The 112182-nt window shown below is 69.7% G+C and carries 118 protein-coding genes, 3 tRNA genes and 1 pseudogene (2 of these 122 running past the window's edge); 60 read left to right on the top strand and 62 right to left on the bottom strand.

Annotation, left to right across the window (positions count from 1 at the left end; translation table 11 throughout):
* A protein-coding gene (locus EV193_RS16260; RefSeq protein WP_242613432.1) for an aldose 1-epimerase family protein crosses the window boundary here: on the top strand, window positions 1-717 show its 3' portion. 165 nt of this gene lie to the left of the window's left edge; only the last 717 of its 882 coding nucleotides appear in the window; its start codon lies off the left edge, out of view; it ends in the stop codon at window positions 715-717.
* On the opposite strand, the gene EV193_RS34565 is transcribed toward EV193_RS16260, so the two are convergent.
* The 3 genes from EV193_RS34565 to EV193_RS16275 are packed head-to-tail and all read right to left on the bottom strand — an operon-like array spanning window position 704 to window position 3526.
* Window positions 704-1846: a GyrI-like domain-containing protein gene (locus EV193_RS34565; protein ID WP_130345002.1), complete on the bottom strand. Its 1143-nt coding sequence runs from the start codon at window positions 1844-1846 to the stop codon at window positions 704-706. The genes EV193_RS16260 and EV193_RS34565 overlap by 14 nt on opposite strands.
* A 27-nt stretch (window positions 1847-1873) precedes the next feature.
* Window positions 1874-2674, bottom strand: coding sequence for a crotonase/enoyl-CoA hydratase family protein (locus EV193_RS16270; protein ID WP_130345003.1), 801 nt, complete (start codon window positions 2672-2674; stop codon window positions 1874-1876).
* 24 nt (window positions 2675-2698) lie between these two features.
* The gene (locus EV193_RS16275; RefSeq protein ID WP_130345004.1) at window positions 2699-3526 is read right to left on the bottom strand and encodes an NAD-dependent epimerase/dehydratase family protein; all 828 of its coding nucleotides are present in this window, start codon (window positions 3524-3526) and stop codon (window positions 2699-2701) included.
* Window positions 3527-3618: 92 nt separating this feature from the next.
* On the opposite strand from EV193_RS16275, the gene EV193_RS16280 reads away from it, so the two are divergent.
* A complete protein-coding gene (locus EV193_RS16280) occupies window positions 3619-4245 on the top strand; it encodes a TetR/AcrR family transcriptional regulator (RefSeq protein WP_130345005.1) in 627 nt (208 codons plus the stop codon).
* Window positions 4246-4397: 152 nt separating this feature from the next.
* Here EV193_RS16280 and EV193_RS16285 read toward each other — a convergent pair whose 3' ends face one another.
* Complete coding sequence (locus EV193_RS16285; RefSeq protein WP_130345006.1) at window positions 4398-6044, bottom strand: TM0106 family RecB-like putative nuclease; 1647 nt, start codon at window positions 6042-6044, stop codon at window positions 4398-4400.
* Between the two features lie 80 nt (window positions 6045-6124).
* Here EV193_RS16285 and EV193_RS16290 point away from each other — a divergent pair, with 80 nt between their 5' ends.
* Complete coding sequence (locus EV193_RS16290) at window positions 6125-6622, top strand: DUF6474 family protein (protein WP_242613433.1); 498 nt, start codon at window positions 6125-6127, stop codon at window positions 6620-6622.
* 5 nt (window positions 6623-6627) lie between these two features.
* The gene (locus EV193_RS16295) at window positions 6628-7059 is read left to right on the top strand and encodes a hypothetical protein (protein ID WP_130345007.1); all 432 of its coding nucleotides are present in this window, start codon (window positions 6628-6630) and stop codon (window positions 7057-7059) included.
* Here EV193_RS16295 and EV193_RS16300 read toward each other — a convergent pair whose 3' ends face one another.
* Both EV193_RS16300 and EV193_RS16305 read right to left on the bottom strand, forming a co-directional pair.
* Entirely contained in the window at window positions 7060-7476 is a 417-nt protein-coding gene (locus EV193_RS16300; RefSeq protein WP_242613434.1) for a class I SAM-dependent methyltransferase, read from the bottom strand.
* Between the two features lie 162 nt (window positions 7477-7638).
* The gene (locus tag EV193_RS16305) at window positions 7639-9393 is read right to left on the bottom strand and encodes a BCCT family transporter (RefSeq protein ID WP_130345008.1); all 1755 of its coding nucleotides are present in this window, start codon (window positions 9391-9393) and stop codon (window positions 7639-7641) included.
* A 154-nt stretch (window positions 9394-9547) separates the two neighbouring features.
* Between EV193_RS16305 and EV193_RS16310 the strand changes: the two genes are divergently transcribed.
* Genes EV193_RS16310 through EV193_RS16325 form a run of 4 tightly spaced genes read left to right on the top strand, consistent with a single transcriptional unit; the run spans window position 9548 to window position 12501 of the window.
* A complete protein-coding gene (locus EV193_RS16310) occupies window positions 9548-10093 on the top strand; it encodes a hypothetical protein (RefSeq protein ID WP_130345009.1) in 546 nt (181 codons plus the stop codon).
* A gap of 58 nt (window positions 10094-10151) precedes the next feature.
* Window positions 10152-10925 (top strand): YcnI family copper-binding membrane protein, encoded by a 774-nt coding sequence (locus tag EV193_RS16315; protein WP_130345010.1) that lies wholly within the window; start codon window positions 10152-10154, stop codon window positions 10923-10925.
* Entirely contained in the window at window positions 10922-11485 is a 564-nt protein-coding gene (locus EV193_RS16320; RefSeq protein WP_130345011.1) for a copper resistance CopC family protein, read from the top strand. The genes EV193_RS16315 and EV193_RS16320 overlap by 4 nt, the downstream gene beginning before the upstream one ends.
* Window positions 11482-12501 carry a copper resistance D family protein gene (locus EV193_RS16325; protein WP_130345012.1) on the top strand — a complete coding sequence of 340 codons (1020 nt, stop codon included), beginning with the start codon at window positions 11482-11484 and terminating at the stop codon, window positions 12499-12501. The genes EV193_RS16320 and EV193_RS16325 overlap by 4 nt, the downstream gene beginning before the upstream one ends.
* Window positions 12502-12839: 338 nt before the next feature.
* Here the strand turns inward: EV193_RS16325 and EV193_RS16330 are convergent, their stop codons facing one another.
* The 3 genes from EV193_RS16330 to EV193_RS16340 all read right to left on the bottom strand — a co-directional run bounded on the left by EV193_RS16330 (window position 12840) and on the right by EV193_RS16340 (window position 15617).
* Entirely contained in the window at window positions 12840-13148 is a 309-nt protein-coding gene (locus EV193_RS16330) for a hypothetical protein (protein WP_130345013.1), read from the bottom strand.
* Between the two features lie 160 nt (window positions 13149-13308).
* On the bottom strand, window positions 13309-14229 hold the full coding sequence (locus EV193_RS16335) for a phosphotransferase family protein (protein WP_278044185.1): 921 nt from the start codon (window positions 14227-14229) through the stop codon (window positions 13309-13311).
* A complete protein-coding gene (locus EV193_RS16340; protein WP_130345014.1) occupies window positions 14226-15617 on the bottom strand; it encodes a helix-turn-helix transcriptional regulator in 1392 nt (463 codons plus the stop codon). Before EV193_RS16340 ends, EV193_RS16335 begins: the two co-directional genes overlap by 4 nt.
* A 214-nt stretch (window positions 15618-15831) precedes the next feature.
* Here EV193_RS16340 and EV193_RS16345 point away from each other — a divergent pair, with 214 nt between their 5' ends.
* The 3 genes from EV193_RS16345 to EV193_RS16355 all read left to right on the top strand — a co-directional run bounded on the left by EV193_RS16345 (window position 15832) and on the right by EV193_RS16355 (window position 17574).
* On the top strand, window positions 15832-16110 hold the full coding sequence (locus tag EV193_RS16345) for a hypothetical protein (protein WP_242613436.1): 279 nt from the start codon (window positions 15832-15834) through the stop codon (window positions 16108-16110).
* Between the two features lie 13 nt (window positions 16111-16123).
* Complete coding sequence (locus tag EV193_RS16350; RefSeq protein WP_130345015.1) at window positions 16124-16474, top strand: hypothetical protein; 351 nt, start codon at window positions 16124-16126, stop codon at window positions 16472-16474.
* A 491-nt stretch (window positions 16475-16965) separates the two neighbouring features.
* Entirely contained in the window at window positions 16966-17574 is a 609-nt protein-coding gene (locus tag EV193_RS16355) for a TetR/AcrR family transcriptional regulator (RefSeq protein WP_242613437.1), read from the top strand.
* 295 nt (window positions 17575-17869) lie between these two features.
* Here the strand turns inward: EV193_RS16355 and EV193_RS16360 are convergent, their stop codons facing one another.
* Window positions 17870-19075, bottom strand: a complete 1206-nt coding sequence (locus EV193_RS16360; protein ID WP_130345344.1) for an amino acid deaminase/aldolase — start codon at window positions 19073-19075, stop codon at window positions 17870-17872.
* 102 nt (window positions 19076-19177) lie between these two features.
* Between EV193_RS16360 and EV193_RS16365 the strand changes: the two genes are divergently transcribed.
* Window positions 19178-20506 carry a D-arabinono-1,4-lactone oxidase gene (locus EV193_RS16365; protein ID WP_130345016.1) on the top strand — a complete coding sequence of 443 codons (1329 nt, stop codon included), beginning with the start codon at window positions 19178-19180 and terminating at the stop codon, window positions 20504-20506.
* A 6-nt stretch (window positions 20507-20512) separates the two neighbouring features.
* On the opposite strand, the gene EV193_RS16370 is transcribed toward EV193_RS16365, so the two are convergent.
* Complete coding sequence (locus EV193_RS16370; protein WP_130345017.1) at window positions 20513-21136, bottom strand: hypothetical protein; 624 nt, start codon at window positions 21134-21136, stop codon at window positions 20513-20515.
* A 292-nt stretch (window positions 21137-21428) separates the two neighbouring features.
* Between EV193_RS16370 and EV193_RS16375 the strand changes: the two genes are divergently transcribed.
* Both EV193_RS16375 and EV193_RS16385 read left to right on the top strand, forming a co-directional pair.
* Window positions 21429-21773: a hypothetical protein gene (locus EV193_RS16375; protein WP_130345018.1), complete on the top strand. Its 345-nt coding sequence runs from the start codon at window positions 21429-21431 to the stop codon at window positions 21771-21773.
* A gap of 215 nt (window positions 21774-21988) precedes the next feature.
* Window positions 21989-23548, top strand: coding sequence for a hypothetical protein (locus EV193_RS16385; protein ID WP_165401371.1), 1560 nt, complete (start codon window positions 21989-21991; stop codon window positions 23546-23548).
* On the opposite strand, the gene EV193_RS34750 is transcribed toward EV193_RS16385, so the two are convergent.
* Window positions 23491-24432: a tetratricopeptide repeat protein gene (locus tag EV193_RS34750; protein WP_423202181.1), complete on the bottom strand. Its 942-nt coding sequence runs from the start codon at window positions 24430-24432 to the stop codon at window positions 23491-23493. The two genes, EV193_RS16385 and EV193_RS34750, sit on opposite strands and share 58 nt — an antisense overlap.
* Window positions 24433-25705: 1273 nt before the next feature.
* On the opposite strand from EV193_RS34750, the gene EV193_RS16395 reads away from it, so the two are divergent.
* A complete protein-coding gene (locus EV193_RS16395; protein WP_130345021.1) occupies window positions 25706-26368 on the top strand; it encodes a hypothetical protein in 663 nt (220 codons plus the stop codon).
* A gap of 51 nt (window positions 26369-26419) precedes the next feature.
* Here EV193_RS16395 and EV193_RS16400 read toward each other — a convergent pair whose 3' ends face one another.
* Together EV193_RS16400 and EV193_RS16405 are read right to left on the bottom strand one after the other, a co-directional pair.
* A complete protein-coding gene (locus EV193_RS16400) occupies window positions 26420-27601 on the bottom strand; it encodes a serine hydrolase domain-containing protein (protein ID WP_130345022.1) in 1182 nt (393 codons plus the stop codon).
* A 244-nt stretch (window positions 27602-27845) separates the two neighbouring features.
* Window positions 27846-27928: transfer RNA gene (locus EV193_RS16405), tRNA-Leu, on the bottom strand.
* A 125-nt stretch (window positions 27929-28053) separates the two neighbouring features.
* On the opposite strand from EV193_RS16405, the gene EV193_RS16410 reads away from it, so the two are divergent.
* From EV193_RS16410 to EV193_RS34755, 8 genes and pseudogenes are all read left to right on the top strand, one after another.
* Entirely contained in the window at window positions 28054-29145 is a 1092-nt protein-coding gene (locus EV193_RS16410; RefSeq protein ID WP_130345023.1) for a DUF3662 and FHA domain-containing protein, read from the top strand.
* Window positions 29146-29227: 82 nt separating this feature from the next.
* A complete protein-coding gene (locus EV193_RS16415) occupies window positions 29228-29686 on the top strand; it encodes an FHA domain-containing protein FhaB/FipA (RefSeq protein WP_130345024.1) in 459 nt (152 codons plus the stop codon).
* The gene (locus EV193_RS16420) at window positions 29683-31065 is read left to right on the top strand and encodes a PP2C family protein-serine/threonine phosphatase (RefSeq protein WP_130345025.1); all 1383 of its coding nucleotides are present in this window, start codon (window positions 29683-29685) and stop codon (window positions 31063-31065) included. Before EV193_RS16415 ends, EV193_RS16420 begins: the two co-directional genes overlap by 4 nt.
* A 2-nt stretch (window positions 31066-31067) precedes the next feature.
* Window positions 31068-32543, top strand: a complete 1476-nt coding sequence (locus EV193_RS16425; protein ID WP_130345026.1) for an FtsW/RodA/SpoVE family cell cycle protein — start codon at window positions 31068-31070, stop codon at window positions 32541-32543.
* Entirely contained in the window at window positions 32540-34012 is a 1473-nt protein-coding gene (locus EV193_RS16430; protein ID WP_130345027.1) for a penicillin-binding transpeptidase domain-containing protein, read from the top strand. Before EV193_RS16425 ends, EV193_RS16430 begins: the two co-directional genes overlap by 4 nt.
* Before the next feature lies 1 nt (window position 34013).
* Window positions 34014-35417, top strand: a complete 1404-nt coding sequence (locus EV193_RS16435; RefSeq protein ID WP_130345028.1) for a serine/threonine-protein kinase — start codon at window positions 34014-34016, stop codon at window positions 35415-35417.
* Between the two features lie 100 nt (window positions 35418-35517).
* A pseudogene (gene pknB, locus EV193_RS16440) lies at window positions 35518-37170 on the top strand (Stk1 family PASTA domain-containing Ser/Thr kinase); the annotation flags it as partial.
* Window positions 37144-37458 carry a PASTA domain-containing protein gene (locus EV193_RS34755; RefSeq protein WP_423202182.1) on the top strand — a complete coding sequence of 105 codons (315 nt, stop codon included), beginning with the start codon at window positions 37144-37146 and terminating at the stop codon, window positions 37456-37458. The pseudogene pknB and the gene EV193_RS34755, both read left to right, overlap by 27 nt.
* Window positions 37459-37461: 3 nt before the next feature.
* Here the strand turns inward: EV193_RS34755 and EV193_RS16445 are convergent, their stop codons facing one another.
* Window positions 37462-38112, bottom strand: coding sequence for an aminodeoxychorismate/anthranilate synthase component II (locus tag EV193_RS16445; RefSeq protein ID WP_130345030.1), 651 nt, complete (start codon window positions 38110-38112; stop codon window positions 37462-37464).
* A gap of 16 nt (window positions 38113-38128) precedes the next feature.
* Between EV193_RS16445 and EV193_RS16450 the strand changes: the two genes are divergently transcribed.
* Window positions 38129-38296 carry a trypsin-like serine protease gene (locus EV193_RS16450; RefSeq protein ID WP_278044188.1) on the top strand — a complete coding sequence of 56 codons (168 nt, stop codon included), beginning with the start codon at window positions 38129-38131 and terminating at the stop codon, window positions 38294-38296.
* Here the strand turns inward: EV193_RS16450 and EV193_RS33335 are convergent.
* Window positions 38282-38419 (bottom strand): hypothetical protein, encoded by a 138-nt coding sequence (locus EV193_RS33335; protein WP_165401374.1) that lies wholly within the window; start codon window positions 38417-38419, stop codon window positions 38282-38284. The two genes, EV193_RS16450 and EV193_RS33335, sit on opposite strands and share 15 nt — an antisense overlap.
* Window positions 38406-39191, bottom strand: coding sequence for a hypothetical protein (locus EV193_RS16455; protein ID WP_130345031.1), 786 nt, complete (start codon window positions 39189-39191; stop codon window positions 38406-38408). The genes EV193_RS33335 and EV193_RS16455 overlap by 14 nt, the downstream gene beginning before the upstream one ends.
* Window positions 39192-39253: 62 nt before the next feature.
* On the opposite strand from EV193_RS16455, the gene EV193_RS16460 reads away from it, so the two are divergent.
* On the top strand, window positions 39254-40492 hold the full coding sequence (locus tag EV193_RS16460; protein ID WP_278044186.1) for an APC family permease: 1239 nt from the start codon (window positions 39254-39256) through the stop codon (window positions 40490-40492).
* 4 nt (window positions 40493-40496) lie between these two features.
* Here EV193_RS16460 and EV193_RS16465 read toward each other — a convergent pair whose 3' ends face one another.
* The gene (locus tag EV193_RS16465) at window positions 40497-40739 is read right to left on the bottom strand and encodes a hypothetical protein (RefSeq protein ID WP_130345032.1); all 243 of its coding nucleotides are present in this window, start codon (window positions 40737-40739) and stop codon (window positions 40497-40499) included.
* A 122-nt stretch (window positions 40740-40861) separates the two neighbouring features.
* Between EV193_RS16465 and EV193_RS16470 the strand changes: the two genes are divergently transcribed.
* Together EV193_RS16470 and EV193_RS16475 are read left to right on the top strand one after the other, a co-directional pair.
* Window positions 40862-41716: a helix-turn-helix domain-containing protein gene (locus tag EV193_RS16470; protein ID WP_130345033.1), complete on the top strand. Its 855-nt coding sequence runs from the start codon at window positions 40862-40864 to the stop codon at window positions 41714-41716.
* Between the two features lie 17 nt (window positions 41717-41733).
* Window positions 41734-41985: a DUF397 domain-containing protein gene (locus EV193_RS16475; RefSeq protein WP_242613439.1), complete on the top strand. Its 252-nt coding sequence runs from the start codon at window positions 41734-41736 to the stop codon at window positions 41983-41985.
* A 206-nt stretch (window positions 41986-42191) separates the two neighbouring features.
* Here EV193_RS16475 and EV193_RS16480 read toward each other — a convergent pair whose 3' ends face one another.
* Window positions 42192-42614, bottom strand: coding sequence for a nuclear transport factor 2 family protein (locus EV193_RS16480; protein ID WP_207222669.1), 423 nt, complete (start codon window positions 42612-42614; stop codon window positions 42192-42194).
* A gap of 189 nt (window positions 42615-42803) precedes the next feature.
* On the opposite strand from EV193_RS16480, the gene abc-f reads away from it, so the two are divergent.
* On the top strand, window positions 42804-44435 hold the full coding sequence (abc-f, locus tag EV193_RS16485; RefSeq protein ID WP_130345035.1) for a ribosomal protection-like ABC-F family protein: 1632 nt from the start codon (window positions 42804-42806) through the stop codon (window positions 44433-44435).
* A 71-nt stretch (window positions 44436-44506) separates the two neighbouring features.
* On the opposite strand, the gene EV193_RS33340 is transcribed toward abc-f, so the two are convergent.
* Together EV193_RS33340 and EV193_RS16490 are read right to left on the bottom strand one after the other, a co-directional pair.
* Window positions 44507-44665, bottom strand: coding sequence for a hypothetical protein (locus EV193_RS33340; RefSeq protein ID WP_165401375.1), 159 nt, complete (start codon window positions 44663-44665; stop codon window positions 44507-44509).
* Window positions 44665-45555, bottom strand: a complete 891-nt coding sequence (locus EV193_RS16490; RefSeq protein ID WP_242613440.1) for a class E sortase — start codon at window positions 45553-45555, stop codon at window positions 44665-44667. The genes EV193_RS33340 and EV193_RS16490 overlap by 1 nt, the downstream gene beginning before the upstream one ends.
* Before the next feature lie 137 nt (window positions 45556-45692).
* Here EV193_RS16490 and crgA point away from each other — a divergent pair, with 137 nt between their 5' ends.
* Entirely contained in the window at window positions 45693-45962 is a 270-nt protein-coding gene (gene crgA, locus EV193_RS16495; protein ID WP_130345036.1) for a cell division protein CrgA, read from the top strand.
* 132 nt (window positions 45963-46094) lie between these two features.
* Window positions 46095-46496 carry a PH domain-containing protein gene (locus EV193_RS16500; RefSeq protein WP_130345037.1) on the top strand — a complete coding sequence of 134 codons (402 nt, stop codon included), beginning with the start codon at window positions 46095-46097 and terminating at the stop codon, window positions 46494-46496.
* Between the two features lie 69 nt (window positions 46497-46565).
* Here EV193_RS16500 and EV193_RS16505 read toward each other — a convergent pair whose 3' ends face one another.
* Together EV193_RS16505 and EV193_RS16510 are read right to left on the bottom strand one after the other, a co-directional pair.
* Complete coding sequence (locus EV193_RS16505) at window positions 46566-47507, bottom strand: rhomboid family intramembrane serine protease (RefSeq protein ID WP_130345038.1); 942 nt, start codon at window positions 47505-47507, stop codon at window positions 46566-46568.
* Between the two features lie 10 nt (window positions 47508-47517).
* A complete protein-coding gene (locus EV193_RS16510; protein WP_130345039.1) occupies window positions 47518-48069 on the bottom strand; it encodes a peptidylprolyl isomerase in 552 nt (183 codons plus the stop codon).
* An 83-nt stretch (window positions 48070-48152) separates the two neighbouring features.
* Between EV193_RS16510 and EV193_RS16515 the strand changes: the two genes are divergently transcribed.
* Window positions 48153-49040 carry a hypothetical protein gene (locus EV193_RS16515; protein ID WP_130345040.1) on the top strand — a complete coding sequence of 296 codons (888 nt, stop codon included), beginning with the start codon at window positions 48153-48155 and terminating at the stop codon, window positions 49038-49040.
* Window positions 49041-49044: 4 nt separating this feature from the next.
* On the opposite strand, the gene EV193_RS16520 is transcribed toward EV193_RS16515, so the two are convergent.
* The gene (locus EV193_RS16520; protein ID WP_130345041.1) at window positions 49045-49596 is read right to left on the bottom strand and encodes a DUF2020 domain-containing protein; all 552 of its coding nucleotides are present in this window, start codon (window positions 49594-49596) and stop codon (window positions 49045-49047) included.
* Between the two features lie 171 nt (window positions 49597-49767).
* Between EV193_RS16520 and EV193_RS16525 the strand changes: the two genes are divergently transcribed.
* A complete protein-coding gene (locus EV193_RS16525) occupies window positions 49768-50199 on the top strand; it encodes a DoxX family protein (RefSeq protein WP_130345042.1) in 432 nt (143 codons plus the stop codon).
* 46 nt (window positions 50200-50245) lie between these two features.
* Here the strand turns inward: EV193_RS16525 and EV193_RS16530 are convergent, their stop codons facing one another.
* The 4 genes from EV193_RS16530 to EV193_RS16545 form a co-directional block, all read right to left on the bottom strand.
* Entirely contained in the window at window positions 50246-51448 is a 1203-nt protein-coding gene (locus tag EV193_RS16530) for an alpha/beta hydrolase family protein (RefSeq protein ID WP_130345043.1), read from the bottom strand.
* 172 nt (window positions 51449-51620) lie between these two features.
* Complete coding sequence (wsfD, locus tag EV193_RS16535) at window positions 51621-53099, bottom strand: glycan biosynthesis hexose transferase WsfD (RefSeq protein ID WP_207222670.1); 1479 nt, start codon at window positions 53097-53099, stop codon at window positions 51621-51623.
* Window positions 53100-53125: 26 nt separating this feature from the next.
* Complete coding sequence (locus EV193_RS16540) at window positions 53126-53407, bottom strand: carboxylesterase family protein (protein ID WP_130345044.1); 282 nt, start codon at window positions 53405-53407, stop codon at window positions 53126-53128.
* 24 nt (window positions 53408-53431) lie between these two features.
* The gene (locus EV193_RS16545; RefSeq protein ID WP_130345045.1) at window positions 53432-53941 is read right to left on the bottom strand and encodes a GyrI-like domain-containing protein; all 510 of its coding nucleotides are present in this window, start codon (window positions 53939-53941) and stop codon (window positions 53432-53434) included.
* A 93-nt stretch (window positions 53942-54034) separates the two neighbouring features.
* Between EV193_RS16545 and EV193_RS16550 the strand changes: the two genes are divergently transcribed.
* On the top strand, window positions 54035-55102 hold the full coding sequence (locus EV193_RS16550; RefSeq protein ID WP_130345046.1) for a hypothetical protein: 1068 nt from the start codon (window positions 54035-54037) through the stop codon (window positions 55100-55102).
* 42 nt (window positions 55103-55144) lie between these two features.
* Window positions 55145-55840 carry a class I SAM-dependent DNA methyltransferase gene (locus EV193_RS16555; RefSeq protein ID WP_130345047.1) on the top strand — a complete coding sequence of 232 codons (696 nt, stop codon included), beginning with the start codon at window positions 55145-55147 and terminating at the stop codon, window positions 55838-55840.
* On the opposite strand, the gene EV193_RS16560 is transcribed toward EV193_RS16555, so the two are convergent.
* The 4 genes from EV193_RS16560 to EV193_RS16575 form a co-directional block, all read right to left on the bottom strand.
* Window positions 55837-56049: a hypothetical protein gene (locus EV193_RS16560; protein WP_130345048.1), complete on the bottom strand. Its 213-nt coding sequence runs from the start codon at window positions 56047-56049 to the stop codon at window positions 55837-55839. The two genes, EV193_RS16555 and EV193_RS16560, sit on opposite strands and share 4 nt — an antisense overlap.
* Window positions 56050-56126: 77 nt before the next feature.
* Window positions 56127-58415: a helicase-associated domain-containing protein gene (locus EV193_RS16565; RefSeq protein ID WP_130345049.1), complete on the bottom strand. Its 2289-nt coding sequence runs from the start codon at window positions 58413-58415 to the stop codon at window positions 56127-56129.
* A 26-nt stretch (window positions 58416-58441) separates the two neighbouring features.
* Window positions 58442-59305, bottom strand: a complete 864-nt coding sequence (locus EV193_RS16570; RefSeq protein WP_423202172.1) for an exodeoxyribonuclease III — start codon at window positions 59303-59305, stop codon at window positions 58442-58444.
* Between the two features lie 10 nt (window positions 59306-59315).
* Window positions 59316-60077 carry a putative protein N(5)-glutamine methyltransferase gene (locus tag EV193_RS16575; RefSeq protein WP_242613441.1) on the bottom strand — a complete coding sequence of 254 codons (762 nt, stop codon included), beginning with the start codon at window positions 60075-60077 and terminating at the stop codon, window positions 59316-59318.
* Window positions 60078-60114: 37 nt separating this feature from the next.
* Between EV193_RS16575 and EV193_RS16580 the strand changes: the two genes are divergently transcribed.
* The 4 genes from EV193_RS16580 to EV193_RS16595 all read left to right on the top strand — a co-directional run bounded on the left by EV193_RS16580 (window position 60115) and on the right by EV193_RS16595 (window position 62455).
* Window positions 60115-60492 (top strand): YdeI/OmpD-associated family protein, encoded by a 378-nt coding sequence (locus EV193_RS16580; RefSeq protein ID WP_130345051.1) that lies wholly within the window; start codon window positions 60115-60117, stop codon window positions 60490-60492.
* Window positions 60493-60557: 65 nt separating this feature from the next.
* Window positions 60558-61016 carry a DUF4262 domain-containing protein gene (locus EV193_RS16585; RefSeq protein ID WP_130345052.1) on the top strand — a complete coding sequence of 153 codons (459 nt, stop codon included), beginning with the start codon at window positions 60558-60560 and terminating at the stop codon, window positions 61014-61016.
* Between the two features lie 59 nt (window positions 61017-61075).
* Window positions 61076-62119, top strand: a complete 1044-nt coding sequence (locus tag EV193_RS16590) for a sigma-70 family RNA polymerase sigma factor (protein ID WP_130345053.1) — start codon at window positions 61076-61078, stop codon at window positions 62117-62119.
* A 12-nt stretch (window positions 62120-62131) separates the two neighbouring features.
* Window positions 62132-62455, top strand: coding sequence for a DEAD/DEAH box helicase family protein (locus tag EV193_RS16595; protein ID WP_130345054.1), 324 nt, complete (start codon window positions 62132-62134; stop codon window positions 62453-62455).
* Between the two features lie 233 nt (window positions 62456-62688).
* On the opposite strand, the gene EV193_RS16605 is transcribed toward EV193_RS16595, so the two are convergent.
* A tRNA-Ala gene (locus EV193_RS16605) sits at window positions 62689-62761 on the bottom strand.
* A 34-nt stretch (window positions 62762-62795) separates the two neighbouring features.
* On the bottom strand, window positions 62796-62945 hold the full coding sequence (locus EV193_RS33345) for a DLW-39 family protein (RefSeq protein ID WP_165401376.1): 150 nt from the start codon (window positions 62943-62945) through the stop codon (window positions 62796-62798).
* Between the two features lie 144 nt (window positions 62946-63089).
* Here EV193_RS33345 and EV193_RS16610 point away from each other — a divergent pair, with 144 nt between their 5' ends.
* Both EV193_RS16610 and EV193_RS16615 read left to right on the top strand, forming a co-directional pair.
* Window positions 63090-63908, top strand: coding sequence for a class I SAM-dependent methyltransferase (locus EV193_RS16610; protein WP_130345055.1), 819 nt, complete (start codon window positions 63090-63092; stop codon window positions 63906-63908).
* 389 nt (window positions 63909-64297) lie between these two features.
* Window positions 64298-65563, top strand: a complete 1266-nt coding sequence (locus EV193_RS16615; protein WP_130345056.1) for a DNA sulfur modification protein DndB — start codon at window positions 64298-64300, stop codon at window positions 65561-65563.
* Between the two features lie 197 nt (window positions 65564-65760).
* Here EV193_RS16615 and EV193_RS16620 read toward each other — a convergent pair.
* From EV193_RS16620 to EV193_RS33350, 5 genes are all read right to left on the bottom strand, one after another.
* Window positions 65761-65834 (bottom strand) — tRNA-Ile (locus tag EV193_RS16620).
* Between the two features lie 51 nt (window positions 65835-65885).
* Complete coding sequence (locus EV193_RS34120; protein WP_242613442.1) at window positions 65886-66749, bottom strand: DUF3566 domain-containing protein; 864 nt, start codon at window positions 66747-66749, stop codon at window positions 65886-65888.
* 33 nt (window positions 66750-66782) lie between these two features.
* Window positions 66783-69296, bottom strand: coding sequence for a DNA gyrase subunit A (gene gyrA / locus EV193_RS16630; RefSeq protein ID WP_130345057.1), 2514 nt, complete (start codon window positions 69294-69296; stop codon window positions 66783-66785).
* 144 nt (window positions 69297-69440) lie between these two features.
* Window positions 69441-70181 carry an AfsR/SARP family transcriptional regulator gene (locus EV193_RS16635; RefSeq protein ID WP_242613483.1) on the bottom strand — a complete coding sequence of 247 codons (741 nt, stop codon included), beginning with the start codon at window positions 70179-70181 and terminating at the stop codon, window positions 69441-69443.
* 5 nt (window positions 70182-70186) lie between these two features.
* Complete coding sequence (locus EV193_RS33350) at window positions 70187-70588, bottom strand: hypothetical protein (protein WP_165401377.1); 402 nt, start codon at window positions 70586-70588, stop codon at window positions 70187-70189.
* A 125-nt stretch (window positions 70589-70713) separates the two neighbouring features.
* Between EV193_RS33350 and EV193_RS33355 the strand changes: the two genes are divergently transcribed.
* The gene (locus EV193_RS33355) at window positions 70714-71376 is read left to right on the top strand and encodes a flagellar basal body-associated FliL family protein (RefSeq protein WP_165401378.1); all 663 of its coding nucleotides are present in this window, start codon (window positions 70714-70716) and stop codon (window positions 71374-71376) included.
* Here the strand turns inward: EV193_RS33355 and EV193_RS16645 are convergent, their stop codons facing one another.
* Together EV193_RS16645 and EV193_RS16650 are read right to left on the bottom strand one after the other, a co-directional pair.
* Complete coding sequence (locus tag EV193_RS16645; protein ID WP_207222671.1) at window positions 71377-73272, bottom strand: glycoside hydrolase family 15 protein; 1896 nt, start codon at window positions 73270-73272, stop codon at window positions 71377-71379.
* Between the two features lie 77 nt (window positions 73273-73349).
* Window positions 73350-75257, bottom strand: coding sequence for a prolyl oligopeptidase family serine peptidase (locus EV193_RS16650; RefSeq protein ID WP_207222672.1), 1908 nt, complete (start codon window positions 75255-75257; stop codon window positions 73350-73352).
* A gap of 108 nt (window positions 75258-75365) precedes the next feature.
* Between EV193_RS16650 and EV193_RS16655 the strand changes: the two genes are divergently transcribed.
* The 3 genes from EV193_RS16655 (at window position 75366) to EV193_RS16665 (ending at window position 77328) form a co-directional block, all read left to right on the top strand.
* Window positions 75366-75770, top strand: a complete 405-nt coding sequence (locus EV193_RS16655) for a hypothetical protein (RefSeq protein WP_130345061.1) — start codon at window positions 75366-75368, stop codon at window positions 75768-75770.
* The gene (locus EV193_RS16660) at window positions 75763-76383 is read left to right on the top strand and encodes a DUF6346 domain-containing protein (protein ID WP_130345062.1); all 621 of its coding nucleotides are present in this window, start codon (window positions 75763-75765) and stop codon (window positions 76381-76383) included. The genes EV193_RS16655 and EV193_RS16660 overlap by 8 nt, the downstream gene beginning before the upstream one ends.
* A 324-nt stretch (window positions 76384-76707) precedes the next feature.
* Entirely contained in the window at window positions 76708-77328 is a 621-nt protein-coding gene (locus EV193_RS16665; protein ID WP_130345063.1) for a hypothetical protein, read from the top strand.
* Between the two features lie 15 nt (window positions 77329-77343).
* Here the strand turns inward: EV193_RS16665 and EV193_RS16670 are convergent, their stop codons facing one another.
* The 8 genes from EV193_RS16670 to dnaN all read right to left on the bottom strand — a co-directional run bounded on the left by EV193_RS16670 (window position 77344) and on the right by dnaN (window position 85494).
* Window positions 77344-78450: a hypothetical protein gene (locus EV193_RS16670; protein WP_130345064.1), complete on the bottom strand. Its 1107-nt coding sequence runs from the start codon at window positions 78448-78450 to the stop codon at window positions 77344-77346.
* Window positions 78451-78453: 3 nt separating this feature from the next.
* Window positions 78454-78759: a type VII secretion target gene (locus EV193_RS16675; RefSeq protein ID WP_130345065.1), complete on the bottom strand. Its 306-nt coding sequence runs from the start codon at window positions 78757-78759 to the stop codon at window positions 78454-78456.
* Between the two features lie 7 nt (window positions 78760-78766).
* Entirely contained in the window at window positions 78767-79243 is a 477-nt protein-coding gene (locus EV193_RS16680; RefSeq protein ID WP_130345066.1) for a YbaB/EbfC family nucleoid-associated protein, read from the bottom strand.
* A 203-nt stretch (window positions 79244-79446) separates the two neighbouring features.
* A complete protein-coding gene (gene gyrB, locus EV193_RS16685; RefSeq protein WP_130345067.1) occupies window positions 79447-81417 on the bottom strand; it encodes a DNA topoisomerase (ATP-hydrolyzing) subunit B in 1971 nt (656 codons plus the stop codon).
* A 133-nt stretch (window positions 81418-81550) separates the two neighbouring features.
* Complete coding sequence (locus EV193_RS16690) at window positions 81551-82078, bottom strand: DciA family protein (protein ID WP_130345352.1); 528 nt, start codon at window positions 82076-82078, stop codon at window positions 81551-81553.
* Between the two features lie 193 nt (window positions 82079-82271).
* The gene (recF, locus tag EV193_RS16695) at window positions 82272-83405 is read right to left on the bottom strand and encodes a DNA replication/repair protein RecF (protein WP_130345068.1); all 1134 of its coding nucleotides are present in this window, start codon (window positions 83403-83405) and stop codon (window positions 82272-82274) included.
* A 20-nt stretch (window positions 83406-83425) separates the two neighbouring features.
* Complete coding sequence (gene gnd, locus EV193_RS16700; RefSeq protein WP_207222675.1) at window positions 83426-84313, bottom strand: phosphogluconate dehydrogenase (NAD(+)-dependent, decarboxylating); 888 nt, start codon at window positions 84311-84313, stop codon at window positions 83426-83428.
* Between the two features lie 35 nt (window positions 84314-84348).
* A complete protein-coding gene (gene dnaN / locus EV193_RS16705; protein ID WP_130345069.1) occupies window positions 84349-85494 on the bottom strand; it encodes a DNA polymerase III subunit beta in 1146 nt (381 codons plus the stop codon).
* 666 nt (window positions 85495-86160) lie between these two features.
* On the opposite strand from dnaN, the gene EV193_RS16710 reads away from it, so the two are divergent.
* A complete protein-coding gene (locus EV193_RS16710) occupies window positions 86161-87114 on the top strand; it encodes an alpha/beta fold hydrolase (RefSeq protein ID WP_130345070.1) in 954 nt (317 codons plus the stop codon).
* A 277-nt stretch (window positions 87115-87391) separates the two neighbouring features.
* Here the strand turns inward: EV193_RS16710 and EV193_RS16715 are convergent, their stop codons facing one another.
* Together EV193_RS16715 and dnaA are read right to left on the bottom strand one after the other, a co-directional pair.
* Entirely contained in the window at window positions 87392-87958 is a 567-nt protein-coding gene (locus EV193_RS16715; RefSeq protein WP_130345071.1) for a TetR/AcrR family transcriptional regulator, read from the bottom strand.
* A 74-nt stretch (window positions 87959-88032) separates the two neighbouring features.
* Window positions 88033-89595, bottom strand: a complete 1563-nt coding sequence (gene dnaA, locus EV193_RS16720) for a chromosomal replication initiator protein DnaA (protein ID WP_130345072.1) — start codon at window positions 89593-89595, stop codon at window positions 88033-88035.
* Window positions 89596-90063: 468 nt separating this feature from the next.
* Here dnaA and rpmH point away from each other — a divergent pair, with 468 nt between their 5' ends.
* The 8 genes from rpmH (at window position 90064) to EV193_RS16760 (ending at window position 95408) form a co-directional block, all read left to right on the top strand.
* Window positions 90064-90201 (top strand): 50S ribosomal protein L34, encoded by a 138-nt coding sequence (rpmH, locus tag EV193_RS16725; protein ID WP_130345073.1) that lies wholly within the window; start codon window positions 90064-90066, stop codon window positions 90199-90201.
* 16 nt (window positions 90202-90217) lie between these two features.
* Window positions 90218-90601 carry a ribonuclease P protein component gene (rnpA, locus tag EV193_RS16730; protein ID WP_130345074.1) on the top strand — a complete coding sequence of 128 codons (384 nt, stop codon included), beginning with the start codon at window positions 90218-90220 and terminating at the stop codon, window positions 90599-90601.
* Between the two features lie 53 nt (window positions 90602-90654).
* Window positions 90655-90948 carry a membrane protein insertion efficiency factor YidD gene (yidD, locus tag EV193_RS16735; protein WP_130345354.1) on the top strand — a complete coding sequence of 98 codons (294 nt, stop codon included), beginning with the start codon at window positions 90655-90657 and terminating at the stop codon, window positions 90946-90948.
* 4 nt (window positions 90949-90952) lie between these two features.
* Window positions 90953-92071, top strand: coding sequence for a membrane protein insertase YidC (yidC, locus tag EV193_RS16740; protein ID WP_130345075.1), 1119 nt, complete (start codon window positions 90953-90955; stop codon window positions 92069-92071).
* 26 nt (window positions 92072-92097) lie between these two features.
* Entirely contained in the window at window positions 92098-92670 is a 573-nt protein-coding gene (locus tag EV193_RS16745) for a Jag family protein (protein ID WP_165401379.1), read from the top strand.
* A gap of 79 nt (window positions 92671-92749) precedes the next feature.
* Window positions 92750-93421, top strand: coding sequence for a 16S rRNA (guanine(527)-N(7))-methyltransferase RsmG (gene rsmG / locus EV193_RS16750; RefSeq protein ID WP_423202173.1), 672 nt, complete (start codon window positions 92750-92752; stop codon window positions 93419-93421).
* Between the two features lie 104 nt (window positions 93422-93525).
* Window positions 93526-94419, top strand: coding sequence for a ParA family protein (locus EV193_RS16755; protein WP_130345076.1), 894 nt, complete (start codon window positions 93526-93528; stop codon window positions 94417-94419).
* The gene (locus tag EV193_RS16760) at window positions 94416-95408 is read left to right on the top strand and encodes a ParB/RepB/Spo0J family partition protein (protein WP_130345077.1); all 993 of its coding nucleotides are present in this window, start codon (window positions 94416-94418) and stop codon (window positions 95406-95408) included. The genes EV193_RS16755 and EV193_RS16760 overlap by 4 nt, the downstream gene beginning before the upstream one ends.
* Window positions 95409-95463: 55 nt before the next feature.
* Here the strand turns inward: EV193_RS16760 and EV193_RS16765 are convergent, their stop codons facing one another.
* Together EV193_RS16765 and EV193_RS16770 are read right to left on the bottom strand one after the other, a co-directional pair.
* The gene (locus EV193_RS16765) at window positions 95464-96426 is read right to left on the bottom strand and encodes a D-alanine--D-alanine ligase family protein (RefSeq protein ID WP_130345078.1); all 963 of its coding nucleotides are present in this window, start codon (window positions 96424-96426) and stop codon (window positions 95464-95466) included.
* Between the two features lie 98 nt (window positions 96427-96524).
* A complete protein-coding gene (locus EV193_RS16770) occupies window positions 96525-97835 on the bottom strand; it encodes an aminotransferase-like domain-containing protein (RefSeq protein ID WP_130345079.1) in 1311 nt (436 codons plus the stop codon).
* A 128-nt stretch (window positions 97836-97963) separates the two neighbouring features.
* On the opposite strand from EV193_RS16770, the gene EV193_RS16775 reads away from it, so the two are divergent.
* Window positions 97964-98611, top strand: coding sequence for a GNAT family N-acetyltransferase (locus EV193_RS16775; RefSeq protein ID WP_130345080.1), 648 nt, complete (start codon window positions 97964-97966; stop codon window positions 98609-98611).
* Here the strand turns inward: EV193_RS16775 and EV193_RS16780 are convergent.
* The gene (locus EV193_RS16780; protein ID WP_130345081.1) at window positions 98589-99326 is read right to left on the bottom strand and encodes a DUF6882 domain-containing protein; all 738 of its coding nucleotides are present in this window, start codon (window positions 99324-99326) and stop codon (window positions 98589-98591) included. The genes EV193_RS16775 and EV193_RS16780 overlap by 23 nt on opposite strands.
* Before the next feature lie 179 nt (window positions 99327-99505).
* Between EV193_RS16780 and EV193_RS16785 the strand changes: the two genes are divergently transcribed.
* The 6 genes from EV193_RS16785 (at window position 99506) to EV193_RS16810 (ending at window position 104142) form a co-directional block, all read left to right on the top strand.
* Window positions 99506-99982 carry a DoxX family membrane protein gene (locus EV193_RS16785; protein ID WP_130345082.1) on the top strand — a complete coding sequence of 159 codons (477 nt, stop codon included), beginning with the start codon at window positions 99506-99508 and terminating at the stop codon, window positions 99980-99982.
* Between the two features lie 112 nt (window positions 99983-100094).
* Window positions 100095-100622 (top strand): hypothetical protein, encoded by a 528-nt coding sequence (locus tag EV193_RS16790; RefSeq protein WP_130345083.1) that lies wholly within the window; start codon window positions 100095-100097, stop codon window positions 100620-100622.
* Window positions 100622-101539 (top strand): ABC transporter ATP-binding protein, encoded by a 918-nt coding sequence (locus EV193_RS16795; RefSeq protein ID WP_130345084.1) that lies wholly within the window; start codon window positions 100622-100624, stop codon window positions 101537-101539. Before EV193_RS16790 ends, EV193_RS16795 begins: the two co-directional genes overlap by 1 nt.
* Window positions 101529-102353, top strand: coding sequence for an ABC transporter permease (locus EV193_RS16800; RefSeq protein WP_130345085.1), 825 nt, complete (start codon window positions 101529-101531; stop codon window positions 102351-102353). Before EV193_RS16795 ends, EV193_RS16800 begins: the two co-directional genes overlap by 11 nt.
* Before the next feature lie 5 nt (window positions 102354-102358).
* Window positions 102359-103492 (top strand): sensor histidine kinase, encoded by a 1134-nt coding sequence (locus EV193_RS16805; RefSeq protein ID WP_130345086.1) that lies wholly within the window; start codon window positions 102359-102361, stop codon window positions 103490-103492.
* On the top strand, window positions 103489-104142 hold the full coding sequence (locus tag EV193_RS16810) for a response regulator (protein WP_130345087.1): 654 nt from the start codon (window positions 103489-103491) through the stop codon (window positions 104140-104142). The genes EV193_RS16805 and EV193_RS16810 overlap by 4 nt, the downstream gene beginning before the upstream one ends.
* 69 nt (window positions 104143-104211) lie before the next feature.
* Here EV193_RS16810 and EV193_RS16815 read toward each other — a convergent pair whose 3' ends face one another.
* The 8 genes from EV193_RS16815 to murJ all read right to left on the bottom strand — a co-directional run.
* The gene (locus EV193_RS16815) at window positions 104212-105021 is read right to left on the bottom strand and encodes a nitroreductase/quinone reductase family protein (protein ID WP_242613443.1); all 810 of its coding nucleotides are present in this window, start codon (window positions 105019-105021) and stop codon (window positions 104212-104214) included.
* A gap of 148 nt (window positions 105022-105169) precedes the next feature.
* A complete protein-coding gene (locus EV193_RS16820) occupies window positions 105170-106318 on the bottom strand; it encodes an N-acetylmuramoyl-L-alanine amidase (protein ID WP_130345089.1) in 1149 nt (382 codons plus the stop codon).
* Window positions 106319-106505: 187 nt separating this feature from the next.
* On the bottom strand, window positions 106506-106832 hold the full coding sequence (gene trxA / locus EV193_RS16825) for a thioredoxin (protein ID WP_130345090.1): 327 nt from the start codon (window positions 106830-106832) through the stop codon (window positions 106506-106508).
* Window positions 106833-106859: 27 nt separating this feature from the next.
* Entirely contained in the window at window positions 106860-107852 is a 993-nt protein-coding gene (trxB, locus tag EV193_RS16830; RefSeq protein ID WP_130345091.1) for a thioredoxin-disulfide reductase, read from the bottom strand.
* Window positions 107853-107952: 100 nt separating this feature from the next.
* Entirely contained in the window at window positions 107953-108747 is a 795-nt protein-coding gene (locus EV193_RS16835; protein WP_130345092.1) for a hypothetical protein, read from the bottom strand.
* Entirely contained in the window at window positions 108744-109370 is a 627-nt protein-coding gene (gene sigM / locus EV193_RS16840; protein WP_130345093.1) for an RNA polymerase sigma factor SigM, read from the bottom strand. The genes EV193_RS16835 and sigM overlap by 4 nt, the downstream gene beginning before the upstream one ends.
* A 98-nt stretch (window positions 109371-109468) precedes the next feature.
* Complete coding sequence (locus EV193_RS16845; RefSeq protein ID WP_130345357.1) at window positions 109469-111034, bottom strand: protein kinase family protein; 1566 nt, start codon at window positions 111032-111034, stop codon at window positions 109469-109471.
* 129 nt (window positions 111035-111163) lie between these two features.
* A protein-coding gene (murJ, locus tag EV193_RS16850) for a murein biosynthesis integral membrane protein MurJ (RefSeq protein WP_130345094.1) crosses the window boundary here: on the bottom strand, window positions 111164-112182 show its 3' portion. 622 nt of this gene lie beyond the right edge of the window; 1019 of the gene's 1641 nt are visible here — the last part of the coding sequence; its start codon lies beyond the right edge, outside the window; it ends in the stop codon at window positions 111164-111166.

The following is a 112182-nucleotide window of genomic DNA, read 5'->3' on the forward strand; positions in this document are numbered from 1 at the left end:
GTGGCCGGCGCGGTGTGGGCGCGGGACGGTGAGCGGCACGAGCTGGAGGTGACCGAGCCGGCGCGCGGCAACGCCAATCATGGGCTGGTGCGCAAGCGGGCGTGGTCGCTGGTCGCGCACGACGCGTCCGCCGTCACGCTGGAGATCAGCGTCGAGCCAGTGCCCGGGTGGCCGTTTCCCTTTCGTACCACCGTTTCCTACGCACTGGACGAGCGTGGGTTGACGATCACGCACGGCGTGCACAACCTCGGCGAGCGGCCGCTGCCGTTCGGTGTCGGCGCGCACCCGTACCCCCGGCCGGGTGACGCCGATCCGGACGACTGTGTGCTCACCCTCGCCGCGTCCACCCATCTGCCGCTGGATCCGGAGCGGATGGTGCCGAGCGGGCCGGCGGTCCCCGTGGACGGGACCGGCCTGGACTTCCGCACGGGCCGGCCGCTGCGCGGGGTGACGCTGGATCACGCGTTCGGCGGTTGTGTGCCCGACGGGCAAGGACTAGTGCGGCACTCGCTCGGCGACGTGTCGGTGTGGGCCGATCCGGTGTTCTCCTGGGTGCAGGTCTACACGCCGGATTCGTTCCCCGGTAAGGGATCCACGCGCGCGGTGGCGATCGAGCCGATGACCTGCCCGCCGGACGCGCTCAACTCCGGCACCGACCTGATCACGCTCGCGCCGGGCGAGTCGTGGACCGGCCGCTGGGGCATCACGCCGGTTTGACGGGCTGCCGCAGGATCGTCTTGAGCTTGGCGGGTGCGGTGCGGCGTGCGTCGCTGAGGTAGATCTCGTGATGGTCGCCGTTGAAGGTGAGGCCGTTGTCGGGGAGATAGTGATTGTGCAGGCGGTCCAGGGTGGGAGTCTCATCGTCGTAGGAGCCGATGTGCAGGATCTGGACGCAGGTTCCTTCGACGAGTGTGTGCGGCCGGATGTCCCCGAGTGCGGGGTTTTCCTTCTTCCGCGCGACGTTGTCGACGGCGGCCTTGACCATGTCGTCGGCGATCCAGTCCGGCTGACTGATCATCATGGTCCACTCCCACGTCTCCTTGCGGCGAGTGACGAACACCGACGGATCGTCCGCACGCCACAGCCCCTCCAGCGGCCCGACCACGAAGTCCCGGCCGAGGGTGTTCTTGCTGGCGAACTTCAGCGCGTACGCCACCCCGTAGAGGGCTTCGATCGCGTTCGCGTACGCGGGCGATGTGTTCGGATCACCTCGGCCGTCGACCGCGATGTACCGGAGCTCGGGCACATCGACGACCGTGAACTCCTTCGACGGCGGCGAGTAGAGCGCTCGGCGGACCTTCTTGATGTCGTACTTGTCCATCGCGGTCTCCCTGGCCAGTGTGGTTTCGGTCCAGCTGATGTCGGCCGCGAGCATGGCCTCGCTGTAGTCGAAGATCGCGGAGGCGGCCGTGGGCAGAGGTGCTTGCCGGGCTCGGGTCGCCCGGACGTCCGCGAACTGGTCACGCAACGCGTCGAGGCGCTTGGTCAGTCCGGTCACCACGTCCGCGTCCGGTAAGCCCGGACTGTTCGCCATCCCGATCAGGACGCGCGCGTGCGTCGGTGTCAGCGTTGTCAGCGCGTCCCGGGTGGCGGCGGCGCACAGTTCGCGGCCGGACACCGTGGCACGGAAGGTGGTGCGCGATTTTCCGGACGACGGAGCGCCGGTCGCCTCGATCAGGCCGCGCTTGGCCAACTTGTCGAGCACGTAGTAGATGGAGGAGAAACCGAGTGCCGTCCACGCGCGCACTCCTCGCTCCTCGATGACCCGTTCCAGCTCGTACCCATGACGCGGCTGCTCGACAAGCAACCCGAGCACCGTCAACTCGCCATCGGTCAACGCGGCCATGCTTCTACTCTAGCACTAGAATAGTGGCTACCTGATCCGCCGGCGGACGAACTCCGGGATCCGTTGGGCCATACCGGCTTTGCGCGCGATCTTGTGGTTCGGTCCGAGCAGCAGCCGGCGCTGCAGGCGGCTCTCGATGCGAAACGCGGCGCGTGGCGACCGGTGCCACGTGCCGTGGAACAGCGCCTTGGTGGCGGCCACCGAGTCGGGCGAGCGGGTGGCGATCTCGGCGGCCAGCTTCTCCGCCTCGGCGAGCGGGTCGGCCACGGCGTCGGTGACCAGGCCGAGGTCCTTCGCGTGGGCGCCGTCGACGATCTCCGCGGTCATGGTGAGGCGCTTGGCCACGTCCAGTCCGACGAGTTCGCGCAGGGTCACCGTTCCGGTCATGTCCGGCACCAGACCCCACTTGGCCTCCATCACGGAGAACTCGCAATCCGTTGTGGTGTAACGGAAATCGGCGGCCAGAGCGAGTTGCAGCCCGCCGCCGTAGCAGCGCCCGTGCACCACCGCGATCACCGGGACCGGCAGTTCGCGCCAGGCCCAGCAGGCGCGCTGGTACAGGTTCGTGGCGCGCCACGGCGGCCGCAGGAAGGATCGGGCCGCGCGCATCGGCTGCTTGCCGACCGAGGCGAAATCCAGCCCGCTGGAGAACGCGTCTCCCTCGCCGCGCAGGATCACCGCTCGAACATCTCGATTTCGGCGAATCTCGGCGGCGGCGATTACTAGATTTTCGAACATCTCGAAGTCCAGCGCGTTCAGCTTTTCCGGCCGGCTCAGCGTCGCGTAGGCGATCCCACCACTGACCCGCACCTCGACTCGCGTGCCCATCCCGCCTTCCTACTCGACGGTAACTTATTCGGCAAGCACACTCGGACGGTGCGGCCGCCAACCGAGTTCCTCGTGCGCCTTCGCCGATGAAGCGACCTGGTCGGCGAGGAACAGGTCGACCAGCACGCCCCAGTGCTGCTTGGCGTCGGCCGGGTCCCACGGCTCCACCCGCGCGCCGGTGCGCTCGGCGACCACCTTCGCGATGTCTCGCACGGCAACGGACTCGGCCGCCGCGAGGTACACCGACCCCGGCTCCGCCTCGAGCGCTCGCACATACAGGTCGCCGAGGTCGTCGCCGTGCACGAGAGCCCACCGGTTGTCGCCGTCGCCGATGTGCCGCACCACATTCCCCTGTGACGCGAGGACGAGCGGCACGTATCCACGCCCGTTGCCGTGCACCATCCCGGAACGGATCGCGACCGTCCGCACCCCACGCGCGGCACCGTCGAGGACGCGCCGCTCGATGGCCGGCCGCCAGGACAGCACCATCGGCGGATCGAGCGGCGTGTTCTCAGTGATCACCTCGTCGCCGCGGCTGCCGTGCAGGCCGAGCCCGCTGGTGTAGACGAGCGGCTTCCCGGTGCCGGCGAACGCGTCCAGCAGCGCGCCGACCACGGCGTCGTCCAACTCACCGGCCCGCTCGTCGTTGCTGGACGCGGCGTGCACGGCGGCGTCGACATCGGTCGGCAGCGCCTTCGGGTCGAACAGGTCGACGGTGAGCGGCCGCACGCCGTCCGGCACCGGCCGCCCGTCCATGGTGACCGTGCCGACCACCTCGTGGCCGTGCCGCACCAGGGCGGCCGCGACGGCGGAGCCGATGGTGCCCGAGGCACCGGTGACGAGTACTCGCATGATCTCTCCCGATTTCTAACGTTGTTAGTAATCCAACCGTAGACGCGCACCGGTGGAGTTGTCTACCGTTGTTAGAAATCGATGGAGGTTCAGTGCCACGAGACGGCAAGCGGGTGCGCGGCAGCACGGAGGAACGTGCGCGGGTGCGCGAGGAGCTTCGTGGCGAACTGCTGGCCGCCGCCCGCACGCTGATCGAAGAGACCGGCGGCACGCGAAGCGTCACGATGCGGGCCGTCGCCGACCGGGTCGGCTACACGGCGCCGATCGTCTACCAGTACTTCGCGAACAAGCGCGACCTGCTGCTCGGCGTGGTGGACGACGGGTTCGGCGAGCTGGCCGACCGGTTGGCCGAGGCGGACGCGCTGCCGGCGGCGGCCGAGGCGTACTGGACATTCGCGATGCGGCGGCCGCATGTGTATCGGCTGATGCACGGGCTCGTCGACGTCCCGTTCGGCACCGCCGCCGCTCCGGCCGCCGCACGCCGATGTTTCGAGCTGCTGCGGACCGCCGTGGAGGCCGCCGCACCGGAACACCCGGCCACCGGCGAGGACGACGACGCCGCGACCGACCTGTACTGGGCGCACCTGCACGGTCTGGTCATGCTCACCCTGGACGGCCGAATCAAGGGCGGCCGCCGGCGCGCGTACCGCCTCGTGCGCCACATCGTCGCCGGCCACGCACCCGACTCGTCACGCCATCCATCCACAACCACCGAGTAATCCACAGATTTTCGCGCGCCCCGCTTCCCCGCCCCACCACCGAATAAACTGGCAACCGGACCGCCCCCCGAAGGTGGGGTGGGCGGGGGGTGCAGTGGGCACCCCAGGGACGGCGAAGATCGCGTCGTTCGGGGACTGTCGGTTGTGGACAGTCAGAGGTCTCCGACGTAGGGCACGTCGGCCACCGCGGGCGAGGACATCCACCGGCGCAGCGTCATCGTGGCCAGCACGTCGTCCTCGTTGTACTCCAGCAGCCGTTGCCGCTGCGTCGCGTTCGGCGCCTCGCCGTCCATGCCGACCGCGTCCCGATACCAGCGCATCGAGTTCTCGCCGCTGGCCTGCGGGTCACGCCAGGAGAACCCGGCCGCCGGCGCGATCGTCTTGAGGCCCTTGCCGTGGGAGCACAGGAAGTGGGTGCGCACGCAGTCGAACAGGTCCACCCAGGAGTCCGACTCGATGAACGCCCGCACGTGCCCGATCGGCGGCACACCGGGCATCCCGGCGAACCGCTTCGCCGAGGACAGCAGCCACCGGTTCTCGGCCAACTCGTTGTAGCAGTACGCCCGGAACGTCAGCCCGCGCGCGCTGGCCCGCACCCGCACCGCCGTCAGCCACTGCCAGAACTCGGCGAACGAGCGGCCCTCGTCCGTGGTCGGTAACGGATCCCAGGTCGCGAAAGCCCGATACCCCAACGGTTCCCCGATGTCGGCACCGGACAGCAGCGCGCCCCACATGTAGGCGCCAGAGTCCCCGAAACTCTCCATGTCGACGTCCACCTCGACGTCCGCGCGCGGCACCGAGATCACCTCGGTCCTGCGCACCAGCGTCAGGTCGGCCAGCCACGCCCTGGCCAGGCCCACCGCGTCGGTCAACGGCATGCCGACCAGCTGCACGCCGAGATCGTCGTGCGGGTCGATCGAGGCCAGCTTGTCCACTGTGGACACTCCGATGTCGCGCAGCAGACCGGCGTCCTCACCGCGCACCACCAGGCTCACGTCGCGCGTGGCCAGCAGCGCCGCCTCACACGTCGGCCACCACGGACAACCGCGGCACTCCACGATCCTGGACGGCGCGGCCAGCGGCTCGGCACCGGTCACCGCCGCCGTGGCCACCGCCAACCGGTCGGCGAAACGCGCGTCGTACTCCTGCATCGCGCTGCGGCCACCCGGCCAGGTCGGCGCGTCGAGGTCGTGCCACACCACGACATCGGCGTCCAGCCCGATCACGCCGCCGATCGCCTCGCGCACGGCGTACCCGGCCGTCTGCAGCATCCGGCGCGTGTGCGCCAGCCGGAGCTGATCACGCGGCTGCGGGCGGACCTTGCGCTGATCGTCCTCCGTCGCCGCGCTCGGGCGCGGATCGTTCAGCGGCGAGGTGCGCGCGCCCGCACCGGGATCGCTGACCTTGTGCCGGACCACGAGCAGCGGCACGTACCCGCCGTCCACCCGCACCAGCAGGTCGATCCCGCCGCGCCGGCCGCCCTCGCGATCCTGCGGCAGGCGGGGCGCCCAGATGAAGTCCGCACCCGCACGGAGCGCGGCGATCGTGGCGTGCTCCCGGTCGGAGCCGCGGATCTCCGGGCCCTTCTCGATCTCCGTCCAGGTGGTGCCGGCGCGCCGCAGGCTGGCCAGCGTGTCGGCGACGACCCGGCGATGCGCGGTGGCGTCGGCGATCCGCTGCTCGGCGGCCGGGTCCGGAGCGGCCATCGGCGCGTCGGTCATCGCCGGGTCGTGCTCCAGGTGGACCCGCCGCCGGCAGCGGCTCACCACGCGCGCGTCGAGCAGCACCGAATCGGTCACATAGGGCAGCGTAAGGGACACCCACGACACACAGGGCACACCGACGTGCCGCCACCCGATCGCACCAGTAGGTTTCAGGAGTGGCACTCAGGAAACGCAAGTCGGGCGACAAGGCGGCGACGAAGGCCGCCAAGCACGTTGGCGAGCCCAAGATCACCCCGAAGAAGGCGAAGAACGCCCTCGGTGTGGCGAAGGTGCTCGGCCCGACCGTGATCCCGGTCGTGGCGCCGCTCGCGGTGAAGGCGGCCGACGCGGTGCGTGAGCGGTTCGAGCGGCGACGCGCGCACAAGCTCGGCATCGCGGTGGACGACCTGCCGCAGTACTCGGGCCGCGGTGGGGCGCTGCACGCCAGGATCTCCGGCGCCGCGTCGTCGATCAACGAGTTGCGCGGCAAGGACGGCACGACCGACGACGACCGCGCGTTCGCCGACGAGGCCGACATCAAGCTGCGCCAGCTCGCCGCCGCCGTGCGCGCGGCCGAGCGCATGCCGACCGCGCGCCGCAAGGCCGCGCACCGCGCCGTGGCCACCGAACTCGACCAGATCGAGCAGCGCCTGTTGCACCGCCTCGGCGTCTGAGGCGCGTGCGGGACGGCAACTGGTGGCTCGGCGTCATCCAGAGCGCCACCCACCCCGCGACCCAGGACGGCCCGCACCGCGCGCACTGGGCACGATTCGTTGCCGCAGCACTCGCCACGGCGCGCGCCACCGGAGAGCTCGACGAGCGTGAAGTCCTTGTGCGCCAAGCGAACCTGTGCCTGGTGCTGGCGCGGGACGGGCGGCTGGAGGAGATCGCCGACACGCTTCGGCCCGACGACGCCGCCCGCGACTGCCTCGCCTATGCCGCGTCGATCTCGGACGATCCGCCGGCCACCGACAAGATCGAGGCGATGCGGCGGCTGCGACGGATCCGCAACGTGATGGCGCCGGCCGTCGCACTCGTCGATCACGTCACCGACGATGATCTTCGAGATCAGCTCGCCGGCTGGACGAACGTGCTGCCGGGGCTGCCGTGATCAGACCGCGCGCGCCGCGCCGACGAACACCATGCCGCCGACCCGGTTCCGGATCTCCGCGGTCGGCGCGAGGCCGTTGCGCACCAGCTCGACCGCGAAGTCGTCCGCCTCGAACCGGTCGTCGCGCGGGTGGTCGGTGAACGTGCGGAACGTCCAGCTGTCGAGCACCCGCCGGGGCACCTCCTCGAACAGCAGCACGCCGCCCGGCCGCAGCACGCGCGCCACCTCGGCGATCGCCCGCCGCCAGTCCGGCACGTGGTGGATGATCCCGAAGTCGGCGACCGCGTCCACGCTGTGGTCGGGCAGGTCGATCGCGCAGACGTCGCCGACCGACAGGTCCACCGACGCCGGATCGCGATCGCGCAGCCGCCGCCGCGCTCGCGTGATCATGGCCGGGTCCAGGTCGAACGCGGTCACTTGGGACGCGCCCAGCCGGTCGAGCAGAGGAACCAGCCGGCCTCGCGGTGGTGCTGGTGCGCGGCCCGCACCGGGTTGTTGACGAACGCGCGCTCCACCGAGTTGAGCTTCATCGCGACCACCTCCGCGAGTTAGGCTACCCTAACTCGCGGAGGCCGGCGGTTACTCTTTTCGTCGCGTGGAATCGTCGCCGTCCGGCGTGTCACCATCCGAATCGCCGTTCGGCACCCGGAGCGCCGCCGCCCCGGGACCGTCGTGCGCGGTGGCCTCGTCGAGCACCTCGGCGATCCGCTTTTCCTTGTGCACCAACGGATCGCTGCGCAGATCCTTGGCAAGCGCGACACACAGCAAGATCATCACCACGGCGAACGGCGCGGCCGCGATGATCGTCAGGTTGCGGAGGCCGGTAAGCGCGCTCTTGCCTTCGTCGAGCCCGCCGACGAGCAACATCACCGCGGCCACCGCACCGGTGAGCACGCCCCAGAAGATCACCACCGGCCTCGACGGCGCGATGCTCCCGCGCTGCGACAGCGTGCCCATCACCACCGACGCCGCGTCCGCACCGGACACGAAGAAGATCGCCACCAGGATCACGACCAGAACGGCCAGGATCGTTGTATACGGCTGGAAGTCCTCCAGCAGCACGAACAGCGTCTTCTCCGGCGTGTTGTACGGATCGCCGCGCTGCGCGAGGTTGTTCACCCGCTGCTGGTGCAGCGCCGCGCCGCCGAAGATCGCGAACCAGACCAGGCTCACGACGCTCGGCACCGCGATCACGCCGCCGATGAACTGGCGGATCGAACGGCCGCGGCTGATCCGCGCGATGAACATGCCGACGAAGGGCGTCCAGGAGATCCACCACGCCCAGTAGAAGATCGTCCACTCGCCGAGCCAGGCGTCCATCGACTGGCCGGTCGCGGACGTGCCACCGGTGGCGCCGGTGCGCGCGGCCATCTCGCCCATGTCGCGGACGTAGTTGCCGAGCGCGGTGGGCACCAGGTTCAGGATCAGCACGGTCGGGCCGATCACGAAGATCGCGAACGCCAGGATCCCGGCCAGCACCATGTTGATGTTGGACAACCACTGGATGCCTTTGGCCACACCGGAAACGGCGGACGCGACGAACGCGATCGTGAGCACCGCGATCACGCCGACCAGCAGCGAGACGCCGAGTTCACCGACCCAGCCGACCGCCTGCAGGCCGCTGCCGATCTGCAGCGCGCCGAGACCCAGCGATGCCGCCGAGCCGAACAGCGTCGCGAAGATCGCCATGATGTCGATGCTCTTGCCGAGCGGCCCCTCGGCCACCCGCTTGCCGAACAGCGGAGCGAACGCGGAGCTGATCAACTGGCTGCGGCCGCGGCGGAAGGTGCCGTACGCGATCGCCAGACCGACCACCGCGTAGATCGCCCACGGGTGCACCGTCCAGTGAAACAGCGCCGTGGCCATCGCGTTGGACAGCGCCTCGTTGCTCTGCGGCGTCGGCCCGCCCGGTGGCGGGCTCACGAAGAAGTTCAGCGGCTCGGCGGCACCGTAGAACATCAGACCAATGCCCATACCGGCGCTGAACATCATCGCGACCCAGGAGACGGTCTTGAACTCCGGCTTCTCGTCGTCACGGCCGAGCGGGATCCGCCCGTAGCGGCTGCACGCCAGGTAGATCGCGAACACCACGAAGCCGGAGGCGGCCAGCACGAACGCCCATCCGGTGTTCGTCGTGATCCACTTCAGCAGGTCGCTCGACACCGACTTCAACGACTTGGTGTCGATCACGCCCCAGAGCACGAAGGCCAGCGCGATCAGCGCGGCGACGCTGAACACGACGACGTCCGTACCGCGTCGTCGCTCGGCCTGCAGCACCGGTTGATCTTCCGTGTCCTCGCTGGTCACGGACGTTTCGTCGATCTGTTCGGCCATGGCTCCTCCCCGACGTCGACGAGCCAACAGCAGGCTTTTCACATCCGGCCAGCCGTTGATGTTGCCGCCTAACCTTTCTTACTGGGTGGTCGGATGGCAAGCCGACCTGCTCGTGGCGCGGGCCACCGGAAGCCGTCACCTACTCTGTTCAACCGTGTCATGCAGACGGCGGACCCCACCCCGTGCGCAGCGGTTATGGCGCGGCGGGGTGCTGGCGAGCTGCTCTGCCGCACTGGCCGTCGCGGCGCACGGCGTCGCCAGCGGGCACGCGCCGAACGCGGGCGTGACGATCGGCGTGGCGCTGCTGGTCGGCTGGGCCGGGACGTCGCTGGCCGGCGCGCGGCGCGGGATGCCGGCCGTGCTCGGAATTCTCGGGGTCGCCCAGCTCGCCCAGCACACGCTGCTGACCTTTCTCGCCGAGCACGGCGAGCCGGCGCGCTTCGGCGGCTGGCTCATGCTCGCCGCGCACGCGATCGCGGTCGGTGTCACGGCGTGGCTGCTGACCAGGGCGGACACCGCGTCCCGGACCGCGTCCTCGGCGGTGTCGCTGCTGGTCGGCTGGCTGGCCAGGGTGTGCCTGACCGTGCCGGCGCCGGCCTTCACCGCCGTCGCGCCGCCCGCTCCGAACCGACCCGGCCGGCTGGTCGAGGTGCTGTTACGCCGGGTGCACGGCCGGCGCGGACCACCCGTTCTCTCCTGACCTCAACTCACGCGAGCCACTCGGCTCGTAGCCCATTCATGTCAGGAGACTTATCTACATGTCGACAAATCGTTTTGTCGCCCGTGCTGGGGTCGTCGTGGCCGCCGCGGGCATCGCCACCGCGTTCGGCGGCGGCATCGCGTCCGCGCACGTCACCGCGAAGGCGCTCGGCGAGCCGGCGCAGCAGGGCGGGTACACCAAGATCACCTTCCGGGTGCCCAACGAGGACAACACCGCCGGCACCGTGAAGCTGTCCGTCACGCTGCCGCAGGAATACCCGCTGACCTCGGTGCGCACCAAGCCGACCGACGGCTGGACCGCGGAGGTCGTGAAGGCCAAGCTGGCCAAGCCGGTCGAGTCGCACGGCAGCCAGATCACCGAGGCGGTCAGCGTCGTGACCTGGACCGCCAAGCCGGGCACCCGGATCGGCCCCGGCGAGTTCGCCGAGTTCGAGCTGTCCGTGGGCAAGCTGCCGGAGACCACCGACCAACTGGTGCTCCCGGCGACGCAGACCTACGACAACAACAAGGTCGTCGAGTGGAAGGACGCGCCGCCGGCCGCCGGTGCGCCCGAGCCCGACCGCCCGGCGCCGGTGCTCAAGCTCAGCAAGAAGGGCGCCGGCGACCACGGCAGCGCCGCGCCGGCCGGCAACCCGACGGCGGACGCCAAGGCGGCCGGTGACCACACCGCGGCGAAGGCCGAGGACAACACGGCACGCTGGCTCGGCGGCGGCGGTCTCGCGGTCGGGGCGCTCGGCCTCGGCATCGGTGCCGGCGCCATTCTGCGATCCCGTCGCACCGGCGGCGCTCCGAAAACGGGCGAGCGGGAATGAGGCGGCTGTTCGCCGTGCTCGCGCTGGCCGGCCTCACCATGGTGGGGCTGGCCACGCCGGCACTCGCGCACAACACGCTGATCGGCAGCACCCCGGCCAACGAGTCCACTGTGGACACCGGTCCGCAGTCGATCGAGCTGAAGTTCGACCAGCCCGTACAGGGCGGGGACGACCTCAACACGGTCGTGGTGCGCGGCCCGAACGACGACCGCTGGGAAGGCGGATCGGTGCGGGTCAGCGGCAATGTGGTGACCATGCCGCTGCGCCAGCTCGGCCCGGCCGGCGTCTACACGATCGGCTACAACATCGTGTCCAACGACGGGCACGCGGTGCGCGGCCAGGTCAAGTTCACGCTGTCCAAGCCGGGCGGCGGCGCACCGGCGGCACCCGATGCCGGCAAGCCGGAGTCGTCCGCGCCGAGCGGACAGGCCCAGCCGGACTCCGGCGCCGCCGACGGTGACAGCGGCGGCGGCGCGCCCGTGTGGGTGTGGATCGCCGGCGCGGTCGTGCTGCTCGGCGCCGGACTCGTGCTCGCGTTGAGGTTGGGCAAACAGCAATGACCGAAGCCCGGACCACCGCGGTTCCCCGGCACCACCTGGTGACGATCCTGGTCGCGTCCTCGATCGTCGGGGTGCTGCTCGGTCTCGCGATCACCGCGACCGAGCAGATCCCCGGGTTGCCGGAGCCGGGTGCGGTGGTCCGGGTGGGCATCCCGATCACCCGGGTGCTGCTGGACATGGCGGCGGTACTCACCGTCGGCCTGTGCCTGCTGCCCCTGTTGATCGGCTTCGACCGGCCGAAGCTGGCCGAGCCGGTGCTCGCCGTGTCGCGCCGGCTGGCCGTGGCCACCTCGCTGGTGTGGACGGTGTGCGCGCTGGTCGCACTGGTGCTGCAGACCGCCGAGATGCGGCCGGGGCGGGACGTGTCGCTCGGCTCGATCGGCGAGTACGTGAGCGCGTTCGGCTCGGGCAAGGCGCTGCTGTTCGTGGCGGTGTTCGCGCTGATCAGCTGCGGGTTGTCGGTCGTGGCGATCCGGATCGGCGAGAAGTTGCCGGCCGAGCTTCGGGTGGCCGTGGCGTTGTTCGCGCTGCTGCCGCTGCCGGTCACCGGGCACGCCACCAACTGGCGGTGGCACGACTTCACGATGATCTCCATGGAGCTGCATGTGATGGGTGCGGCCACCTGGACCGGCGGGCTCGCCGTGCTGCTCGCGCTGGCCGCCGCGAACCGGGGGCTGCTCGCGCACGCGCTGCCCCGGTTCTCCAAGCTCGCCACGGTCTGCCTCGTGGTGGTCGCGGCGAGCGGTCTGTTCAACGGGCTGGCCGAGGTGCTGGTCACGCCGGGCAAGGACCTGTTCGACGGGCTGTTCGGCACCGACTACGGCGTGCTGGTGGTCGCGAAGATCCTGTGTGTCGCGGCGATCGCGCTACTCGGCGCGAAGATCCGGTGGCGGCTGCTGCCGTCGATCGCCAGGCACGGCCGAACCGCACTGGTCGGCTGGGCGGCGCTGGAGATCGCGGTGATGGGACTGGCGTTCGGCTTCGCCGTCGTCCTCACCCGCGCACCCGTCGCCTGACCGGACAACGGCGGCCCACCTACCCCTCGGCCCACCTACCCACCTACCCGACTTCACGCAGCCGGGTGTGTTGACCGCCCCGATCGAAAGCCCGCTGAGGTCGCCCTCATTGTCGAGGGCGGTCGCCCCTACGACGCCGGAGCGACAGCGGGCGAGGAACGAGCCCGCTGTCGTGGAGGTGGCGTGGCTGGACCACCCCATCAACCCAGCCACCCACACTCGGCACCCAGCCACCCACCCAAAAAGACCACAACCCCGTTCGGCGAAGCCGAACCAGGCGACCTTGCCCTCGATAAAAAATACCGTCCCAAGTGGACAGTGGGCCGCGCGACGAACGGTCAGTCTGTGTCGGTGAGCTGACTCGCGGGGGGTTCGGCCCGACGGAGCTGTCCGAGCCGCTGAACGGTGACCAGCCCCCGATGATCGAGATCACGTTTGCTGATCCAGCCCGCCGCGTAGTGCCGGTACGCCTGCGCCAGCAGCACCAGCTCGGCGAGATAGTCCCCCGCGCGGTGCCGGCTCTCCTCCGGGAGGTGCGCGACCAGCGTGAGCTGCTTCTCCACGACGTCGTCGAGCACCTGCGCCGACTGCAGCGCCCGCCTGGCACGACGGCCAGGACGAGTGTGGCTGCTCGTCAAGCGGAACACGGGTTCGATCACCTCATCGTGGGACCGGGTCACTGGTGCCCACTCACGGTAGCGTTCAGAGCAAGCCTAGTGAGCCGTTACGCCGTTGTCGCCCCTGGGGTCGCACCGACCCGCCTCAGCGTTACCGGTTCCAGTCCACAAAGGACGGCGAACGCGCTCGTCAGGCGTATCTCCGCCAGCGTGCCGAGATGTCTCCGTTACGAAGATCATCGAGCCTGCTGAGCAGCTCCGGACGGATCGACGGGTTGCTCACCATGATCGGCAGCACGCTCGTGACGATCTTCAACTCGCGCAACTTTCGCAGGACCGGGAATCCACTCCAACGAGTGACATCGACACCGTACGTCCGCACCAGCTCGCGGTACCGGTCCACCGGATCACCGAACCGGATCGTGGCCACCGCGAGCGGCGTGAGGTCCAGCTCCGGCGGGCCGACACAGGTCGCGTCGAAATCGCACAGCACCGGGCCGTCCGGCGTGGGGATCAGGTTGCCCAGGTGCGCGTCGCCGTGCACCACGCTGGTCGGGAGCTGGAACTCCAGGACCTCCAGCGCCTCCCGCACCTCGTCGCACTGGTCCAGCAGGAACAGCCGGCTCGCCTCGTCGAGGCCCTCGGCGTCGCCGATGCGCCTGCGCACGTCGTCCACCGGATCCCACACGGGCAGCTCGAACGGCGGCAACGGCAACGAGTGCACCTGGCGCAGCAATCGGCCCAGGTCAGCGCCGCGTGGGGCCGGACCGTCCCCCGGCTCGGCCTCCCAGACGGTGGCCGTGAACCCGCCGACGCGCACCGGCTGGTCGATGTGCGGCACCAGCCGGACCGCCGGCACGCCGTGCTCGGCGAACCAGGAGGCCACCCGGACCACCTTCTCCACCCGGTGCCGCAGCGCCGAGGAGCCCAGGATCCGCACCACGACCGGCTGCCGCTCCAGCCGGAACACCGCGTTCGCGGTGAACTTCAGCAGTCGGGCACCCCGGTGGTCGAGGCCGAGGCGCTCGCACACCGTGGCGAGGACGTCGGCCAACCGCTCACTGGTGAGTCGATCGCCGACGCCCACATCGCCCGCCTGCCCGGCGGTCACCCCGTGAGTGTGTTCGGCCCGCGGAACTTCGCGATGATCTCGGCGAGGTCACGCGCGTCGCTGCTGTTCCTGCGCTTGGCCGCCTCGATCTGCAGGGGCTCCATGCGGTCCTTGGCCCGCACCGACTTCAGGTCGCTGGCCAGGTCGATCGCGGTGCGGCCCAGCTTGGCGCCATGATCGACGTCGCCGTCGAGCAGGTGGTTGGTGGCCAGCAGGCTCAGCCCGAAGGTCTTGCTGCGCGTCATTTCCTCGCCGTACAGGTCGATGCACCTGGTCAGCGCCGGGATGGCGAACTTGGTGTGCTCCGGGTGCTCGCCCTGGGCCAGGACGGTGTGCACGGTGCCGATCATCCCGTACACGTCGGTCTCGCCGAAGAAGCGGACCCAGTCCTCGACCTCCTTGCCCTGCGCGCGCTGCCACTCGTCGCGGGTGCGCCCGACCAGCTGCATGGCCATGTCCTTGTGACCCATCATCGCGTAGGCCCACGCCTGGTTCGCGCAGATCACCGCGACGGCCAGCTCCGAGCCGGACTCCTGCGCGGCGATCTGGCCGAGCTGCAGCATCTTCAGCGCCTCGTCGGGCGCCTTGGTGTGGATGTACACGCGGCCCATGCGGTACAGCACGTTGGCCACGAGCTGCTCGTTGCCGCCCTCCTTGGCCAGCTCCAGCGCCTTGCCGAAGTGGGTGCGGGCGGCGTCGTGCAGACCGATGTCGTGCGAGGTCCACCCGGCCAGGCTGTGCAGGTCGGCCAGCGCGATGTGCAGCTTCTGCTTCACCTGGTCGCTGGCCGTCGAGCCGAGCATCTGCCGGCCCCAGGACAGTTGGGCCACCACGGCGTCGCGACACGCGCCGCCGCCGTAGCGATAGTCGAGCGCGCGTAGCGCCTTGGTAGCCGCCTCGATCTGGCGGACGTCTGTCATGCCGATGCGGTGTGGTGCTGGCGTCTGGGCGGCATGCGCCACCCAGGACCCCGGCTCGGCGATGCCGAGCACGTTCGCGCCGACCGTCACTGCCGCGGCGTGGGCGAGGAATTGCCGACGTTTCATCGACTCGTCCTCCTCCTCCGGCTCCGTGACCTCCTTCGAACCGGCCACCCGAACCGCGGTGACGTCGTCGTAGGCGAGGCCCATGTATCCCCTCGGGACACCCAGCCCGCCGGCGATCCGCACGAGTACGTCGTAGGCCATGACCTGACGACCCTTGAGGATCTCCGACACCTCTGACTGTGACTGGCCGGTCATCGCGGCGATCTGCCGCTGTGACACGCCGTGGCGGCGGAGCAGTCGGTAGACCGCGCTGACCTCCCGCGCCACGAGCGCGTCTCGCATCTCGGCCTCTTCCCACACCTCAGGTGGTATCGAAGAGTCCGGCGATCCGATGGAGTTCATCCCGCCCCCTCACAGTCGCTGGGCGCTAGCCGCAGAGTAAGTGCACTTCACACGCCTAGAACAGTATGGATCGGCGAACCTGATCGGCCCTGCCGAAGTGGGCTGACCGTTCACCGTCGAGCAATAGCCGATGGGCGCTCCAAACTCCCATGACCCTTCCACGAGGTCCAATCTAGTTTGCTGTAAGCGTTCGAGCACGGAGGGAATTCACCACGTGGACGCGATCGGCTCGGCAGTGGCTCAGATGGACCCGGTGACGCCTGCTCGTGCAGAGGCCGCTCACGAGACCATCCACGGCTCGACGAGTGGCCGCCGCGTCTGGCGCATCTCCTGTGGTGACGTGATCAATCGCGACAGATTCCTCACCGTGCTTGTCGAACGGAACCGAGTGGTCCTGGTAGGGCCTCCCGGCGAAACCGCGGTCCTGTCGGCCGGCCAACTCGGCCAGCTGCGAACCGCGCTACGAGAAGCCGCCGAATTGGCGGAAAGGTAACGGTGACGTTCAGGTGGACGAGATTCTCGGCCAGGTACTGCGCAACGCGGTGTGGGAGCGTCTGGACATGCTCTCCGAGCTCGCCAGCCGCGCTGACGCGCCGTCGCTGCTGTCCGTCGCCCGCTCGGAGCTGCCCCGGCTGACGGAGGGCTGGCGGGCCATGCTCGCCGCCCACGAGCCGGACGAGCGCGGCAACTGCCCCGCGTGCTCCTCGCGGTGGCGTCAGCAGAAGGCGCCGTGCACGGTGTGGCGCGCTGCCCACGAGCACCTGGTGGTCGGCGGACTGGCCCCGCTGCCCGCCGGACGTCACGCACGACAGGTCACCGTCCCGTCCTCCCGCAGGGCAGTGGCCACCACCAGGTAGAACCGACGACCTCGGGCGCCCGTTTTCCCCGGACGGTGAGCGGTCGAGGCGTCACCCCAGCCGGCGGTCCGGTTCGTCCGTCCCCCCGAACGAGACGACTCGGACCGCCGGCCCCTAAACGACAGCGACAACACAACAGAGACTCCGCGGACCGGTGCTGTTGCACTCCCCTCCCCCGACCAGTGCCGGTCCGCGGCCCCACTCGGATGGGAGAAGTGTGCTCGCGGAGAGCGCTCGCGGATCCGAGTGGTGTGTTTGTGGGGGCGAAGCCCCCACGCCCCACCCGGGGGCAAGCCCCCGGACCCCCGTAGGTGGGCCGCCGTGGACGTGGTGGCCCACCCCAAAGACCCGGCGTTGGTGTCCGTTTCCCCGGACGGGCACCAACGCCGTCCCAACTTTCGCTGTCCTGTCCGGGTGAATCAGCGGGCGCGACGAACAAGCTTCACCGGGACCAGGCAAGATAGAGGTGACCGACGTTCGAGGAGTCGCCCGTGGCCAGTCCCACACCGCTTCGCCGCCAGCCCGTCCAGCAGCGCAGTGCCAGACGCGTGGAGAAAATGCTCCAGGCGTGCGCCTCGCTGATCGATGACCTCGGCTACGACGGTGTGACCACCACGCTGATCGCCGAGAAGGCCGGCGTGGCCGTCGGTTCGCTGTACCAGTTCTTCCCGGACAAGCGAGCCGTCGTGCAGGCGCTCACCCAGCGCAATCTGGATCACTACATCCGCACCACCAGCGAACGGCTCGACACCATCGAGCTGGAGCACTGGTGGGACGCGGTCGACGTGTGCCTGGACGCCTACGTCGAGCTGCACCGAACCGTCCCGGCGTTCGCCCGCATCCGCTTCGGTGACGTGGTCGACCTGCGGCTGATCGACGAGGAGCGGGAGAACAACACCGTCGTCGCCGACCGGCTGATCGAGCTGCTGGCCACCCGGTTCAACGTGCCGCGCGAGGAGGTCGCCACCCAGATGGCGGTCGCCGTGGCCGTCGCCGACGGCGTGTTGAACCTGGCGTTCCGCGATCACGTGCTGCCGGAGGACACCGTGGTCAACGAGACCAGGAAGATCATCCGCGCGTACCTGTCCGGCCAGCTCTGAATTTTTATCGAGGGCAGGGTCGCCTGGTTCGGCTTCGCCGAACGGGGTTGTGGTCTTTTTGGGTGGGTGGCTGGGTGCCGAGTGTGGGTGGCTGGGTTTCGTGGGTGGTTCAGTCACGCCTCCTCCGAGACAGTGGGCTCGTTCCTCGCCCGCTGTCCCTCCGGCGTCGTAGGGGCGACCGCCCTCGACAATGAGTTTCGACCTCAGCGGGCTTTTGATCGGGGCGGTCAACACACCCGGCTGCGTGAAGTCGGTAGGTGGGTCGACGACGGTAGGTGGGCCGGGGGTAGGTGGGTCAGCCGAAGGACTGGCCTTCGCCGCGGTAGGTGGGGACTGTGCGTTCGAGGCGCTCGCCGGTCAGTACGTGGTAGTCGGTGAACCGCTCGGCCAGCTCGCCGGCCTTGGCGTGCCGCAGCCACACGCGGTCGCCGACGCGCAGGCCGTTGGCCGCCTTGCCGACCACCGGCGTCTGCACCTCGCCGGCGCCCTCGAACGGCAGCAGCCGCAGGCCCGCCGGCAGGTACGGCCGCGGCTGGCGATCCTGACCCACCGGCCCGGAGGCGATGTAGCCACCGCTGAACAGGGTGGCGATGCCCCGTCCCGGCCGCCGGCCGACCGGCAGCGCGAACAGCACGGCCGGTTTCGGCGCGAACCGGCTGTAGTTGTCGAACAGGGTCGGGCCGATCAGCCCGGAGCCGGCCGCCACCTCGGTCACCGACGCGTCCGCGACCGTGGTCTCCACGCTGCCGGTGCCGCCGCCGTTGACGAACTCCAACTCGGTCAGCTCACGCACCGCGGACACCGCGGCGGACCGGCGCGCGGCCAACTCCTCGCTGGAGTTGCGCTGCGCCCACCGCAGCAGGGCGCCCACGAGCGGTTTGCCGGCCGGCCGGTCGCCCAGCCCGGCTATCTGTCCCTCGTAGCCCATCAGGCCCACCAGGCGGAAACCAGGGCGGCGCAGGACCACCTTCGCGACCTCGACCGCCTCCTTCGGGGTGAACACCGGCGAGCGGCGAGTTCCGACGTGCACAAGGCCCCGTCCGAGCAGCGGCCGCCACGACACGTCCAGCTCCAGGCACACCCGGATCTCCGGGTGGTCGGCGCCGAGTGCCGCGTCGATCAGGTCCAGGTGCTCGACCGAGTCGACGATCACCGACGTGTGCTCGCGCGCCCGGCGGTCGGCGGCGAGCCGGCGCAGCGCGGTGTGGTCCACCGTCGGGTAGGCGACCAGCAGGTCGGTGTCCGCCAGGCCGGTGTCCGCCCAGCGCTCGGACAGCCAGAGCGCCTCCGGCAGCGAGTAGCACATGACGCCGGCGAATCCCGGCTGGCCGAGCACCCGCTCCAGCAGATACCGGCAGCGGATCGACTTGCTGGCCACCCTGATCGGGCGGCCGGCGGCGCGGCGCACCAGGTCGACGGCGTTGGCGTCGAACGCGTCCAGGTCGACAGCGGCGAGCGGCGCCTCGAGGTGCTTGGTCGCGACGTCGAGGCGCGGGAGCATGGTCGACCTGATCACGGATCTCACCGTACGCCAGAAATCGTTGAAACGCGAACAGTGTTCACGTATGTTTCGTGAACGTCACCCGATAGGAAGGCGGGACGGATGAGCGAGCGTCCCTGGCACAACTGGGCCCGCACGGTCTCGTGCACGCCGGCACGGGTGGCCCGGCCGGAATCGGTCGCCGAGATCGCCGAGACCATCGCCGGCGCCCGCCGCGACGGGCTGGCCGTCCGGCCGCGCGGCAGCGGACACTCGTTCACGCCGGCCGCCGAGGCACCCGGCGTGGCCGTGGACCTGTTCGGCTGGCGCGGCCTCGAATCCGTCGAGCGCGACACCGGACTGGTGACCGTGCGCTCCGGCACCACGATCCGCGAGCTGAACGCCGAACTGGACCGGCACGGGCTCGCCATGACCAACCTCGGCGACATCGACAAGCAGACGATCTCCGGCGCGATCTCCACCGGCACGCACGGCACCGGCGCGCAGCTCGGCGGGCTGGCCACTCAGGTCGCGGCACTCGAACTGGTGCTCGCCGACGGCTCGGTGGTCACCTGCTCGGCCGGCGAGCGGCCTGACCTGTTCGCGGCCGCCCGCGTCGGGCTCGGCGCGCTCGGCGTGATCAGCCGGGTGACGCTGCGCTGCGAGCCGTCGTTCGTGCTGGCCGCGGAAGAAGTGCCGGTGCCGGTCGACGAGGTGTTCGAGCGATTCCACGAGGAAGCGGCCGCCAACGACCACTTCGAGTTCTACTGGTTCCCCGGCGGGGGGCGGACCGCGCTCGTGAAGCGCAACAACCGGCTACCGCTCGGCGCGCCCGCACGACCGCTCAGCCGCGCACGGCAGTTCGTCGAGTACGAGATGGTGGAGAACCGCCTGTTCAACGCGGTGTGCGCGGTGGGTCGGGCCGTGCCGCCACTGGTCGGGCCGATCACCGAGGTGTTCTCCCGCACGCTGTCCCCGAGGACCTACAGCGACACGTCCCACCGGGTCTTCGTGACCAACCGGAACGTGCGCTTCGTGGAGTCGGAGTACGCCGTGCCGCGCGAGTCCATTGTGGACGTTCTGCGCGAGCTTCGCGCGCGGGTGCCGAAGCTGGCGCACCCGGTGATCTTCCCGGCGGAGGTCAGGGTTGCCGCGGCGGACGACATCTGGCTTTCCACGGCCTACCTTCGGAATTCGGCGTACATCGCGATCCACCAGTACACCGGAATGCCGTTCGTGGAGTACTTCCGGCTGTTCTCGTCGATCGTCGGCGAGGTGGGCGGGCGGCCGCACTGGGGCAAGATGCACCTGCTGGACGCGGAGAGACTGCGCGAGCGGTACCCGAGGTTCGACGACTTCCTGCGCGTTCGGTCCACTGTGGACCCGGACGGCGTGTTCGCCAACCCGTACACCGACCGCGTCCTCGGGCCGGCGAAAACCCTTGCGGCGTAAGGGGAATCAGTCGGTGGTTGCGAGTAGCTGCTCGTAGACCATCTCGTGGATCCAGCGGGCCTGGGCGTCGCGCTTGGGGCAGTCCCGATCGACCGCGGGACGGCCGGGCAGGTCGAGATCGATGTCGCCGCTCGGCTCGGCGGCCACCACGGTGACGCCGTACGTGCGCGCCCTCGGCAGACACTCGATGAGGTAGTCGCGGGTGAGCACGGCCGAGGTCGGCACCACCATCGCGATGTCGGCCACCCTGGCGAACGGGACGGCGAACGCGAGCGCGGTGCGCCAGTGCTTGGCCGCCGACAGGACGCCGACGATGCGCACGGCCGGATCGGGGACGCGGCCGGCCATCTCGGGCCAGGTCCACGTCGCGACCGACTGCCGGTCGGTGACCGGCGCGGCGTTGAAGCAGATGCGCTCGGCGTGCACGTCCGGCAGCAGCTCGGCCACGACGGCGACGCGGCGGCCCATGATGCTCATCTCGGGGAGCACCACGCCCTCCCAGCCGAGCTGGCGCGCCGCGGCGGTGGCGAGATCGTCGGTGGTGCCCGGCAGATCGTCCAGCAGCACCGGCCCAGCCGGCAGTACGCCGATGTGCTCGCTGAGTGCCGTGTGCCCTGGTGTGCCGGTCACGAGGTCCTCCTCGAAGCCGCCTGTCGCGGTCGGCCCAATGAAATGCTGCGTCGGTCGATTACTGGAGTACCAGGTACAGCCCGCCGCTTCGCCGGGCTGGGCGGATTCGTGCGACCGACGGCGCGCCTGCATCGGTGACCGGTCGATAAACGGTAATGAGACTTCGGCCCAACCATGCGGCCGTCCGGGTGAGCCCCTACCGCCCGGCTTGACCCCCACGCTACCCACAGTAGAGCCCCGGCCACCGCCCGCAGTGCTAACGTCGGGAGACCGCTCGACATCAGGGGGAGAAATGCCGGATCCGTTCCTCGTCGCCGTCGCCGCCGCATTGACCGGCAAGGCCGCCGCCTCGGGCGCTTCCGCCCTCGGCCGGCTGTTCAAACTCGTGAAGAACAAGCTGTCCGGCGACCAGGCGCTCACCGACGAGACGCTGCCCGAGCAGGAGCGCACCGCACAGCTCGCGTCGGCGCTGGAAACCGCCACGACGGCCGACCCCGCGTTCGCCGAGTCGGTGCGCACGCTGTGGCGCGAGCACGAGGCCGAAGTGCACAACGAGATCTCCGGCGAGGTACACGGAAACGTCGTCCAGGCTCGCGACATCAGCGGCAATATTTCATTCGGCGGCTCACCCCATTGAGCGATGGAATGATTCACGTCGGTCAATTAGTATGAGAATGGAAAGCCGGAAAGCCGGAAAGCCGGAAAGCCGGAAAGCCGGAAAGCCGGAAAGCCGGAAAGCCGGAAAGCCGGAAAGCCGGAAAGCCGGAAAGCCGGAAGTGGGATACGGTTTCGGTCGAGCGTGAGGTTCTCGTCGTAGCCCGCACGGTCACCACGCTCACCCGCATTCTCGACGTGCTCGACATCTTCGATGACGACATGCGCGTGCAGGTGCGTTTCACCGTCGTCCCCGGATCGGCGTTCACCGAGGGCACCGCCGAGTTCCTCGCCGACATCGAGGGGCCGGTCATTCCGTGGCACGAAGCCGAACAGCGCCCGTTCGCCCTCGCCATCGCCGCGAGCGAGAACGGCGATCTGCACCGGCTGAACGCCCCGCTGATCGTGCTGCCACACGGCGCGGGGCGAAACAAGTTCGCCAAACCGATCGGCGGCAGGCCCCCGGAAGTCTCCGGATTCACCAGAAGACAACTCGTACGCGCCGGGCGCGTGGTGCCGGACGCGCTGGTCGTGTCGCACGCCAACCAGCTTCGACAGCTCGCCGAGCAGGTGCCCGAGGCGCACGACCGCGCCGTGGTCGCCGGCGATCCGTGCTACGACCGCATTGTCGCGAGTATTCCGAACCGACTGGAATACCGGGAATCGATCGGCATTTCCGACAAGCAACGACTCGTCGTGGTCAGTTCGACCTGGGGCGGCTATTCGCTGCTGGAGCACCTTCCCGAGCTGCCCGCCCGTCTGCTCGCCGAACTTCCGTCCGACGAATTTCAGGTCGCCGCGATTCTGCATCCCGCGATGTGGCACCGGCACGGGCCGTGGCAGGTCAGGAAATGGCTGCGCACCGCGCGCGAATCCGGCCTGCAGCTCATTCCACCGCGTGAGGGCTGGCGCGCGTGCGCCATCGCCGCGGACTGGCTGATCGGCGACCACGGCTCGGTCACGCTGTACGGCGCGGCCACCGGGGTGCCGCTGCTGCTGGCCGGATTCGGCGACCACGAGGTGGTTCCCGGCACGCCGATGGCCGACCTGGGAGCGACGGCGCCCCGCCTCGACCCGACGACCGAGCTGCGCCCCCAGCTCGAAGCGGTGGCCGACGCGCACCGGCCCGGCCGCTACGACCCGGTCGTCCGCGACGCCTTCGCCCTGCCCGGGGAGTCCGCGCTCGCGCTGCGTGCCCTGGCGTACCGGCTGATGACCCTGGCACCGCCGCCGGGTGCGCCCGCGGTGCGCATCGTCCCGCCGGCCCAGCCGGAGGCCACGCGGGTGACCGCCCACCTGGTGCACACCGACGTCCGCGACCGCGAGATCCACCTGCGCCGCTACCCCGCCGCACAGGCCGACGCGGGCGCCACCGACTCGTGGCGACGGCACCTCGCCGTCCACGCGGACGAGACGGACGCACGGCTGGCCGAGACCGCGACCGTCCATCTGGGACGGTGGGCCGCCGACCGGCTGCGGTCCTATCCCGGCGCCCGTCTCGCCGCCGCTCCGGTCGCACCTCGCTCGTGGCAGATCCACGTGCGGGACACCGGATCGCTGCGCCTGGACGTGCACGGCGACGTCGACCCGGCCATCGGCCCGTCAGCGGTCCACGCCTGGCTCACCGCCCACCGCGACCTCGGCTCGCTCGACGGCGTCGAAGTCGTGCTCGGTACCCGACGAGCGACGTTGCGCGTCACCTACCGATCGAGCAGCGCGCGCATCTCGTCGGCCTTCGGGTCGCCGAGCACGACGTAGAGCTGCTCGGCCCGGCGCAGGAACCGCCGCCTGGCCGTCTCGTCGTCGGCGATCTCGGCCAGCGCGCGCACGTAGCGCACCTCGTACACGTGGGCATCGCCGCGCTGCAGGATGGCGACGGCGTCGAGCAGTGCCCGCGCGGCATCGGCACGGCGGCCCAGCCGGGCGTAGACCTCACCGAGGCCGCCGAGGGCCAGCGCCTTGTTGTGCGTCTCCTGGTCCAGCGCCTGGATTCGGTCCAGCGCGTCGGTGAGCCACGACAGGGCCTCGTCGAGCCGGCCCGCCTCCAGCAGCGTCTCGCCGACGAAGCGGGTCTGGACCGCGATTCCGCGCGCCCGGCGGATCTCGGTGAACAGGTCGAGCGCCCGCCTGCCCCAGTCGATCGCCGCGTCGAACTCGCCGCGCGCACGGTGCGCCTTGCCGTGAACTCGTAGGTCGAGGCCAGCATCGCCGGCTCGCCCTGCTCCGCGGCCGCCCGCGCCGCGTCGAGCTGAGTGAACGCCGGGTCGAACGAGCCGCGCTCCCACAGCGCCCTGGCGAGCAGCGCACGCATCCGCGCCTCGGCCCGCTTGTGTCCACAGTGGACGGCCGAGTCGACGGCCCGCTCGCACAGCGCCGTCCACAGATCGTGCGGCGCGCGCTTGAGGAACCAGCTCGAGCACGAGTCCACGATCCGCCACGCCAGGTCGTGCCAGCCGCGTTCGTTGGCCGCCGTGACCACGGCGAGCAGGTTCGCCCGCTCGCTCTCGAACCAGGCCAGCGCCTCGACGTCGGTCGCGAAGACCTGTCGCGCGTCGTCCCGGTCCACCGTCAGCTCGCCGGCGCGCAGGCGCTTCGGCGGCATGATCATCACGTCGGCCAGCGTCGCGGTCGAGCGGTACCACTCGGCAGCGGCGCGCAACACCGCGTCCTGGCGCGCGATCTCGTGGCGAACGAGGTCACGCGCGAATCTCTCGACCAGTCCGCGATAGGCGAAGCGCCCGTCCGGCGTCTCGTCGATCAGGTACACGTCGGCGAGCTCGTTGACGATGTCCTGTGCCGTCGCCTGGTCGACACCGAGCACGGCGGCCGCGAGCGGTATGTCGAAGTCCGTGCCCGGTAGGGCGACCAGGTCGCGCAGTGCCTGCCGGTCACGCTCGGGGAGGTTGTCGTACGAGCCTTCGGCGTGCTTCGTGGCGTAGGCGATCGCGCCGCCGCCGAGAGGTTCGCTGGCCAGTTCGGCGAGCGTGAGGCCACGCACGCGGCGCAGCCGACGGCCGGCGAGCTTGATGGCGTCCGCCATCCGGTCGCACAGCTCGATCACGGTGCTCGCGAGATGACGTTCGTCCTCGGCCCACTCCTCGCGGCCACTCGCGTCGGCCAACAGCCGCAGCCCGTGCTCCGGGTCGAGGCGGCTGACGGTGACCTCCACGGCGTCGTCGAGATCGTCCCGCGCGCGGCGGCTCGTGACGATCAGCGCGCTGTCGTCGGAAGCCGGCACGAACTGTTCTATGTCGATGAGGTCGCCGACGTTGTCCAGCACGATCAGCCACGCGCCGGTCTCCACCTTGGTCGCGTACAGCTTCGCGCGACCGTCCAGCGTGTCGGGGACGAGCTCGGGGTGCACGCCGAGGGAATGCAGCAGGCGGGCGAACACGTCGGTCGCCTCGACCCCGTTGTCGCCTCGGTACCGGTCGACGTCGACCACGATCTGCCCGGCGGGGAACCGCTCCTTGTGCCGGTTGCCCCAGTGCTGGGCGAGCGCCGTCTTGCCGCTGCCTCTCGGCCCGGTCACCACCGCCGCCCGCGGTCCACTCTCCAGCAGCCGGTCGAGCAGTCCCAGTTGGGGAGCCTGGTTGATCAACGTCCTGGACGGGCCGAGTTCCCTCGGCGGCTCCGGTGCGCGTACAGCGACCGCGTTCACCGTCAGTTGATTGATCACCCCGGCCTGCACGAGGTTGCCGAAGACCTCGCCCGACATCTCGTTGTGCACAGAACCCCCAGCGCGCTGGCACCCAGTAATCGATCACCCACCATACGCGACTGGCCCCTCCACTGCTCCGATCCGGTGGTTCGACAGGGCCATCCGGTTGATCGAGGCGTCCCACGCTCGCATTCACCAGACCGTGTGGCTTCTACTCGGTCATCTGGGGTTGGAGCCGACCTGGGGGTGGCGCCATGGTCAAAGTCCGTGCGTACACGAAAAGCGACGGGACGAAGGTTCGCAAACACACGCGGGGAGCGCCCAAGGCCGCGGCTGTCATCACCGCGGGTGCTGTCGGCGTGGTGGCCATCGGCAGCGGCGCGGTCGACGTGTCGCTGTTCGGCGGCCGAGCGGCGCAGAGCGCGAAGAGCGCCAATCCGGCGCGGAGTGGTGCCACGGCAGCGCGCGGAGCCACTCTCCGTTTGAAACTCCGACTTCAGCAGCGCGGCCACCGAGTGGAGATGACCGAGCAGACCGATGTCGGCCTGTGCGACCGTCGCGCCTACGGGCGAGCTCGAGGATTTCTGCGGCAGCACCCGTGCGAGTCCTTGCACCGAGCACTGCTCGAGGTTCGTCACAAGGACGGCTACGCGATCCTGATCGTCCTGGCCGTCACCGAACTGCGAGACCTCGCTGCCGCGAACGAATTCAAGACGCTCGTCGACACCCATGGCACGGGCAATGTGACCGAGTTGTCGAAGGAGATCCGCAAGTACCAGCGCGTCGACATCACTGGTCACAACTACCGCTCGCATCAGGAAGGCACCACGGTCACCAACGTTCAGGCGGAACCCCTGGCCCGAGGCGTGAAGGCCACAGTCCTCACCGAACTGGCCACCCTCGCCACCACCGGCTGAACGCGGGACTCGCCGGTGCAGGGCGCGGGACTCGCGCCCTGCACGGACCAGTCAGCGCGTGGTCTGCCCTCGGCAGAACACCGCCTTGAAGAGCTTGTCCAACGCCGCCGGGAAGACCTTCTCGATGTCGATCGGAGCGTCCCCGGTGGTGATCGACGCGGTCATGGTCTTCTTGCCGTCGGGCGTGCTGTACATCAGCGCCCCGTAGCCCACGTTGCTGCCGTTGTGGAACAGGAAGGTGCCACCGCAGTCCGGGCCCGCGTCCTGCACGCGCACCCCCAGGCCGAAGCCCAACGTGTTCGGATGCGTCCTGCGCATCTCGGCCAGCAGCGCGGCCGGCACGAGCTTGCCGCTGTTCAGCGCGGAGAAGAACGTGTGCAGATCCCGCGTCGTCGAGATCATGTCCCCGGCCGCGGGCACCATCGACGGGTTCTGCCGGGTGACGTCGATCGTCTTCCACTGCCCGGCGTCCTCATACCGGTAATACGCGTGAGCGTGCGGCCCGGGAATCCCCGTCCGCGCGCCCGGCACCTCAGTGCCCCACAACCCCAGCGGCCACAAGATCCGCCGCCGCATCTCATCGGCATACGAGTGCCGAGTGACCTTCTCGATCAGCAGCCTGGCCAGCGTGTAGTTGACGTTCCCGTAGCTCCAGCCCGCCCCCGGCTCGAACTTCATCGGCTTGGCCAACGCGATCCGCACCAACTCCTCCGGCCGGTACGTATGAAACCGGTTGTCCACCCACTCCTTCCCCCGCGACGGCACGACGCCCCCAGCCGGATGAGTGTCACCCGTGTAGTCGTACAACCCACTCGTGTGCCCCAACAGCATCCGCACCGTGATCCGCCGGTCCAACCCGAACTCGGGCAGATACTCGGCCACCGAGGCGTCCAACCCAACCGCCCCCTCAGCCACCAACCGCAGCACCAAGGTCGCAGTAAAAGTCTTCGTGTTGCTGCCTATCCGAAACAACCCATCCGTCGACGGCCTGGCAGCCTGCCCCAGCTTCCGCACCCCAGCACTACCGACCCATTCCCCCCGCTCGTCATGCACCCGCATCTGCATCCCAGCGACCCCGACATCCACGAACGCCTGGATCGCCTCCCGCAACCCCGGCCGATCCCGCCCACCACCATCAGCATTGGCCACCCCGCACACCCCCACCATCGCGGCCGCCAACACCACCCCAACCAGCCGAATCCGGCCCCTACCGCTCTTCTCTGAAGTGATCATGACGACCACGATCACCGCCCGCCCTGACACACCCCAGTCACCGCCCTGACACGGTGCACAGCGCGGAACTCACCAGTGCACAGCGCGGAACTCGCGCCCACGAAGGCGCGCAGCGCCTGAGTAGGGCGCACAACAGCGAAAGGTGACCCGGTAGGAACGTGGGGGGTCTGGGGGGCTCGGCCCCCCAAAATAAAGACGGGCGACGCGGTCCGCGCTTTCCGCGGACACACGTCGCCTGAGACCGTGGGCGAGGGGGGAGTTGAACCCCCACGTCCTTTCGGACACACGGACCTGAACCGTGCGCGTCTGCCATTCCGCCACTCGCCCGAAGTGACGACGCAGCCTAACACGCCTCTTGAGACCCTCCTGTCACCAGGTTGGCACATCCCGGTGTCGAAGAGGCCAAGCACGGATACGATCGACAGAGGAGCACACGAGGGAAGGGGTGAACCATGGGACTGGTACAGCGCTTCGAGCGCAAGCTTGAGGGCATCGTGGGGAACACCTTCGCGCGTGTGTTCGGTGGCAATGTCGTGCCGCAGGAAGTGGCACAAGCGCTACTACGTGAGGGTGAGGACAACGTTCGTGAGCTGGCAGGCGGCCGTCTCCTGGCGCCCAACCACTACATCGTGGCGGTTGGACCAAAGGATCACGACCAGCTCGCCGGCGACGACGAGGTCCGCATCTCAGCGTCACTCGCGGACTGTGTGGCGGAACATCTCGCCGAGCACGGATGGGACACCTATGGTGACGTCGTAGTCTCGCTGGAGCGCTCCGACGCGCTGCACACCGGACAGTTCCGAACCCGCTCGGCCGTCGACCCTGACGTCAAGGCAAACCGACGGTCAGCATCACCTCGCAACGCAGGAGACCGATCCATGAGCCAGCCTCCCGGCTACGGCCAAGATCCGTACGGACAGCAGGGCCAGTACGGATACGGCCAGGGCCAGTACGGCAACGATCCAAACTACGGCCAGCAGGGCTACGACCAGGGTTACGGCCAGCAGCAACAAGGTGGCTACGACCAGGGCTATGGCCAGCAAGGTGGCTACCAGCAGGGCTACGACCAGGGCGGCTACCAGCAGGGTTACGACCAGGGTGGCTACCAGCAGGGCGGCTACCAGCAGGGTTACGACCAGGGCGGCTACCCGCCGCAGGGCGACCCTTATGGCCAGCAGGGTGGCTACCCGCCGCAGGGCGACCCGTACGGCCAGCAGGGCTACGCCCCGCCCGCCGTGCAGACCGGCAACCGCCAGCTGTCGGCCAGCCTCCAGCTCGACGACGGCTCGAACCGCAACTACTCGCTCAAGCAGGGCGGGAACGTGGTGGGCCGCGGCCAGGACGCCGACTTCCGTCTCCCGGACACCGGCGTCTCCCGTCGTCACCTGGAGATCACCTGGGACGGGCAGAGCGCGACCCTGGCTGACCTGGGCTCGACCAACGGCACGACGGTGAACGGCACCCCGGTGCAGACGTGGCAGCTCGCGGACGGTGACGTCGTCCGGATCGGCCACTCTTCGCTGGTTTTCCGCACCCAGGGCTGAGGGCCGAGCGCGCACCGGGCAAGATGCACCCGAAGTGCCATCGCGTCAGAAGTCTCGACAGTGGCGGGAGCGTTCACTACCGGTGCCAGAGCTGGTGATGCAGCTGACCAGAGCAGGGTTCCTCGCCCTGCTCTGGCTGTTCGTGCTGGCCGCGCTCCGCGTGGTTCGCTCCGATCTGTACGCCGCGTCGGGGTTGCGTGTCGCGATGCCCGGGTTCCGCAAGGGCTCGGCCAAGAAGAACCGTGGAAAGGCGGCTCGGCAGTTGGTGGTGACCCATGGGGCCCTCGCCGGCACGCGGATCGCGCTGGACGGTAGGCCGATCATGATCGGCCGCGCGGACGACTCCACACTCGTGCTCGATGACGACTACGCCTCGACCAGGCACGCGCGAATCGGCCTCCGGGGTACGGACTGGTATGTGGAGGATCTAGGCTCCACCAACGGCACGTACCTCGATCGGGCGAAGGTCACGGCTCCCCTGCGGGTGCCGCTCGGCGTTCCGATCCGAATCGGCAAGACGGTGATCGAGCTGCGCTCATGACCCTCGTCCTCCGCTATGCAGCCCGCAGCGACCGGGGCCTGGCACGTTCGAACAACCAGGACTCCGTGTACGCGGGTCCCCGCCTGCTCGCACTCGCCGACGGCATGGGTGGCCATGCCGCCGGCGAAGTCGCCAGCAAGGTCGTCATCGCGGCCCTCGCGCCGCTGGACGACGACGAACCCGGCGAGGATCTGCTCAGCCAGCTGCACGAAGCCACGCTCGCCGGTAACCAGGCGATCGCCGAGCTGGTCGCCGGCGACCCCGATCTCGACGGCATGGGCACCACGCTCACCGCCGTGCTGTTCGCCAGCAACAAGATCGGCATGGTGCACATCGGCGACTCGCGCGCCTACCTGCGCCGCAACGGCCAGTTCAGCCAGATCACCCATGACGACACGTTCGTCCAGTCGCTGATCGACGAGGGCCGGATCACCGAGGAGGAGGCGGCGACGCACCCTCAGCGGTCGCTCCTGCTCAAGGCGCTCACCGGCAACGACGAGGTGCAGCCGAGCCTGACGATCCGCGAGGCCCGCGCCGGCGACCGGTACCTGCTCTGCTCGGACGGCCTGTCCGGCATGGTCAGCGACGAGACGATCGCCGACGCCATCCAGATCCCCGACCCGCAGCAGTGCGCCGATCGCATGATCGAGCTGGCGCTCAAGGGCGGCGGGCTGGACAACGTCACCGTGGTGATCGCCGACGTGGTCGACGTCGACTACGGCGAGGACGCCCCGATCGTGGGTGGCGCCGCCGGCAACGGCCAGGACGAGTCGAGCCAGGGTGACTCCCCCGCGGCCAGGGCCAGCGCGATCACCGCGCCGAAGCCGGACCCGGTGCGGATCGAGGCGGCCGAGGAGCGGCCGGACCCGAGGGTCAAGCGCCGCAAGCGGATCCGGATCGCGGTGTGGACCCTGGTGGTCCTCGTCGTGCTCGCCGCCGGCCTGCTGGTGACCAGATTCCTGGTGAACCAGCAGTACTACGTCTCCGAGGGCACCGACGGCGAGGTCACGATCTTCCAGGGCGTGCGCGGCAGCTTCCTCGGCATCGACCTGCACTCGCAGGTCCAGGGCTCGTGCCCGCCGGACAACGCGGCGTGCGGCAAGCTGTTCGTGCGTGACCTGAACCCGGCTCTGGCCGACCAGGTCAGGACCGGCAGCGACTACTTCGAGAACCTCAAGAAGGCGCAGGACCACATCGGCACCCTGCGTCAGCGCAACAGCGGCAACGAGACCCCACCGACACAGACGCCGACGCCCGAGCCGCCGCCCACCGGGCAGCCGACCACGGGTGGCGGACTGCCCCAGCCGAACCCACAGCCGAATCCACTGCCGACCGGCGAGACGCCGCCGCAGTTCGGGGAACCCGGAACGGGCGGCTGACCATGGCTCAACCGGTTAGCGGCGACTCGGCGGGGCAGCAGCCGAATCCCGGGGCCGGGCATGGCGCCACAACCCCCGAGGCCCCGACCAGGCGTGGCACCGAGCTGGTCATGCTCGCCTTCGCCGCGTTGCTGGTGACCGGTGCGCTGATGCTGGTCGAGGCGAACCAGGAGCAGCAGCTCACGGCCCGAATCGTCTACTACGGGCTGGCCTACCTGGCGCTGTTCGCGGTGGCGCACGTCGCGGTCCGCAGGTTCGCGCCCTACGCCGACCCGCTGATCCTGCCGTGCGTCGCGCTGCTGAACGGGCTCGGGCTGGTGATGATCTACCGCCTGGACCTGGCCTACGACGAGCGCGCGATCCAGACCGGCCGCGACATCGAGGACGCCGTGCCGAAGCAGATCATGTGGACCGCACTGGCGCTGGTGCTGTTCCTGGTCGTGCTGACCGTGGTGAAGGACCATCGCACGCTGACCAAGTACGGCTACACGTTCGGGCTGGTCGGACTGGGTCTGCTGGCCCTGCCCGCGGTGCTGCCGGCCGAATTCTCCGAGGTCAACGGCGCCAAGGTGTGGGTGCGTCTGGGCAGCCTGTCGATACAGCCGGGCGAGTTCGCCAAGATCCTGCTGATGGTGTTCTTCGCGTCCTTCCTGGTCGCGAAGCGGGATCTGTTCATGGCGGCCGGGCGGCGAGTGCTCGGCATCGACCTGCCCCGCGCGCGCGACCTCGGGCCGATCCTCGTCGCGTGGGCAGTCTCGATCGCCGTTCTGGTCGCCGAGAAGGACCTGGGCAGCTCGCTGCTGTTCTTCGGCATCGTGCTGGTGATGCTGTACGTGGCCACCGAGCGGGCGGTCTGGGTGGTGGCCGGGCTGACCCTGTTCGCCGGCGGGGCCTTCGTCGCGTGGTCGCTGTTCGACCACGTGCGGACGCGCGTGGACGTGTGGCTGGACCCGTTCGCGGACTACGAGCACGGCGGCTTCCAGATCGCGCAGGGGCTGTTCGGGTTCGCCACCGGCGGGGTCGGCGGCACCGGGCTGGGCGCCGGCCGGCCGGACGTGGTGCCGTACGCCAACTCGGACTTCATCACCGCGGCGATCGGCGAGGAGCTCGGGTTCATCGGTTTGGCGGCGCTGCTTCTGGTGTACACCGTGCTGGCGATGCGCGGCATGCGCAGCGCGCTGGCGGTGCGTGACACGTTCGGCAAACTGCTCGGCGGCGGCCTGTCGTTCGCGCTGATCATGCAGGTGTTCGTGGTGGTCGGCGGCGTGACCAAGCTGATCCCGCTGACCGGCATCACCGCGCCGTTCATGTCCGCCGGCGGCTCGTCGCTGCTGGCCAACTACATCCTGGTGGCGCTGCTGCTGCGGATTTCCGACGCGGCGCGCCGGCCGACCAGCTCCGGCGGGTCGAAGCCGAGGGTCGCGCCCAAGACGCCGATCGCGGAGGCGCACACGGTGATGGTGGAGCGGCCCTCATGAACACTCCACTGCGCAGAGTCAGCCTGGCCATGCTCGCGATGATCGTGCTGCTGCTGGCCAACGCCACCTACATCCAGGTGGTGGAGGCGGACAGCTACCGCACCGACCCGCGCAACCAGCGCGTGCTGTTCGAGGAGTACTCCCGCCAGCGCGGGCAGATCCTGTCCCAGTTCGGCGGCTACATCATCGCCAACGTCGAGGAGACCAACAACCGGCTGCGCTTCCTGCGCAAGTACACCGACGGCCCGATGTACGCGCCGGTCACCGGGTACTACTCGGTGCGCTACGGCGCCGGCGGGCTGGAGCGGGCCGAGGACTCGGTGCTCAACGGGTCCGACGACCGGCTGTTCGTGCGGCGGCTGTCCGACCTGATCACCGGGCGCGACCCGCGCGGCGGCAACGTCGAGGTGACCGTGCACCCGAAGGCCCAGGAGGCCGCGTACAAGGCGATGACCGCCAAGGGGCACACAGGTTCGGTGGTCGCGCTGAAGCCGCAGACCGGCGAGATCCTGGCCATGGTCAGCACGCCGTCCTACGACCCGAGCCGCCTGGCCGCACACAACGCGGACGCGCAGCAAGAGTCGTGGAACGAGCTGATCAAGGACAAGGGCGAGCCGATGGCGAACCGGGCGATCTCCCGGACCTATCCGCCCGGCTCGACGTTCAAGCTGGTCGTGGCGGCGGCCGCGCTGGAGGCCGGGGAGACCAAGGACACCCAGTTGACGGCGGCTCGCGAGATCAAGCTGCCGAAGACCAACACCACGCTGGAGAACTTCAACAACAACCCGTGCGGCGGCGGGTCGACGGCGTCGCTGGAGACCGCGGTCCGACTGTCCTGCAACACCGCGTTCGCCGAACTGGCCGGCAAGGTGGGCACGCAGAAGCTGACCGAGCAGGCCGCGAAGTTCGGCATCGGGCAGACCGACCTGCAGATCCCGATGCGGGTCGCGGCGTCCGGCCTCGGGCCGATCGCGGACGAGGCGGCGCTGTACCAGACGGGGATCGGCCAGCGCGATGTCGCGCTGACCCCGCTGCAGGACGCCGTGGTCGCGGCCACGATCGCCAACGGCGGGGTGCGCATGCTGCCGCAGCTGGTGAAGTCGATCAAGGCACCGGACCTGGAGGAGATCTCGGGCTTCGACCCCGACGAGGTCGAGCGGGCGATGTCGCGTAGCAACGCGGAAGCGCTCCGTGACATGATGATCAAGTCGGAGGAGAACACCCAGGGCGATGGCAAGCGCAGCGACCTGACGATCGCGTCGAAGACGGGCACGGCGGAGCACGGCAACGATCCGAAGCGCACGCCGCCGCACGCGTGGTACGTCGCGTTCGCGCCCGCGGACAAGCCGGAGATCGCGGTGGCGGTGCTCGTGGAGAACGGCGGTGACCGTGGCCTCGCGGCGACCGGCGGCAAGGTGGCGGCCGGCATCGGGCGTGCCACGATGAACGCCTATCTGGGAGGCCGGTGACATGCTGACGTCGGGGCACCTGCTGGCCGACCGCTATCGGCTGGAGCGCAGGATCGCCGTCGGCGGCATGGGCGAGGTCTGGGAGGCCGCCGACACCCGACTGGACCGGGCGGTCGCCGTGAAGGTGCTCAAGCCGGAGCTGTGCGGGGACGCGGAGTTCCTGCACCGGTTCCGCACCGAGGCCCGCACCACGGCGTCGCTGAACCATCCCGGTATCGCGGCCGTGCACGACTACGGCGAGACCTCGGCCATGCCGGACGGCCCGAAGGACACCGCCTACCTGGTGATGGAGCTGGTCGAGGGCGACCCGCTGGCCGCGATCCTGGCCAACGAGGGGCGCATCCCGGCGGACATGACGCTGGACATCCTGGAGCAGGCCGGCATCGCGCTGCAGGCCGCGCACGAGAGCGGGTACGTGCACCGGGACGTCAAGCCGGGCAACATCCTGGTGCGCCGCGAGCCCAACGGCAGCCTGGTCGTGAAGCTGACCGACTTCGGCATCGCGAAGGCCGCCGACGCCGCGCCGGTGACCCGGTCCGGCATGGTGATGGGCACCGCGCACTACATCGCCCCGGAGCAGGCGCTCGGGCACGAGGCCGAGCCGGCCAGCGACGTGTACTCGCTGGCCGTGTGCGGGTACGAGTGCCTCATGGGGCACCGCCCGTTCCTGTCCGAGAACGCGGTCACCGTCGCGATGATGCACATCAACGAGGTGCCGCCGCCGCTGCCGCCGGACGTGCCGCAGGGCGCCCGCGCGGTGATCGAGGCGACGCTGGTGAAGGACCCGAGGCAGCGCTACGGCAACGGCGCGGAGTTCGCCGCCGCGGTGGCGGCGGTGCGAGCCGGCCGTCCGCTGCCGGTGCCGGTCGGTCCGGCGTTGGCCGCCGCCAGTGGCGGGACCACGGTGCCGGCGCCGATCCCAAGCGAGACGGCGGACACCGGTCCGGACACCGGCCCGATCGGCATTCCCATCCAGCACTCCGCGTCGGTGACCGGCCCGATCCCGGTCCTCGGTCCGCAGATCGGCCCGCACACGCCACCGCCGACCTCACCCGGTGCTCCGCCGCACCGCCACCGCACGGGGCTGTGGGTGCTGCTCGGCGTGCTGCTGACCGCGCTGGTCGTGATCGCGGCGTTCCTGGTGCCGAAACTGTTCGACTCCGGCGACTCACCGAGCCCGTCGCGGCCGGGCGGCCCGCCGCCGAGCGGACCGGGCATCATGCCGGAGGATCGCGCCCGCGGCGGCGTGCTGCCCGGCGAGGAGGAGTTGCCCACAGGTGCCGTGACAGCGGCACTGCCGGGCGAGGATCATCGAGCCGGCAACCAGCCGGCCCACCTCCGCGTGGTGCTACCGGACAACCAGCGCGGCCGATCGGCTCTCACCGCGAGTCGATTCACGGCATGATGGGCACACAGCTGACAAGGAGCGAGACGGCGCGCAGATGACCACACCGAGACTGCTCTCCAACCGCTACGAGCTGGGCGAGACGCTCGGCTACGGCGGTATGTCCGAGGTCCATCGGGGCCGCGACGTGCGACTCGGGCGTGACGTGGCGGTGAAGATCCTGCGCGCCGACCTGGCCCGTGACGCGACGTTCCAGGAGCGCTTCCGCCGCGAGGCGCAGAACGCCGCCGCGCTGAACCATCCCGCGATCGTGGCCGTGTACGACACCGGCGAGACCCGCACGGAGTACGGCCCGCTGCCGTACATCGTGATGGAGTACGTCGACGGGCGGACCCTGCGCGACATCGTGAAGACCGAGGGCCCGCTGTCCGGGCAGCGCGCCATGGAGGTCATGGCCGACGTCTCCGCCGCGCTGGATTTCAGCCACCGGCACGGGATCATCCACCGCGACGTCAAGCCGGCCAACGTGATGATCACCAAGACCGGTGCGGTCAAGGTGATGGACTTCGGCATCGCCCGCGCGCTGGCCGACGGGCAGGCCGCGATGACGCAGACCGCCGCGGTGATCGGCACCGCGCAGTACCTGTCGCCGGAGCAGGCGCGCGGCGAGGGCGTCGACGCGCGGTCGGACGTGTACGCGTCCGGCTGTGTGCTGTTCGAGCTGCTCACCGGCGAGCCGCCGTTCACCGGTGACTCGCCGGTCGCGGTGGCCTACCAGCACGTGCGGGAGGACCCGAAGCCGCCGTCGGCGCTGAACCCTCGGGTGGTGCCGCAGCTGGACGCGATCGTGCTGAAAGCGATGTCCAAGGGCCCGGCGAACCGGTACCAGTCCGCCGCCGAGATGCGCGCCGACCTGGTGCGGGTGCTGTCCGGTCAACGGCCGTCCGCGCCGATGGTGATGACCGACGAGGACCGCACGTCGATGATGGCGGCGGGGCGGGGCACCGATACCCGTGGCCGGCACCGCCCGGTACCGCCGGACGAGTACGACGACGAGCCGTACGCCGACGAGGGCGGCCGCAAGCGCAAGGGCTGGCTGATCGCCGGCGCCGTGGTGGCGATCGCCGCGATCGGCCTGTTGATCTGGCTGTTCACCCGGGACTCGGGTTCGCAGAACGCCGGCCCTGAGCAGCTCACGGTGCCGGAAGTCCTCGGGCTGGACGAGAACGTGGCCCGGAACAACCTGCTGGACGCCGGGTTCCGGCCGAACGCGGTGCCCCTCGAGTGCGGCATCCCGTCCGTCGACGGGCAGCCGACATGCAGCCCTGACCTGATCGGCCGGGTCGTCAGCACCGACCCGCCGGGCAAGGCGAAGGCGGCCAAGGGTGCGGCCATCACCATGCGGGTGGGCCGCGCGCCGGGTACCACGAGCGTGCCGGACCTGTCCGGCAAGACCCGCGAGGAGGCCGCCGCGGAGCTGGCCCGGCTGGGTCTCGTCCTCGGCACCCCGGACCTCAAGCCGACCGACACCGAGGACCCGAACCTGGTCACCAAGGTGCACACGCAGAAGCCGGAGACCGGCACGTCGATCACCAAGGGCGGCAAGGTCCAGATCGGTCTCGGCAAGCTGATCGAGAAGGTCGCCGTGCTGGACGTGATCAACCAGTTGCAGGACCAGGCGACCAGGAATCTTCAGCAGCAGGGCCTGAAGGTGTCCGCGCGGCAGGTCGATTCGGACAAGCCGCTGGGCACCGTGGTGAAGCAGACGCCGGCCGCAGGCGAGCGGGTGCTCAAGAACTCCACGGTCGTCATCGAGGTCTCGAAGGGCCCGCAGGCCAACGAGATCACCGTTCCGGATCTCGAAGGCAAGACGGTCAGCGAGGCCGAGGCGATACTGCGGGGGATGGGCTGGACCGGCACGTCCTCCACACAGGACGTGATGACCGCTGACAGGGACAAGGACGGCCGGATCGCCCAGCACATCCCGGACGCCGACGCCAAGATCGCCAAGAACGGCACCATCCAGCTACTGGTGTACAGGTTCCCCGGCGGCGGATCGACGACCACGCGGCCGACCTTGCCGTGGCCGCCCAACCAGTAGTGGTCAGGTGGTCGCGGCGGCTTCGGTGAGGGTGCGCATGGAGCGCTCCAGGGCGGACACGGTGGGTTCCGGCACGACGTGACCGCAGGTGGCGAGCCAGTTCGCCAGCATGCGGTGGCCGCCCTCGGTGAGCACCGACTCCGGGTGGAACTGCACACCCTCGATCGGCAGCTCGCGGTGCCGCATGCCCATCACGATGTCGCCGGTGCGCGCGGTGACCGTGAACTCGGCCGGCACGGTCTCGGCGAACACGGTCAGCGAGTGGTACCGGGTCGCGGTGATCTCCTCGGGCAGGCCGGCGAACACGCCCGCCCCGTCGTGCCGCACCCGGCTGGTCTTGCCGTGCATCAGCTCGGGCGCGCGGTCGACGGTCGCGCCCCAGGCGACGCCGATCGCCTGGTGGCCGAGGCACACGCCGAGCACCGGCACCCGCGCGTCGGCGCACCGCTTGACCAGCTCGATGCTGGCGCCGGCACGTTCCGGGGTGCCGGGGCCGGGGCTGATCAGCACGCCGTCGATGCCGTCGAGCACGTCCGGCGCGGACAGCGCCGGCTCGTCGTTGCGCCACACCACGCACTCGGCGCCGAGCTGCGCGAGATACTGGACGAGGTTGTAGACGAAGCTGTCGTAGTTGTCGACGACGAGAATCCGCATGCCGACAGCCTAGATCCTGCCCGGGGACAGCGGCGGCCCGCTGATCGTCGGCGACAAGATCGTCGGCGTCGCGTCGTGGAGCGAGAGCAAGTGGCAGTGGTACAGCATCTACGGTCGGCTCAACAGCGAAGCGGATGACTGGGCCGTCCAGCAGACCGGCGACGGCCGGTCAATCGTCGGCTGAGTCCAGCGCGGCGAGACGCCGCTCCTCCGCGTCCGCGACGGTGGCGATGTCCGGCTCGGCGACCGCGGCCAGCAGGTGGTACTCCTCGGCGAGGCTCCGGTCGGGACCGTCACCCCGGATCACCCCCGCGGAACCCAAGGCGCGCAAGGCATCCGCGTGTGCGCCCGCCTTCCGGTGCATCTCGGCCAGCCGGATCAGAGCCATGCCCTTGAGGAACGAGTCGGTGATCAGCTCGATTTCCTCGGCCGTCGCCCTGGCCGCCTCGGCGTGCTCGCCCAGCTGGGCCAAGGTGCGCGCCAGCACGCCGAGCGTCGACTCGTCCCGGTCCCGCGCGGCGGCCCACGCGTCGAGGTATCGGCGGGGCCGCCGCGGTGTCGCCGATCAGCATGGCCCGGTCGACCCACACGTACGGATCCTCGTCGGCGGGATCGGCCGGGAACCACTCCCCGCGCTCGGCGAGGAACTCGTCCACTTCGGACTGGTCGACGCCGTCCAGCCGCTCCAGCAACTCGTCGCGCCGCTCATGCTCGGACGCGCGCACGTGCGCCACCGTCTCGGCCACTCCGGCGGCGAGCACGTAGCCGATGTCGTAGCTGGTGCCCGTGTCCATGTTGGTCATCTTGAGCCCGTAGTGCACCCAGACGTCCTCGACCCGCCCGTACTGGGCGAGCAGGAACCCCGCCAGCTCGGCCTCCTCGCCCATGCCCACGTCCGGATCGTCCGCGCAGTGCTTCGCCGCCAGGCCGACGAGGTGGCGCACCAGGTCCTCGTCCTCGGGCCGCTGGTCGTACCGCAGCGCCCAGAGGACCCGCGCACGCGCGACCGGGTCGTCCAGCCACTGCCACTCCTGGTCGCGGCGCGCCCTGTCAAGCGCTTGTGCCGCTGCTTCCATCACGGGCACAGCATGCCTCATCGGGCACTACAGTCGTTGCGAGACAAGCGAAGTCGGGGGGAATCGTGAACACGGCGAACGGCAGGCTCGCGCGCCGGCTCGGGCTGGTCGACGCGACCGCCATCGGGCTCGGCTCGATGCTCGGCGCCGGTGTGTTCGCCGCGTTCGCCCCGGCGGCGGCCGCGGCCGGCAGCGGGTTGCTGCTGGCGCTGGTGCTCGCCGCGTTCGTGGCCTACTGCAACGCCTCGGCGTCGGCACAGCTCGCGGCGGTGTACCCGGCGTCCGGCGGCACGTACGTCTACGGGCGGGAACGGCTCGGCGAGTGGTGGGGGTTCACCGCCGGTTGGGGCTTCGTGGTGGGCAAGACGGCGAGCTGCGCGGCGATGGCGCTCACCTTCGCCGCGTACGCCGCGCCGGGCTGGGAGCGCCCGGCCGCCGTGCTGGCCGTGGTCGCGCTGACCGTGGTCAACCTGCTCGGCGTGACCCGCACGGCCACGGTCACCAAGATCCTTCTGGCGATCGTGCTCGTGGTGCTGATCGCCGTGATCGTGGTGTCCACTGTGGACGGTGAGCCGGCGCGGCTGGGTGAGCCGTGGTTCGACGGTGGGGTGCTCGGCGTGCTGCAGGCGGCCGGTCTGCTGTTCTTCGCGTTCGCCGGGTACGCCCGGATCGCGACACTCGGCGAGGAGGTGCGCCGGCCCGGCCGCACGATCCCGCTGGCCATTCTGGGCGCGCTGGCCGTCGCCGTGGTGATCTACCTGCTGGTCGGGATCGCGCTGCTGATGGCGCTCGGCCCGCAGCGGCTGGCGGCGACCGGCGCACCGCTGGCCGAGGCGCTCGCCTCCGCTGGAGTACCCGGCTGGCCGGCCAGGGTGGGTGCGGCGGCGGCGAGCCTCGGCGCGTTGCTCGCGCTGATCGCCGGGGTCGGGCGCACGACCTTCGCGATGGCCGGAAACCGTGATCTGCCAACGGTTCTGGACGCGGTGCACCCTCGGCTCAAGGTGCCGCACCGGGCGGAGATCGCGGTCGGCGTACTCGTCTGCGTCATTGTGTCCACTGTGGACATTCGAGGCGCGATCGGGTTCTCGTCGTTCGGTGTGCTGGTGTACTACGCGATCGCCAACGCGGCCGCGTACACCCAGCCGCCGGCCGTGCGGAAGTGGCCGCGCGCGCTGAACGTGGCGGGCCTGGCCGGTTGTGTGCTGCTGGCCGCCACACTGCCGTGGCAGTCGGTACTGGCCGGTCTGGCGGTGTTCGCCGTGGGCCTGGCCGGTCGGGCGATCGTGCTGCGCACCCGGCGCTGAACGGTCACTCCTCGCTGTCGGCCATGTCGACGTAGGCCTGCGCGACGGCGGCGTCCAGCGCTTCGCGGAACTCGCGGATCTGTTCGTAGGACAGCGACAGCAGTGTGTCCTCGTCCACGTCGGTGAAGGTGATCATGCCTCCACGCGTGGAGATCGCACAGACACCCAACTCCGATACGGTGTCCTCGCATCGCACCAGCCACTCGCGCTTCACAGCGATCGGTTCCGCGACCTTGGCAGTGGTCATAAGCCCTCCCCGTCCGATGTTCACGTTGCCCATCAATTACGCAAGCTTGCGTTTCTTTTATCAATAGCTCGATCGGGTGATGTTCCTGTCGATGACGGGTGCAATCGTTCTACCGTGAAGTCATGGCACGTCGCGCTGGACCATCCGTCCGATCCCGAAGGCTCGCTGTCGAACTGCGCAAGCTGCGGCAGAAGGCAGGCATGACCGGCGACGCGCTGGCCAAGGCGGTCGGCATGTCGCCGAGCAAGGTCAGCCGCGTCGAGCACTGCGAGGCAGGAATCTACCTGGACGAGGTGGAGAAGCTGCTCGACTTCCACCGCGTGTCCAAGCGCAAGCGCGTCGAACTTCTGGACATCGCCCGGCACGCACAGGAGCGCGGCTGGCTGCGGGTGAACAACCCGAGCCTGCCCAAGGATTGGCAGGCGTGGCTGGACTTCGAGGCAGAGGCCAATGCCCTGTCCATGTACACCCCACTCACGATCCCCGGCCTGCTGCAGACCTCCGAGTACGCCAGGGCGATCATAGAGGCCACCGGAACGTGGTTGTCCGACAACGAGATCGACGCGATGGTCGCCAGCAGGATGAGCCGCCAGGGCCTGCTAAGCCGGTCCACGCCACTGAGGTTGGACACGGTCATCGAGGAGAGCGTGCTCACCCGGCCGCTGGGCGATCCCGAGATGCAAGCCAGGCAACTGCGGCACCTGGTCAACTCCGCTCACCGGCCCAACATCACCATCCGGGTGTTGCCGCACGCCGCCGGCCTGCACGCCGGGCTCAACGGCCCGTTCGTGATGCTGGACTACGATGACGAGACCAGCCTTGTCCTGGTGGAGACCAGGGTGTCCAGCCTGTTCCTCGACGAGCAGGAGCACATCGACGACTACGAGGCAGTCTGGCACCAGCTCAGCGACCTCGCCTTCGACCTGGGCGAGACGACCGAGTTCCTCAGGAAAGCCGCCGACCGGCTCGCCCTCTGACGTGACATCATGGCGGCGTGATCGCCTACGACCTGTCCCGTGCCGCGTGGCGCAAGAGCAGCTACAGCGAAAGCACCGCCAACTGCGTCGAAGTCGCGTTCGTGGACGCCGCGTGGCGCAAGAGCAGCTACAGCGCGGATACAGCCACCTGTGTCGAGGTCGCCGTCACCCCGGCGGCCGTGGCCACCCGCGACACCAAGAACCCCACCGGCCCGGTGCTCACCTTCCCCGTGTCCGCGTGGCACACCCTGGTGTCCACAGTGGACTGATCGTCCGCCGGCCTCGCCGGACTGACCCTCACCGCCGTCCCCGCGACGGCGTCCACCGATCCCATCCGTGCGCGGGAGCGACCCAGCGCTGTGACGGGACCGTCGAGGTGCCGCTGGACTGGTCGAACCCGAGCGGCGAGAAGATCACCGTCGCCGCGCGGTGCCGGCCGTTCGAGGCGCGGGACGTGCCGGTCGTCAACGGGTGATCAGCCCCAGCCGCCCTGGACCATCGTCTGGAACTTCCACTCGCCGCCGGAGCGCACGAGCAGGTCGCCGTAGCGGACGGTCTGCTTGTGCCCCTCGACGGTGAACGTGGCGTCGGTGATCACGAAGACCAGGTTCTGACTGAGGAAGTGCGGCGTACGCGTGGAGTCCATCTCCACATCGCCGGCGCCGCCCATGATCTCGGTCATCTTCTGGACGAAGGTGGCGCGGTCCCAACTCTCGGCCGCGCCGGTGCCGTCCGGCCCGGTGCTGACCGTGTTGATCGGGAACAGCGCCTTGTCCGCCATGCCCTCGACGTCGACCTTCCCGGCGAGCGCGTCGTAGTCGGCGAACCAGGCCAGGACGCTGGCCACGTCCTGCTCGCTCGGCGTGAATCCGGCACCGTCGGTCGGTAGCTGCGTCAAGTTCGACTCCGTTCTGTTTGCTTCTTCGTACATTGTACCGTACGCTGTACGGAGATACAAGAGGTATTTCGGTTGCGGTGATCCCGGCACGCGTTGCACGATGTTCGGGCACTGCTGTCGCACCAGCGGAGGTTCAGGTGTTCCTGACGAGCGCTCACCAGGTCATGTACCCCAGCGCTCAGGAGCACCATGTCTACGCAGATCACCGCGCATGCCGTCAGCAAGTCCTACGGTGACCGGCTCGTCCTCGACCAGGTAGGCCTCGCGCTGCCGGTCGGCGAGCGCACCGGCGTCATCGGCGAGAACGGGTCCGGCAAGTCCACCCTGATCAGGCTGCTGGCCGGAGTCGAACAGCCCGACTCCGGCGAGATCACCGTGGCCGCCGACGGCGGTATCGGCTACCTCCCCCAGCACGCCCAACTACCCGCGTACCTGACCGTGCGGCACGTGATCGACGACGCGCTCGCCGAGCTGCGCGCGATCGAGGCGCGGCTGCGCGAGCTGGAATCGTCGATGGACGGCAACTTGGACGGCGGCGCCGAACTGGCCGAGTACGGCACCCTGCTGACCGTCTTCGAACTGCGCGGCGGGTACGACGCCGACGCGCGGGCCGAGCGCGCGATGCACGGGCTGGGCCTCGACACACTGGACCGCGACCGTCCACTTGGGACACTGTCCGGCGGTGAACAGGTGCGGCTGCGGCTGGCCGCCGTGCTCGCCGCGTCACCCGAGGTGCTGCTGCTGGACGAGCCGACCAACCACCTCGACGGCGACGCGCTGTACTGGCTGGAGGACCACCTGGTGGCGCGCAAGGGCACCACGGTCGCGGTCTCGCACGACCGGGTGTTCCTCGAACGGGTGGCCAGCACCTTGATCGAGGTGGACGCCGACACGCACACGATTCCCCGCTACGGCAACGGTTACGCCGGGTTCCTGGCCGAGAAGGCGGCGGCGCGGCAGCGCTGGGCGCAGGCACACGAGCGCTGGCAGGACGAGGTGGACGCGCAGCGCGCGGCGGTGGCCACCACCGCGCGCAACGTCGCACCCGGGCGCGCGATGACCGACCGCAACAAGATGGCCTACGGCCGGGCGGGCAACCGGGTGGCCAAGTCGGTGGCCAGCCGGGTGCGCAACGCCGAGCGCCGGCTGCGCGTGCTGCTCGACGAGCCGGTCCCCCGGCCGCCCGAGCCGCTGCGGTTCGCGCCGTCGCTGCGCGCGAAGGCGCACGGGCGGCTGGACGCGGCCGGTGTGGCGGTGCGCGGCCGGCTCGAACACACCGATGTCACCGTGGAGCCGGGCGGCCGGCTGCTGATCACCGGGCCGAACGGGTCCGGCAAGTCCACGCTGCTCGAGGTGCTCGCCGGCACACTGGAGCCGGACGCCGGCACGGTGACCAGTCGCGGCCGGATCGGTTACCTGCCACAGGAAACCGCCGTGCACCGTCCACAAGAGACAGTGCTCTCCGCGTTCGCGCGCGGGCGGCCCGGCACTCGCGAGGAGCACGCCGAGCGGCTGCTGGCGCTGGGCCTGTTCACCGGCGAGGCGCTCCGGGTGCCGGTCGGCAAGCTCTCCGTCGGCCAGCGCCGGCGGCTCGGGGTGGCGCGGCTGCTGACCGAGCCGGCCGACGTGCTGCTGCTCGACGAGCCCACCAACCACCTGTCGCTCGGGCTGGTCGAGGAGCTGGAGTGCGCACTCGACGACTACCCCGGCGCACTGGTCGTGGTGAGCCACGACCGCGGGCTCATCAACCGCTGGCAGAAGGGAAACCGTTGTCAGACAACAGAGATCGCGCCGTCCCTGAGCGGGGTCTCACCCGTGTGAGTGAACCAATCCCTTAAACGGCCTGGTCAGTGCCCCGCAACGGGATCGAGCCCGCTGAATCCCGTTCGGGTTTACGGGGTCGTGGTGACGTTGTTGAAGGGCAGCTTCGGCTCCACCCACGGGAACACCACGAACATCAGGAGCGCGATCACGCCGAGCACGAGCACGGTCGCCTCGAGGACCTTCACCGCGGTCGGGCCGGGCAGCTGCCGCCAGATCCAGCCGTACATCAGCTTGTCTCCGTGAACTCGGGCGGGCGGATGCCCATGGACTTGGGGATCTCGCTGGTCATCACCGCGTGCACGATCAGCCGCTGCCGGTCGGAGAACCGAGGGTGACACGTGGTGAGGGTGAGCAGTGACGCCAGCGGGCCGAAGCTCGGCTGCACCGACGGGCAGTGCGGCACCGGAGAGATCACCGACCCGTCCTCCGGGCGGACGATCTCCTGGCCGACCGTGTCGCGGTACCAGTACTTCTGGCCCAGCACCGGATCGCAGCGCTTGTTGTTGGCCAGCGAGCGGTCCCAGAGCGGCTCGACGTCGCGGCACTTCGGCCGGCGCTGGTCCTTGGCCGGCCAGCCGGCGACCTCGTCGGCCTTCGGCAGCACGCGGTAGACGAACCAGCTCGCGTGCGTCTCCACGATGATCGCGTCGCACGAGTTGAGCAGGTCGATGTCGTTGAACGGCGCGCCCTTGCCGACCCGGTGGCCGGCGATGGCGAAGTTACCCGGCAGCCCGGGAAGCGCGGTGCCCTTGTAGTGCCCCGGCCCGATCTCCAGCGACTTGTCGTCGGTGCCCTCGAGGATCGCGAACTGGTAGTCGGCGCCGAAACTCGGCACGTACATCCGCGCGAACGCCTCGCCGTCGGTCACCTCGATACGCCGCGAGCGCTCCGGATCGGGCGGCGCCTTCCAGCGCTCCTCCAGCGCGGCGTTGGCGTCGCGCTGCTTGCCGGCCGAGAACCAGTCGGTGACATAGACCTCGTAGACCACGAACAGCAGGACCACCAGTCCGAGGGTGATCAGGACCTCGCCGATGGTGCGCACGACGGTCCGCCCTCGGCTGTCCCGCTCCGGCGGCGGTGGCTGCTCTGGGGCGGCTGGCGACACTGCTGTGTCCACCGGGCGCTCCTCTCCGGGAGACTGGTGGTCGGTCGGGGTGTTCGGTTACGTTAACGTGTCGAGCCTGGAGTGGTTGCGCCCGAGGGAGTAACCACCGCGGCCGCTGTACCCGTGCTCCACGTCAGGCGAGGACTCCGATGCCTAAGTCCAAGGTCCGCAAGAAGGCCGTCTACACGGCGCCGGCGGACAAGCGCACCCCGGTCAAGATCAAATCCGCCGGCCCGTCGCATCCGATCTACGTGATCGTGATGCTCGGCCTGATGGTGCTGGGATTGGCCTGGCTGGTCGTGCAGTACATCGCCAAGGAAGACATCCCGGTAATGCGTGACCTCGCGGACTGGCACAACTTCGCGATCGGGTTCGCGCTCATGATCGCCGGCCTGCTGATGACCATGCGGTGGCGCTAGGTCGGGGCACCGGCACCGATTGTTCATCATGACTTCGCGTCGTGATCGGTTGAATACCGCTGTTCGGCCCAGAGTGGTTGAACCACATGGCTGTAACTCATCCCCATTGTGGATAACTGCTGTGGACAACTCATGAGGCACACCTGGGCACCGCCCGCCGCACTGGTCGGCATGGCGTGGGTACTGGCCGCGGGCGCCGGCGTGTGGGTGGCACTGTCCGAGGATCCGCGCGGGCAGGTCCTGATCGCGGTGGCCGCCGCCGCGCTGGTGCTCCTGGCGCTGTCCGGCACCCTGGCCCGACCGAGGCTCGCCGCCGACGCCGACGGCGTCACCGTGCGCGGGCTGACCCGAACCCGGCACTGGTCCTGGGCGCAGGCCTCCGTCCGGCTCGCCACCCACCGGCGGCTCGGGCGGGAGCAGCCGGTGGTGGAGATCGACGTGCACGACAGGGACGATCTCGTCGTGCTGGGCTGGCTGGACCTCGGCGAGGACCCGCGAGACGTGATCGAGTCCATCGCCGCACTCCGCACCTAGGGCCCGCCACAACGGCCGGTTTGCCGTCGTTGCGGACATCCCGAACCCGGGTTTGTGGGTCTTGAAGACCTACAAACGCATGCAGTCCGGCTGCGGCTCGAACCAGCACACGATGTCGCCCAGCCTCGTCACCTCGCCGAACTGCGCGTCCCGGACCAGGATCAGCCCGGCGAGCACCACGACCACCGCGACGATCGCGCCGGCCTGCCAGTTGTTGCGCGATCGCATCGGCGCGTACACCAGTGCCATCGTGGTGAGGCCGCCGACGACCAGACCGCCGAGGTGGCCGAGCAGGGAGATGCCCGGCAGCGTCACGCTGATGAACAGGTTGATCGCGATGACGCCGATCGCCCCGGACGGGTTCAGCTTCAGCCGCAGCACGATCACCGCGAGCGCGCCCATCAACCCGAACACGGCACCGGACGCGCCGGCGACCATCGCCTCCCGCGCGCCGAACAGGAACACCGCCGCGCCGCCGCCGAGCAGCGAGACCAGGTACACGGCGGTGAACCGCACCCGGCCGAGCACCGGCTCGAGGTCCCGCCCGAGCACGAACAGCGCCAGCATGTTCATCAACAGGTGGATCGGGCCGTAGTGCAGGAAGCCCGAGGTGATCAACCGCCACCACTCGCCGTACGCGGTGATCGGCGGCCACAGTCCCCACTGCCGGAACAGCTCGCTGGCCTCGTTGTGCGCGATGTCCTTGGCCTCGTAGGCCGTGTAGGCGAACACCGCCACGTTCAGCGCGATCAGGATCGGCACGACCAGCAGCCGCCGGGCGGTCTGCCCGGCCTGCGCGCCGGCCACGGTCACCGGCTGCCGGGTGGTGCGCGCACCCTCGTTCACGCAGTCGACGCACTGGTAGCCGACCGACGCCTCACGCAGGCACTCCGGGCACGCCGGACGCTCGCAGCGCACACAGCGCAGCCCGGTCGGCCGGTCTGGATGCCGCACGCATCCGGGGAGCTGCTGTTCCTGCGGACGCGGCGGCGGCTCCGGTGGGGTTGTCACAGCCTTGCCGTCAGCCGTGGTCGATGGTCACGCGCTCGATCACGATGTCCTCGACCGGGCGGTCGTCCGGCGGCTTGGTGGCCACCCGCGCGATCGCGTCGACGACGTTGCGCGACTCCTGGTCGGCCACCTCGCCGAAGATCGTGTGCTTGAAGTTGAGGTGCTTGGTCGGCACGACCGTGACGAAGAACTGCGAGCCGTTGGTGCCCGGCCCGGCGTTCGCCATGGCCAGCAGGTACGGCCGGTTGAACTGCAGCTCCGGGTGGAACTCGTCGGCGAACTGGTAGCCGGGGCCGCCGCGACCGGTGCCCTGCGGGTCGCCACCCTGGATCATGAAGCCGTCGATCACCCGGTGGAACAGCGATCCGTCGTAGAAGGGGCCGCTGCTCTGACCCTTGGCGTTCGGCTTCGCGTACTCCTTGGTGCCCTCGGCCAGGCCCACGAAGTTGGCCACGGTCTTCGGCGCGTGATTCGGGAACAGGTTCAGGCGAATGTCACCCTGCGAGGTGTGCAAGGTCGCCGTGAGCCCCGCGTCGTTGCTGGATTCGTTGGTGTCTGCCACCCGGTCATCGTGCCATCCACGGCGAGATCCGTCTGGAAGGGGCAGGATGGGAATGGTCAGGTGCACGAGCCTTTGGAGCGACTATGGACGAGGTGAAGGCGATGGCCAAGGCCGGAGAGACCGTCGGCAGAGCCGTCGGCACCGGCCTGCTGGTGGTACGTCGGAGTGCGGTTCGCGCAGGTCAGCTGGGTGCCGCCGCGGCGAAGCGGGCTGGCGGAGCAGCGGAGCGCAAGCTCACCGAGCACGGCGCGAACCCGCAGCAGATGGCCTCCGCGCTGACCGAGGGTGCCGAGGTCGCACGTGAGGAAGTCGCCAGGACGACCCGCCGCACACGCCGGAAACTGGCCAGAAAGGCGAAGGCGGCACGCAGAGATCTGGCAAAGTCGGCTGCGAAAGCCAAGCAAGAGGCGGAGAAGAGCAAACCTGTGAAGGAAACCAAGAAAGCTGCCAAGAAGGCCAAGCTGGAAGCCAAGCGCGCGGCGGTCACCGCGACGCACGAGCTCAAGCGTGAGGCACTGCGGAAGCGGGACGACGTGAAGCGTGCGGCGTCCGAGGCTCGCGAAGAGGCCGCGAAGCAGTCCAGGCGGGCCGCCAAGAAGGCGCGCAAGAAGGCCGACAAGCTGGCCGCGAAGTCCGGTGGCACCGAGAAGCCCAAGCGCAAGCGCCGCAAGCTTCCGTTGCTGCTGGCCGTCGTCGCGGCCGGTGTGGCCTACGTGGTGAAGTCGAAGTCGTCGTCCGCGCCGGCGCAGTCCGCGTCGCCCCAGACGCCGCCACGGCCCACCCCGGCGCCGGCACCGAAACCGGCCGCCAAGCCGGCGGCGGCGCCGAAGCCCACCGCGGCGAAGGAGTCGAAGCCGAGCCCGGCTCCGCACGCCACCACACCCAAGGAAGCGGGCGCCAAGCACGCGGCGGACAAGCCGGCCAGCAACGGCCAGCAGGTGTCCGACCAGGCGTCCTCGGAGAAGAAGTAGCGAGCTACAAGCGCAGGGTCGACACGATCTGCTCGACGATTCGCCGAGCCTTGATCGTCTGACCCTGGTTGGTACTCACGACGACGGCGGTGCCGCCCTTCGCCACGGCGTAGACGGCACCGCCGTTCGTCGTCTGCGAACCGCCCTTCCACCCGGCCGGCGTCTCCTCCGGGTTCGAGGTGGCGATCGGTGCCGCCTGGTCCACGACCGCCTTGGCCACCGGCGGCTCCCCCACGAACACCCGCACGGACAGCTGCGTCGTGCCGTCGCCGCGCAGGAAGAAGCACGCGGGGTGCGGCTTGTCCGCGGACAGGCGCACCCTGCTCACCCGCTGCGCGTTGGCCTGCTCGACGACGGCGGTGGCCAGGTACGGACAGCGCCCGTCGGTCACCGGCTGCGGCAGCGGCGGGGCGGCGACCGGCGGCGGCGGTGCGGGCGCGGTGGACGGCGGCTGAGCCGATGACTGGGTCGATGTCTGGGCCGGTGGCTGTTGCTCGCCGGAGCACGCGGCGAGCACGGCGAGAACGGGTACGGCGAGCGCGGCGAGTCGTCTCATGGCGCGCACAAGTCAACCAGATGCTTACCGACGAAGTGCGGTGTCGCCCGCGTCACAACGTGAACCACGATTACTCCCGGCGCGTAAGGGTTAGCACGCCGTCAACGTAGGACGGCGCTGACGCCACTCCCACCCGTCACCGCTGACCCCTGCTACGGACGGAGTACATCTATGCAGTTACTGGACCGAGGCCGCGACCACGTGCTCGCGGTGTTCCGCGTGGTGATCGGCCTCCTGTTCGCCTGCCACGGAGCGTCCAAGCTCTTCGGCATCCTCGGACGGAAGTCACCGACGGCTCCCGAATTCGGCTCCTGGCCGGACTGGTGGGCCGCGGCGATCGAGTTCGGCGGCGGCACCCTCGTGCTGCTCGGGCTCGGCACCAGGGTCGCCGCGCTGATCTGTTCCGGCGCGATGGCCTACGCCTACTTCGTCGTACACCAGCCGGTCGCGTTGTGGCCGCTGGAGAACAAGGGCGAACTGGCCGCGGTGTACTGCTGGGTCTTCCTGCTGATCGTGTTCTTCGGACCGGGCAAGTGGGCACTCGACTCGCTGCTGTCCAAGTCACGCTCGGGCGACTCGACGGAACCGAGTATGGCCAGGTGACACCCGTGCGGGGCGGCCCCCTGGTCCGCCCCGCACGTCGTCCCCCTCACTTGATGAAGCCCACGTCCGGGTACGCCGGCGACTCGCCGTTGAGCAACCCCGAGTCCTTGTGCCGCAACCACTTGTCGAAGAAGGCGACCGTGTAGTCGCGGGTGGCCGCGAACGCGCGGGCCGGATCGACCGTGCCGATCTCCTTGCTGATGTCGCCGATGTCGACCTGCCTGTCAATCTGCGGCAGCAGTACGGCCGACTCGGTGAAGGTCATGTGCTCGGCGCCGCGCAGGTGCAGATCCCGCTTCCAGGTGCGGGAGTTGTTCCACAGCTCGCCCCACGAGTAGCGCGCGTGGTGCCCGCCCTCGGTCCTGCCGAACAGCAGGTACGGCCGGCGCAGCCCGTTCGCCGCGACGGGTGACAGCTCGATGCCCGGCACGTCGCGCGGCGCGATGCCCACGGTGCCGTCCAGGTTGACCCCGACGCCGATCCTCGGGTCGTCGTACATCGTCTGCAGGCCGGTGAACCCGCCGGCGGAGTGTCCGACCATCCCGACCCGGTGTGTGTCGGCGGTGGCCAGCGCGCCGGATTCCTTGCGCCGTAACCAGTCCAGCACGAACCGGGTGTCGGCGACGCGCGTGTTCAGAATCGTGCGCAGCAGTTCGGGCGTGGGCTGCTGGTCGAACAGCACGCTGCGGGCGACCCGGCCGCCGGGGAACTCGACGGCGGCGGCCTCGTAGGTGTGGTCGATGGTCACCACGACGTAGCCGCGGCTGGCCAACTCCTGCACCAGCGTGGTGTTCCAGGTGCGCGGATCACCGAGGCCCGCGGAGTACAACAGCACCGGACGGTGGCCGCGCCGGTCCGGCGGCGCGTCGAGGTGCCCGCTGGTGCGGGTGGCCGCCCAGTCCACCAGTCCCCTGGGTACGCCCCGGTTCGGAGCGAGCAGCTCGTCGAAAACGTTGGCAGCGCCCGGTTCCATGTGGCGTGCGGTCGGCCGGCCTGCGGTGTCCCGCGCCGGGTACCAGACGCTGACCATCAGCTCCCGGTACGGCACCTCGGGGCGCAGCGGGTCGCGGCGTGAACGGTCCACCAGGTGCACCGAGGTGGTGCCGACCTGGTGCGGGCCGGTGGGCGGAGGCAGGCTCAGCTCGGGTGCGCCCCGCTCGGGTGCCGCCGAGGCGGTGCTCACCCCCACGGTGACGCTCGCCGCGGTCACCACGCCCAGTGCGGCGAGCGCCAACTTCGTTGTACGCAAGACTTCCCCTTTGTCCACTGTGGACTGATCGGCCCGGACACAGTCGACGCTAGGGCAGTCGCGCACTCGCCGGAATCGGGTGACTCACCCATTCCCGCTCAGGGTCACCCCGATGGCGGACCGTCGAAGATTCTCCTTGACAGCCTGTAACCGGTGAGCGATTGTCGGGGATCTACGAGCTGTGGGCGTGGGTCTGACCGACTGAGCCCGACGGGTGCCCCACCGAGGGGTCGGGGCACCCGTCCTTTCGGGGCACCCGCACGAAAGCCAGGCCGGCCAGCGCGATCGCCAGCGCGGTGGCGAACGCCGCGATGATCTGGTGCTTCACGTTCTCGATTCCCTCGGCCAGCCCGCCGACCAGGAACTGCGCCACCGCGACACCGAGCAGCATCAGCAGCACCACGCCGATCTCCCGACGATGCCCTCGCCACGCGCGCACCGCCACCCAGCCGATCGCCAGCCACAGCGGCGCCAGCAGGTAGATCCCCAGCGGTGACACCAGGTTCAGCACGCCGGACACCACCGGCACCCGGAATTCCTTGGCACGCGGGGCGAAGCCGGTGTTCGCGCTGAAGTTGCCCTGCCGCTCCTGGCGCATGGTGAGCAGGTCCGACGCCGCGCGGTTGAGGATCTGGCCGGTGCGTTGCGGGTGCGTCGCGTAGTACTCGGCCAGGTTGCGCCCGCTGAACAGATGCCGGTACTTCGGCCACTCCGGATCCTGTGTGGCGTTCACCGGGCCCCAGTACAGCGTGCCCTGGTACTTCGCATACGACGCCGGAAGCCCAAGCGCGGCAAGGTCTTCCGCGCTGTCGTGCTGACCGTCCACAATGGAGTGGAACACCGCGTGGTAGGCGTTGATCACCCGCGTGTCGGCGCCCGGCGCCTCGCTGGAGTAGGACAGCTGCAGGAACCCGGTCACGCCGCTGACGATCACCGCCACCACCGCGGGGAGCGCCCAGCGCCGCACGCCGGTCACCCCGTTCGGCCGGGTGAACACGAGCGCGAGCACCAGCAGCGGCAGGATCAGCACCGCCTGCGCCTTCGCGTTCGCCGCGACGATCCCGCCGAATACGGTGACCACGGCACCCGCGTACCGCCAGCGGCCCTCCCGTCCCATCAGCAGCAGGCCGCCGACGGTGAGCGTGATGCCGAGGAACGCCGCGCCCTCGGTGGCCACCGACGCGAAGAACGGGAAGAACGCCGAGTCCGCGACCACCAGCAGGAGCACGGCCGCCGCCACGATCCGCCAGCGAGTCGACAGCCGAAGGCCCAGCACGATCGCGGTGACCGCGGCCGCCGCGACCGCGCTCTCCACACAGCCGACCAGCACCAGGTTCAGCGCCGCGTCCGACCCGATCAGATCGCCGAGCCACTGCCCGAGCTTGGCGAACCACACCTGGCTGGCCACATAGTCCACGCCCGAGCAGTCAGGCCCGGACTGGTACAGGAAGCGCACGAAGTCGTCGGTGGACGGTCCGCCCAACTCGTTCGCGCCGACCTGGCACAGCAGCCGCCAGCCGTCGCCGTTGTCGGAGTAGCCGACCGGACGCGGCACCAGGAACCGCAGCAGGAGCAGCACCAGCGAGCCGGCGAACACGCCGCCACCCAAGATCAGCTCACGCCGTCGGGACGGCTCCACTCCGGTCAGCACGGGACAACGATTCCATCCCCGGGTGATCAGCCGCGCAGCGACCGCCAGAACTCGTCGTGGTGCTGGCGGGTGAAGCTGAACGGCCGGACTCCGCCGGGCCCGATGTCGAGCCGCTGGGCCACCCCGGGCAGCCACGGCGGCGAACCCGGCCCGTTCGGGTCACCGGTCCGCGCGAACGCCGTCCAGTAGCGGACCATCTGCTCTGCGAGCCGGCGCTGCTCCGGGGTGCGCGGGCCGGGGTATTCCTTGGCGTGGAACAGGTACCGCAACGCCGACGCGTTCAACGAAGCCTGCCGCAGGTACGGCACATACGTATCGCGTCACGCTCTCCTCTAGTCGGCCAGTCGGAAGGCCAGCTCGGTCTCCCACTTCGCGGTGTCCGGCTCGACTAGCGGGTCGGTCCGGTAGAACTCCAGCCGGCACCCCCAGCGCTCACCGTCGGCCGAATCGCTCCGGTCGAACACCAGCCCGCGCTCGTCCGCCCAGGCCAGCAGCGCGGCGTTCGCACCGAACAGCTCGCTCGGCGGCCCGATGTGCGTGGCCGTCAGGAATTGCCCGGCGGGCAACATATCGGCGATCACCGACGAGTCCGGCTCGACCGCGGCCGGCACCGGCACGCCGGCCTCCACGTCCAGTTCCCGCTCCATGTGAATGCGCCGGTACCGGAAGAACGGCGGGCCGGCGGCCTCGATCCCGCGCTCGTGCAGCCAGCCGTACACGGCCTGCAGCCGGTCGCCCAGCGTGTGGATCGTGTGCATGGTGACCGGCCCGCCGATCGCCACATACGGCTGCTCCTCGCGGTGGACCACCTGGGGCCCGACCGGCTTTCGCGTTGACGTCATGCGGGGTAGACACCTCGGCGCGCCGAAAATCATCGCGCGGCTACGCTGCGATCCGGGCGGGCGGGAAAATTCCCCACGATTCGAGGCGAGGACATGTCACGACCGACCATGCGCGCACTCGGTGCCGCACTCGCCACCGGGCTCGTGGTGCTCGCCGGATGCGCGAGCACCGTGTCCGGCCAGGGCAGTCCGGCCGACGGCGGGGCACCGCGGCCGGGCGGTCCTTCCGGCGAGGCGCCGAAGCCTGGCGAGAACAAGCCCGCGTACATGAAGGAGGCCGAGCAGGTGGCGGCCGCGCTGCCGGCCACGCGCGGCTGGGACGTGTGCGCCATGCACGACCTGCCCGCCCTGCAACGCGCCAGCCAGGGCACCGCGGCCTGGATCGCGCCGCTCAGCTCGGTCAGCTCGTGCGACGTCTCCCTCCGCGACGGCGCGGGCAAGGAGACGATCACCGCCAAGCTCGAGGTGAAGGTGGAGCTGACCGGCGACTGGGAGACCGGCAAGATCAACGGCGTTCCGGTGTTCCGCGCGAAGCCGGTGCCGGGCGCGCCGGCGTTCGGCGTCTCCTGCCCGCACGCGTTCCCGGTCAAGGCGCCGCTGGTGGTCAAGCTGGACATCACCTCGGTGAGCAACCCGCCCCGGGACGCGATGTGCACGATGACCGAGAAGTACTTCACCGACCTGCTCCCGACGCTGCAAAACCCGCCGGCCGCCGGGTCGAGCCAGCCGCGAATCTCCTTGTACGGCAAGGATCCCTGTGCCGCGCTGGCCCCGATCGCCGCCGTCGCGCCGGTCAGTCGCAAGGGCGAGCCGAGGTTCCTGGTGCCGACCGCGGCCTACGCGTGCGAGTGGCGCACCAAGAGCGAGCCCGGCTACGTCTCGATCGAGTTCAGCAGCCTCATGGACGAGGGCGGGCAACGGGTGCGGTTCGGCAACCTCACCGGATTCCGCAAGCCGGGCGGCATGGACTGCGAGTACCGCGTCCCGGTGGACCCGCCGATCAACTTCAAGCCGGGCCAGTCGCCCATCGAGCTCGGGATCACGATCAAGATGGAGAAGTGCGACGACGCGGCCGCCGGCCAGGCGGTGGCCTCGGTGGTGTCACAGTCACCGGCACCGTCGACCGGACAGGCCAAGCCGGTGCGGCTCGGCGCCCTGTAAACGGTTCGCGGCGGGCCCGCTCCTCGGGTGATACTCGGCGCCATGCGGTTCACCGACTTCGACACCCGCGGCTACCCGACCGTCGACGTGCGCACCGGGTACGCCGGCTGGGTCGGCACGTACGAGGACACGGTCCAGGACGCGATGGACATCGCGCTGCTCGACCGGCTGAGCGAGCCGTCGTGGTCCACCGTGGACAGAGCGGTCGACCTCGGCTGCGGCACCGGGCGCACCGGGAAGTGGTTGCGGGACAACGGGGTTCGGGCGATCGACGGGGTCGACCTGACGCCGGAGATGCTCGCCGTGGCGGCCGGTCGCGGAGCGCACGACAAGCTCGTCGAGGCGGACGTGACCGACACCGGCCTGCCCGCCGGCGGCTACGACCTGCTGATCGCCTCGCTGGTCGACGAGCACCTCGACGACCTGCGGCCGCTGTACGCCGAGGCGGCCCGGCTGGCCGCGCCCGGCGCGGTGTTCGTGCTCGTGGCGTTCCACCCGCAGTTCATGATGGTGAGCGGCATGCCGACGCACTACACCGACGAGGGCGGCGAGCACGTCGCGATCAGCACGAACGTGCACCTGGTCAGCGACCACGTGACGGCCGGGCTGGCCGCCGGGTGGCGGCTCGCCGAGATGCGCGAGCGGCTGATCGACGAGGAGTGGGTCGCACTCAAGCCGAAGTGGCGCCGCTACGCCGGCCAGCCGGTCTCGGCCGCCTACGTGTGGCGCCGCGTTTAGGCCGATTCCCTGGTGCGCGCGTTGCCGATCGCGACGGCGGCGACGCCGAGCACGATCAACGCGGCGGACGCGGCGACCTCGTAGCCGTCCAGCACGGTCAACAGGCGCACCAGGAACGAGCCGTCCAGCCAGCCGAACCACTCGTGCACCAGGCCGGCGCCGCCCTGGATCACCATGATCGAACCGAGAATCTCCAGCACTACCCACATGTTCGGTGACGCTAGGGCTGGACGGCCTCAGCACTCGTCCGCCTTCGGTTGGCCCGCGCGATCATCCTCAGGTCTGATCAACCAGCAGGAGCGACCGACTCGATGCTGCCGATGGTGAAGTCACGCTGGCCGTTGCGCAGGTGGCACCACGAGTCCAGCCACCGACCGTAGATCGACTGTGGCTGGATCGTCCGAATCGAGCGGCTGCCGTTCTTGTCCCGGTAGCTGATGCGAACGTGCGTCTTGTGGTCCACGGCCTCGGCCAGCATGGTCACCTCCGCCTCGTCGAGGTGGTGATTCAACTGGGTGAGCAGCATGAAGGTCTCGGTCTGCTCAGCGGCCGCCGCACCATCCGGGTCGGCCATCAACATCCGTGCCAGCTCCGGCGCGTCCAACCGCGACGGCGCCGCGAACACCACCTGCTGCGCGTCCGGCGCCTGATGCTCGTCGCTTCCCTCGACGATCTTCTCGCCGGAGTCGTCCTCGGCCACGGGCGACAGGCCGGCGTCACGCAGCCGCGACAGGACGGTGTCCAGATCGAAGGGGCCGCACAGCACGGTCGGCGCGATCGCGCTCAGTCGCAACGACCGCAACGACCGGTCGGCAAGGATCTCCTTGATCAGCGTCGCGTCGGCACGAAGACAACTGCGCGCGCCGCGCACCCGCACCTGCCCGTGCCGCCTCGCCACATCGTTGACCAGGTAATCCAGCGGCTGCGGCACCTGGCTCGCCGAGATCTCGGCCAACTCGGCGAGCAACTGGTCGGCCTCCCATCCGGCATCGAGCGCCGCCCGGACGCTTGCCGGTCCGAATCGCCAGACCTCGGCGCTGCCACGGCCCTCGTTCACGGCCGCCACGGCGAGCAGGCGCGCCACCCGCGCACTCGTGCGGCCGGACACCACCGCGGTGAGATCGGACTGCAAGAGCACCCGGCACGGGGTGTCCGGCAGCAGCGGCGCGCACAGCTCGGTCAGTTCGCCGGCATCGGCGGCCAGCACGTGCTCACCGAGTTCGGTCAGCCGGTCGGCCGTCATGATCCCGAGCAACTCGGCTTCCCGGACACAGGCGGCGACCGTCTTCGCGCGCCCGTCGGCGTCGTAGTCGTGGAACGGGCAGAACCAGTCGATCTCAGCCGCCGCGGCGGACACCGTGGCGCCGGCGCTCGCCGTCAGCAGCGCGCGACGCACGATCCCGGCCGCCGACCCGATCGGCAGGGGCGGCGGAATCTCCTTGCCGTCCTCGATTTCCCGATTCGTCGGCGCGTGCTCCATGGCCAACCACGCGCGGGCGATCGTGGTCCACTGCCGGGCGGGCTCGGCCGCACGCCAGTCGGCGTAGGCCGGCGTCGGCGCGTACCCGGCTTCGGTCTCGCCGAGGAGCTCGGCGGCGGACGCGAGGTCGATCCACAGTGTCACCGCGTCCACGGAAACGGACAGCCTCTTCGCGAGCCGAACTCGTTCACGCTGGCCGACCCCGCCGCGCTTCAACCTGGCGATCGACGCGCGGGCGGCCTCGTCGAGCACCGTGGTCACCATCCGCAACGCCTCCTGAGCCGCCGCCTGAGCCGCGCCACGCACGGCATCGGCGTCCAGCCGTGGGGCCGGCAGCCGAGGTGGCCCGGTCAACGGGCGGTCGAGACCGGCCAGCCACACGGCCATCGCGGTCTCGGCCGGCATCTCGGGCTGGTGGTTCACCTTGATCACCAAGCCGATCGACAGGAGCCGGTCGATCGCCGGATCAGTGCGGTAGCCACCGAACATCCTTCCCGGGATGCCCTGCCCGCGCAGCGTGTCGAGCAGCCGGCGCTCCGGCCCGGCGAGGCCGGTCACGATTCTGGCCAGCGCCTTGGTGTCCGACATCGCCGTCGACAGCGCACTGATCACCTCGGGTTTGCGCAGGCGGGCCGTGTCGACGCCGAGTGCTTCCGCCGTCGCCCGCAGATCGTCCGCGTAGACGGGTCGGGCGAGGACGGCGACCGGGCGCCCGATGCCCAGCTCCGCTCTCCAGTGGTCGTGCAGCCGTTCCGGCAGCCGCACCCGCGCATCGTCGAGCCAGGCCAGGCCGATCGCACGGAGGCGGTCCACGCACTCGCACACGATCTGCTCGTCGGCATCGAGGAGGTCGGCGATCGCGGGCACCGTCGCCGCGTCGCCGAGCACCGCCACCGCCTGACCGGCGATCACCATGTCGCGATTCGCCGTGACCAGCGCGGTACCGAGCGACTCCGGCCCGCTCAGCCGCTGGGCGAGCTGTGGGAACCCGCGAGGAACCGGCTCGGTGCGCGCGTCGGGCCGTGCGTTCAGGACTCCGATCAGCTCCGCCTCGTCGAGACGTGCCAGGTATCCGGCGAACGATGTCGCGCTCATCCGGCCATCATCTCGCGCCGGTCAGCTCACTTCGCTTGGGGCAGCTTCTTCGAGCCGCGCTTGGCCGCCGGCGCGGACGGCGGCGGGACGACCGGTCCGATGTCGCCGTCCGGTGCCTCGTCCAGGTCGACGATCACCGGTGCGTGATCGCTCGGACCGGTGCCCTTGCGCGCGTGCCGGTCCACCCAGGTGGCCGCCACCCGGTCGGCCACCGGCGGGGTGGCGAGCATCAGGTCGATGCGCATGCCGAGATCCTGGTGGAACATGCCGGCGCGGTAGTCCCAGTAGGTGAACACGCGCTGGTCCGGCCAGCGCTCGCGCATCACGTCGCGCAGGCCGAGCGCCCGCAGGTTCGCCAGCGCCTCGCGTTCCGGCGGCGTGACGTGGGTCTGGCCGATGTAGGCCTCCGGGTCGAACACGTCCGCGTCGGTCGGCGCGATGTTCATGTCACCGCACACGATCGCGTCCTTCGGGCCGGCGCCGACCACGTCGCGCAGCGCGGCCAGCCACTCCAGCTTGTAGCGGTAGTGATCGGAGTCCGGCTCGCGGCCGTTGGGCACGTACACCGAGGTCACGCGCACGCCGCCGCAGGTCGCCGCGATGGCGCGGGCCTCCTGGTGCGGGAAACCCGGTCCGTTCGCGACGCCGGCGACCACGTCGTCCAGGCCGACCTTGGACAGGATCGCCACGCCGTTCCACCGGCCCTCGCCGTGCACGGCCAGCTCGTAACCACGACCGGCCAGCTCGTCGCCGAGCAGCTCGGTCAGCGCGTCGTCGGCGAGCTTGGTCTCCTGCAGGCACACCACGTCCGGCTTGCGCTGCTCCAGCCACGGCAACAGCCTCGGCACGCGCTGCTTCACGGAGTTCACGTTCCAGGTCACGATGCGCACGCCGTCCACGTTAGCCGTCCGCACCGACACCGATCACGACTGTCGCCCCCACGTCCTCGTCGGACACCACCCGCGCGCCGAATCCGTGCCGGGCAAGGCTTTCCACGGCGGCCGGCACCTGGTGCACGCTCGTCTCGAACAGCACGTGCCCGCCGTCGGCCAGCCAGTCGGTCGCACCGGCGATCACCCGCCGGGCGACGTCCAGGCCGTCGGTGCCGCCGTCCAGCGCGGCCTTCGGCTCGTGATCGCGCGCCTCCGGCGGCATCATCGCGATCTCCTCGGTCGGCACGTACGGCACGTTCGCCACCACCACGTCCACCCGGCCGCGCAGGTGCTCGGGCAGCGGCTCGAACAGGTCGCCGACGTGCGCGTGGCCCAGTCCGGCGAGGTTGCGCTCAGCGCAGCCGACCGCGACCGGATCGATGTCCGCGGCGTGCAGCTCGACGTCCACGCTCGCCGCCACGGCCGCACCCACCGCGCCGCAGCCGCAGCACATGTCGACCACCACGCCGCCCGGTTCGGCCAGCTCGATCGCCTGTCGCGCAAGGGTTTCCGTGCGCCGGCGGGGCACGAACACACCCGGCGCGACGATCATCCGCCGGCCGAGGAACTCCACCCAGCCGAGCAAGTGCTCCAGCGGCTCGCCGGCGATCCGCCTGGTGATCAGCTCCTCCAGACGCGCCGGCGTCGCGGCGTCGGCGATCAGCAGCCGCGCCTCGTCCTCGGCGAACACACAGCCGGCCGCGCGCAGCCGGGTCACCACATCGTGCACGCCGAACAGTGTCGCCTGTCGGTGGCAGACTCGGCCCATGAGCCAGGACGAGCGCAAGGACGGCTGGGTGATGCGGGCGTTCGGCACGCCCCCGGCGTTCGAGGAGTGGATGGCCGCGAACCACGCCGGCGAGCCGGGGATCTGGGTGAAGCTGGCCAAGAAGAACACCGGAGTCAGCACGATCGACTACGACCAGGCCCTCGAGGTCGCGCTGTGCTTCGGGTGGATCGACTCGAAGGGCCAGCGGATCGACGACACCTACTTCGGCGTGCGCTTCCAGCCGCGCAAGCCGAAGTCGAACTGGTCGGCCCGCAACGTGGGGATCGTCGAGCGGCTGCTCGCCGACGGCCGGATGCGTGAACCGGGGTTGGCCCAGGTCGAGGCGGCGAAAACAGCGGGTCGCTGGCCGTCCTGATTTCTCGGTGGCAATCTTGCCCGCCGTACGGCATACTCGAACACACGTTCGATCAGGGAGGGATCGTGTGTTGGCAGTGTGACCATCCGGACGCCACGAAGGCCGAGTACCTGGAGCACATGCGCGGGCTGATCAGCCGCTACGGCTGGGCCGTGACGGCGATCGAGCCCGACTCGCTGCGCCCGGCGTGGGCCTACACCGTCGGCCTGACCGCGCACGGGCGTGCCGAGCTGGTGATCAGCGGCCTGCCTCAGGATCGCGCCGGCACGCTGTTGAACGATGTCGCCGAACACGTGTTACACGCCGAGGAACCCGTTGCCGGGGAACGGATTTCGCTCCGTGACGGGCCGCTGATCGAGGTCGTCAGGCTGGCGGTGCCGAGCGCGCACCTGCGCGTCGTGGCGGATCTGTACGGGGAGAAGTTCCGCGCGCTGCAGCTCGTGCACGCCGACGCCCAAGGGCAGTGGCCGTGGGAAAGGGGGTTCCTGGGCGATCAACGAGTGCTCGGTCCACGCGCGGCGTGACCGGTGATCATCAGCGACATGTCAGCGCGTTGTCGGTGGTGTGCGGCACAATCGCGCACGTGAGCGAGACGACCGCACCTGACACCGGCACGGCCCTGGACGACGCCGATCTGGCACGGGCACGCGACGGTGACGACGCCGCGTTCACGCGACTGGTGGAGCCGCTGCGCCGAGAGCTGCACGCGCACTGCTACCGCATGCTCGGGTCCACGCACGACGCCGACGACGCGTTGCAGGACGCGCTGTTGCGGGCGTGGCGCGGTCTCGCGCGCTTCGAGGGCCGCAGCTCGTTGCGCTCCTGGCTGTACACCGTCGCCACCCGCACCTGCCTGGACTCGGTCGAGCGCCGGGGGCGGCGGGCGCTGCCGGTCGACCTCAGCCCGGCCAGCGAGCGCACGGTGATGAGCGACGCCCCGCTGACCGAGGTCGCCTGGCTCGGCCCGTACCCGGATGCCGGCCTGGCCGCCGGTCCCGCCGCGCCCGAGGCGCGCTACGAGCAGCGGGAAGCCGTGGAGTTGGCGTTCGTCGCCGCGCTGCAGCACCTGCCCGGCAATCAGCGGGCCGTGCTGTTGTTGTTCGAGGTGCTCGGATTCTCGGCCGCGGAGATCGCCGAGACGATGAAGACGTCCACCACGTCGGTGAACTCGGCGCTGGCGCGCGCCCGCAAGGTGCTGGCCAAGCGAGTGCCGCCGGGTACCCAGCAGCAGTCACTGCGCAAGATCGAGGACGAGCGGCTGAAGGAGATCGTCGGCGAGTTCACCTCGGCGATGGAGCGCGGCGACGCGGACGCGCTGGTCGCGCTGCTCACCGAGGACGTCACCTGGTCGATGCCGCCGCTGCCACACTGGTACACCGGCCTCGACGCGGTGACCGACTTCCTCGTGAAGGTGCCACTGGGCAGTTGCGGAAGCTGGCGGCACATCACGACCAGCGCGAACGGCCAGCCGGCCGTCGCCGGTTACCTGCGCGCCGAGGACGACGGCGAGCACGTCGGCTGGGCCATCGACGTACTGACCCTGCGCGACGGGCGGATCAGCGAGGTCACCTCGTTCATCGGCCGCGAGCACTTCGTCGCGTTCGGCCTGCCCACCTCGCTGCCCTGATCGACGCGCCTCATGCCCTGGTACACCCTCACCGGCACCCCAGGTGCGGGCAAGACAGCGGTACTGCGCCTGCTCGAGGTGCGCGGCCACGCCGATGCCGTCTACGAACCGACCGTCTTCTTCATCCGCAACCAGGGCTTCATCGCGCCGACCGCCGCCCGGCGCATCAGCCTTGAGGAGTCGCTCGCCTTCGAGCAGGTGCACGAGCTGACCTACCGAGAACTCGGATTCACTCTCCTCGACGTCCCCGCCGGCTCACTCGACGAACGCGTGGACCTGATCGAGTCGTTCACAGTCGCCGGACGCGGAGCACGCCGGTCAGCATCGGGAGGGTGAACTCGCCGAGGGCGGTCTCCGGTGTGCTCGCGAGGAAAGCGCGGATCCGGCCGAGCGTGGTCTCGTGCTATCTCGGGCGCCGCGACGTCCATGTCGAACGCAGCCGATCCGCATGTTCACAAACCGTCCGGGCGCCCCAGCGCCCGGACATTCGGGGGTCTGGGGTCGTCCCCCAGAAATAGTGACGAGCGACGCGATCCGCGCTCTCCGCGGACACACGTCCGCCGAGCGAGTGGAGCTAAGGGGACTTGAACCCCTAACCCCTGCCTTGCAAAGGCAGTGCTCTGCCAGTTGAGCTATAGCCCCGTTCGGGTGCGACTGTGCCGCACCCACGAGCGCGTCAGGCCTTCTTGGCCGCGGCGCTCCCGTTGTTACCGGCCGGCGCGGTTGCCTCACGCCACAGCTCGGATTCGGCCTTCGCCGCCTTGCTGCGCTTGAGGAACACGAGAACGCCACCGGCGATCGCCCCGAGCACGAGGAGCTTCTTCACGTTCACCCTCCTAATGAGCCTGTTGCACACCAGTCCGAACCGGCCCGGCGGCAGACCCCAAGTCTGCCACAGCGGCTACCTGCCGGTTCGCCGCCGTCTCGAATTCCGGATGCGGAGCGCCCGAGCGATGTGCTGCAGTGAGCCATGCGGCTGAGCGACGAGATCGCGTCACACTACGCACAGGGCGTCGAGCGGGACCGCCTGACGACGTGGGGCCGGCTCGAGGCACTGCGCACCCGTGAGCTGCTGGCGCGATTCCTGCCGCCCGCCCCGGCCGTCGTGCTGGACGTCGGTGGCGCCGAGGGTGCCTACGCCCTCCCGCTCGCCCAGGCCGGCTACGCGGTTCACCTACTCGATCCCGTGCCCGCCCACGTCGAGGCGGCGCGGGCAGCTTCGGCTCGGCAGGCCACCGCTCCACTGGCCGGCGCCGAGGTCGGCGACGCGCGAGAACTTCCCTTCGGTGACGGCACGGCCGACGCCGTCCTACTGCTCGGCCCGCTGTATCACCTGATCGAGGCCGACGACCGGACACGAGCACTGGCCGAGGCACACCGGGTGCTCCGCCCGGGCGGCCAACTACTCGCCGCCGCGATCTCCCGATTCGCGTCCACCCTCGACGGTCTGCGCTCCGGGATGATCACCGACCCGACATTCGAAGCGATCGTCGAGAACGACCTCCACACCGGGACCCACCACAACCCCGACGTCGAGGGCCGACCCGAGTGGTTCACCCTGGCCTACTTCCACCACCCGGACGAACTCCTCACCGAAGTGCGGCACAGCGGTTTCCCCGACGCCGAGGTCCTCGCCGTCGAGGGCCCGTGCGGCCAGGCAACCATGACCATCGACCTCGACAACCCCACAGCCCGGGACACCGCACTGCGCGCGATCGCCCGCGTCGAACGAGAACCCAGCCTCCTCGGCGCCAGCCCCCACCTCATGGCCGTGGCGACGAAGCTGTGAACCAAGAAGCCCGCTGACCATGCAGGTCAGCGGGTTTGCGGTGTGGGCCTACCAGGACTTGAACCTGGGCCGTTCGTTGTCAGAAAAACGGTACGTGTCCCGCGTGGCTCGCCAGCGATCCGGCAGTTCGACGTGACCTTGGCAAGGACGCCTCCATGCCACGTCTCGTGAATCGCAGTGCTGCACAGGGGCCTGGGTACAACTTGGCTTCTCCGCGCGGGCCCCGCGCGGGCGGTCCTATACAGGATGGCGACTCACATCATCGTGGCCAGTTTTGTTCTTTTTTCTTGATTTAATTTCTTATTTACCGACCTACCAACTTCCGTGTTACGGTTAGCGGTAGATGATCCCCTCCGGTAGAAGGTGGAGGGCCCCTTCTAGGAGGTAACGTGAGCATCAACGTCGATCCGCTACGGCTGTCCAAGCCGCAGGACTCCAGCACCTACCTGGCGATCAAGACCATCCAAGGAGGGCGCGCGGTTTACGCCACGCGTGTGCCACTCCTCGACTTGCCCACGATCCTGCCGGTCCCGGACCCGAACAACGTTGACAAGGACAACCGCAAGGTTGACCGCCTCCACGCCAAGCACTTCGGCGAGTACCTAGACACAAAGCAGGACTGGGTCGCTCCCGCCCTCTTGGCCCGCGACGGCGGGGGTTGCACCTACGAAAAGGTTGACGAACACGGCGCCGTCGGCTACCTCACGGTGCCGTGGGCTATCGGCGGCATCTCCGCCCTACGTACGATCGACGGCCAGCACCGCGTGCTTGGCGTCGCCATCGAAAAGCAGCGCATCACCGACGCAATCTCCGCCATCGACCGGGAGATGGCACGCAAGGTGAGCCCGGAAAAGGCCGCGAAGCTTCAGGCTGAACGTGAGAGGCTCGTCGGTCAGATGAACCGGTTGAAGGCCGAGTACGTCGGCCTGGACATCTACGTGGAGCCGGACCCGATCAAGGCCCAGCAGATGTTCGTCGATGTCGCGGACAATGCCAAGGGCATCAGCAGCGCCGTCCGCGCACGTTTCGACAGCTACAAGGTCGCCAATCGCACCCTGTCCGACGTCATCGATCACCCACTGCTCAAGGGCAAGGTCGACGCCGAACAGGACCGCATGACCATAAAAAACCCCAACCTGATGGGCGCCAAACACGTCGCCGACATCACCCGCTCTGTCATCGCAGGTGCTGGTGGTCGGATCAGCAAGAAGGCCGAGCAGACCCTGACCGATGGCGAGGTCATCGAACAAGTCAAGGATTACCTTGACGTCATCTCCAACGCCTTCACGGATCTCGCCGCTATCACCGAGGATGACCCGGAGGCGGAGCGCAAGCACGATGAGCCGACCCTGGCCCAGAAGTTGCGACGTACCTCTCTGCTCGGCTCGGTCGGCATGCTGCGCGTCCTAGGAGGGGTGTTCCGTGAACTTCGCGCGGGCGACAATCCTGCTGAACTCGACGACATCACCGAGTTCTTCAAGCGCCTCGACCCACACATGGAAGCCCCGGTAACCGAGACCAGTATCTGGCGCACCACCGAGGCCAATGTCGATTTCGAGCTAGACGCCGGTGCACCGATCATGCGGACCCAGAACATCGTCCACCTGGTCGGCGTGATCACCAGTTGGTACAAAAAGGCACCCGCGTCCCTATAGGACGGTTCTCCCGAAGGACGCCGGCCGCATCAGCAACGGCAAGGACGCAGAGCTGGACCGGGCACACCGAAAGTGATGAGAGTGAGTGACCAGAACCGGCTGAGTGGTTCCCGGTTTGGCTACCGGCTCCCTTGCTGACAGTCCACCTGAGACGAAGAAGCCCGCTGACCACACTGGTCAGCGGGCTCTTTACGGGGTGGGCCTACCAGGACTTGAACCTGGGACCCCTTCGTTATCAGCGAAGTGCTCTAACCGCCTGAGCTATAGGCCCCCGTTGGACCCGATGAGATTACCTCACCGGGCCGGGCTCTCGGCAACGGGGTTACTCCCGTTCCGCGAGCGTCACCTCCAGGCCGCCGGCGAGGTCGGCCGAGACGTTGTAGACGAACGCAGCCACCGTCGCCAGCGCGCTGAACAGCACGATGTTGATCGCGCCGATGATCGCCGCGACACCGAACACCCTGCCGGCGCTGATCAGTGGCTCCTTGTTCCCGCTGTCACTCTGCAGGAACTCGCTGGAGATGCCGTTGAGCTGATCCCACACGCCCATGCCGTCGAGCACGGCGTACAGCACGCCGACCGCGACCAGCCACACGAAGAACAACGCGACACCGAGCACCAGCGACAGCTTGAGCACCGACCACGGGTCGAACCGCTTGATCTGCAGGCTGGCCCGGCGCGGACCCCGGCCCGGACGGCGCAGCGCGCTTGGCGGGGCGGTGGTGCCGGCGGTGCGAATGGTCTGCGTGGAGGCGCCGATGTTGACCGACGTGCGCGCGCCACCCGCGGCACCGGCGGCCGCGGCCTGGGCGTCGGCCGCCTGGCCGAACAGCCGAGGCGCCGCCGTCCCGCTCACCACCGGGTGCTCCATGGCCGGCGGCTCCTCGGCCGGCGTGCTGGACGGCGGGGTCTCCGGTTGCGACTCCGTCTCCTCGCTCGGCCAGACCTGGTGCTCCGTTCGCACCGCGGCGTCGTCCTGGGTCACCCGCTGCCATGGCGGCGGCGTCGCGCTGCTCAGCTCGAGCTCCTCCGTGCTCTGTCCCGAGCCGTTGGTGGCCCGGGCGGCGTCCCTGATGTCGTCGTTGTCGTCCGGCTTGCTCGTGCCGGACGTGGCGATCACCGAGGTTCGCTCGGCGTCACGCTCCGCCTCGGCCTTGCCGCGCTCCGGTTTCTCCGGTGGTGTCACGAGCGATTCCCCTACATGTTCGCGTCGTCGTGCTTACCCGTTCTCCTGCTCGGGCTCGGGCTCTGCTTCCTCGCCTTCGCCGTTGGACGGCTCGTCCGCGCTGCGGGCGATCGCCACCAGCGTGGTGCCGTCACCGAGGTTCATCAACCGCACACCCTTGGTCTGCCGGCCCGCCTTGCGGACCTGCTTCGCCGCGGTGCGGATGACTCCGCCGGACGACGTGATCGCGTACACCTCGTCGTCGACGTCCACGATGAGCGCCCCCACCAGCCTGCCACGCCTTCGGTCGTACTGGATGGTCAAAACACCCTTGCCGCCGCGACCCTGGACCGAATAGTCCTCGATCGCGGTGCGCTTGGCGTACCCGCCGTCGGTGGCCACGAGCACGAACGTGCCCTCGCGGACCACGCCGAGGGTGAGCAGCTCGTCGCCCTCGTTGAACCGCATGCCGAGCACGCCGGAGGTGGCCCTGCCCATCGGCCGCAGTGCGTCGTCGGAGGCGTGGAACCGGATGGACTGGCCGCCGGCGGACACCAGCAGCAGGTCGTCCTCCGCCGAGCACAACACGGCGCCGACCAGCTCGTCGTCCTCGCGCAGGTTGATGCCGATCAGGCCACCGCTGCGCGGCGAGTCGAAGTCGTCCAGCTTGGACTTCTTGACCAGCCCCTTCTTGGTGGCCAGCACCAGGTACGGGGCGACCTGGTAGTCCTTGATCTGGATCACCTGGGCGATCTGCTCGTCCGGCTGGAACGCGAGCAGGTTGGCCACGTGCTGGCCGCGCGCGTTGCGGTTGGCCTCCGGTAGCTCGTAGGCCTTGATCCGGTAGACGCGCCCCTTGTTGGTGAAGAACAGCATCCAGTCGTGCGTGGAGCACACGAAGAAGTGCGCCACGATGTCGTCCTGCTTGAGGCCGGCACCCTGCACGCCCTTGCCGCCGCGCTTCTGCGCGCGGTACAGATCGGTTTTCGTCCGTTTGGCGTAACCCGTGCGGGTGATGGTGACCACGACGTCCTCGACCGCGATGAGGTCCTCGATGGACACGTCGCCGTCGAACGGGATGATCGTGGTGCGCCGCTGGTCGCCGTGCTTCTCGACGATCTCCAGCAACTCGTCGCGCACGATGTTCCGCTGGCGCTCCGGCTTGTCCAGGATGTCCTTGAGCTCGGCGATCTCCCGCTCGATCTCGGCCAGCTCGTCGACGATCTTCTGACGCTCCAGCGCGGCCAGCTTGCGCAGCTGCATGTCCAGGATCGCGGTGGCCTGGATCTCGTCCACGTCGAGCAGGCCCATCAGGCCGCTGCGCGCCTCGTCCACCGTCGGCGACCGGCGGATCAGCGCGATCACCTCGTCCAGCATGTCCAGCGCCTTGACCAGACCGCGCAGGATGTGGGCCCGTTCCTCGGCCTTGCGCAGCAGGTACTTGGTGCGCCGGATGATCACGTCGACCTGGTGGCGCACGTAGTGCCGCACGATCTGGTCCAGCCGCAGCGTGCGCGGCACGCCGTCGACCAGGGCCAGCATGTTCACGCCGAAGTTGTGCTGCAGCTGGGTGTGCTTGTACAGGTTGTTCAGCACGACCTTGGCGACCGCGTCACGCTTGAGCGCGATCACGATGCGCATGCCGCTGCGCGAGTTGGACTCGTCGGCGATGTCCGCGATGCCGGTGAGCTTCTGGTCGCGCACCAGGGCGGCGATGTTCTCGACCAGGTTGTCCGGGTTGACCTGGTACGGCAGCTCGGTGACCACGAGGATGGTGCGCCCCTTGGCGTCCTCCTCGACCTCCACGACCGAGCGCATCTTGATCGAACCGCGGCCGGTGCGGTAGGCGTCCTCGATGCCCTGGGTGCCGAGGATCAGGCCCTTGGTCGGGAAGTCCGGGCCCTTGATCCGCTGCATCATCGCGGCGAGCGTCTCGTCCTCGCCGGCTTCCCAGTTCTCCAGCGCCCAGACCACACCGTCGGCCACCTCGCGCAGGTTGTGCGGCGGGATGTTGGTGGCCATGCCGACCGCGATTCCGGAACCGCCGTTGACCAGCAGGTTCGGGATGCGCGCCGGCAGGACGTCGGGCTCGCTGACCTTCCCGTCGTAGTTCGGCGAGAAGTCGACGGTCTCCTTGTCGATGTCGGCCAGCATGTGCATGGCCAACTGGGTCAGCCGCGCCTCGGTGTACCTCATCGCGGCGGCCGGGTCGTTGCCCGACGAGCCGAAGTTGCCCTGGCCGTCGACCAGCGGATACCGCAGCGACCAGCCCTGCGCGAGGCGCACGAGCGCGTCGTAGATGGCCGAGTCGCCGTGCGGGTGATAGTTGCCCATCACGTCGCCGACCACGCGGGAGCACTTCACGTAGCTGCGCTCTGGCCGCAGGCCGGTGTCGTACATCGAGTACAGGATGCGGCGGGCGACCGGCTTGAGGCCGTCCCGCACGTCGGGCAGCGCGCGGCTCACGATCACGCTCATGGCGTAGTCGATGTAGGAGCGCTGCATCTCCTGCTGGATGTCGACCGGCTCGACGCGGTCGCCCTCGGGCGGCACGGTTGTATCCGTCACGTGTTGAGCTTCCTTCCGACCCAGCTCGGGGCTTCGACTTGCCAGCCTCTTGGATGGAGGCGGGCAACCCGGACAGTCTATCTGCCCAGGTCAGCCCAGAAACTTAGGCTCGCGGGAAGCCTCCACGAACGGCCCTGACCAGGGTTACCCGGTGAGCGCGGGCTCGGTGATGAGCAGCCGCTGGTAGACCGTGCGCAGTTCGCGTCCCGGTTCCACGCCCAGCTCGGTGCGCAGGTGGTGGCGGGCCCGGTGGTAGGCGGCGAGCGCGTCGGAGCGCCTGCCGTCCAGGTCGAGCGCCACGAGCAGGCGATACCAGGTCAGCTCGCGCAGGGGGTCCTCGGCGAGCATCGCCTGCAGTTCCCTGATCGCCTCGCCGGCGCGGTCGGTCGCGAGCAGCGAGTCGGTGAGCGCCTCGCGTGAGCGCCAGCGCAGTTCACGCAGCCGCGCCGCCTCGGTCGTGGCGTGGTCCGAGTCGAGCGGGGTGAACGGCTCGCCGCGCCACAGCCGCAGGGCGGCGCGCAGCCGGGTGGTCGCCGCGGCGGGGCTGCCGGAGGCGAGCAGCCGGCGCGCCTCGAGGTAACTATGTTCGAACAGCCGGGTGTCCAGCTCGTGGTCGTCGACGAGGATCCGGTACGCGCCGGGCCGGCCCTCGATCCGGCCGGGGAGCGCGCCGCGCAGCATCCACACGTAGGTCTTGAGGTTGTCCCGCACCGACGGCGGCCGGGCGTGCGGCCAGACCGCGTCGATGATCGCCTCGGTCGGCACCCACGTGTTGGGCGCGGCCAGCAGCGCGGTCAGCACGGTGCGCGGCTTGTCCGCGCCGACGTCGATCTCGGTGCCGCCGTGGCGCACCCGCAGCGGGCCGAGCAGTCCGAACAGCACCATGTCGTTCACCGGGCCCTCCTCAACGCGAACTGGACCGCCGGGTGTCGCATCGAGTCGGCGGTGACCTTCCTGGCGAACGCGGTGGCCGCGTCGATCTGCTTGACGACGGTCCGGGTCACGGCATTGACGGTGCGCGGTTGCGCGACCGCCTTCACGGGCGCCGGCCGCGGCGGCTCGACCACCGGCCGGGCGGGCGCGGCGGCGGGTGGTGCTGGGACGGCTCCTGGGGCGGGCCGAACGACGGGCGCGGGCTTGGGCACCGCCGGGGCGGCGATCGGCACCCGCATGCCGGTGTGCGGGATCGGCTGCGATCCGATTCCGGTGAGCGTGGTGAGCAGCACGGTGGCCACCACGCCTCCGAGCACCCAGCCGGCGGCTCTGACGATGGGCGACGACATCCAATCCATGCCAAGACCGTGCAGCGCGCCGGTCTTCGCCGGGTCTTCCCGTGGTCTTCGAGCCGAAGACCAGCGGTTTTCATCGTGGTCTAAAGACCAGCGGCCTGGCCGTTCGCCCGGATACCGTCGCGCCGATGCGACAGGAATGGCAGAGGCCGAGGTCGAACACCGGGCTGATCATCGCGCTGGTGATCGGTCTGGTCGCGCTGGCCGGCATCGGCGTCGGGCTGTACTTCGCGGTGGCCGACGACGACGAGAAGCCGACCGCCGGTGGATCGACGGTCAGCCAGACCACCGAGGCCACGCCGACCAGTGAGCCGCCCGCCACGACGACGACTCGCCGCACGACGACCACCCCCGCCCTGCCGCCGGACAAGTACACGCGGCTGGCGCCCTGTGCGGAGGCGGCGCCCAAGCTCCCGATGCCGCCGCGCGCGCCCCATCGGGACATCTACCAGGACCGCCATCTGACGTGGTGCACGTGGGTGAACGCGGCGAACAAGGACCACGCCAAGGTGGAATGGGCGCTGGAGCCGTCGAGCCGTTACAGGTCCGGGGCCGCCGAGCAGCGCCGCTTCTTCATCAACATTCGGCAGAACAAGCCCGACGCCCCGCTGCCGTTCGCCGAGTTGGCGTTCTTCGAGGGCAAGACCCCGGTGTGGAACTGCGTCCTCTACGTGCTCGACGGGAACGTGGTCGTGACCGTCTACCTCGGCGACAAGGAGCACCCGTCGGCGACGTGCCAGGCCGAGGCGACGAACATCGCGAAGGCCGCCGTCGAGGCGATCCCGAAGTGACTAGGGCCGCAGCCGCGCGGACTGGTCGGCGCGCTCTGCCCGGATCACCGCCGTCACCGCGTTGATCAGCGCGAGGTGGGTGAACGCCTGCGGGAAGTTGCCGAGGTGCCGGCCGGTGCGCGAGTCGATCTCCTCCGCGTACAGCTGCAGCGAACTGGAGTAGGACAGCAGCTTCTCGCACAGCGCCCTGGCGCGCGGCAGCTCGCCGATCATGGCCAGCGCGGACACCAGCCAGAACGAGCAGATCGTGAACGTGCCCTCCTCGCCGGCGAGCCCGTCCTCGGTGTGGTCCACGCGGTAGCGCAGCACCAGGCCGTCCTCGGTCAGCTCGTTGGCGATCGCCAGCACGGTCGCCTTCACCCGGTCGTCGGACGGCGGCAGGAACCCGAGCAGCGGGATCAGCAGCACCGAGGCGTCCAGCGCCTTGGTGCCGTAGTGCTGGGTGAACACGCCGCGATCGTCGACCGCGTTGGCGATCACGTCCTCGCGGATCTCGTCGGCGGCGGCCCGCCAGCGCACGGCCAGGTCGTGCTCGCCGCGCCCCTCGGCGAGCTTGGAGCCCGAGTCGCAGGCCATCCAGCAGGCGACCTTGGACGAGGTGAAGTGCTGCGCGCCCGAGCGCACCTCCCAGATGCCCTGGTCCGGCTCGCGCCACTGCGCCAGACACTGCTCGACCTGCTCGTTCACGATCTGCCAGAGCCGGTCGTCCAGCCCGTCGCGGGACTTGGTGTACAGGTGGATCGCGCCGACGACCGCGCCCCACAGGTCGTGCTGTTTCTGCGTGTACGCCGCGTTGCCGACCCGGACGGGCTTGGCGCCCTCGTATCCGGAGAGGTGGTCAAGCGTGGACTCGTCCAACTTCTGCTCGGACCCGACGCCGTACATGATCTGCAGCTCGCCGCGCTCGGACTCGGCGAGGTCGGCGATGTAGTAGAAGAAGTCGTTCGCCTCCCAGTCGTACCCGAGCGTGTAGAGCGCCCAGAGCGTGAAGGTGGCGTCGCGGATCCAGGTGTACCGGTAGTCCCAGTTGCGCTCACCGCCCGGCGTCTCGGGCAGCGAGGTGGTGGCGGCGGCGACCATCGCCCCGGTCGGCGCGAACGTCAGGCCCTTGAGGGTGAGCGCGCTGCGCTGCAGGTAGGCCCGCCACGGGTGGTCGGGGAAGCGGCCGCGGTCGAGCCAGTGCTGCCAGTGGTGGCAGGTCCAGCGCAGCCGGTCACGCGCCTCCTCGAACGTGCGCGGCGGCGCGTGCTCGCTCCAGGACAGTGCCACGAACCGGCACTCGCCCTCCTTGAGCAGCGTGCGGGCGGTGGCGCGCGGGCCCTCGACGCCGACGTTGATGTCGGTGGTGATGCGCAACTGGACGTCGGACTCCTCGGTGGTGGCGATCAGCTCGTGGTAGCCGTCGGCCGGGTAGGACCAACGCGCGGCGTGTTGCCCGTAGTCGAACACCGGCTCGCAGTCCATCCGCACCTGGACCTGGCCGTTCACGCAGCGCATCGTGCGCAGCAGGACGTGGTCGGCGTCGTAGTCGGTTGGCGCGCGCTTGTGTGTGCGCGAGCGGTCGTTCTCGTGGTGCCACGGGCCGACCAGCAGCGCGTCGTTCACCACGAGCCAGCCGTCCGGCGTCCACCAGCTGGTCTCGAGCACGTTGGTGCCGGGGATGTATCGCCGCGCGGCCGGCACCTCGACGGTGGCCGGCCCGACCCGGAAGCTGCCGGCGCCGCGGTCCAGGATCGCGCCGAACACGCTCGGCGAGTCCATCCTCGGCAGGCACAGCCACTCGATGTTGCCGCCGGGGGCGACCAGCGCGGTGGTCTCGCAGTCGGACAGGAACCCGTAGTCGCCGATCGGCGGAAAGCCGCCCGACTCGAGTGGTCCGACCGGTCCGAATCCCACGACTTCCTCCACGCACGCCGACTACACCGTGCGACGATTGTGCCCTGGATCACCGCCTGGCCAAACCCCGGGGTTGATCATCTACGCCAGGCCGCCCGCATCGCGTCCCAGCGCGCGTACTGGTCCACAGTGGACGGGTCGTCGGACCGGCGGTCGAGCAGCCAGTAGTCGAACCACTGGAGGTTGCGGTTCATCGCGGCGGCGCGGTTGGCCGGCTGTTGGAGCAGGTGGTTCTCGCCGGGGAAGGTGACCAGTTCGGCGGGGGTCGTGCGCGCCCGCACGTAGCTGTACAACTCGGTGTTCGCCACGCTGTTGCCCTCGGCCATCTGGAACAGCAGCGGGGCCTTCACCTTGTGCGCGTTGAGGTCCGGGGCGAACTCGCGCCACCGCTGCTCGGCCGCCGGGTCGACAGGCGAGCCGCCGAACGCCCCGTCCAGGATCTGCTTCGGCGGACCGACGGCACCGAGAATCCAGTAGCCGGCCGTGCCGCCTCCGCCGTCGCCCATGGTCGCGGCGCTGAACGTGTCGGTGTGCGCCACGGCGAGTTCGGCGATCTCGGCGCCCCGGCTGTAGCCGGTGATGCCGACGCGCGCCGGATCGAGCAGGCCGCTGTCCACTCCTGCCTTGACGGCGGCCCGCATGGTGGCCACCGCGTCCAGCCCGAGGTTGCGCTTGGTCTCCTCCCAGTCCTTGCCCGGCTGTGGGAACACGCCCGTGGAATCGTTCACCAACAGCACCACGTAGCCGCGCTGGGCGAGCACCTGCGAGGCCGCGTCCCATTCGAACCACGGCGACATGAACCGCTCGCCCGCGCCGTGGCCGTGCGTGATCACGACGGCCGGGCAGCGCTTTCCGTCGCCGCACTCCGGTGGAGTGATCACATATCCGGTGGCCTTCTTGCCGTAGGCGTTGGTCCATTCCTGGCGGACGGGCGACAGGAATGTGACACCGCGGAACCATGGGTTCGGGTCGTACCCGTCGCGCACGCTGGCGGTCGGCTTGTCGACCACGGCCAGCCGCGGCGGGACACCGGACTCCTCGCGGACGCACACGCCGCGGTCGCCGTCCGCGCTGACCGATTCGGCCGAGCACACGCCGCGCTGGCCGGGCACCTGCGGCAGTTGTTCGCGCCACCTCGGCGCGGTCAGATCCTTGGGGTCCACAGTGGACAGTTGCCCGGTGGTCACGTCCACGGTCCACGCGCGGCCGTAGTAGTTCAGCTCGATCCGCTTGCCGTCGGCGGACCAGGCCTGCTCTGGCCCCCACCCGTCCACGGCGGTCAGATCGAGGTCGGCGAGGTGTTTCGTCTGCCCGGTCAACGGATCGGCGGCCCAGACCTCGTGCCGGGGCCGCGCGCCGTACTGACCCTCCACATAGGACTGGATGCCCATGGTCGCCGAGTCGTAGACCACGCCGCCGGTGCGCGGTGCGGTGCCGATCAGGCGGGGCGCGGTGAACGCGACGGCCCGCCCGTCCGGCGACCACGAGTGGTGCAGCACCTTGGACAGGTGCGGCGGGATCACCGCGTTGAAGAACGGCAGGCGCTGCCCGCCGACCGGCACGGCGGGCACCGGCGAGGAGAACAGTTTCCTTGGTGTGCCACCGAAAGCGGGCACGGTCCACACCTCGCCGGCACCGTCGACCGGCGCCACGTAGGTAATCGCGTGGCTGTCCGGGGTCCACGAGATCTCGGCGATCCGCTCGAGGCGCCCGCGCACCGTCGCCACGGTTCGGGGCCGGTCCGGCGCGTCGGTGTCCACGACCATGAGCCGGCTCGTCACCGTGTTGTCCACTGTGGACGGTTCGGTGACGGTGAACGCCGCGCGGCGGCCGTCGGCGGTGATCGCCGTGTGCGGGATGCGCCGGATCTCGGCCACGTCCCGCACGGTCATCGGCCGGGTCGTCTCCGGCTGCGCGGCCGAAGCCGGAACCGCCCCGGTCACGGTCACCACTCCCACCGCGATCGCGGTCATCGTGCGCTTCATGATCACCAGAGTCACCGCGTGAGCACGCTCTGACATCGGGGAATGCCCGGAGCCGACCCTGGTCTTGGCGGTTCCACGGGAAACATCGGACCGGTTACGGTTACCGGCATGGCCCGCGTGTTCCACGGCATCACCGACGGTCCGGCACCCGACGCGATCGTGGTGAACCACGGCGAGCTCGATCCGTGGACGTCCTACTTCACCGACTGGTGGATCCTGGCGGCGGTGGGCGCGGCGTGTGGGGCGGCGGACGGCAAGCGCGGCACGGTGTTCCGGGTGCCGTGGGACCAGGTCGACGCGATCTTCGAGCAGCCCGAGCGCGCTCAACTGCGGCTTCGCGGCGCCGGGTCGATCGACCGCTGCCCCGGGCTGGCCTACGCGCGGGACAAGGGCGCGGTGTCGGTGACCGGTTCGGTGGAGGAGCCGGACTTCGAGTCGCCGGTCGGCCCGGCCGAGCTGCGTGACGCAGCGGCCCGCCACGCGTCGGACATCCCATGGAAGACCGGTGACTGACCCGGCAGCACGCAAGCGGGCGGTGCGGTGGCAGTCGCGCCGCCGCCGCTGGGGCGCGCGCTGGCGGCGGTGGTTCCCCGAGCCGAAGACCGACGAGCCGGCGTCGCGCTGGGCGGCCGTCGGTCAGTCGGTCGGAACACTGGCGATCGCCGTGGGGTTGGCCGGCGGCGTGTTCCTCGGCGCGTCCACGGTGCGCACCGCGTCCGGGTACCAGCCGGGCGATCCGGCCGGCACGGTGCCGGCGAAGGTGCTCGGCTGCGCGGAGTCCGACCCGATCAGCTGGTACGGATTCGGTCGGTGGGCCGAGTGCGAGGTCGAGATCATCTGGAAGGACAGGCCCACCACCATCGTGCTGGAGGCGCCCGGTCTCCACGTCGAGGACGAGGGCCGCACGGTGGAGTTGGAGCGGTTCGCCCAGCACGACTCGGAGTCGGGCCGCACGGGCTACGACTACTCACCAGTCGGCACCATGCACAGCGACTGGCTGTACTTCGGCGTCGCCATCCCCTTGACCGTCCTCGCCGCACTGCTCGGCCTGCTCGTGTGCGCGGCCGCCGCGGCCACCGTCGACGCGGTGCGCACGGCACTTCGGCGCGATCGCGAGGACCAGTGATGCCCGACGTATTCGGCGACCTCGATGACCGACCGGCCGAGGATGCCGTGGTCTACGACTACGGCACTCGAGCGAGGATGACCTCAAGTCGATCACCGTCACGCTCCGGGGACCGGAGTCCGTCGCCCACTGTCCCGGCTTGCCGAGGCTCGGGGTGTCGCCACGCCCCAACGCGGCGAGTCACCCTTCTTCCGTCTTTCTCCGCCACACCGTCAAGCCGCGGTCGAGCTACGTCGCCACGTGGATCGCCTGTCACCGCGGGAAGTGTGCAGGCGAGACCTCGGGCCCAAGAAGTGATCTGGCCATCCTGGTTAGGGTGACGCCATGGCGAACGGCAGCGTGTTTCACGACATCGAGGACGGCCCGGACGCGGAGGCGCTGGTCGTGGACCACGGCACCGGCGGCGGGAAGACCATGCTCCTCAACGGAGTTCTGTGGCTGGTGGTCACCTACGGCGGCTCGGTCTTCATCGCGAGCGAGATCTCCGCTGACGACAACGCATGGACGTTCTACTTCCGGTTCTTCTGGTGGCTGCTGCCGATCTTCGGCGGGATGATCGTCTACGGGTTGCTGCGCCAGTTCGGCGTGATCGGCGGACGCGCCGGGATGGCGATCGACCGCCGGGGGATCTGGTGGCGGGAAACCGCCCGCGACACGCTGCTCCGCGTACCCTGGACGGAGATCAAGAACATCGCCGCGCAGACCGCGAGCACCGAGCACACCACGCCGAACGTGCGGCTGTGGCTGACCGGTCCGGGAGCCGTGCGGCGCTGCCCCGGGCTCGCCGAGGCGCGCGGGCGGATGACCGTGCACGACGCGAACGAGCGTCCGTTCGTCGATCTCCCCGGAGGCATCAAACAGGACAAGCTGCGGGCCGAGATCGAGCGGCACGCCCCCGGCATTCCGTGGGACACCCGTTGGGGCGTCTGGAAAGCCGGGGACTGACCGCCTGCTCGATGCTCAGTCGTTCTTGTACTCCGGGTGCTTGTCCTCGTAGGACTCCTCGCGCTGCTCCCCTGCCTGCACCTGCCCGCGGACGGTGTGCACGACGTTGGGAATCTGCGGGTTCCCGTCCTTGTCCTTCGGTGAGAACTTCGTGCGGGCCGTGTCCTTGAGCGCCTGCCCGGCCGTGGGCTGCACCGGGCGGCCCGCCGCGAAGTCGTCGATCTTGCCGGACACCTTGCCTACCTGGCCGGCCAGATTGACCGGCGCGTCGTAGTGTTTCGCCGCCGTCTTGCCGGCGTTCTGCGCCACGGTCTTCGCGGCCTGTGAACCCTTGCCGGCCGCCTGCGCGCCCTTGGCGGCGAGCTGGCCGAGCTGCCCGCCGAGCTTCTTCAACTTGGTCATCAGCTGGGCGAGCTTCTGCAGCAGCTTGGAGATCTTGCTGGCGATCTTGCCGGCGAGAATCGTGCCCTCGATCGCCGCGTCGGCGGCGAACACCGCGGCCGCCCCGCCGAACGTGAAGAACGACGCGGCCAGTGCGATCGCCGCCCGCTCGATCATCTTCGCGATGAAGGTGGTGATCATCTCCCGGATGATGCCGCGTTCGATGCCGACCAGGATGCCGCCGTACTTCAGCGCCTCGGACGCACCGTGCGCGCCGGCCGAGTAACCCTGCAGCTCCTGGGCGAGCCCGTTGCCATGGTTGCGGTACGCGTCGCCGACCCTGTCCTTCCAGGAGGCGATCTCCGTCTTCATGGCGTTCTCGTAGTCACCCTTGATCTTGCCGAGTTCGGTCTCGATGTTCTTCCAGGTGTCCGCCTCGGCCTGGATCGCACCCGGATCGCCGGCGAGCTTGTCGAGCGGCTCGCGCAGGAACGACACGTGCTCGATCAGCCAGCCGATCCCCGCGGACAGCAGACCCTGCAGCGGGTCGGCGGCGAACGACAGCGCGTCGAACGCGGTGGACATCAGGCCCATCGTGGTGCCGGCCGAATTGCCGTCGGCCATGGACTGGGCGGTCACCGTGATGTCGTTGACCAGGCCCGCGCCGGCGGTGGCCGAAGACGGGTCCTTGAAAGCGTCTTTCTGGTAGTCCTCTTTGAGGTCGGGCAGCGATCCGTCCATGGCTTACTGCCCCTTCCCGAAGCTCTTGGCGATGTCCTGCTCGGTGGCCTCGAGGTCCTTGGCGTTGGCCGCGAGCTCCTTGCCGACCTTCTGTACTCGCTCGGTCCCCTTGTCCAGCGAGTCGTTCGCCTGGCCGACGAAGTAGCTGACAAAGGTTTGGGCGAACGCCTGGCCGATGATGCCGAACGAGTTGATGCCGAGGTTGGTCTGCTTGCCCGTCTTGGCGCAGTTGCCCACTCTCTCGCTGAGATGGGCGACGGTTTTGCTGTGCTTGTCCAACTCTTCGGGCTTGACGTTCAGATGCGTCATCCGCTGGTCACCTCATGATCGGGCCGAAGCCCTCGTCGTCGTCCGGGTCAGCTCCCGGCCGCGGTCGCCTGGGTCGTTGAGGATCGTCCTCATCCCACTGACGCGGCGCGAACGTGTTCGGTTCCTCCTGCGGCGCGGGTGCGGCGACCTGGCTCTCCAGGAAGCTCATGGCCTCGCTGTTCTGGCCGAATTCGGGCCGCATGACGGCGAGCATCTCCTGGCCGGCGTTGTGGTGCGCGGTCTGGGCGGTGCGCAGCACGAGTTGGGCGAGTTCGGTCGGGGCGATGTTCTTGACCTTGGAGCTGAACTCGATGTTCAGCAGGTTGCCGCCCGGTCCGACGGTCACGCTGACCTCGCCGTTGGTGCTCTGCGCGGTGCCGGACGTGTTACCGAGTTGCTCCTTGACGCCCTGCATTCTGGTGAGGCGCTCCTCGGCCTCCCGTGCGTAGCGCTCGACCCACGCCTCCGGGTCCTCCATCGCCATGTCTCCCTCGAACCGCGCACCGTGGTCGATGCGTCACGGGGACAACATAGTGACGACCGATCCGCCTCGTGCGACGAATGGTCATTACCGAGTGCGAACGGCGCTGGGGCGGACGCCACGCACCCGCTTGAACGCGGAGCTGAACGCGAACCCGGCCCTGGAGCTGACTCGGAGCTGAGCGGGTAGGTCAGACGTCGAGGCGGTCACACATCCAAGAAGCGGACGTCCTTCGCGTTGCGGGTGATGAAGGAGCGCCGCGCCTCGACGTCCTCACCCATCAGCACGCTGAACAGCTCGTCCGCGGTGGCCGCGTCGTCCAGGGTGACCTGCAGCAGCAGCCGGTTCGCCGGGTCCATGGTGGTCTCCCACAGCTCGTCGGCGTTCATCTCGCCGAGACCCTTGTACCGCTGGATGCCGTCTTCCTTGTTGATCCGCTTGCCGGCGGCCGTGCCCTGCTCGAGCAGCCCGTCGCGCTCGCGGTCGGAGTAGGCGTACTCCGGCTGGGCATTGCGGCCCTGCCACTTGATCTTGTACAGCGGCGGCTGCGACAGGTAGACGTGCCCGTGCTCGATGAGCGGGCGCATGAACCGGAACAGCAGGGTGAGCAGCAGCGTGGTGATGTGCTTGCCGTCCACGTCGGCGTCGGCCATCAGCACGATCTTGTGGTAGCGCAGCTTGCTGAGGTCGAACTCGTCGTGGATGCCGGTCCCCAGCGCGGTGATCAGCGACTGGACCTCGGTGTTCTTGAGGACCTTGTCGATGCGCGCCTTCTCCACGTTGATGATCTTGCCTCGGATCGGCAGGATCGCCTGGTACATGGAGTCCCGGCCCTCCTTGGCCGAGCCGCCGGCGGAGTCACCCTCGACGATGTAGAGCTCGCACTCCTCCGGCTTGGTGGAGCGGCAGTCCTTCAACTTGCCGGGCAGGCCGCCGATGTCCAGCGCGCCCTTGCGGCGGACCAACTCCTTGGCCTTGCGCGCGGCCATCCGGGCCTGGGCGCTGGAGACCGCCTTGATGACGATCACCCTCGCGTCGGACGGGTTGCGCTCGAACCAGTCGGCGAGCCACTCGTTGCAGGTGGTCTGCACGAACGACTTCGCCTCGGTGTTGCCCAGCTTGGTCTTGGTCTGACCCTCGAACTGCGGCTCGGACAGCTTGATCGACACGATCGCGGCGAGACCCTCGCGGATGTCGTCACCGGTGAGGTTGGTGTCCTTCTCCTTGAGCAGCTTCTTCTCGCGGGCGTACCGGTTGACCGTGGTGGTCAGCGCCGCGCGGAAGCCCTCCTCGTGGGTGCCGCCCTCGTGCGTGTTGATCGTGTTGGCGAAGGTGAACACCGACTCGGAGTAGCCGGTGTTCCACTGCATGGCCACCTCGACCTCGAGGCCGTCTCCCTTGGCGTTGAAGGAGATCACGTTCTTGTGGATGGCGTCGCGGGTGGCGTTGATGTGCCGCACGAAGTCCTCGAGCCCACCCGGGTAGTGGTACGTGCGCTCCTTGATCTGCGCGGTCTGGCCCTCGGCGTCCTCGGTCTCGTCGGAGACCCGCTCGTCCCGCAGGGTGATCGTCAGGCCCTTGTTCAGGAAGGCCATCTCCTGCAGCCGCCGGGCGATCGTCTCCGCGTTGTACGTGGTGGTCTCGAAGATCGTGGGGTCCGCCCAGAACGTCACGATGGAGCCCGTGCGCTTGGTGGGCCCGATCTTCTTCAAGTCGTGCGCGGGCTTGGAGTCCTCGTAGCGCTGGGTGTAGGCCGTACCGTCGATGTGGATCTCCACCTCGAGCGCGGTGGACAGCGCGTTGACCACCGACACGCCGACGCCGTGCAGGCCGCCGGAGACGGCGTAGGAGTCACTGTCGAACTTGCCGCCGGCGTGCAGCGTGGTCATCACGACCTCGACGGCCGGCCGCTTCTCCACCGGGTGCATGTCGACCGGAATGCCGCGGCCGTCGTCGTCCACGCGCACGCCGCCGTCGGCGAGCAGGGTCACCTCCACGCGGGTGGCGTGCCCGGCCATCGCCTCGTCGACGGCGTTGTCCACGACCTCCTGGACCAGGTGGTGCAGGCCGCGCTCACCGGTGGATCCGATGTACATACCGGGACGCTTGCGGACCGCTTCCAGACCCTCGAGCACGGTGATGGACTGCGCGCTGTACTCGTTCTTCTTAGCTGCCACGGGTCTGGTGTCTCCTCGTCTGGGACGGGTGCGTCGCGCTCGGCGACAACGGCCGGCGTAAACAGCTTGTCGGCCTGTGTTCATTCTACCGGTGCATGGCCACCTGACCTGGTAAAGCCCCGGTTTCGGCCGGTCAGCCGTAGGTGTCGCGCGGGCCCCGGCCGCGCACGTGCCGGGGGCCGTGCCGCCAGCTCGGCGCGGACGGTCCCTGCACCTTGATCTTCTTGACGACGCCGTCGCCGACGCCCTTGGCGATTTTCACGATGAGCTGGCGCTGCAGGATGCGCAGCTGGGTGGCCCACGCGGTGGACTCGGCCCGCACGGTCAGCTCGCCGTCGCGCAGCGAGATCGGCGTGGCGTGCTTGGCGACGTCCGCTCCGACCAATGCGGACCAGCGGCCGAACACCTGTCCGCCGGCGAGGCGGCCGTTCCAGCCGCGGTCGACCGCGATGCGCGCGGCGAGCCGGCCGAGCGGCTGCGGGTCGCGCTCGTCGGCCTGGGCGCCGGACCAGCGGCGGCGCCGGCGGGATCCACCACCGGCCGCACGGCGCGGCCCGCGTCCGGACGCGCTCGGCTTGCTGCGCGCGGACTCCTTCGCGGCGGCCAAGGCGGCACGGGCGAGGTCGGATCCTCGGAGGTCCGACTGGTCACCTTGCGTGATGTCGCCTGTTCGAGAACTCGTGTCATCACTCGCTTGAGTGACCTTAGTGTCCGGAATGTCCGACTTTGAGTGACCTTCCCCCGTTCCGGTGACACTGTTATCCACAGTATCCACAGGGTTGTCCCCAGTTGTGTTACCGGTCACACCACTCCGAGTGACGGCTTTCCGGCCACCCTCGCGAGGGTCACGGCGATCATTCGGCACGGGAAACCTCCCCATCTGACACCGTGTAACGGGTGGCGGTCAGCTCCTCCGGAACGTCCTCCGCCACGGCCGCTGTCACGAGTACCTGCTCCGCCGCCGCGGCCACCTCGGCGAGCCGGCTTCTTCGGCGCCGGTCCAACTCGGCGAACACGTCGTCGAGCACCAGCACCGGCTCACCGCCGTCCGCCCGTAACAGCTCGTAGGATCCCAGCCGCAGCGAGAGCGCGAACGACCAGCACTCACCGTGACTGGCGTAGCCCTTGGCCGGCGACTCGCCGAGGGTCAGCTCCAGCTCGTCGCGGTGCGGCCCGACCAGGCTCACTCCGCGCTCCAGCTCCGCGTCGCGCACCTCGGTCAGCGACGCCAGCAACGCCGCCTCCACACTGTCCACATCGGACGGTCGGTCCGCCGGCAGACCGTCCACACTGGACCGGTAGGCGATGTCGACCGGGCGCGACTCGGGCGCGACACCCGCGTACGCCGCGCGCACCAGCGGGGCCAGCGCGGTCACCAGGTCCAGCCGGGCGGCGAGCAACTGCGCGCCGTGCTTGGCGAGGTGGCCGTTCCACACCTCCAGCGTCCCGATGTCCCCCTTGCTGCCCGCGCGCCGCGCCGCGCCCGCCGTCTTCAACAGGGCGTTGCGCTGCCGGAGCACCCGCTCGTAGTCCGAGCGGACACCGGCGAACCGGGGCGCGCGCAGCACCAGCAGGTCGTCGAGGAACCGCCGCCGCTCGCCGGGATCGCCGCGCACCAGCGCCAGATCCTCCGGCGCGAACAACACCGTGCGCAGGATGCCGAGCACGTCGCGCGGCCGTGCCACGGCGCCCCGGTTCACCCGCGCGCGATTGGCCTTGCCCGGCGTGATCTCCAGCTCGACGGTCAGCTCGCGGCCCTCGTGCACCACCGCCGTGCGCACGATCGCGCGCTCGGCGCCGATGCGCACCAGTGGCGCGTCGGTGGCCACCCGGTGCGAGGAAAGCGTTGCCACGTAACCGATCGCCTCGACAAGATTGGTCTTGCCCTGACCGTTCTGTCCAATGAGGACAGTCGCACCGGGGGTCAGCTCCAGGTCCGCGTGCTCCCACGACCGGAAGTCGGAGACCTGGAGGTGGCGGACGTACACGACTGTCTACTGTGGACGGTCTAGGACTGGGTCTTGGTCACGGAGTGCCCGCCGAACTGGTTGCGCAGCGCGGCGACCGCCTTCATGGCGGGCGAGTCGTCCTGGCGGGACACGAACCGGGCGTACAGCGCGGCGGAGATCACCGGAGCGGGCACCCGGTTGTTGATCGCCTCCTCGACGGTCCACCGGCCCTCGCCGGAGTCCTCGACGTAGCCCTTGATGTCGGTCAGCGCCGGGTCGTCCTCGAGCGCCTTCACCAACAGGTCGAGCAGCCAGGACCGGACCACCGTGCCGCGGGTCCACGCCTTGAGCACGCCGGGCACGTTGTCCACCAGCTCGACCTTGTCGAGCAGCTCGTAGCCCTCGGCGTAGGCCTGCATCATCCCGTACTCGATGCCGTTGTGGACCATCTTCGCGTAGTGGCCCGCGCCGACCCCGCCGGCGTGCGCGAAGCCCTCGTCGCGGGGGCCCTCCGGGCGCAGCGCGTCGAAGATCGGCATCGCCTGCTCGACGTCTTTCGCGTCGCCGCCGACCATCAGGCCGTACCCGTTGTCCAGGCCCCACACGCCACCGGACACACCGCAGTCGAGGTAGCCGATTCCCTTGGCCGCCAACAACTTCGCGTTCTCCGCGTCGTCGGTGAACCGGGAGTTGCCGCCGTCGATCACGAGGTCGCCGTCGCTCAGGATGCCGGCGAGTTCGGCGACCGTCTGCCTGGTCGCGTCACCGGCCGGCACCATGATCCACACGACTCGCGGACCGTCCAAGGTGGACGCCAGATCGGCGAGCGTGGCGACGTCGGTGACCTCGGGGTTGCGGTCGTAGCCGACCACCTCGTGGCCCGCACGGCGCAACCGCTCGCGCATGTTGAAGCCCATCTTGCCCAGGCCCACGAGACCGAGCTGCATGATCGAGTCCTCCCAGTCGAGCGGTCGAGCGCGGATCAGCCGGGCAGGCGCACCGGCATCAGCAGGTACAGGTATCCACTGTGGACGGTGCCATCCTCGCCCACCGGCTTGATCAGCGCCGGGCGGTTCGGCGTGGTGAACGTCAGCTCCGCGCGATCGGTGTGCAGCGCGGCGAGCCCGTCGGCCAGGTAGCCGGGGTTGAACGCGATGGTCACCGGCTCGCCGGTGAACTCCACCGGGATCTGCTCCTCGGCGGTGCCCTCGTCGTCGCCGCCGGCGGACAGTCGCAGCCCGCCTTCGGAGAACTCCAGCCGGACCTGCGTGCCGCGGTCGGCGACCAGCGACACGCGCTTGATCGCCTCGGACAGCGGAGCGACGTCGATGATCGCGTTCGCCGTGGAGTCCGATGGCAGCAACTGGCGGTACTTCGGGAACTCCGCGTCCAGCAGCCGGCTGGTCGCACGGCGGCCGGCGCCGGAAAGTCCGAGCAGCCCGTCGGTCGCGGCCAGTGCCACCTCGACGGTCGCGCCGGAGGTGCCGAGCGACTTGGCGGCGTCGGCCAGCGTGCGCGCCGGCACCAGGACCGCGGCGTCGTCGACGTTGCCGGACGGCTTCCACTGGAACTCGCGCATGGCGAGGCGGAACCGGTCGGTGGCGACCAGGGTCAGCTTGTCGCCGTTGATCTCCATCCGCACGCCGGTCAGCATCGGGAGCGTGTCGTCCCGGCCGGCCGCGATCGCGACCTGGGCGACCGCCTCGCCGAACACCTCACCGGGAACCTCGCCGGCGTGCTGCGGCATGGACGGCAGCTGCGGGTAGTCCTCGACCGGCATCGTCGGCAGGGAGAACCGGGCGCTGCCGCAGGTGATCGTGGCGCGGGCGCCGTCCACCGAGATCTCGACCGGCTGGGCGGGCAGCGCCTTGGTGATGTCGGCGAGCAGCCGTCCGGACACGAGGGTGCGGCCGCCGTCGGCGATCGTGGCCGGGACGTCGACGGTCGCGGAGACCTCGTAGTCGAAACCGGAGACGGTCAGCGCCTCGGAGGTGTCACCGTCGCTGTCGCCACTGCCGGCATCGAGCAGCACACCGCCGAGTACCGGCTGAGCCGGACGGGCCGGCAGGCTGCGTGCCACCCAGGCGACGGCGTCGGCAAGACCGTCGCGCTCGACGCGGATCTTCATGGGATTCCTTTCAGACTCCGGTGAGAAGTCCGGGGCAGAGTCCGGGTTCGTAGACCGCCAACCGTAGAGCCTGTCCGAGGTTCCGTCACCAGCGGCCTCCTGCTCGCGGCCGGCGGCCGGGCACGCTGTCCCCACCATCCACATCCCCTGTTTTTTCTTTTTTCTTCTTCTAGAAGAGAGAATGAACAGCAGTAGTAATAAGTCCTGTGGGTTCTGTGGACACCTGCCGTCGGCCCAGGTCGGATGGCGTGGCTCGATGTGGAAACGACGCCTGAACGATCGGTGGACAGCTCGGGCGACCGGTGGATGGATTCGGCGGTGCTCCGATCGCTCCACAGGGAGGCCGAGTTATCCACAGTTCGATCCCCAGCTGTGGGTCGAGTTGTACCCAGGGACCGCACAGGGTTGCCGAGGGTCGATGTCCCCGAAGTGGGTGATGTGGTTCACCCCGGAACGGCCCAACGAGCCCGTCGCGCTGGTCGCATCGCGTAGTCCACGGGCCCGCCCGAGGCTGATCTTTATTGCCCCTGGGGAGAGTTCTCCACCTGGGCAATAAAGTCCGCGCGCATCAACCACACGGTGGATGCCGACCGGCTACGACGGGTCGATTCGCCGGGCCCCGCTCCTGGGCACGATCGACGCAGCACTGTCGATCAAGGAGACGTGATGAGCGAGCGAAGCCGGCGGGCCGTCCTGCGAACGGCCACAGCACTGGGGGCGGCGGGCGCGGCGGCCGCCGCCGGGGCGGGAAGTGTTGCGGCGACACCGAAGCGGCGAGGCGTGACGACGTTCGTGTTCGTCTCCGGCGCGAGCGGCAGTGCCGGGAGCGGGTCGAACGAGCTGGCGATGCTCGGCCACCGCTCGGTCGGGGTGGAGCTTCCCGGCCACGCGGCGACCGACGGCCAGTTCCGGCTGTCGTATCAGGCGCCGCAGGACCTGGAGAAGCTGGCGACCGAGCCGTCGCCGATGGCCGGCGTCACGCTGGACGACTACGTCGCGGCGACCGTCGACACGGTGCGCACGGTGGCCGAGCACGGGCCGGTGATCCTGATCGGCGGCAGCATGGGCGGCGCGACGATCACCCGCACCGCGAACGAGGTGCCACACCTGATCGACCGCCTCGTGTACTCCTCCGCGTTCTGCTGCACGAAGCTGCGGGCCGTGATCGACTACCTGACGACGCCACAAGGGAGCACCAGCCTGCTGCCGGGCGTCGGTGGCGGGATCGGCGACCCGGCCGTGCTCGGCGCCAGCCGGACGAACTGGCGCTCGGCCGACCCCGGGTTCCTGACCAGGCTGAAAGCGGCGCTGATGGCCGAGGCCACCGACGCGGAGTTCCACCACGCCCTCGCCTCGCTCGTGCCGGACGAGTCGATCGAGGTGCCGTTCGCCGACGCGCGCGGGCACGCGGAGACCTGGGGGCGGGTGCCGCGCACCTACATCCGGCACACCCTGGACCGCTCGATCCCGCTGGCGTTGCAGGACCTGATGATCGAGCACGCGGACGCGCTCACCCCGCACAACCGGTTCGACGTGCATACGGTCGCCACGACGCACGTGCCGCACGTCGCCGGATGGCGGGAGATACTCCGGATACTCGACGAACTCGCCCGATGCTGATCTTTATTGCGGCTGGGGAGAGTTCTCCACCGGGGCAATAAAGTCGCGGCGCTCCGCCGTCTCCCGGGTGTCACCACTCCGGGCGGCGGCGAGCGCGACCACACCAGGACGAAGGTCACCCAGCCGCCTGAGTCGATCTTCGGCTGGGTGATCGTGAGCAGCGCGCCGATCGCCATGAGGTAGACGCCTTCGTTGGGCCGTTGCACGGTGAAGGCGTAGATCACGTGCACCACGCCCAGCCCGACGATCACGCACGGGGTCCACCGGTTCAGACCGTTCACGGGTTCCTCCTCGACGCCGGCGCGAGCCGGATGGCGAGGTCGTAGACGCCGTGCAGCTGCTCGGCGGTCAGCGGCGGGAGCATGTGGCCGGCGCCGATCAGCACCAGGTAGAGCAGCGTGCCCATCCGGGCCGCCTCGTCCCGGTCGCCGCTGATCCGCAGCCACAGCCCGGACAGGTAGTCGACCCTGGTGCGATCGACGCGCTCCTGGGCGGCGCGCACCTCGGTGTCCTGCAGCGCCCACGCGCGCATGGCGATCTCGAGATCCTGGCCGTTGCCGGGGATCTGCGCCTGCAGCAGCACCAGATCGCGCAGCCGTTCCAGCTTGGCCAGCGGGTCGTCCGGCCCGTCCCGCTCGACCGCGTCGATGAACCGGGCGGTGTGCTCGGCCTCGAAGTGCGCGAGCAGCGCGGTCCGGAATCCGGGCATGCCCTTGAAGTGGTGATAGAAGGAGCCCTTGGTCAGGCCGAGCTTGTCGGTCAGCCGCTCGATGGTGAGCGCCGGCGCGCCGTGCTCGGCGAGGATGACCAGCCCCGCGTCCAACCAGTTCTGTCGTGTCGCCATACCCGCCTACATTCCATACTGTTTGGTATGGCGTCAGGCTGGCAAACAACACGGCATCCGGGGTGTGGCTGTCGTTACCCCCTGGCGCGCTGCTTGATCCGCGAGGTCAACTCCTGGACCTGGTCGTAGATCCGCCGTCGCTCGGCCATCTCCTTGCGGATCTTCTTGTCCGCGTACATCACCGTGGTGTGGTCGCGGCCGCCGAAGGTCTGGCCGATGCGCGGCAGCGACAGGTCGGTCAGCTCGCGGCACAGGTACATGGCGATCTGCCGCGCCTGGGCGAGCGCCTTGGTCTTGCCCGGCCCGCACAGGTCGTCGACGGTGACACCGAAGAACTCGGCGGTCACCTGCATGATCGTCTGCGCGCTGATCTCCGGCACCTGCGAGTCCGGGATGAGATCGCGCAGCACGATCTCGGCCAGCCCCACGTCCACCGGCTGCTGGTTCAGCGACGCGAACGCGGTCACCCTGATCAGCGCGCCCTCGAGCTCGCGGATGTTGTGCTCGATCCGGGCCGCGATGAACTCCAGCACCTCGGCCGGCGCGGCCAGCCGGTCCTGCGCGGCCTTCTTGCGCAGAATCGCGATCCGCGTCTCCAGCTCGGGCGGCTGGATGTCGGTGATCAGGCCCCACTCGAACCGGGTGCGCAGCCGGTCCTCCAGCGTCTCCAGCCGCTTGGGCGGCCGGTCGCTGGAGACCACGATCTGCTTGTTCGCGTTGTGCAGCGTGTTGAAGGTGTGGAAGAACTCCTCCTGAGTACCTTCCTTGCCCTCCAGGAACTGGATGTCGTCGACCAGCAGCACGTCGATGTCGCGATATCTGCGTTGGAAGGCGACCTTGCGGTCGTCGCGCAGCGAGTTGATGAAGTCGTTGGTGAACTCCTCGGTCGACACGTAGCGCACCCGCATGCCGGGGAACAGCCGCTGGGCGTAGTGCCCGACCGCGTGCAGCAGGTGGGTCTTGCCGAGCCCGGACTCCCCCCAGATGAACAGCGGGTTGTACGCGCGGGCCGGCGCCTCGGCCACGGCCACCGCGGCGGCGTGCGCGAACCGGTTGGACGCGCCGATCACGAACGTGTCGAAGGTGTACTTCTCGTTGAGCCGGGTCTTGGACGTCTGCGGCTGGGCCGGTGCGGTGAACGGCTGGCCGGCCGGCGGCGGCTGCTTGCCGTTGAACGTCGGCCAGATCTCGTGGACGGTGGCGAGCGCGTCGCCCTCCTCGTCCTCCTCCTCGGCGTCCGAGGACTCCGCGGTCTCGACGCCGTCGACCGGCTCGGTCCCGTTCGCCGACGCCTGCGCCTCGATCTTGTCCACAATGGACTGATCGATCGCGCCGTCCGTGCCGGGCACCGCGTGGCTCGCCGGCGGGGGCGCGGTCACCGCGTCCACCTTCACCGCCAGCGAGACCGTGCGCCCGAGCCGGCGAGACAGCGCGGCCGTGATCTCGTCCCGGAGCGCGCGCTCGATGGCCTCTTTCGCGAACTCGCTCGGCGCCGCGAGCAACGCGGTGCCGTCGAGCAGGCCGATAGGCCGGGTCACCCGCATCCACGCTCGCTGCTGCGGGGACAGTGTCGCGGCCGACAGCTCGCGCACAACCTGTTCCCACACCACACCGAGGTTCACCTGGTGATCGGACACCTCAGGGCTCCCCTCCCCTCATCGGTTTGCGATCGCCCCAGTAAAGCGGGACGCGTGGAGTCCGGTCCCGGGCATCCACAGGTTTGTCCACAACTGTGCACGAAGGCACGACGGGCCGCATGGCGGTCTGCCGTTCATCTTGCGTCAGTCATTCTGTTGGGCGCGTCAGGGGCTCCCACTCCCCGTCCGGCCAACCAAGAGCCAGCACGCTAACAAGGGCCGGCCACTGCCACAAGACGTACCCTATGGCAAGCATCCCGAAGTGGACGGCGTGTCGCCGAACGGTTCCGTGGGGTGGACAACCGGTACCCGAGTTTCATCATGGCGGAGAGGGTGCGTACCCTCAGAAGGTCTCCCGCCCGCGGCGGGCGTGTTCGCGTGCCTGTCGTCGGCACTGGTGAGCAGCGTCCCCGGGAACGCCGGAGACACACGAGACCTGTTGTGTGATCAGTACCCGGGAGTCCGACCGTGAGCAAGCGTACGTTCCAGCCCAACAACCGCCGTCGCGCGAAGACCCACGGCTTCCGGCTGCGCATGCGGACGCGTGCCGGTCGCGCGATCCTCGCCGCTCGTCGCCGTAAGGGCCGCGCGAGCCTGTCGGCCTGATCGCGGCCGGGTCACCGTGCTGCCCGCGCCGGCCCGACTCACCAGTAGCGAGGACTTTCGGTCGGTGACCAGGTCGCCCCGGCGTGCCGGGCGCTCGCTTCTGGTGGTGCACGCGCGCCTCGGTGACACGGATGACCAGCGAGAATTGGTTCAGACCACCTCGCCGCGAGTCGGTTTCGTGGTCAGCAAGGCGGTCGGCAACGCCGTCGTGCGCCACCGGGTGAGCCGCCGGTTGCGGCACCTCATGCGTGATCGCCTCGGAACTCTGCCGGCCGGCGCCGCGTTGGTCGTCCGTGCGCTGCCCCCGTCCGCGACGGCGTCCAGCCGGCAACTCGGCAAGGACATCGACGCGGCGCTGCGGCGGTTGGGACTGACCGGTACCGACGGTGGTGTGGAGTGAGCGGCGAGACGGGGACGCGGGAGCGCGAGCAGGCCTCCTCCGACGAGGACGAGGTGCGACGCCGTCCCGGCCCGATCGCCTGGGTGCTGCTTCTTCCGGTGCACGCGTACCGCAAGTTCATCGGCCCGCTGCTGCCACCGGTGTGCCGCTTCTACCCCAGCTGCAGTGCCTACGCCGTGGAGTCGCTGACCACGCACGGCGCGATCAAGGGCTCGTGGCTCACCCTGCGCCGGCTGGCCAAGTGCGGGCCCTGGCACCCTGGAGGCCTGGACCCGGTGCCGCCCCGCAAGCGACCGGGCACCACCAAGACCGAAGCCCCGGCTCAACAGACCCCTGCCGAGGAGTAGCTCAGTGCTCAACTTCATCTACTACCCGGTGTCCTTCATCTTGTGGTGTTGGCACTGGGTGTTCGGCCACATCTTTGGCCCGTCAAACGGTGTCACCTGGGTGTTGTCGATCATGTTCCTGGTCTTCACCCTGCGCGCGATCATGTTCAAGCCGTTCGTCAAGCAGGTCCGCTCGATGCGGAAGATGCAGGAGTTCGCGCCTGAGCTGAAGAAGATCCAGAAGAAGTACGCGAACGACCGGCAGAAGCAAGCCCAGGAGATGCAGAAGCTCCAGTCGCAGCACGGGTTCAACCCGTTGGGCGGCTGCCTGCCGATGCTGCTGCAGATCCCGGTGTTCATCGGTCTGTTCCACGTGCTCCGCTCGTTCGGGCCGGGCAAGAACGAGAACTACTTCTTCGACAAGGCCGGCAACCAGTCCTACATGGACGCCAGCATCTTCGGCGCCAACCTGTCGAACTTCGTCAGCCAGCCGGTCGACCAGATCCGGCACCTCGGCGGCAACCAGACCGCGGTCATCGCGGTCGGCATGATCGCGGCGGTGATCGCCGGTGTGCTGACCCACCTGACCGCGCGGCACTCGGTGTCCCGGCAGAACCCGGCGTCGGCCACCTCGCAGACCAACTTCATGAACAAGATCACGCTGTGGGTGTTCCCCGTCGGCGTGGTCGTGGGTGCGGCGTTCTTCCCCTTCCCGATCGGTCTGCTCGTCTACTGGCTGGCGAACAACTCGTGGACGCTGATGCAGCAGCACTTCGTCTACCGCAAGATCGACGCCGAGGAGAAGGAGCAGAAGGCGCAGGCGGTCGAGAAGAAGACCGCGCTCGCTCCGAAGCCGGGCCAGAAGCCGAACCCGAAGAAGCGGCCGGCCGGCCAGACGAACACGCCGAAGCCCGGGCAGAAGCCGAAGACCGACTCGACGAAGTCGGACGACACGGCGAAGCCCACCGACTCGAAGTCCGCGAGCGCCGGCAAGTCGACCGGTTCCGCGAAGCCCTCGAGTACCCCCAAACCGAAAGCCTCGCCTAACGGAGCGTCCGCCCCCGACTCGGCGGACGCGAAGCCGGGAGAAGTCCCGGGCATCGTCAACCGGCGCGGCAAGAAGCAGAGTCGTAAGCGCCGCTGACGCGGTGGCTGAGGAAAGGAGTGACCGTGTCGGACACCTTGCAGGCGCCCCAGGACAGCGAGGCGCAGGAGTCACAGGTCGACGAGACGACGGCGAACACCGACGCCGACGCCACCGAGGACGATGAGTCGGAGCACGAGTCGTTGCTCGTGCGCGAGGGCGACGTGGCGGGTGACTACCTCGAGCGGCTGCTTGATCTGCTCGACTACGACGGCGACATCGACCTCGACGTGGAGGCCGGTCGTGCGGTGGTGAGCATCGACGGCGGCGAGGATCTGGAGAAGCTCGTCGGCCCGCGCGGCAACGCGCTGGAGGCGCTGCAGGAGCTGACCCGGCTCGCGGTGCAGCAGGAGACCGGACAGCGGAGCCGGCTCATGCTCGACATCGCCGGCTGGCGGGCGGACCGCCGGCAGGAGCTGAGCGACCTCGGTACGGCGACCGCGCAGAAGGTGGCCTCCTCCGGTGAGAAGGCGCGGATGCAGCCGATGACCCCGTTCGAGCGGAAGATCGTGCACGACGCGGTCGCCGCCGTGAAGGGTGTCTACAGCGAGAGCGAAGGCGAAGAGCCGAAGCGCTTCGTGGTGGTCTTCCCGGAGTAGTCTGACAACGCGCGAAGACGCGGCCCGTCGAGTTTCGGCGGGCCGCGTTCTTGTGTCTGGAGAGGGGTCGGTGTTTCACGTGGAACTGGACGCGGCGATCGACGCGGTCTTCGGTACCGGCGCGCCGGCCGCGCGGGCGTACGCCGAACTGCTGGAGCGGCACGGCGTGGAGCGCGGGTTGATCGGGCCGCGTGAGGTGGACCGGCTCTGGGAGCGGCACCTGTTGAACTCGGCCGTGATCGGCGAGGCGATCCCGAAGGACGCGCGAGTGGTCGACGTCGGCTCGGGCGCGGGACTCCCCGGTGTTCCCCTGGCGATCGCCCGGCCGGATCTGGAGGTGGTCCTCCTGGAGCCGATGGCGCGCCGGGTCGCGTGGCTCGAAGAGGTCGTGGAGACGCTCGGGCTCGCGGTGTCCGTGGTGCGCGGCCGGGCGGAGGAGCGCTCGATTCGCGCGAGCCTGGGTACGTGTGATGTGGTTACCGCGCGCGCGGTCGCTCCCCTGGCTCGTCTGTGTGGATGGTGCCTGCCGCTGGTCCGCTCCGGCGGTTCGCTGGTGGCGCTGAAGGGTGCGAGTGCGGCCGACGAGGTCGCCAGGGACCGCGAGGAAATCAGCAAACTTGGTGGTTCACCGCCTCAGGTGACCGCCTGTGGACAAACGTTTCTGGACACGCCGACGACCGTGGTAGTGATTGAGCGGACGAAGTCGGGAGTCGGTCGCAACCGGAAGCGGCGGACAAGGGAGGATCTGTGACGCACAATCAGGCGCAGATCGGAGCAACGGATGTTCCACGTGAAACGCCACCCGGCCCCACGACACAAGACGGCGCAGTCGGCGCCGGGGAGGTGCTTCGACCGGTGACGTACTCAGGTAATCCCGAGATCGGGTGGACGCCGATCGCGGATGAAGCAGAGCGAGCGACCAAGCTGCTCCACCCGGACAACATGTTTCCCCGGCCCGCACGCCGCCGCGTGCTGACGGTGGCGAACCAGAAGGGCGGCGTCGGCAAGACGACCAGCGCGGTCAACCTCGCCGCCGCACTCGCCATGCACGGGCTCAAGGTGCTCGTGATCGACCTCGACCCGCAGGGCAACGCCAGCACCGCGCTCGGCGTCGAGCACCGGTCCGGCACTCCCTCGGTGTACGAGGTGCTCATCGGCGAGGTGTCGCTCGTCGACGCGGCGTCGGTGAGCGACCAGTCCGACAACCTCTACTGCGTGCCGGCGACGATCGACCTCGCCGGTGCGGAGATCGAGCTGGTGTCGATGGTGGCTCGCGAGGCGCGTCTCAAGGAGGCGCTCACCACCGAGGCGCTGGACGAGATCGACCCCGACTACGTCTTCATCGACTGCCCGCCCTCGCTCGGTCTGCTGACCGTCAACGCGATGGTGGCCGGCGACGAGGTGCTCATCCCGATCCAGTGCGAGTACTACGCGCTGGAGGGGCTCAGCCAGCTGCTGCGCAACATCGAGCTGGTGCAGGGTCACCTGAACCCGAGCCTGTACGTCTCCACGATTCTGCTCACGATGTACGACGGGCGCACCAAGCTCGCCGACCAGGTGACCTCCGAGGTGCGCAAGCACTTCGGTGAGACGGTCCTCAGGACCGTCATCCCGCGCAGCGTGAAGGTGTCCGAGGCGCCGGGTTACGGGCAGACCGTGCTCACCTACGACCCGGGCTCACGTGGATCCATGAGCTACCTGGACGCCGCGCGGGAGATCGCCGAAGTCGGCGCGAGGGCGGACCAGTGACCGATCGCAAGGGTGGTCTCGGGCGCGGGCTCGCCGCACTCATTCCACAGGGGCCGGAGTCGTCCGAGGGGAGTCCGCCCGTCAGGCGACCGGTGCCGCGCACCGGTCGGACGGCCCCGGCCGCGCGCGCCGGTAAGCAGGTCGAGCAGGACGACACGAACGAGATCGCGGGTGCGGTGTACCGCGAGGTGCCGATCGCCGCGATCAAGCCCAACCCGAAGCAGCCGCGGCAGGTCTTCGACGAGGACGCGCTCGCCGAGCTGGAGCACTCGATTCGCGCGTTCGGGTTGATGCAGCCGATCGTCGTGCGCGATCTCGGCGACAGCTACGAGCTCGTCATGGGCGAGCGCCGGTGGCGGGCCGCCCAGCGGGCCGAGCTGGCGACCATTCCGGCGATCGTGCGGCAGACCGCGGACGACGCGATGCTGCGCGACGCGCTCCTGGAGAACATCCACCGGGTCCAGCTGAACCCGCTCGAAGAGGCGGCCGCGTATCAGCAGCTGCTCGAAGAGTTCGAGGTGACGCACGAGGAGTTGGCCAGTCGCATCGGCCGCAGCCGTCCGGCCATCACCAACACGATCCGGCTGCTGAAGCTCCCGCTCCCCGTGCAACGGCGGGTCGCCGCCGGCGTGCTGTCCGCCGGTCACGCTCGCGCACTGCTCGGGTTGGACGACGCCGGTTCGCAGGAGGACCTGGCCGGCCGGATCGTGGCGGAGGGGCTGTCGGTCCGGCAGACCGAGGAAGCCGTCACGCTGATCAAGAACGAGAAGCCGGCCAAGGCGAAGCCCGCTCCCCGCAAGCCGATGCAGGCGCCGGGTCTGCAGGACCTCGCCGAGCGGTTGTCGGACCAGTTCGACACCCGCGTGAAGGTCGAACTCGGTCAGCGGAAGGGCCGGATCGTGGTCGAATTCGGGTCAGTTGACGATCTTGAACGGATCGTCGACATGATGCATCCAAATGGGACTAATCGGACATCGAAATCCGATTAGGCGTCATACCAGGGCGTTTCGTCACGGTGACGATGACACCGCGTCGACGAATTGGCTACTGGGGGTCGCCAGCTTGGCGAGCGACGGCGCGGTCGATCAGCGCGGCGTAGATCTCGCCGAGAGACTGCCCGGACGCCTCGATCGCCATCGGCAGCAGTGACGTCTCGGTGAGGCCGGGCGACAGGTTCACCTCGAGGAAGTGAGCCGTGCCGTCCGGCGTCACCACGGCGTCGGTCCGCGACACGTCCCGGAGCCCGAGCAGCTTGTGCGCGGCGACCGCCAGATCCGCCACCGCCGCGGTGGCCCGCTCGTCCAACCGGGCCGGCGTGTGGAAGTCGGTCAGCCCGGCGGTGTACCGCGCGGTGTAGTCGTACACCCCGCGCTCCGGCACGATCTCCACCGCGGGCAGCGCGGTCGGCCCGCCGTCGGTGTCGATCACCGTCACCGCGACCTCGGTGCCCGCCACGAACCGCTCGGCGAGCACGGTCTCCGAGTAGGCCAGGCAGCCGACCATCGCCGCCGGCAACTCCGACGCGTCGTGCACCACATGTGCGCCGAGCGCCGAGCCGCCCTGGTCCGGCTTGAGCATCAGCGGCAGCCCGAGCCGGTCGACCATCGCGTCCAGCACCGGCGCCGCGCCCAGTTCGCGGAACGTGCTGTGCGGCAGCACCACCCAGTCCGGCGTGGCGAGTCCGGCGCGGGCCAGCTCCGCCTTGGCGGTCGGCTTGTCCCACGCGCGCCGGCAGGCATGCGAGTCCGCGCCGACGAACGGGATTCGGAGCATCTCGAAGATCGTCTGGATCGAGCCGTTCTCGCCCTCGCCGCCGTGCAGCGCCACGACGACCGCGTCCGGCCGGTGCTCGCGCAGCCGGGTCAACAGCGACGAGTCGGCGTCCCACTCCTCCACGGTCAGCCCGACCGAGCGCAGCGCGGTGGACAGCCGCCGCCCGGATCGCAGTGACACGTCACGCTCGTGCGACAGCCCGCCGGACAGCACGGCAACCCATTGATCCGACAACGCGACAACTCCTCAGTAATCCAGGTCCAGCCCGCTGAACCCGTTAGGCCGGCTAAGTGGTCCAGCCCGCTGAACCCGTTAGCGTGGCTAAAGATATGCTATTCGGTGTCCGGCGACGGCGTCTGCGGACCGGACATCAGCCGGCTCGCCGTCGGGCCGAACGTGGCGAGCAGGTCGATCTCGTCGGCCAGCACGCCGGCCAGTCGCCGCACGCCCTCGGTGATCCGCTCCGGCGTCGGGTAGCAGAACGACAGTCGCATCTGCCGGCTGCCGAACCCGTCCGCGTAGAACCCGGTACCTGGAACGTAGGCCACCCGCTGGGTCACCGCACGCGGCTGCATCGCCTTGGTGTCAACACCTTCCGGCACGGTCAGCCACACGAAGAACCCGCCGTCCGGCCGCGTCCAGGTGCAGCCGGCCGGCATGTGCTGCTCCAGTGCGGACAGCATCGCGTCCCGCCGCTCCCGGTAGGTCTGCTGGAACGACTTGATCTGACCCTTCCAGTCGTGCGTCTCCAGGTACCGCGACACGATCAACTGGTTCAGCGTGGGGGCGCACAGCGCGGCCGACTCCGCGGCCAGCACCAGCTTCTCCCGCACCGCGTGCGGCGCCAGCGCCCAGCCGACCCGCAGCCCCGAGGCGAACGTCTTGGAGAACGAGCCGAGATAGATCACGTTCTCGTGGTCCATCGAGCGCAGCGCCGGATACGTCTGCCCGTCGAACCCGAGCAGCCCGTACGGGTTGTCCTCCACCACGAGCACGCCGGCCGCCGCGCAGATGTCCAGGACCTCCGCGCGCCGCGACACGGCGAGCGTCACGCCGGCCGGGTTCTGGAACGTCGGCACCGTGTACAGGAACTTCACCCGCCGGCCGGCCCGCTGCGTCGCGGCCAGTGCCTCGCGCAGCGCCTCCGGCTGCAGGCCCTGATCGTCCATCGCCACGTGCACGACGTCGGCCTGGTACGACGCGAACGTGCCCAGCGCGCCGACGTAGGACGGCCCCTCGGCCAGCACCACGTCACCCGGATCACAGAAGATCCGCGTCACCAGGTCCAGCGCCATCTGCGAGCCGACCGTGACCACCATGTCGTCCGGGTGGCCGGTGATCCCCTCCAGTGCCATCACGTCGCAGATGTGCTCGCGCAGCGCCGGCACCCCGTGCGCCGAGCCGTACTGCAGCGCGGTCAGCCCCTCGGCCGCGATCAGCTCGCCCACCTCGGCGGACAGCGAATCCAGCGGCAGCGCGGCCAGGTTCGGCATGCCGCCGGCCAGCGACACCACCTCGGGCCGGCTGGCCACCGCGAACAGCGCGCGCACCTCCGACGCCGTCATGCCGGTCGCGCGGGCCGCGTAGCGGTGCAGGTGCGGGTCGAGGCTGTGCGATCCTCTGCGGGCCGGTTCGTGCGTCATGCGGGCTCCACGGCGTCGGGAATCAATCGAGTGTAACCGGGCGTCCGGGGCGTCCCGACGCTTCCGGCACGTATCACACCCCCGTATCCTGGCGAGGGGTTCGCGTAACCGACGTGGTGGGAGGTCAGGTGTCGCGACGTGTCGTCGGGATCACGCTCGACAACCTGGAAGACCTGCCCAAGCACTGCAGGGGATGCGTGTTCTGGGAGTTGGCGCCGCATCTGAAAGAGCAGGCCGAGGAGTTCGGGTCCACCGAGCTGGAGAAAGAGGCCTGGGTGTCCAGCGTGCTGCTGGAGTGGGGCTCCTGCGGGCGTATCGCGTACAGCGACAAGCTGCCGGTCGGCCACGTGCTCTACGCGCCGCCGAACGCGGTGCCGCGCTCCTCGGCGTTCCCCACCTCGCCGGTCAGCGCGGACGCCGTGCTGCTCACCGGGTTCCACGTGCTGCCCGAGTTCCGCGGCGGCGGGCTCGGCCGGATGCTCGTGCAGGCCGTCGCCAAGGACCTCACCCGGCGCGGCGTGAAGGCCATCGAGGCGTTCGGCGACGCGCAGGCGCTCGACATCCCCGAGCAGGATCGCACCTGTGTGGTGCCGGCCGACTTCCTGCTCAGCGTCGGGTTCAAGACCGTGCGGCCGCACCCGAGGTGGCCACGGATGCGGCTGGAGCTGCGATCCGCGCTGACCTGGAAGGAAGACGTCGAGGCGGCGCTGGAGCAGCTGCTGGGAACGGTCTCGGTGAGTACCGTCGACCCGGCTAGCGTTGGCCAGCGGGCTTGAGGTCACCCGAGATACCGGTGATCCGGCCGTACTGATCGAACCCGATCGTCGCGGTGCCGGACGCCGGATCGGTCAGCTGGACCTGGCTCCGGTCCTGGTTCCAGGCGATGCCCCAGTCGGTGTGCTGGGCGAGGCCGAACACCGCCGACCGGTGATCGCGGATCTCGCCGGCCTGCAGTAGCGGCACCGTCCTGGTCATGATGTGCGTGATCGTCGGCCGCGGCACGTCCAGCCCCTCCAGCAGGAACACGATCCGGGTGCCGCCGCTGGCCGGCGCCGAGTAGTACGGGCTGAGCCGGGTCGCCTCCACCGCCGCGGCGCCCACGACGTGCGCGAGCGCGGCGATCTCCTGTCCGAGCGCGTCCTCCACGGCGTCGGTGGTGAACGGCAGCTCGGCGGTGGTCAGGTCCGCGATGCGGTGCTGCTCGCCCAGCTCGCGGATCCGCCGCACCGGGTTGTCCGCACCGGACTGCGGATGCGCCCAGCCCCACATCATCGAGCGCGGGCCGGGCGCGATGCTGGCCACCAGGTGCGCCCGCGCCGCGATCGTCCTGTCCCCGTTGACCTGCGAGAACGTGAACGTCCCCTGCTCCATGTTCATGCCCCAGCGGTGCTCGCCGAGAGTTTCCTCGAGGTAGTCGGACAACAACGTTTGACGTAGGGCGGCGTACAGCGCTGAGCGGTCCGCGACAGCCTGGAGCCCGGGGAAATCCATGCGCACACTATGCCGCCGCGCATCCCCTCTACGTCAGCTGGGGCAGCACCTGAGAACCCGGTCGGCGCTGCTACGTAGGCGAAAGCCAGCGTCTCGCCCGACGATCTTTCCGCCGGAAATCGCGAACCTTGTCGCGTCCCAAGAAACCGATTGGGAACGACACGACATTGGAGTAAGCGATGACCACGATCAACCCGGCGATCACCAACCGCGTCGCCGCCTGGCTGAGCCGCAACAGCGTCGACATCCTCCGGATCAACCTCGGGCTGGTGTTCTTCGGATTCGGCATCCTGAAATTCTTCCCGGGACTGAGTCCGGCCGAAGGGCTGGCATCGAGGACCCTCGAGACTCTGAGCCTGGGACTCGTCTCCGGCCAGACTGCCGCGATCGTCACCGCGATCTCCGAGTGCTTCATCGGGATCACGCTGATCAGCGGCCGGTTCCTGAAGGCCGGTCTGGCCGTGCTCGGCGTCTCCCTGATCGGGATCATGTCGCCGCTGGTGCTGTTCTTCACCGACCTGTTCCCCGCCGGCGGACCGACGCTGGAGGCGCAGTACGTGCTCAAGGACATCGTGCTGGTCGCCGCCGGCCTGGTGGTCGCGGCGAAGGCGCTGGGCGGCCGGATGGTGCCGGCCGCGGAGCAGACGGGGCGCTGACGGTACGCGGATTTCCGTACTCGCGGATCAACGTCTCGCCGGACGACCCCAGGCGCGCCGCGCAGGACCATTGGATCCGTCAAGAACGGCAACCCCAGAAGGACTGAGGATCATGAGTACCACCACCCCGCGCCGCCTCTCGGGACGTACCCGCAAGGTGGTTCTGGTGTCGCACATCGTGTCCGTGTCCGCCTGGATCGGCATCGACGTCGCGCTGGTCATCCTGGCCACCACCGGCCTGGTGACCAGCGACGTCGATGTCGCCGCCACCGCGTTCAAGGCGCTGGAGATGTTCGCGGTCTGGCCGATGTTCATCGCCGCCATGCTCGCCCTGGTCACCGGCGCCACGCTGGGGCTGGGCAGCAAGTACGGGCTGTTCCGCTACAAGTGGGTGGCCGTGAAGCTGGCCGTGAACCTGCTGATGGCCACGCTGCTCGTCACCGCACTGCGCACCGGCCTCGCCGACGCCGCCGAGTACGGCCGGCAGCTGGCCGCAGGCGTGACACCCACCGTCGACAAGCCGATCGGCCTGCTCGGGCCGATGATCGTGGCGCCGAGCCTGCTGCTGCTCGCCGTCGTGCTCTCCGTGTTCAAGCCCTGGGGCCGCTTCCGTGGCCGCGTGATCGCCAAGGAGGCGTGATGACCACCCCTGTGAAGACCCCGGTGAAGACGACAGCGTTGACCAAGCGATTCGGCGGCACGCTCGCCGTGGACGGCGTCGACCTGGAGGTCCGCGCCGGCGAGGTGTACGGCTTCCTCGGCCCCAACGGCGCCGGCAAGACCACCACGCTGCGCATGCTGCTCGGGCTGATCCGGCCGACGTCCGGCACGGTCACCCTGCTCGGCGAGGCGCAAGACAAGTCGAACAAGGGCTTGCGCAAGGTTGGGGCGCTGATCGAGGGCCCGGCGTTCTACCCGTACCTGTCCGGCCTGGACAACCTGCGAGTGCTGGCCGGTCACGCCGGCGTGGACCGGGCCAGGGTGGACGCGGTGCTGGACACCGTGGACCTGGCCGACCGGGCGCGCGACAAGTACGCCACCTACTCGCTCGGCATGAAGCAGCGGCTGGGCCTCGCCGCCGCGCTGTTGAAGAAGCCCGAGCTGCTGATCCTGGACGAGCCGACCAACGGGCTGGACCCGGCCGGCATGGCCGACATGCGGGTCACCATCCGCAAGCTGGCCGCGGACGGCTGCACGGTGCTGCTGTCCAGCCACCTGCTGGCCGAGGTGGAGCAGATCTGCGACCGGGTCGGCGTGATCGACCACGGCCGGCTGATCACCGAGACCGCGGTGGCCGACCTGCGCGGCGAGGGCCGGCTGCGGGTGCTGGCCCGCCCGTTCGACCGGGCCCGCGACCTGCTCACCGAGCTGCTCGGCGCGGGCGCGGTGCACGTCGAGGCCGACGCGCTGGAGCTTGATGTCGACGCCGCTGATGCCTCGGGGATCAACGCCGGGCTGGTCGGCCACGGCGTCTCGGTCAGCGAGCTGCGCTGGCGCGAACCCGATCTGGAGCAGGTCTTCCTCGAGCTGACCGGAGGTGTCTCCCATGTTGACTAGCATTCGAGCCGAGTTGATCAAGCAGACGCGACGGCCGGCGAACTGGCTGCTGCTGGCGATCGCCGCCGTGCTCACCCTGACCTTCGCCTACGCGATCCCGTACGCCGGACTGTCCAGCGGTCCGTCCGGCGCGCCGGGCAGCGGGCGCGGCCTGCCGTCGATGCTGCCCGAGGCGTTCGTGGGCAACGCGCTGGGCGGAGTGCCGATCTTCGTGGGCGCGCTGGCGCTGGTGTTCGGCGTGCTGGTGGCCGGCAGCGAGTACGGGTTCCAGACCTGGAAGACCGTGCTGGCGCAGCGGCCGTCCCGGTTCACCGCGTACGGTTCGAAGCTCGCGGTCGTCGCGATCGCCAACCTGATCGGCGTGCTCACGCTGTTCGCCGCGGCGGCCGGCGGGAGTGCGGCGGTGGCGGCGCTGGAGGGCGCGCCGATGAACTGGCCGTCCGCCGGTGACATCGTCCTCGGCATGGGCGTCGGCTGGCTGGTGATGACCATGTGGGGCGCCTGCGGCGCGCTGCTCGGCATCGCGTTCCGGTCCGTCGCGCTGCCGATCGGGCTCGGGCTGGTGTGGATGCTGGCCATCCAGAACCTGCTCGCCTCGATCGCCGCGCCGGCGCTGGAGTTCGTCGGCGAGTTGCAGAAGGTGCTTCCCGGGCCGAACACCGGTGCGCTGGCCGCCGCGATGGGCGCCGCGTCCGAGACGCCCGGGGTGGACGCGCTGGTCGGTTCCGGACACGCCACGATCGTGGTGGCCGGCTACCTGGTGGCATTCTGTGCACTGGGCGGTTGGCTGATGCACCGCCGGGACATTCTGTGAGGCACATGGTGGTCAAGTGGAGGTCACGCGCCGGTTCAGTGCTCCCCGACGCGCTGTTGACCGTGCTGGTGGCGTTCGTCGGCGTGGTCGGCACGACCGTCCTTGACCAGTCCTCCACCGCCGTCACCAAGGTCGACGCGTTGACCTACGTGCTGGTGCTGGCGTCGGCCGCCTCGGTGGCGGTGCGCCGGCGCTGGCCGCTGGGCACCCTGGCGGTCACCACCGCCGCGCTCGCCACGTACCTGTACATCGGCTACCCGTACGGGCCGATCTTCTTCCCGTTCCTGGTCGCGGTGTACACGGCCGCCAGGTGGATTCCGCTGCGGACCGCGGTGATCGGCTCGGTGATCGCGCTGGTCGTGGTGTTCCCGCACATCTTCACGCACGGCGCGTCGATCCCAGGAGGGTTCGCGATCCTGCCGATCACCGCCTGGGTGGCGGTGCCGTTCGCCATCGGCATCACCGTCCGGGTGACCAGGGAGGCGACTCAGCGCGCCCGCGCCGAGCTGGTGCGCAAGGGTGTGTACGACGAGCGGATGCGGGTCGCGCAGGAGGTGCACGACGTGGTCGGACACGGGCTGGCGGCGATCAAGATGCAGGCCGACGTGGCGCTGCACCTGCTGGCCAAGAAACCCGAGCAGGCCGAGACCGCGCTCACCGCGATCAGCCGCACCAGCAGCGAGGCGCTGGACGAGCTGCGCACCACGCTGGCACTGGTGCGCCGGCCGGAGGGTGAGGCCCGCGCCGCCACCCCGTCGCTGCGCCGGCTGGACGAACTGCGCCAGCGGATGGACAAGGCGGGTGTCACGATCCGGTTGGACACGACGGGTACCGAAGAGCCGCTGCCGGACGCCGCGGACATGGCAGGCTACCGAGTCGTACAGGAGTCGTTGACCAACGTGCTCCGGCACAGCGACGCGAAGGTGGCGACCGTGCGGATCGGCTACGAACCCGAGGCGGTGACGATCACGGTGAGCAACCCCGCGCCCGGCGCGCGAGCCGGACGGGACGGCGGGCTGGGCATCCCCGGCATGCGCGACCGTGTGGCGTCGGTCGGCGGCACGTTCTTCGCCGGGCCGACCGAGGACGGGCGGTTCGAGGTGCACGCCATGCTGCCGGTCAACGGGGCCGCCCGATGATCACCGTGGCGATCGTCGACGACCAGGATCTGGTGCGGGTCGGCCTGCGCACGCTGATCGAGAACGAGGACGGGCTGGACATCGCCGGTGAGGCCGCCGACGGGCTGGACGCGGTCGCGATGATCCGCCGCACTCGCCCGGACGTGGTGCTGATGGACATCCGGATGCCGGGCATCGACGGGCTGGAGGCCACCCGCCGCGTGGTGGCCGATCCCGAGCTGGCCGGCACGAGGATCATCGTGCTGACCACGTTCGAACTGGACGAGTACGTGTTCGACGCGATCCGGCACGGCGCGAGCGGGTTCCTGCTCAAGGACACCAAGCCGGTCGAGCTGCTGTCCGCGATCCGCCAGGTGGCCGACGGCGGCGCGCTGCTCGCCCCCTCGGTGACCCGCAAGTTGATCAGTGAGTTCGCCGCGCAGAAGGCGCGCCGGGTGCGCCCGCACCCGCAGTTGGAGACGCTGACCGACCGGGAGCGGGAGATCCTCGGCCTGGTCGGCGAGGGGCTGTCCAACGACGAGATCGCGGTGCGGCTCTACATCAGCCCGGCGACCGCGCGCACGCACGTCGGCCGCTCGATGACCAAACTCGGCGCGCGCGACCGTGCCCAGCTCGTCGTGTTCGCCTACCAGTCCGGCCTCGCCGGCTAGCTCAGGTGAGCGCCGACCAGGCCTGGTCGACGAGTGCGGCCACCCGGTCCGGCTGCTTGGGACGTTTACTCACCCGTCGAGTAGAGGAATGAGCGCCTCCTCCTCGTAGTCGAGGTGGCGTTCGAGTTCCTTGGCGAGGCGGTCGAACTCGGCGAGCACGGCGGCCGAATCAGCTCCGGTGAGCACCGTCTTCAACTCGTCGATCAGGGCGGCGATCTCCCGGTGCTCGGCCTCCAGGCGGGCCACCACCTCGGGTGCCCGGCCGGCCATCGCGGGCAACATGTGCGCGTCCTCGATGGAGTGGTGGCCGTGCAGGCCGCCGCACAGGGTGACGCAGTTGATCCGCAGCTGCGCGCCGAGCGAGCCACCGGAGGCCAGCTCCGTGCGGATGATCTCCAGCTCGCGGCGGAACCCGTCGTGGATCAGCCGCAGGCCGTCGCCCATCGAGGTCGCGCCCGGCACGTTCGGCGGGCCCGGCACCTCGTACAACGCCACCACCGGCAGCGTGCGCCCCGACTTGACCTCGTAGTCGGCCCAGCCCTGGTCGTCGGCCACGGCGCGGGCGAACACGGCGTCGCGCTCCTCGCCGGAGAGCACGACGGCGTTCGCCTCGTAGGAGAAGATCCCGTCCTCGACGGTCACCGTCGGGTTGGCGACCAGGTTGTGAAACCACGCGGGATGGGTGGGCGCGCCGCCGGCCGAGCCGATGACGATCACCCGCTCGCCGCCGTCCGGCAGATAGCCGACCGGCGTGGTGTGCCGCTTACCTGACCGTGCGCCGGTCGTGGTGAGCAACAGCAGGCGGGCACCGTCGAAGTAGCCGCCGACGCGCCCCTTGCTGGCGCGGAACTCATCGATCACGTGCTGATTGAAATCCAAGTCTTCTCCTTCTCCAGGCATGGGTGAACCACAGAACCTTGTGCTGGAGAAGGAAAGGCGGGCCGCGCACCCGCCGGGCGATCACGCCGTAGCCGGGTGACTTTCTCGTGTATGGCCAAAGGCCGACCCGGCAGTCACGACGGCGATACTACTCGGCCTTGGCCAGCTCGTGGGCCAGTACGTCGGCGAAGGTGAACGTGCCGGTCGGCTGGTCGTTCTCGCCGAGCAGGTACAGCCGCTTCACCGCGACCAGGATGGCCTCGGCGATCACGTCCCGGAACGCCGGGTCGGACAGTCGCGCCCGGTCGTCGGAGTTGGTCAGGTACCCGGTCTCCACGCGCACCGCCGGGCAGCGGGTCAGCCGCAGCGCGTCCCACGTCCTCGGGTGCGCCCGGCAGTCCCGCATCCCGGTGCGCGCCACGATCTCGCGCTGGATGAACCCGGCCAGCGCCTCACCGACGGTGGAGGTGGCGCCGTTGCCGGTGCCGAAGTGGAAGGTCGCCACGCCCTGCCCGTGCATCGAGGAGTTGGCGTCACAGTGCAGCGACAGGAACAGGTCAGCACCCGCCTCGTTCGCGAACTGGGCGCGCTCCACCTCGGTCGGGCACGCCTCGACGCCCCGGGACAGCAGCGCCTCCATGCCGGTGGCCACCATGCGGCCCTCGAGCCGGCGGGCCAGGTCCCACACCAGGTCGGCCTCGCGCACGTTGGCCGCCATCACGCCGCCGTCGGTGCCGCCGTGGCCCGGGTCGATCACGATCCGCTTGCCGCGCAACCGGGGGCCGGCGCGACGCATCCGCTCCTGCTCGCGCAGCAGCACCGGACGACCGCCGCGCGCACGCGGGGAAAGCCTGCGCAACTGGCGCACGGTCTCCGCGCCGCAGATGCCGTCCACGGTCATGCCCATGTCGCGCTGGAAGTTCCGCAGCGCGTGCTCGGTCTGCGCGCCGAACACACCGTTCGGGCGGCCGGCGTCGTACCCCAGCTCGAGCAGCCGCTCCTGCAGGGTGAGCACGTCGTCGCCGGTGACCGGCGCGGACACCATGTAGGCCAGCGGACGCGCGCCGAGCTGGAAGGTGGCGTCGCGCAGCGCGCGGTAGGTGGTGGGCCCGACCACGCCGTCGGTGATCAGCCCGCGCTGCTGCTGGAACCCGCGCACCGCCTGCTCCACAGCCGAGTCGAAGCGTGCCTGCTCAGGGCTGTCGTCGCCGTTGGACGGCAGCAGCCCGAGCGTCATGAGCGTGGACTTGACCTCGGCGACGGCTGGCCCGACATCACCGCGGCGAAGAACCCGCATGCGCACCTGCTCCTTCTCGAGCACCGATCGCGGCCGGTGCGGTGGTTGACGCCCTATTGTGCACGGGCGCCCGCGCTTGATAACGCAGGCACCCCGGAGCGGGTGAGACCGCGCACGCGCTATACACAGGACGGTAGTTCTCCGTCCAGCGTTGCACGTGCGCGGCGTTTTAGCTGAATCGGCCGAATCAGCCGATGAAGTCGGACAACTCCGACAGGATGGCCTGCTTCGGCTTGGCGCCGACGATCTGCTTCACCGGCTCGCCACCCTTGAAGACGATCATCGTCGGCACGGACAGGATCTGGTAGCTGGCCGCCGTCTTCGGGTTGGCATCGATGTCCAGCTTGGCCACGGTGATCTTGTCGCCGTGCTGGCCGGCGATCTCCTCGAGCACCGGGGCGACCATCTTGCACGGCCCGCACCAGGTGGCCCAGAAGTCCACGACGACCGGCTTGTCGCTGTTCAGCACGTCGTCGGCGAACGAGTTGTCGGTCACCTTCACGGTGTTGGTCATGTCTGCTCCTCGTACTCGAATGGTTTGTCAGTTGGCGGTGGTGGCGTACCCGCCGCCGACCAGCTCGGAGGTGACGGCCGCTTCGGGCTCGCCGTGCTCGGCGAGCCACCGCTCCGCGTCGATCGCGGCCGAGCAGCCCGATCCGGCGGCGGTGATCGCCTGCCGGTAGGTGTGGTCGACCAGGTCGCCGGAGGCGAACACGCCGTCCAGGTTCGTGTAGGTGGTGCGGCCCTTGGTGATCACGTAGCCGTCGGAGTCCAGGTCGATCTGGCCCTTGACCAGCTCGCTGCGCGGGTCGTGCCCGATCGCCACGAAGAACCCGGACACGGCCAGCTCGGAGATCTCGCCGGTGATCGTGTCGCGCAGCTTCACGCCGGTCACCTTCTGGTCCCCGAGCACCTCGGTGGGCTGCTTGTTCAACGCCCACCTGATCTTCTCGTTGGCGCGGGCGCGCTCCAGCATGATCTTGGAGGCGCGGAACTCCGCACGCCGGTGGATGATCGTCACCGTCTTGCCGAACTTGGTCAGGAACAGCGCCTCCTCCATCGCGGAGTCGCCACCGCCGACCACGGCGATGTCCTGGTCGCGGAAGAAGAAGCCGTCACAGGTGGCACACGCGGACACGCCGCGGCCGAGCAGCTCCTGCTCGCCGGGGACGTGCAGGTAGCGCGCGGCGGCGCCCATGGCGAGCACGATCGCCCTGGCGGCGTAGCGCTGGCCGTTCGCGGTGACGTACTTGATCTCGCCGGACAGCTCCAGCTCCTCGACGTCCTCGGCGCGGAGTTCGGCGCCGAACCGCTCGGCCTGCGTCCGCATCTCCTCCATGAGGTCCGGGCCCATGATGCCTTCCTTGAAGCCCGGGTAGTTCTCCACGTCGGTGGTGGTCATCAGCGCGCCGCCGAACTGGGTGCCCTCGAACACCAGCGGGTCGAGCTGCGCCCTGGCCGCGTAGACGGCGGCCGTGTAACCGGCGGGGCCAGAGCCCACGACGATCAGATTGCGGACTTCCTGGGCGGCCAAGTGAACCTCCGTGGTGCCGGACTCGCGTACTCATCGCGCGTTAGGTGATAACGCGATCGTAGGCGTCCGGCATTCCACGGAGGTGAGTGACGGAGGCGACTCAGCCGATGGTCGTGTCGCCGAGCAGTGCCGGCCCGCACTGGGCGTCGACCACCACGATGCGGAACTTGGTGCCACCGGCACCGACAACCGGGATCACCGCGGCCACGCCGGGCTTGCCCTGGAACGTGGCCTCGCGAGCGCCGAGCGGCTTGACCGTGGCCGGCACGCCGGCGGCGGCGAGGCACTGGCTGAACCGCTGCTCGGAGCCGAGCGCGCCGTAGTTCTTCTGGCTGAGGATGGCGCCCTGCTGCTTGCCGAGCGAGTCGCCGTCCAACGCGAGCGGGCCGTCGCTGGGCGGTGCGGTGGTGTTGGACGTCGGCGCGGCCACACCGGTGCCGTCGGTCTCGTTGCCGGGCACCACGGCGATGGTGATCGCGGCCGCTGCGGCCGCTGCGGCGAACACTCCGCCGGCGATCGTCATCCGACGGTTACGCCTGCGGCGCGCGTCGTCCAGGCTGACCACCGGAGCAACCCCCGGCTGCTGCGGTGGAGCCGCCTGCTGCTGACCCGCCATGGCCGCCGCTCGGGCGGCCGACTCGGCCTCGATGGCCGCGTCCAACCTGGCCGCGAAGTGCGCCGGCATCGGCTCGAGCGGAGCGGCGCTCAGCCCGCCGAGGTCCACCTTGGTGGAGTCCAGCGCGGCGAGAATCTCGCGTGCTTCGGGATCGGCGTTGACCTGAGGCCACAGCGACGCGGTCAGGTCGGGGTCCAACGCACCCGCATGCAGATCCGCGAGTACGTCGATGGACCACGGCGGCCCCGAGGCGCCGAGCCCCCGACCTTGATTCGTCATGACCCCTCCCAGGTACGCCTGTCAGGCTTCCCTTGCCTGCTTGCTGCCTCACCTGGGACGTTCGCATCTGCATCCGGGTTCCGCAGGTGCCCGAGAACTTTGGCGAGCTTGGCGCGACCCCGGGCACATCGGCTCTTCACGGTGCCTTCCGCGATGCCGAGTATCTTCGCCGTCTCGGCCACCGAGTATCCCTCGACGTCGACGAGCACGATGGGAACCCGCTGATCCTCGGACAGTTCGTGCAGCGCCTTCTGCACCAGGAGCCTGGTCTCCCGGTCCGACATCGCGTCCCTCGGCGTGACCGGCTCACCGGGCCCGGTCTCGGGCAGCGGCACGGTCGGGCGCGCCTGCTTGCGCCGCACCCGGTCAAGGCACGCGTTCACCACGATGCGGTGCAGCCAGGTGGTGACCTGGGACTCGGCGCGGAACGAGCCGGCGGCGCGGAACGCGGAGATGAACGCGTCCTGCAGCGCGTCGGCGGCTTCCTCCGGGTCGCGCAGCGTGCGCAGCGCCACCGCCCACATGCGGTCGCGGTGACGGCGGACCAGCTCGGAGAACGCGCGCGGGTCACCACCCGCGTGCGCCCTGATGAGATCGGCGTCCGACGCGGCTGCCGTGGTCACGAGACCACCCCGGCGGCCATCACGGGGACGGAGAGATCAGTGCCGGACACGGGGTCAATATAACGGCAGTGACCCGCGCCACCGCGAAGACGTCTCGCCTATCGCGCGCGGAGGAACGTGACCTCGGTGATCTCCGACTGGAGCTTGCCCCCGCCGGCCAGCTTCGTGATCCACACGATCACGTACTGGGCCGGCTCGCCGTCCGGGATCGCGATCTCCGTGCTGCCCTCGTTCAGCTTGCCGCCGGCGATCTTCTTCGTGTCGCCGAGACTGTCCGGCTTGGACGACGTGGCGGTGCGGATCTCCACTTCGGTGCCCGGACTCGGCGAGTCGATCCGGACCGAGGCCAGCTTCGTCTTGCCGTCCAGGGAGATCAGCAGCCCGACGCCAGGTTTGAACGACGGGAACTGCTGGCGGTAGTCGTCGGTCTGCCAGCCGGTGCGCGGATCGCCGTCGGTGGCCCGGCCGACCCGGCTCGGGTTGTCCGGCGCCTCCTTGACGTTGAAGAGCTTCGTGCCGGCGATCTTCACCGGCCCGCCGTTGGCCGGGGGTGGCGGCGGCTGGCCGTCCGTGTTCTGGCCCGGCGTCGAGGTGCCCGGCAGCGGCGGGGTGGCCGCGCCGCTCGGCGAGCCGTCGCCGAAGAAGCTGACCAACTGGATGCCGATCCAGGCCAGCACCCCGACTGTGGCCGCGGCCAGCGCTGTCACGCCGAGCGCGAGCTTGCGCTTGCGGGCCCGGTCGTGCACCGGCCGCCGGGTGGTCCAGGTGAGGCCGTCGTCCCGGTCGTCGTTCTCGTCGGCGGCGATCGCGGAGATCAGCTCGGTCTGTTCCTCGCGTTCGGCGATCCCGGCGAGCGCCCGCTGGAACGCCGCACCGGTGCGGATCCCGGCGCGCGAGCTGTCCTCCAGGCTGCGCATCGCCGCCTCGGACATCTCGTCCGGTATTTGCGGCACCAGGGTGCGCGGCCGCACGACGACGCCGTCCGGCCCGGTCGGCGCGGCGGGGATGCCGTCCGGCCCGCCCGGCAGCGGCCACCGCCCGGTGAGCAGCAGGTACAGCACCGCGCCGAGCCCGCGCACGTCGTCGCGCAGGGTGGCGCTGGGCCGCGGGCCGGGGAACGCCAGCCGCAGCGAGGAGTCCGGGCTGACCCGGATCCGCTGCGGGTGGTCCACGCCGAGTACCAGCCCGGAGTGGTGCGCCTGCTCGACGGCCGAGGCCAGCGGCTCGACCAGCCGGGCGGCGGTGGTCGGCGGCAGCGGGTGCTCGGCGACCAGGTCGACCAGATCGGTGCCCTGCCCCCAGTCGGCCACCACGATGCCCAGCACGCCCTCGCTGGCGGTGATCCCGTTGCCGAGGCTCAGTACGTCCAGGACGCGCGCGACCGCGGAGTGCGAGAAGCGGGCTGCGTGTGCGGCCCGCTCCAATGTCCGTCTCGCGCCCTGGCCGGCCCGCTGGTCGCCAGGCTCACCGACCAGGACCGTCAGCGCGACGTCCCGGCGGAGCTGTCCGTCACGGGCACGCCAGAGGTGGGCGCCGGAGCGTTCGTCCACGCCGAACTGGGCGAGCAGCCGATAGCGGCCGTCGCCGACCACGCCACCGGGGTGCAGCGACCCGCCGGTGGCGCGCAGGCTGGGCCCGCTTCCGGGTCTCTCCGCGCCGGGCATGTACTCGGTCCGCCTCGTGGTCAACGCACACTCGCTCCCGTTCTACGCCGCGTCCCCTCTCCGCTGAAGCGACGGTCTCCTCGAATTCGAGGGTACGGGATGGAGCCGTTTCTCGAAGGTCCGTCGCGACTAGCGGCGGCGCACCAAACGGGTGATCCGTGCGGTGGCCGCGTCCAGTTCACGCACACGGAGCGCGGTCATGATGCCGAATGTGACGAGTCCCCCAGCCAGAGTCCCCAGTACGAGGGAGAGCCAGGCGCCGCCCACCGTCTTGTTGCCGTCCATCCAGAGCACGACGGCCAGCGCGGCGGCAGCACCCCACACGGACGCGACGAACGTCTTCAGCACCGTGCGCACCACGGCCGATGTGCCGAGCCGGCCGAGCCGGGAGCGCAGCCACAGTTCGCCGACGATCGCGCCGACCACGAACGACAGCGAGTTCACGAAGGTCAGGCCGTAGACCAGGTCGTTGGCGTCCAGCAGTTGCGGACACAGATAGGACAGCGGGACCTTCACGGCCATCATCACGGCCATGATCAGCGTCGGGGTGCGCGAGTCCTTCATCGCGTAGAACACGCGCATCTGCAGCATGCAGATCGCGAACGGCAGCACGCCGAACGCGGCCGAGGTCACCGCCAGCCCGAGCCGGGTCGCCTGGTCGACGTCCGACTTGCCGAACGACACCAGCGCGATACCGATCGACGGTCCGAGCACAGTCATCAGCCCGCACAGCGGCCCCAGCATCACCGTGGACAGCCGGCTGCCCAGTGACAGGTCGTCCTTGACCTTCTCGAAGTCCCCGTCGGCCGCGGCGCGACTCATCCTCGGCATGATCACGGTCAGCAGCGACACGCCGATCACGCCGTACGGGAACTGCAGCAGCAGCCAGGCATTGAAGTAGGTCGCCGCACCACCGCCCGCACCGTTGGTCGCGGTGTTGGTCACGGCGGACACACCGAGCTGCCCGAGCAGCGCGTAGGCGATCACCCAGGCGGCCAGGCCGCCGAACTCGCCGAGCCTGCGGTCCCAGCCGAACCGCACGCGGAACCGGAAGCCGGTCTTGCGCAGCGCCGGGATCAGCACGAACAGCTGCGAGGCGATACCGAGCGGGAACCCGATGCCGAGCACGAGGAGCTTCGGGTCGCTCA

Source organism: Herbihabitans rhizosphaerae (assembly GCF_004216555.1).
Classification (GTDB): Bacteria; Actinomycetota; Actinomycetes; order Mycobacteriales; family Pseudonocardiaceae; genus Herbihabitans; species Herbihabitans rhizosphaerae.

Excerpts from the sequence above, each read along its gene's own strand:
- EV193_RS34565 (WP_130345002.1), bottom strand. The coding sequence starts at position 1,846 with ATGGCCGCGTTGACCGATGGCGAGTTGACGGTGCTCGGGTTGCTTGTC.
- EV193_RS16270 (WP_130345003.1), bottom strand. The coding sequence starts at position 2,674 with ATGGGCACGCGAGTCGAGGTGCGGGTCAGTGGTGGGATCGCCTACGCG.
- EV193_RS16275 (WP_130345004.1), bottom strand. The coding sequence starts at position 3,526 with ATGCGAGTACTCGTCACCGGTGCCTCGGGCACCATCGGCTCCGCCGTC.
- EV193_RS16305 (WP_130345008.1), bottom strand. The coding sequence starts at position 9,393 with ATGGCCGAACAGATCGACGAAACGTCCGTGACCAGCGAGGACACGGAA.
- EV193_RS16315 (WP_130345010.1), top strand. The coding sequence starts at position 10,152 with ATGTCGACAAATCGTTTTGTCGCCCGTGCTGGGGTCGTCGTGGCCGCC.
- EV193_RS16320 (WP_130345011.1), top strand. The coding sequence starts at position 10,922 with ATGAGGCGGCTGTTCGCCGTGCTCGCGCTGGCCGGCCTCACCATGGTG.
- EV193_RS16325 (WP_130345012.1), top strand. The coding sequence starts at position 11,482 with ATGACCGAAGCCCGGACCACCGCGGTTCCCCGGCACCACCTGGTGACG.
- EV193_RS16340 (WP_130345014.1), bottom strand. The coding sequence starts at position 15,617 with ATGAACTCCATCGGATCGCCGGACTCTTCGATACCACCTGAGGTGTGG.
- EV193_RS16360 (WP_130345344.1), bottom strand. The coding sequence starts at position 19,075 with ATGCTCCCGCGCCTCGACGTCGCGACCAAGCACCTCGAGGCGCCGCTC.
- EV193_RS16365 (WP_130345016.1), top strand. The coding sequence starts at position 19,178 with ATGAGCGAGCGTCCCTGGCACAACTGGGCCCGCACGGTCTCGTGCACG.
- EV193_RS16375 (WP_130345018.1), top strand. The coding sequence starts at position 21,429 with ATGCCGGATCCGTTCCTCGTCGCCGTCGCCGCCGCATTGACCGGCAAG.
- EV193_RS16395 (WP_130345021.1), top strand. The coding sequence starts at position 25,706 with ATGGTCAAAGTCCGTGCGTACACGAAAAGCGACGGGACGAAGGTTCGC.
- EV193_RS16400 (WP_130345022.1), bottom strand. The coding sequence starts at position 27,601 with ATGATCACTTCAGAGAAGAGCGGTAGGGGCCGGATTCGGCTGGTTGGG.
- EV193_RS16410 (WP_130345023.1), top strand. The coding sequence starts at position 28,054 with ATGGGACTGGTACAGCGCTTCGAGCGCAAGCTTGAGGGCATCGTGGGG.
- EV193_RS16420 (WP_130345025.1), top strand. The coding sequence starts at position 29,683 with ATGACCCTCGTCCTCCGCTATGCAGCCCGCAGCGACCGGGGCCTGGCA.
- EV193_RS16425 (WP_130345026.1), top strand. The coding sequence starts at position 31,068 with ATGGCTCAACCGGTTAGCGGCGACTCGGCGGGGCAGCAGCCGAATCCC.
- EV193_RS16430 (WP_130345027.1), top strand. The coding sequence starts at position 32,540 with ATGAACACTCCACTGCGCAGAGTCAGCCTGGCCATGCTCGCGATGATC.
- EV193_RS16435 (WP_130345028.1), top strand. The coding sequence starts at position 34,014 with ATGCTGACGTCGGGGCACCTGCTGGCCGACCGCTATCGGCTGGAGCGC.
- EV193_RS16445 (WP_130345030.1), bottom strand. The coding sequence starts at position 38,112 with ATGCGGATTCTCGTCGTCGACAACTACGACAGCTTCGTCTACAACCTC.
- EV193_RS16465 (WP_130345032.1), bottom strand. The coding sequence starts at position 40,739 with ATGACCACTGCCAAGGTCGCGGAACCGATCGCTGTGAAGCGCGAGTGG.
- EV193_RS16470 (WP_130345033.1), top strand. The coding sequence starts at position 40,862 with ATGGCACGTCGCGCTGGACCATCCGTCCGATCCCGAAGGCTCGCTGTC.
- abc-f (WP_130345035.1), top strand. The coding sequence starts at position 42,804 with ATGTCTACGCAGATCACCGCGCATGCCGTCAGCAAGTCCTACGGTGAC.
- EV193_RS33340 (WP_165401375.1), bottom strand. The coding sequence starts at position 44,665 with ATGTACGGCTGGATCTGGCGGCAGCTGCCCGGCCCGACCGCGGTGAAG.
- crgA (WP_130345036.1), top strand. The coding sequence starts at position 45,693 with ATGCCTAAGTCCAAGGTCCGCAAGAAGGCCGTCTACACGGCGCCGGCG.
- EV193_RS16500 (WP_130345037.1), top strand. The coding sequence starts at position 46,095 with ATGAGGCACACCTGGGCACCGCCCGCCGCACTGGTCGGCATGGCGTGG.
- EV193_RS16515 (WP_130345040.1), top strand. The coding sequence starts at position 48,153 with ATGGACGAGGTGAAGGCGATGGCCAAGGCCGGAGAGACCGTCGGCAGA.
- EV193_RS16520 (WP_130345041.1), bottom strand. The coding sequence starts at position 49,596 with ATGAGACGACTCGCCGCGCTCGCCGTACCCGTTCTCGCCGTGCTCGCC.
- EV193_RS16525 (WP_130345042.1), top strand. The coding sequence starts at position 49,768 with ATGCAGTTACTGGACCGAGGCCGCGACCACGTGCTCGCGGTGTTCCGC.
- EV193_RS16545 (WP_130345045.1), bottom strand. The coding sequence starts at position 53,941 with ATGACGTCAACGCGAAAGCCGGTCGGGCCCCAGGTGGTCCACCGCGAG.
- EV193_RS16550 (WP_130345046.1), top strand. The coding sequence starts at position 54,035 with ATGTCACGACCGACCATGCGCGCACTCGGTGCCGCACTCGCCACCGGG.
- EV193_RS16555 (WP_130345047.1), top strand. The coding sequence starts at position 55,145 with ATGCGGTTCACCGACTTCGACACCCGCGGCTACCCGACCGTCGACGTG.
- EV193_RS16560 (WP_130345048.1), bottom strand. The coding sequence starts at position 56,049 with ATGTGGGTAGTGCTGGAGATTCTCGGTTCGATCATGGTGATCCAGGGC.
- EV193_RS16565 (WP_130345049.1), bottom strand. The coding sequence starts at position 58,415 with ATGAGCGCGACATCGTTCGCCGGATACCTGGCACGTCTCGACGAGGCG.
- EV193_RS16580 (WP_130345051.1), top strand. The coding sequence starts at position 60,115 with ATGAGCCAGGACGAGCGCAAGGACGGCTGGGTGATGCGGGCGTTCGGC.
- EV193_RS16595 (WP_130345054.1), top strand. The coding sequence starts at position 62,132 with ATGCCCTGGTACACCCTCACCGGCACCCCAGGTGCGGGCAAGACAGCG.
- EV193_RS16610 (WP_130345055.1), top strand. The coding sequence starts at position 63,090 with ATGCGGCTGAGCGACGAGATCGCGTCACACTACGCACAGGGCGTCGAG.
- EV193_RS16635 (WP_242613483.1), bottom strand. The coding sequence starts at position 70,181 with ATGGTGCTGTTCGGACTGCTCGGCCCGCTGCGGGTGCGCCACGGCGGC.
- EV193_RS33350 (WP_165401377.1), bottom strand. The coding sequence starts at position 70,588 with ATGGATTGGATGTCGTCGCCCATCGTCAGAGCCGCCGGCTGGGTGCTC.
- EV193_RS33355 (WP_165401378.1), top strand. The coding sequence starts at position 70,714 with ATGCGACAGGAATGGCAGAGGCCGAGGTCGAACACCGGGCTGATCATC.
- EV193_RS16650 (WP_207222672.1), bottom strand. The coding sequence starts at position 75,257 with ATGAAGCGCACGATGACCGCGATCGCGGTGGGAGTGGTGACCGTGACC.
- EV193_RS16655 (WP_130345061.1), top strand. The coding sequence starts at position 75,366 with ATGGCCCGCGTGTTCCACGGCATCACCGACGGTCCGGCACCCGACGCG.
- EV193_RS16665 (WP_130345063.1), top strand. The coding sequence starts at position 76,708 with ATGGCGAACGGCAGCGTGTTTCACGACATCGAGGACGGCCCGGACGCG.
- EV193_RS16670 (WP_130345064.1), bottom strand. The coding sequence starts at position 78,450 with ATGGACGGATCGCTGCCCGACCTCAAAGAGGACTACCAGAAAGACGCT.
- EV193_RS16675 (WP_130345065.1), bottom strand. The coding sequence starts at position 78,759 with ATGACGCATCTGAACGTCAAGCCCGAAGAGTTGGACAAGCACAGCAAA.
- EV193_RS16680 (WP_130345066.1), bottom strand. The coding sequence starts at position 79,243 with ATGGCGATGGAGGACCCGGAGGCGTGGGTCGAGCGCTACGCACGGGAG.
- gnd (WP_207222675.1), bottom strand. The coding sequence starts at position 84,313 with ATGCAGCTCGGTCTCGTGGGCCTGGGCAAGATGGGCTTCAACATGCGC.
- dnaN (WP_130345069.1), bottom strand. The coding sequence starts at position 85,494 with ATGAAGATCCGCGTCGAGCGCGACGGTCTTGCCGACGCCGTCGCCTGG.
- EV193_RS16710 (WP_130345070.1), top strand. The coding sequence starts at position 86,161 with ATGAGCGAGCGAAGCCGGCGGGCCGTCCTGCGAACGGCCACAGCACTG.
- EV193_RS16715 (WP_130345071.1), bottom strand. The coding sequence starts at position 87,958 with ATGGCGACACGACAGAACTGGTTGGACGCGGGGCTGGTCATCCTCGCC.
- EV193_RS16770 (WP_130345079.1), bottom strand. The coding sequence starts at position 97,835 with ATGACGCACGAACCGGCCCGCAGAGGATCGCACAGCCTCGACCCGCAC.
- EV193_RS16780 (WP_130345081.1), bottom strand. The coding sequence starts at position 99,326 with ATGGATTTCCCCGGGCTCCAGGCTGTCGCGGACCGCTCAGCGCTGTAC.
- EV193_RS16785 (WP_130345082.1), top strand. The coding sequence starts at position 99,506 with ATGACCACGATCAACCCGGCGATCACCAACCGCGTCGCCGCCTGGCTG.
- EV193_RS16790 (WP_130345083.1), top strand. The coding sequence starts at position 100,095 with ATGAGTACCACCACCCCGCGCCGCCTCTCGGGACGTACCCGCAAGGTG.
- EV193_RS16795 (WP_130345084.1), top strand. The coding sequence starts at position 100,622 with ATGACCACCCCTGTGAAGACCCCGGTGAAGACGACAGCGTTGACCAAG.
- EV193_RS16800 (WP_130345085.1), top strand. The coding sequence starts at position 101,529 with ATGTTGACTAGCATTCGAGCCGAGTTGATCAAGCAGACGCGACGGCCG.
- EV193_RS16805 (WP_130345086.1), top strand. The coding sequence starts at position 102,359 with ATGGTGGTCAAGTGGAGGTCACGCGCCGGTTCAGTGCTCCCCGACGCG.
- EV193_RS16810 (WP_130345087.1), top strand. The coding sequence starts at position 103,489 with ATGATCACCGTGGCGATCGTCGACGACCAGGATCTGGTGCGGGTCGGC.
- EV193_RS16820 (WP_130345089.1), bottom strand. The coding sequence starts at position 106,318 with ATGCGGGTTCTTCGCCGCGGTGATGTCGGGCCAGCCGTCGCCGAGGTC.
- trxA (WP_130345090.1), bottom strand. The coding sequence starts at position 106,832 with ATGACCAACACCGTGAAGGTGACCGACAACTCGTTCGCCGACGACGTG.
- EV193_RS16835 (WP_130345092.1), bottom strand. The coding sequence starts at position 108,747 with ATGACGAATCAAGGTCGGGGGCTCGGCGCCTCGGGGCCGCCGTGGTCC.
- EV193_RS16845 (WP_130345357.1), bottom strand. The coding sequence starts at position 111,034 with ATGCCCGGCGCGGAGAGACCCGGAAGCGGGCCCAGCCTGCGCGCCACC.